Origin of the sequence: Streptomyces sp. NRRL B-1347 (assembly GCF_000720325.1) — a bacterium.
Lineage (GTDB): Bacteria > Actinomycetota > Actinomycetes > Streptomycetales > Streptomycetaceae > Streptomyces.
Map to the genome: position 1 here is coordinate 1 of NZ_JOJM01000019.1, position 114,110 is coordinate 114,110.

At 70.4% G+C, this 114,110-nt stretch carries 103 protein-coding genes, 1 tRNA gene, 1 pseudogene and 1 riboswitch (1 of these 106 running past the window's edge); of the genes and pseudogenes, 35 read left to right on the top strand and 70 right to left on the bottom strand.

The window, feature by feature from the left end:
• The first annotated feature begins 127 nt into the window (after positions 1-127).
• On the top strand, positions 128-1,876 hold the full coding sequence (locus IG74_RS0117920) for a GAF domain-containing protein (RefSeq protein WP_030677595.1): 1,749 nt from the start codon (positions 128-130) through the stop codon (positions 1,874-1,876).
• 10 nt (positions 1,877-1,886) lie between these two features.
• On the opposite strand, the gene IG74_RS0117925 is transcribed toward IG74_RS0117920, so the two are convergent.
• Positions 1,887-2,603 carry a response regulator gene (locus IG74_RS0117925; protein WP_030677601.1) on the bottom strand — a complete coding sequence of 239 codons (717 nt, stop codon included), beginning with the start codon at positions 2,601-2,603 and terminating at the stop codon, positions 1,887-1,889.
• Between the two features lie 424 nt (positions 2,604-3,027).
• Between IG74_RS0117925 and IG74_RS47995 the strand changes: the two genes are divergently transcribed.
• The gene (locus tag IG74_RS47995) at positions 3,028-3,534 is read left to right on the top strand and encodes a hypothetical protein (RefSeq protein WP_051854989.1); all 507 of its coding nucleotides are present in this window, start codon (positions 3,028-3,030) and stop codon (positions 3,532-3,534) included.
• A gap of 297 nt (positions 3,535-3,831) precedes the next feature.
• Here the strand turns inward: IG74_RS47995 and IG74_RS48000 are convergent, their stop codons facing one another.
• The 3 genes from IG74_RS48000 to IG74_RS0117945 form a co-directional block, all read right to left on the bottom strand.
• Positions 3,832-4,275 (bottom strand): DUF732 domain-containing protein, encoded by a 444-nt coding sequence (locus IG74_RS48000; protein ID WP_158857667.1) that lies wholly within the window; start codon positions 4,273-4,275, stop codon positions 3,832-3,834.
• A gap of 135 nt (positions 4,276-4,410) precedes the next feature.
• The gene (locus IG74_RS0117940) at positions 4,411-4,632 is read right to left on the bottom strand and encodes a hypothetical protein (protein WP_158857669.1); all 222 of its coding nucleotides are present in this window, start codon (positions 4,630-4,632) and stop codon (positions 4,411-4,413) included.
• A complete protein-coding gene (locus IG74_RS0117945) occupies positions 4,629-4,979 on the bottom strand; it encodes a hypothetical protein (RefSeq protein WP_030677626.1) in 351 nt (116 codons plus the stop codon). The genes IG74_RS0117940 and IG74_RS0117945 overlap by 4 nt, the downstream gene beginning before the upstream one ends.
• A gap of 171 nt (positions 4,980-5,150) precedes the next feature.
• Between IG74_RS0117945 and IG74_RS0117950 the strand changes: the two genes are divergently transcribed.
• Positions 5,151-5,399, top strand: coding sequence for a winged helix-turn-helix domain-containing protein (locus IG74_RS0117950; RefSeq protein ID WP_030677629.1), 249 nt, complete (start codon positions 5,151-5,153; stop codon positions 5,397-5,399).
• 88 nt (positions 5,400-5,487) lie between these two features.
• Here IG74_RS0117950 and IG74_RS0117955 read toward each other — a convergent pair whose 3' ends face one another.
• The 6 genes from IG74_RS0117955 to IG74_RS52125 all read right to left on the bottom strand — a co-directional run bounded on the left by IG74_RS0117955 (position 5,488) and on the right by IG74_RS52125 (position 10,498).
• The gene (locus IG74_RS0117955) at positions 5,488-6,054 is read right to left on the bottom strand and encodes a GNAT family N-acetyltransferase (protein ID WP_030677631.1); all 567 of its coding nucleotides are present in this window, start codon (positions 6,052-6,054) and stop codon (positions 5,488-5,490) included.
• A complete protein-coding gene (locus tag IG74_RS54415; RefSeq protein ID WP_078868852.1) occupies positions 6,051-6,710 on the bottom strand; it encodes a lasso peptide biosynthesis B2 protein in 660 nt (219 codons plus the stop codon). The genes IG74_RS0117955 and IG74_RS54415 overlap by 4 nt, the downstream gene beginning before the upstream one ends.
• Complete coding sequence (locus tag IG74_RS48005) at positions 6,671-8,374, bottom strand: albusnodin/ikarugamycin family macrolactam cyclase (protein ID WP_063761258.1); 1,704 nt, start codon at positions 8,372-8,374, stop codon at positions 6,671-6,673. Before IG74_RS48005 ends, IG74_RS54415 begins: the two co-directional genes overlap by 40 nt.
• A gap of 80 nt (positions 8,375-8,454) precedes the next feature.
• Positions 8,455-8,589, bottom strand: a complete 135-nt coding sequence (locus IG74_RS51040) for a putative RiPP precursor (protein WP_107058960.1) — start codon at positions 8,587-8,589, stop codon at positions 8,455-8,457.
• Between the two features lie 598 nt (positions 8,590-9,187).
• Positions 9,188-9,691, bottom strand: a complete 504-nt coding sequence (locus IG74_RS45955) for an NUDIX domain-containing protein (protein ID WP_037825661.1) — start codon at positions 9,689-9,691, stop codon at positions 9,188-9,190.
• A gap of 168 nt (positions 9,692-9,859) precedes the next feature.
• Positions 9,860-10,498, bottom strand: a complete 639-nt coding sequence (locus tag IG74_RS52125) for a hypothetical protein (RefSeq protein WP_158857671.1) — start codon at positions 10,496-10,498, stop codon at positions 9,860-9,862.
• Positions 10,499-10,603: 105 nt separating this feature from the next.
• On the opposite strand from IG74_RS52125, the gene IG74_RS0117975 reads away from it, so the two are divergent.
• Both IG74_RS0117975 and IG74_RS49435 read left to right on the top strand, forming a co-directional pair.
• Positions 10,604-11,440: a helix-turn-helix domain-containing protein gene (locus IG74_RS0117975; RefSeq protein WP_030677642.1), complete on the top strand. Its 837-nt coding sequence runs from the start codon at positions 10,604-10,606 to the stop codon at positions 11,438-11,440.
• A complete protein-coding gene (locus tag IG74_RS49435) occupies positions 11,437-11,646 on the top strand; it encodes a DUF397 domain-containing protein (protein WP_078868854.1) in 210 nt (69 codons plus the stop codon). Before IG74_RS0117975 ends, IG74_RS49435 begins: the two co-directional genes overlap by 4 nt.
• Positions 11,647-11,969: 323 nt before the next feature.
• Here the strand turns inward: IG74_RS49435 and IG74_RS52130 are convergent, their stop codons facing one another.
• From IG74_RS52130 to IG74_RS48020, 18 genes are all read right to left on the bottom strand, one after another.
• Complete coding sequence (locus tag IG74_RS52130) at positions 11,970-12,152, bottom strand: hypothetical protein (protein ID WP_158857673.1); 183 nt, start codon at positions 12,150-12,152, stop codon at positions 11,970-11,972.
• A 581-nt stretch (positions 12,153-12,733) separates the two neighbouring features.
• Positions 12,734-13,543, bottom strand: a complete 810-nt coding sequence (locus IG74_RS0117985; protein WP_158857675.1) for a sigma-70 family RNA polymerase sigma factor — start codon at positions 13,541-13,543, stop codon at positions 12,734-12,736.
• Positions 13,544-14,026: 483 nt separating this feature from the next.
• A complete protein-coding gene (locus tag IG74_RS0117990) occupies positions 14,027-15,880 on the bottom strand; it encodes a DNA polymerase (RefSeq protein WP_030677650.1) in 1,854 nt (617 codons plus the stop codon).
• 69 nt (positions 15,881-15,949) lie between these two features.
• The gene (locus tag IG74_RS0117995; RefSeq protein ID WP_030677652.1) at positions 15,950-18,385 is read right to left on the bottom strand and encodes a phage/plasmid primase, P4 family; all 2,436 of its coding nucleotides are present in this window, start codon (positions 18,383-18,385) and stop codon (positions 15,950-15,952) included.
• Positions 18,372-18,902: a hypothetical protein gene (locus IG74_RS52760; protein WP_199818849.1), complete on the bottom strand. Its 531-nt coding sequence runs from the start codon at positions 18,900-18,902 to the stop codon at positions 18,372-18,374. Before IG74_RS52760 ends, IG74_RS0117995 begins: the two co-directional genes overlap by 14 nt.
• 520 nt (positions 18,903-19,422) lie before the next feature.
• Positions 19,423-20,010 carry a DNA (cytosine-5-)-methyltransferase gene (locus tag IG74_RS49440; protein ID WP_234334363.1) on the bottom strand — a complete coding sequence of 196 codons (588 nt, stop codon included), beginning with the start codon at positions 20,008-20,010 and terminating at the stop codon, positions 19,423-19,425.
• A complete protein-coding gene (locus tag IG74_RS49445) occupies positions 19,967-20,569 on the bottom strand; it encodes a DNA cytosine methyltransferase (RefSeq protein WP_324607504.1) in 603 nt (200 codons plus the stop codon). The genes IG74_RS49440 and IG74_RS49445 overlap by 44 nt, the downstream gene beginning before the upstream one ends.
• Positions 20,533-21,231, bottom strand: coding sequence for a hypothetical protein (locus tag IG74_RS0118025; RefSeq protein WP_030677667.1), 699 nt, complete (start codon positions 21,229-21,231; stop codon positions 20,533-20,535). Before IG74_RS0118025 ends, IG74_RS49445 begins: the two co-directional genes overlap by 37 nt.
• 78 nt (positions 21,232-21,309) lie before the next feature.
• Entirely contained in the window at positions 21,310-22,146 is an 837-nt protein-coding gene (locus IG74_RS0118030) for a hypothetical protein (protein ID WP_030677670.1), read from the bottom strand.
• A 135-nt stretch (positions 22,147-22,281) separates the two neighbouring features.
• Positions 22,282-22,863 (bottom strand): hypothetical protein, encoded by a 582-nt coding sequence (locus tag IG74_RS0118035; protein WP_199818850.1) that lies wholly within the window; start codon positions 22,861-22,863, stop codon positions 22,282-22,284.
• Positions 22,860-23,096 (bottom strand): hypothetical protein, encoded by a 237-nt coding sequence (locus tag IG74_RS0118040; RefSeq protein WP_030677677.1) that lies wholly within the window; start codon positions 23,094-23,096, stop codon positions 22,860-22,862. The genes IG74_RS0118035 and IG74_RS0118040 overlap by 4 nt, the downstream gene beginning before the upstream one ends.
• 161 nt (positions 23,097-23,257) lie before the next feature.
• Positions 23,258-24,052 (bottom strand): peptidoglycan-binding protein, encoded by a 795-nt coding sequence (locus tag IG74_RS48740; RefSeq protein ID WP_063761259.1) that lies wholly within the window; start codon positions 24,050-24,052, stop codon positions 23,258-23,260.
• 89 nt (positions 24,053-24,141) lie between these two features.
• Entirely contained in the window at positions 24,142-24,417 is a 276-nt protein-coding gene (locus IG74_RS0118050; protein WP_234334364.1) for a hypothetical protein, read from the bottom strand.
• Positions 24,411-26,684: a hypothetical protein gene (locus IG74_RS0118055; protein ID WP_030677684.1), complete on the bottom strand. Its 2,274-nt coding sequence runs from the start codon at positions 26,682-26,684 to the stop codon at positions 24,411-24,413. The genes IG74_RS0118050 and IG74_RS0118055 overlap by 7 nt, the downstream gene beginning before the upstream one ends.
• Entirely contained in the window at positions 26,684-27,466 is a 783-nt protein-coding gene (locus tag IG74_RS52135; RefSeq protein WP_158857677.1) for a hypothetical protein, read from the bottom strand. The genes IG74_RS0118055 and IG74_RS52135 overlap by 1 nt, the downstream gene beginning before the upstream one ends.
• 58 nt (positions 27,467-27,524) lie before the next feature.
• Positions 27,525-29,915, bottom strand: a complete 2,391-nt coding sequence (locus tag IG74_RS48015; protein ID WP_051854994.1) for a phage tail tape measure protein — start codon at positions 29,913-29,915, stop codon at positions 27,525-27,527.
• Between the two features lie 387 nt (positions 29,916-30,302).
• Positions 30,303-30,614: a hypothetical protein gene (locus IG74_RS45975; RefSeq protein ID WP_037825663.1), complete on the bottom strand. Its 312-nt coding sequence runs from the start codon at positions 30,612-30,614 to the stop codon at positions 30,303-30,305.
• A gap of 41 nt (positions 30,615-30,655) precedes the next feature.
• On the bottom strand, positions 30,656-31,168 hold the full coding sequence (locus IG74_RS48020) for a phage tail protein (RefSeq protein WP_158857679.1): 513 nt from the start codon (positions 31,166-31,168) through the stop codon (positions 30,656-30,658).
• A gap of 116 nt (positions 31,169-31,284) precedes the next feature.
• Here IG74_RS48020 and IG74_RS52140 point away from each other — a divergent pair, with 116 nt between their 5' ends.
• Positions 31,285-31,770, top strand: coding sequence for a hypothetical protein (locus IG74_RS52140; RefSeq protein ID WP_158857681.1), 486 nt, complete (start codon positions 31,285-31,287; stop codon positions 31,768-31,770).
• 380 nt (positions 31,771-32,150) lie between these two features.
• Here the strand turns inward: IG74_RS52140 and IG74_RS0118085 are convergent, their stop codons facing one another.
• The 9 genes from IG74_RS0118085 to IG74_RS0118125 form a co-directional block, all read right to left on the bottom strand.
• On the bottom strand, positions 32,151-32,405 hold the full coding sequence (locus tag IG74_RS0118085; protein ID WP_030677694.1) for a hypothetical protein: 255 nt from the start codon (positions 32,403-32,405) through the stop codon (positions 32,151-32,153).
• Positions 32,402-32,719, bottom strand: coding sequence for a hypothetical protein (locus IG74_RS0118090; protein ID WP_158857683.1), 318 nt, complete (start codon positions 32,717-32,719; stop codon positions 32,402-32,404). Before IG74_RS0118090 ends, IG74_RS0118085 begins: the two co-directional genes overlap by 4 nt.
• Positions 32,720-32,742: 23 nt before the next feature.
• A complete protein-coding gene (locus IG74_RS0118095; RefSeq protein ID WP_030677698.1) occupies positions 32,743-33,279 on the bottom strand; it encodes a hypothetical protein in 537 nt (178 codons plus the stop codon).
• A 190-nt stretch (positions 33,280-33,469) separates the two neighbouring features.
• Positions 33,470-34,426 (bottom strand): major capsid protein, encoded by a 957-nt coding sequence (locus IG74_RS0118100; protein WP_030677700.1) that lies wholly within the window; start codon positions 34,424-34,426, stop codon positions 33,470-33,472.
• An 84-nt stretch (positions 34,427-34,510) separates the two neighbouring features.
• Complete coding sequence (locus tag IG74_RS48025; protein ID WP_051854997.1) at positions 34,511-35,098, bottom strand: hypothetical protein; 588 nt, start codon at positions 35,096-35,098, stop codon at positions 34,511-34,513.
• An 8-nt stretch (positions 35,099-35,106) separates the two neighbouring features.
• The gene (locus IG74_RS45980) at positions 35,107-36,087 is read right to left on the bottom strand and encodes a hypothetical protein (RefSeq protein ID WP_037825664.1); all 981 of its coding nucleotides are present in this window, start codon (positions 36,085-36,087) and stop codon (positions 35,107-35,109) included.
• A complete protein-coding gene (locus tag IG74_RS0118115; protein WP_030677710.1) occupies positions 36,087-37,511 on the bottom strand; it encodes a phage portal protein in 1,425 nt (474 codons plus the stop codon). Before IG74_RS0118115 ends, IG74_RS45980 begins: the two co-directional genes overlap by 1 nt.
• Before the next feature lie 56 nt (positions 37,512-37,567).
• Entirely contained in the window at positions 37,568-39,268 is a 1,701-nt protein-coding gene (locus IG74_RS0118120) for a terminase large subunit (RefSeq protein ID WP_030677713.1), read from the bottom strand.
• Complete coding sequence (locus tag IG74_RS0118125) at positions 39,246-39,725, bottom strand: P27 family phage terminase small subunit (RefSeq protein ID WP_030677716.1); 480 nt, start codon at positions 39,723-39,725, stop codon at positions 39,246-39,248. Before IG74_RS0118125 ends, IG74_RS0118120 begins: the two co-directional genes overlap by 23 nt.
• A gap of 836 nt (positions 39,726-40,561) precedes the next feature.
• Here IG74_RS0118125 and IG74_RS0118130 point away from each other — a divergent pair.
• On the top strand, positions 40,562-41,116 hold the full coding sequence (locus IG74_RS0118130) for a hypothetical protein (RefSeq protein ID WP_030677719.1): 555 nt from the start codon (positions 40,562-40,564) through the stop codon (positions 41,114-41,116).
• Positions 41,117-41,158: 42 nt separating this feature from the next.
• Here IG74_RS0118130 and IG74_RS0118135 read toward each other — a convergent pair whose 3' ends face one another.
• Entirely contained in the window at positions 41,159-41,524 is a 366-nt protein-coding gene (locus tag IG74_RS0118135; protein WP_030677724.1) for an HNH endonuclease, read from the bottom strand.
• Between the two features lie 857 nt (positions 41,525-42,381).
• Positions 42,382-43,902, bottom strand: a complete 1,521-nt coding sequence (locus tag IG74_RS0118140) for a recombinase family protein (protein ID WP_267885571.1) — start codon at positions 43,900-43,902, stop codon at positions 42,382-42,384.
• Positions 43,903-43,955: 53 nt separating this feature from the next.
• On the opposite strand from IG74_RS0118140, the gene IG74_RS0118145 reads away from it, so the two are divergent.
• Complete coding sequence (locus tag IG74_RS0118145) at positions 43,956-45,242, top strand: bifunctional cobalt-precorrin-7 (C(5))-methyltransferase/cobalt-precorrin-6B (C(15))-methyltransferase (RefSeq protein ID WP_030677730.1); 1,287 nt, start codon at positions 43,956-43,958, stop codon at positions 45,240-45,242.
• Positions 45,239-45,988, top strand: coding sequence for a precorrin-4 C(11)-methyltransferase (cobM, locus tag IG74_RS0118150; RefSeq protein WP_030677733.1), 750 nt, complete (start codon positions 45,239-45,241; stop codon positions 45,986-45,988). The genes IG74_RS0118145 and cobM overlap by 4 nt, the downstream gene beginning before the upstream one ends.
• Before the next feature lie 78 nt (positions 45,989-46,066).
• Here the strand turns inward: cobM and IG74_RS0118155 are convergent, their stop codons facing one another.
• Positions 46,067-47,194, bottom strand: coding sequence for a cobalt-precorrin-5B (C(1))-methyltransferase (locus IG74_RS0118155; protein WP_030677736.1), 1,128 nt, complete (start codon positions 47,192-47,194; stop codon positions 46,067-46,069).
• Between the two features lie 30 nt (positions 47,195-47,224).
• Between IG74_RS0118155 and IG74_RS0118160 the strand changes: the two genes are divergently transcribed.
• Positions 47,225-47,974 (top strand): cobalt-precorrin-6A reductase, encoded by a 750-nt coding sequence (locus IG74_RS0118160; protein ID WP_030677739.1) that lies wholly within the window; start codon positions 47,225-47,227, stop codon positions 47,972-47,974.
• A 15-nt stretch (positions 47,975-47,989) separates the two neighbouring features.
• Here IG74_RS0118160 and IG74_RS0118165 read toward each other — a convergent pair whose 3' ends face one another.
• Genes IG74_RS0118165 through IG74_RS52765 form a run of 3 tightly spaced genes read right to left on the bottom strand, consistent with a single transcriptional unit; the run spans position 47,990 to position 51,746 of the window.
• The gene (locus IG74_RS0118165) at positions 47,990-49,558 is read right to left on the bottom strand and encodes a precorrin-2 C(20)-methyltransferase (protein ID WP_030677741.1); all 1,569 of its coding nucleotides are present in this window, start codon (positions 49,556-49,558) and stop codon (positions 47,990-47,992) included.
• The gene (locus tag IG74_RS0118170) at positions 49,555-50,217 is read right to left on the bottom strand and encodes a precorrin-8X methylmutase (protein ID WP_107058962.1); all 663 of its coding nucleotides are present in this window, start codon (positions 50,215-50,217) and stop codon (positions 49,555-49,557) included. Before IG74_RS0118170 ends, IG74_RS0118165 begins: the two co-directional genes overlap by 4 nt.
• On the bottom strand, positions 50,214-51,746 hold the full coding sequence (locus IG74_RS52765; protein ID WP_234334365.1) for a hypothetical protein: 1,533 nt from the start codon (positions 51,744-51,746) through the stop codon (positions 50,214-50,216). The genes IG74_RS0118170 and IG74_RS52765 overlap by 4 nt, the downstream gene beginning before the upstream one ends.
• Positions 51,747-51,859: 113 nt before the next feature.
• Positions 51,860-51,938: riboswitch (cobalamin riboswitch) on the top strand.
• 86 nt (positions 51,939-52,024) lie between these two features.
• Here IG74_RS52765 and cobN point away from each other — a divergent pair.
• Positions 52,025-55,660, top strand: a complete 3,636-nt coding sequence (cobN, locus tag IG74_RS0118180) for a cobaltochelatase subunit CobN (RefSeq protein WP_030677750.1) — start codon at positions 52,025-52,027, stop codon at positions 55,658-55,660.
• Between the two features lie 21 nt (positions 55,661-55,681).
• On the opposite strand, the gene IG74_RS0118185 is transcribed toward cobN, so the two are convergent.
• Complete coding sequence (locus IG74_RS0118185; RefSeq protein ID WP_030677753.1) at positions 55,682-56,182, bottom strand: hypothetical protein; 501 nt, start codon at positions 56,180-56,182, stop codon at positions 55,682-55,684.
• 210 nt (positions 56,183-56,392) lie between these two features.
• Complete coding sequence (locus tag IG74_RS0118190; RefSeq protein ID WP_030677755.1) at positions 56,393-56,842, bottom strand: DoxX family membrane protein; 450 nt, start codon at positions 56,840-56,842, stop codon at positions 56,393-56,395.
• A gap of 179 nt (positions 56,843-57,021) precedes the next feature.
• On the opposite strand from IG74_RS0118190, the gene IG74_RS0118195 reads away from it, so the two are divergent.
• Both IG74_RS0118195 and IG74_RS0118200 read left to right on the top strand, forming a co-directional pair.
• Entirely contained in the window at positions 57,022-58,308 is a 1,287-nt protein-coding gene (locus IG74_RS0118195) for an amidohydrolase family protein (protein WP_234334366.1), read from the top strand.
• Between the two features lie 60 nt (positions 58,309-58,368).
• The gene (locus tag IG74_RS0118200; protein WP_107058963.1) at positions 58,369-59,310 is read left to right on the top strand and encodes an FkbM family methyltransferase; all 942 of its coding nucleotides are present in this window, start codon (positions 58,369-58,371) and stop codon (positions 59,308-59,310) included.
• Positions 59,311-59,374: 64 nt separating this feature from the next.
• On the opposite strand, the gene IG74_RS0118205 is transcribed toward IG74_RS0118200, so the two are convergent.
• The 11 genes from IG74_RS0118205 to IG74_RS0118260 form a co-directional block, all read right to left on the bottom strand.
• Positions 59,375-59,986 (bottom strand): CDP-alcohol phosphatidyltransferase family protein, encoded by a 612-nt coding sequence (locus IG74_RS0118205; RefSeq protein ID WP_030677763.1) that lies wholly within the window; start codon positions 59,984-59,986, stop codon positions 59,375-59,377.
• A gap of 403 nt (positions 59,987-60,389) precedes the next feature.
• A complete protein-coding gene (locus tag IG74_RS0118210) occupies positions 60,390-61,151 on the bottom strand; it encodes a glycosyltransferase family 2 protein (protein WP_030677766.1) in 762 nt (253 codons plus the stop codon).
• Positions 61,152-61,795: 644 nt separating this feature from the next.
• Positions 61,796-65,842 carry a WD40 repeat domain-containing protein gene (locus IG74_RS0118215; RefSeq protein ID WP_030677769.1) on the bottom strand — a complete coding sequence of 1,349 codons (4,047 nt, stop codon included), beginning with the start codon at positions 65,840-65,842 and terminating at the stop codon, positions 61,796-61,798.
• 566 nt (positions 65,843-66,408) lie between these two features.
• Positions 66,409-67,305 carry a phosphorothioated DNA-binding restriction endonuclease gene (locus IG74_RS0118220; RefSeq protein ID WP_030677773.1) on the bottom strand — a complete coding sequence of 299 codons (897 nt, stop codon included), beginning with the start codon at positions 67,303-67,305 and terminating at the stop codon, positions 66,409-66,411.
• A gap of 357 nt (positions 67,306-67,662) precedes the next feature.
• Positions 67,663-68,001 (bottom strand): MerR family transcriptional regulator, encoded by a 339-nt coding sequence (locus IG74_RS0118230; protein ID WP_030677779.1) that lies wholly within the window; start codon positions 67,999-68,001, stop codon positions 67,663-67,665.
• Between the two features lie 656 nt (positions 68,002-68,657).
• On the bottom strand, positions 68,658-68,963 hold the full coding sequence (locus tag IG74_RS0118235; protein WP_030677782.1) for an SCO5918 family protein: 306 nt from the start codon (positions 68,961-68,963) through the stop codon (positions 68,658-68,660).
• A 47-nt stretch (positions 68,964-69,010) separates the two neighbouring features.
• A complete protein-coding gene (locus IG74_RS0118240) occupies positions 69,011-69,412 on the bottom strand; it encodes a CBS domain-containing protein (RefSeq protein ID WP_030677785.1) in 402 nt (133 codons plus the stop codon).
• A gap of 46 nt (positions 69,413-69,458) precedes the next feature.
• Positions 69,459-70,952 carry a DEAD/DEAH box helicase gene (locus IG74_RS0118245; protein ID WP_030677788.1) on the bottom strand — a complete coding sequence of 498 codons (1,494 nt, stop codon included), beginning with the start codon at positions 70,950-70,952 and terminating at the stop codon, positions 69,459-69,461.
• A gap of 357 nt (positions 70,953-71,309) precedes the next feature.
• Positions 71,310-71,513, bottom strand: coding sequence for a cold-shock protein (locus IG74_RS0118250; RefSeq protein ID WP_030677791.1), 204 nt, complete (start codon positions 71,511-71,513; stop codon positions 71,310-71,312).
• 725 nt (positions 71,514-72,238) lie between these two features.
• Positions 72,239-72,312 (bottom strand) — tRNA-Pro (locus IG74_RS0118255).
• A gap of 109 nt (positions 72,313-72,421) precedes the next feature.
• Positions 72,422-73,357, bottom strand: coding sequence for a metallophosphoesterase (locus IG74_RS0118260; protein WP_030677793.1), 936 nt, complete (start codon positions 73,355-73,357; stop codon positions 72,422-72,424).
• A 110-nt stretch (positions 73,358-73,467) separates the two neighbouring features.
• Here IG74_RS0118260 and IG74_RS0118265 point away from each other — a divergent pair, with 110 nt between their 5' ends.
• Positions 73,468-73,935, top strand: coding sequence for a GatB/YqeY domain-containing protein (locus IG74_RS0118265; protein WP_030677797.1), 468 nt, complete (start codon positions 73,468-73,470; stop codon positions 73,933-73,935).
• A 94-nt stretch (positions 73,936-74,029) separates the two neighbouring features.
• On the opposite strand, the gene IG74_RS0118270 is transcribed toward IG74_RS0118265, so the two are convergent.
• Positions 74,030-76,261: a transglycosylase domain-containing protein gene (locus tag IG74_RS0118270; RefSeq protein ID WP_051854999.1), complete on the bottom strand. Its 2,232-nt coding sequence runs from the start codon at positions 76,259-76,261 to the stop codon at positions 74,030-74,032.
• Between the two features lie 438 nt (positions 76,262-76,699).
• Here IG74_RS0118270 and IG74_RS0118275 point away from each other — a divergent pair, with 438 nt between their 5' ends.
• A complete protein-coding gene (locus IG74_RS0118275) occupies positions 76,700-77,044 on the top strand; it encodes a WhiB family transcriptional regulator (protein ID WP_171075821.1) in 345 nt (114 codons plus the stop codon).
• Positions 77,045-77,173: 129 nt separating this feature from the next.
• Here the strand turns inward: IG74_RS0118275 and IG74_RS0118280 are convergent, their stop codons facing one another.
• Together IG74_RS0118280 and IG74_RS0118285 are read right to left on the bottom strand one after the other, a co-directional pair.
• Positions 77,174-78,583, bottom strand: coding sequence for an ArsA family ATPase (locus IG74_RS0118280; RefSeq protein ID WP_037825666.1), 1,410 nt, complete (start codon positions 78,581-78,583; stop codon positions 77,174-77,176).
• Between the two features lie 58 nt (positions 78,584-78,641).
• Positions 78,642-79,616, bottom strand: coding sequence for an ArsA-related P-loop ATPase (locus IG74_RS0118285; RefSeq protein ID WP_030677810.1), 975 nt, complete (start codon positions 79,614-79,616; stop codon positions 78,642-78,644).
• An 82-nt stretch (positions 79,617-79,698) separates the two neighbouring features.
• Between IG74_RS0118285 and IG74_RS51055 the strand changes: the two genes are divergently transcribed.
• The 4 genes from IG74_RS51055 (at position 79,699) to IG74_RS0118305 (ending at position 82,169) form a co-directional block, all read left to right on the top strand.
• Positions 79,699-79,860: a DUF4177 domain-containing protein gene (locus tag IG74_RS51055; protein ID WP_003975360.1), complete on the top strand. Its 162-nt coding sequence runs from the start codon at positions 79,699-79,701 to the stop codon at positions 79,858-79,860.
• The gene (locus IG74_RS0118295; RefSeq protein WP_030677814.1) at positions 79,857-80,321 is read left to right on the top strand and encodes a RidA family protein; all 465 of its coding nucleotides are present in this window, start codon (positions 79,857-79,859) and stop codon (positions 80,319-80,321) included. Before IG74_RS51055 ends, IG74_RS0118295 begins: the two co-directional genes overlap by 4 nt.
• A 101-nt stretch (positions 80,322-80,422) precedes the next feature.
• A complete protein-coding gene (locus IG74_RS0118300) occupies positions 80,423-81,289 on the top strand; it encodes an NUDIX hydrolase (RefSeq protein WP_030677817.1) in 867 nt (288 codons plus the stop codon).
• 49 nt (positions 81,290-81,338) lie between these two features.
• Positions 81,339-82,169, top strand: coding sequence for an MBL fold metallo-hydrolase (locus tag IG74_RS0118305; protein ID WP_030677820.1), 831 nt, complete (start codon positions 81,339-81,341; stop codon positions 82,167-82,169).
• Here the strand turns inward: IG74_RS0118305 and IG74_RS0118310 are convergent.
• The gene (locus IG74_RS0118310; RefSeq protein WP_030677823.1) at positions 82,166-82,990 is read right to left on the bottom strand and encodes a nucleotidyltransferase domain-containing protein; all 825 of its coding nucleotides are present in this window, start codon (positions 82,988-82,990) and stop codon (positions 82,166-82,168) included. The two genes, IG74_RS0118305 and IG74_RS0118310, sit on opposite strands and share 4 nt — an antisense overlap.
• 185 nt (positions 82,991-83,175) lie before the next feature.
• On the bottom strand, positions 83,176-83,850 hold the full coding sequence (locus IG74_RS0118315; RefSeq protein WP_006382668.1) for a Crp/Fnr family transcriptional regulator: 675 nt from the start codon (positions 83,848-83,850) through the stop codon (positions 83,176-83,178).
• A 711-nt stretch (positions 83,851-84,561) separates the two neighbouring features.
• On the opposite strand from IG74_RS0118315, the gene nth reads away from it, so the two are divergent.
• From nth to IG74_RS0118330, 3 genes are all read left to right on the top strand, one after another.
• Positions 84,562-85,521 carry an endonuclease III gene (nth, locus tag IG74_RS0118320; protein WP_051855000.1) on the top strand — a complete coding sequence of 320 codons (960 nt, stop codon included), beginning with the start codon at positions 84,562-84,564 and terminating at the stop codon, positions 85,519-85,521.
• A 324-nt stretch (positions 85,522-85,845) separates the two neighbouring features.
• A complete protein-coding gene (locus IG74_RS0118325) occupies positions 85,846-86,556 on the top strand; it encodes an NUDIX hydrolase (RefSeq protein ID WP_051855008.1) in 711 nt (236 codons plus the stop codon).
• 112 nt (positions 86,557-86,668) lie between these two features.
• Positions 86,669-87,871, top strand: a complete 1,203-nt coding sequence (locus tag IG74_RS0118330) for a MarP family serine protease (protein WP_030677832.1) — start codon at positions 86,669-86,671, stop codon at positions 87,869-87,871.
• Positions 87,872-87,993: 122 nt separating this feature from the next.
• Here the strand turns inward: IG74_RS0118330 and IG74_RS0118335 are convergent, their stop codons facing one another.
• From IG74_RS0118335 to IG74_RS0118360, 6 genes are all read right to left on the bottom strand, one after another.
• A complete protein-coding gene (locus IG74_RS0118335) occupies positions 87,994-88,194 on the bottom strand; it encodes a hypothetical protein (RefSeq protein WP_030677835.1) in 201 nt (66 codons plus the stop codon).
• Between the two features lie 132 nt (positions 88,195-88,326).
• Positions 88,327-89,274 (bottom strand): alpha/beta fold hydrolase, encoded by a 948-nt coding sequence (locus IG74_RS0118340; protein ID WP_030677838.1) that lies wholly within the window; start codon positions 89,272-89,274, stop codon positions 88,327-88,329.
• Positions 89,271-89,771 carry a phage holin family protein gene (locus IG74_RS0118345; protein WP_030677840.1) on the bottom strand — a complete coding sequence of 167 codons (501 nt, stop codon included), beginning with the start codon at positions 89,769-89,771 and terminating at the stop codon, positions 89,271-89,273. The genes IG74_RS0118340 and IG74_RS0118345 overlap by 4 nt, the downstream gene beginning before the upstream one ends.
• Positions 89,772-89,858: 87 nt before the next feature.
• The gene (gene nhaA / locus IG74_RS0118350; protein WP_030677845.1) at positions 89,859-91,256 is read right to left on the bottom strand and encodes a Na+/H+ antiporter NhaA; all 1,398 of its coding nucleotides are present in this window, start codon (positions 91,254-91,256) and stop codon (positions 89,859-89,861) included.
• A 314-nt stretch (positions 91,257-91,570) separates the two neighbouring features.
• Complete coding sequence (acs, locus tag IG74_RS0118355) at positions 91,571-93,568, bottom strand: acetate--CoA ligase (protein WP_078868859.1); 1,998 nt, start codon at positions 93,566-93,568, stop codon at positions 91,571-91,573.
• Positions 93,569-93,758: 190 nt separating this feature from the next.
• Complete coding sequence (locus IG74_RS0118360) at positions 93,759-96,188, bottom strand: bifunctional SulP family inorganic anion transporter/carbonic anhydrase (RefSeq protein WP_078868860.1); 2,430 nt, start codon at positions 96,186-96,188, stop codon at positions 93,759-93,761.
• Positions 96,189-96,482: 294 nt separating this feature from the next.
• Between IG74_RS0118360 and IG74_RS0118365 the strand changes: the two genes are divergently transcribed.
• Entirely contained in the window at positions 96,483-97,772 is a 1,290-nt protein-coding gene (locus tag IG74_RS0118365) for a hypothetical protein (RefSeq protein WP_030677854.1), read from the top strand.
• Between the two features lie 91 nt (positions 97,773-97,863).
• Here the strand turns inward: IG74_RS0118365 and IG74_RS0118370 are convergent, their stop codons facing one another.
• Entirely contained in the window at positions 97,864-98,844 is a 981-nt protein-coding gene (locus IG74_RS0118370; RefSeq protein ID WP_030677857.1) for an ATP-binding protein, read from the bottom strand.
• 101 nt (positions 98,845-98,945) lie between these two features.
• Here IG74_RS0118370 and IG74_RS0118375 point away from each other — a divergent pair, with 101 nt between their 5' ends.
• Complete coding sequence (locus tag IG74_RS0118375; protein ID WP_030677860.1) at positions 98,946-99,773, top strand: Fic family protein; 828 nt, start codon at positions 98,946-98,948, stop codon at positions 99,771-99,773.
• A gap of 451 nt (positions 99,774-100,224) precedes the next feature.
• Here the strand turns inward: IG74_RS0118375 and IG74_RS0118380 are convergent, their stop codons facing one another.
• On the bottom strand, positions 100,225-101,052 hold the full coding sequence (locus IG74_RS0118380; RefSeq protein WP_030677863.1) for an HAD family hydrolase: 828 nt from the start codon (positions 101,050-101,052) through the stop codon (positions 100,225-100,227).
• Positions 101,053-101,578: 526 nt separating this feature from the next.
• Here IG74_RS0118380 and ssd point away from each other — a divergent pair.
• The 7 genes and pseudogenes from ssd to IG74_RS49490 all read left to right on the top strand — a co-directional run.
• A complete protein-coding gene (gene ssd, locus IG74_RS0118385) occupies positions 101,579-102,721 on the top strand; it encodes a septum site-determining protein Ssd (RefSeq protein ID WP_030677867.1) in 1,143 nt (380 codons plus the stop codon).
• Positions 102,718-103,887, top strand: coding sequence for a TadA family conjugal transfer-associated ATPase (locus IG74_RS0118390; protein ID WP_030677868.1), 1,170 nt, complete (start codon positions 102,718-102,720; stop codon positions 103,885-103,887). Before ssd ends, IG74_RS0118390 begins: the two co-directional genes overlap by 4 nt.
• Entirely contained in the window at positions 103,884-104,777 is an 894-nt protein-coding gene (locus IG74_RS0118395; RefSeq protein ID WP_030677871.1) for a type II secretion system F family protein, read from the top strand. The genes IG74_RS0118390 and IG74_RS0118395 overlap by 4 nt, the downstream gene beginning before the upstream one ends.
• Positions 104,777-105,592 carry a type II secretion system F family protein gene (locus tag IG74_RS0118400; protein ID WP_030677874.1) on the top strand — a complete coding sequence of 272 codons (816 nt, stop codon included), beginning with the start codon at positions 104,777-104,779 and terminating at the stop codon, positions 105,590-105,592. Before IG74_RS0118395 ends, IG74_RS0118400 begins: the two co-directional genes overlap by 1 nt.
• Before the next feature lie 314 nt (positions 105,593-105,906).
• Positions 105,907-106,044 (top strand): DUF4244 domain-containing protein, encoded by a 138-nt coding sequence (locus IG74_RS49485; RefSeq protein ID WP_413251758.1) that lies wholly within the window; start codon positions 105,907-105,909, stop codon positions 106,042-106,044.
• On the top strand, positions 106,031-106,468 hold the full coding sequence (locus tag IG74_RS0118410) for a TadE family type IV pilus minor pilin (RefSeq protein WP_078868861.1): 438 nt from the start codon (positions 106,031-106,033) through the stop codon (positions 106,466-106,468). The genes IG74_RS49485 and IG74_RS0118410 overlap by 14 nt, the downstream gene beginning before the upstream one ends.
• Positions 106,465-106,830 (top strand): annotated as a pseudogene (locus IG74_RS49490) (Rv3654c family TadE-like protein); the annotation flags it as partial. The gene IG74_RS0118410 and the pseudogene IG74_RS49490, both read left to right, overlap by 4 nt.
• 186 nt (positions 106,831-107,016) lie before the next feature.
• Here IG74_RS49490 and IG74_RS0118415 read toward each other — a convergent pair.
• Positions 107,017-109,470: a DEAD/DEAH box helicase gene (locus tag IG74_RS0118415; RefSeq protein WP_030677883.1), complete on the bottom strand. Its 2,454-nt coding sequence runs from the start codon at positions 109,468-109,470 to the stop codon at positions 107,017-107,019.
• Positions 109,471-109,551: 81 nt separating this feature from the next.
• On the opposite strand from IG74_RS0118415, the gene bldG reads away from it, so the two are divergent.
• The 4 genes from bldG to IG74_RS0118435 form a co-directional block, all read left to right on the top strand.
• The gene (bldG, locus tag IG74_RS0118420; RefSeq protein ID WP_030677886.1) at positions 109,552-109,893 is read left to right on the top strand and encodes an anti-sigma factor antagonist BldG; all 342 of its coding nucleotides are present in this window, start codon (positions 109,552-109,554) and stop codon (positions 109,891-109,893) included.
• A 117-nt stretch (positions 109,894-110,010) separates the two neighbouring features.
• A complete protein-coding gene (locus tag IG74_RS0118425) occupies positions 110,011-110,430 on the top strand; it encodes an ATP-binding protein (RefSeq protein ID WP_030677887.1) in 420 nt (139 codons plus the stop codon).
• Positions 110,431-111,055: 625 nt separating this feature from the next.
• Complete coding sequence (locus IG74_RS0118430) at positions 111,056-113,458, top strand: sodium-translocating pyrophosphatase (protein ID WP_030677888.1); 2,403 nt, start codon at positions 111,056-111,058, stop codon at positions 113,456-113,458.
• A gap of 206 nt (positions 113,459-113,664) precedes the next feature.
• Positions 113,665-114,110, top strand: the 5' portion of a protein-coding gene (locus IG74_RS0118435) for a hypothetical protein (RefSeq protein ID WP_030677889.1). Its footprint extends 139 nt past the window's final position; the window shows 446 of its 585 coding nt (coding positions 1-446); the start codon lies at positions 113,665-113,667; its stop codon lies off the right edge, out of view.

The following is a 114,110-nucleotide window of genomic DNA, read 5'->3' on the forward strand; positions in this document are numbered from 1 at the left end:
GGGGTGGTGGGGTGGGGGAGGGATGGCCGGTGGTGGGGTTCTTCTCCGCGGGGCGCCGTCCAACGGCTACGGTGAGCGTCGGAACGCGGGGCGGGGCACGTGCACGTCTGCTCGGGTGGAGGAGCCGATGGGCCAGCAAAGCGCGGGCGGCGGCCAGCAGTTGACGCGGCTGCGTCTCGACGAGCTGCTCGAGGAGCTCGCGGCACGCATCGGCGCGGTCCGCGGCACCCGCGACCGCCTGCACAGCCTCCTGGAGGCGGTCCTTTCGGTCGGGCGCGAGCTGGACCTGGCCCAGGTGCTCAGGCGGATCGTGGAGACGGCCGTCGCCCTCGTGGACGCCGAGTACGGCGCGCTCGGCGTGATCGGGCAGGGCCGCATGCTCGACGAGTTCCTGCCGGTGGGCATCAGCGACGAACTGCGCGCCCAGATCGGCGACCTGCCCTCCGGGCACGGACTGCTCGGGGAGCTGATCCGCAACCCCGAGCCGCTGCGGCTCGCGGAGCTGTCCGAACACCCGGCCTCCTCCGGGTTCCCGGCGCACCACCCGCCGATGCACTCGTTCCTCGGCGTACCGATCCGCGTACGGGACAAGGTCTTCGGCAATCTGTACCTGACGGAGAAGCACGGCGGCGCCGAGTTCGACGCCGAGGACGAGTCGGTCCTCTCCACGCTCGCCGTCGCCGCGGGCGTGGCCGTGGAGAACGCCCGCCTGTACGAGGAGGCCCGGCTGCGCGAGCGCTGGCTCCAGGCCAGCGCGGAGGTCACCAGCGCCCTGCTGTCGGGCGCGCCCCAGGCCCAGGTCCTGGAGCTGATGGCCGAGCGGGCCAGGGAGCTGACGTCGGCGGAGCTGGGGGTGATCGAACTGGTCGAGGGCGACGGCGAGTTGCGCGTCGTCATCGCCATCGGCGAGCGCGCGCAGGCCCACCAGGGCGCCACCCTGCCGCGCCGGGGCACCTTCGCGGGCGCCGCCCTCGACGCCCAGGCCCTGGTGTCCGCGACCGACGTGCGCAAGGACCCGCGGGTCACGTTCAAGGCGGACCGCTGGGAGGGCCTGGGGGCGGCCGTGGCCGTGCCCATGAGCACGCGCGACGACGTGCGGGGCGTCCTGCTCCTGGCCCGCAGCGCCGGGCGCCCCGGCTTCTCCGCGGCGGAGACCACACCCCTGACGGGCTTCGCCGGGCAGGCCGCGCTCGCCCTCGAACTGGCCGACCGGCGGCGCGACGCCGAGCAGATGAGCCTCCTGGAGGACCGCGACCGGATCGCCCGCGACCTGCACGACCTGGCCATCCAGCGGCTCTTCGCGACGGGCATGACGCTGCAGAGCGTGCAGCGGTTCGTCGAGCACCCCGGCGCCGCGGAACGGCTGCGCCGCGCCGTCGACGACCTGGACGCCACCATCAAGATCATCCGGTCCACCATCTTCGGCCTGCGCGACCACGAGGCGCCCGGCGGCGCGGCGGGCCTGCGCGTGCGCGTGGTGCGGGCCGTCGAGGACGCGGCCGGGGCGCTCGGCTTCACACCCGCCCTGCGGATGGAGGGCCTGCTCGACACGGACGTACCGCGCGAGGTCGCCGACGACGTGATCGCCGTACTGAACGAGGCGCTCGCCAACGTCGCGCGGCACGCCCGGGCGCACCGCGCGGAGGTCGCCCTCACGGTGCGCGACGGCGCGCTCGAACTCGCCGTCGTCGACGACGGCGTGGGCATCGCACGCCCCGGCGAGCCCGTGCCCGAGCCGCTGGACGCGGTGCACGGCGCGGGCCTGCGCAACCTCGCGGAGCGGGCCGGGAGGCTGGGCGGGGTGCTCGGGGTGCGGGCCGGGGAGCGGCGGGGGACGCGCCTGGAGTGGCGGGTGCCGCTGCGGCGCGCGTCCTAGCGCCCGTCCGTCAGCGCTCGCCGGCCCGCGGGGCCTTGGGGGGTGTCACCTGGGCCGCGAGGACCGCCGCCTGGACCCGGCGCTCCACGCCGAGTTTCGCCAGCATGCGGGAGATGTGGTTCTTGACGGTCTTCTCCGAGAGGTAGAGCCGCTCGCCTATCTGCCGGTTGGTGAGGCCCTCGCCGACGAGGGCGAGGATGGCGCGCTCCCGGTCGTTGAGGGCGGCGATGCGCGCGTCCTCGGGCGGCGGCGCGTCCTCGGGGCCGCGCAGGGACCGCATGAGCCGGGCCGTCGTCGCCGGGTCGAGCAGCGACTGCCCGGACGCGACGGTCCGTACGGCCGTGACGAGGTCGGAGCCCTTGATCTGCTTCAGTACGTACCCGGCGGCGCCCGCCATGATCGCGTCGAGCAGGGCGTCCTCGTCGTCGAACGACGTGAGCATCAGGCAGGCCAACTCCGGCATCAGCGAGCGCAGTTCGCGGCAGACCGTGATGCCGTCGCCGTCCGGGAGCCGGACGTCGAGCACCGCCACGTCCGGGCGCAGCGCGGGCCCGCGCACCAGTGCCTGCGCGCCGGTCCCGGCGTCGCCGACCACCTCGATGTCGGGTTCGCCCCCCAGGAGGTCGCGCAGCCCTCTGCGGACGACCTCGTGGTCGTCCAGGAGGAAGACCCTGATCGGGGCCTTCGGCTCCGCGGGCGGTCCGTCCGCCGCGGCGGGTGTGCTCATCACTGCCCCCTGCGTTCGCCGCGTTCGCCGCGATCTCCATGGTGTGGCCCTTACGAGGGTGACGGTAAGGGCTTACTCCTGCCAGGGGCCGAACGGCCCACCGCGGCGGCGAGAGGGGTACCGACCGGCCCCGGGAGAGGGCCGGTCGGCCCTCGCGGTACCCCTGCCCCGCAGGGCATCTTGGTGCCTGGGCAGCCCATGACCCGGTCCCGGCGCCCGAGGCGGCGACGCCGTTCCCGGGACCGTCATCAGGTGCGGCGACGGCTGAGGACGTGGCCAGCGAGCACCGCACCCCGCCTGCGCGGCCGCAGGGGAGCGGCCGCGCAGGCGCATGGCGCGCGCGGCTGTGCGACCGCGCGGGCGCCGCCCCCGGCCGTGTCAGGGCCCTCTGATAGCTTCCCGGAAAGGCAAAGGGAGGCAAGGCGTGGCATCGGGTTCCCTCCAGGAGCACAACTTCGTCTCCCTCATGGGCATCGTCCTCATCGCCCTGATCGCCGTCACGGCGCTGGTGGCGTACGCCTGGGTGTGCGTGGCCAGGCGCCGCCCGGCCCTGTCCGCCGCGCTGCGCGCCGCCGCCGCCCTGTGCGCGGCGGGCGCCACCGGCGTGTACGCCTGGGGGGCCGTCCAGCTGCTCCGCTTCGACATAACCGAGCACGACCAGGCCTGTCGGCAGGCCGTGGGCGCCGCCCGCGCGTCGCGCATCGACGGCTATGAAGCCACGTACTTCCCGCTGCGCTTCGGCTGCCACGTCGCGGGCGACGGCACGTACACCGCGGGGGTGCCCGGCTGGCTGAACCCCGCCGCCCTCGGCCTCGGCCTCGGGGCCGTCGCCCTCGCGATCGCCGCCGCGGCCGCGTCCCCCGACGTCCGCCGCGCCTGCGTCCGCCGCGTCCGCGCCCTCACCCGCCTCCCGGACGGCGCCCACACCTGAGGTGCCCTCGCGGGTGCGCCCCAGACCCGCCCCTTCCCGACCTGGGGCTCCGCCCCAGACCCCGCTCCTCAAACGCCGGAGAGGTTGAAATCTCTGCCGCAACCGGCGACGGTTTCAGCCCGTCCGGCGTTTGAGGACGAGGCGCGAAGCGCCGATTGACGGGGGTCCAAGGGGGCGGAGCCCCCTTGTTCGGGAAGCCCCGATGCTCGCTAGTAGGAGTTCTGAGGGTAGTGCCTGGTCAGAGCATGGAGAAGCCCCGTCCGGACCTTGGCCGAACGGGGCTGATCTCTGTCCTGATCAGTTGCAGAACGACGACCTGACGGCGGTCACGACCTGTCCGGCTTGCTCGTCGGTCAGGCTCGGCACGGTGCCCCCCTCGTAGCGAAGCTTCGCGTTCGCTCGCACCGTGGCCGTGCCCTTGTCCGCCTTGATGTCCGAGCACACGTTGCGGGCCCGGTCCACGGCGCGGTCTTCCTTAGCGACCAGGCCGGGCTCGATGGTCCGCAGAGCGCGTATCAGCCTCGCTGTCTGTGCGGGGTCTGGCGAGGGGATGCCACCGCCCGCAGCGGGCTTAGATGGCTTCTCCTCGGGCTTGCTCTCCTTCTTCACGGACTCCGTGACGGACGGCTTGGGCTTGGCTTCCGCCTCGCTGCTGTCGTCGTCCTGGAACAGCGACCCCACAGCACCGATGACGAACAGCGCTGCACCGCCGATCACCCAGTTACGCGTCTTTCGCTTCATGATCCCTCCCCTGATCTCAAGCAAGATCACTCATGCCTATCACGTGGCCTACACACCGTGAGCGCACTTCAGACACAAGACGGGCCCCGCCCGACAGAGCAGCCGAGCGGGGCCGAGTCCTGCGGCTAGGGGTGTCTAGTGCCGAGTCGTCCAGCGCGTTGCGGGCAGCTCGTCCCACTGCGCGAGCGGCTTGTACTCGTGCACGTGGTCCGGGCACACGTAGTGCGTGAACCAGGCTCCGCCGCTCGCCTTGGGGACCTCGCCGACGGGGATAGGGGCTGTGGTCCAGCATCCACAGACACAGTGCACGCGCTGTGCGGGGGTGGTGGGCTCGCTAGTGATGCCGTCGCGGGTCATGCGCACACCGCTCCGTACTCGTCGTGCCGCTCGGGGTTGGGGTAGTGGTAGCCCATGTCCGCGGCGACCAGGGCGACGCAACGTTGACGCTGCCGCTCTCGTTCGCGTTCTTGCTCCGTTTCAACCCAGGCGCGCATGTAGAGGGGGACGATGGGGCGGACATCGTCGGAGAACAGCGGCACGCCCGCGGGCTCCGCGAGGGGCGGCAGGAGGTACCGGGGTGCCGAGGTAGCGGGCTCGGGCTGGTCGGAGGGGGATGCGGCGCTGTGGCATGCGGGCTCGGGCCGGCGAGCCCAAGGAAGGTGGGCGAGCACCCAGATGAGTGCTCGGGCGATAGCATCGCGCATGGTCGTTTCAGCTCCTTGGAAGCTGTCTCGGCAAGCCCCGGTGGACCGGTCCTAAGCGGTCTGTCGGGGCGCTTTCATCTCTGACGGTAGAGAGCCTGTCCACCCCTGTCCACCCCTCGGGGCCCCTGTCGGTCATGCGGGGCGGCTCTCCGTAGTGGGTACTGTCCGGGCGTGGAATTCGACCCTCGGCGCCCGAAGTGGCAGCAGATCGCCGAAGTGATCCGGCAACGCATCCGGACGGGTGTGTACGTGCCCGATTTTCAGCTCTCCGAAGTACGGTTGGCTGACGAGTTCGGCGTGAACCGGGACACCATGCGCAAGGCCACTCGGGCGCTCCGCGAAGAGGGTTGGATCACGACCACGCCGAACATGGGCAGTTTCGTTGCGGGAGTCCCCGAGGGCGAGCCCCAGACCGACTAGCCCGCGTCGTCTGCGTCTCGGGCGAGGGAGCGGAGCCCCGCGCGCAGATCGGGGCACGGGGCGTACTCGTGGACGTCTACGGGGAGCGTCAGCCGCTGAGAGTTGGAGTCACTGCGGACGGTCCAGGGAAGTCCTCGGGCAACGCGTCCATCAACAGTTCGTCCACGGGCTTGCCAAGCCAGTACCCCGCCCCTCGGAGTCGACCTGACGGGCGGAACCCCGCCTTCTCGTACGCGGAGATTCCTGCCGCGTTGGGCTCCAGCACCTTCAGCCACACCATGCGCAGGTGGGCAAGGTGGAACGCCCAATCGAGGGTCAGACGTGCCGCTTCCGTGGCGTACCCCTTACCCCGTGCGTCCGGGGCGAGAACCATCACGAACTCCGCCGTGCGGACGTACGTGTTGACTTCGAGGATTGTCATTCCCACGGGTGTGCTGTCGTTCAGCCTCACCACCTCGAACTGTTGGAAGCGATCGTTACCGCGCTGCCGTTCGTATCCGGCGGCGCGTACCTCCCACGACTGTGGCCACTGGTTGCCGTACCCCAGGATGGTCCGGGCGTCGTTCTCCCACTTGTGGTACTCGGGCAGCATGTCTTGTCGGGGCATCCCGAGGGCGAGCGTTTCGCCGCTCAGGAGGATGTGCGGTTCACTCACGGTCGTACTCCTCTGGTGGCCCGTGCCGACCCGGGGCCGTCTGGTGTGTAGGTGGGGGTGTACAGGGCGGTGTCCGCCGGTTCCTCGACCGGAGCCCCGTCCGGGCCGGCTATCCAGGCGTGCAGCCGTACGGGGTCAAGGGCTACCCCGTGTCGCCATTCAGCGCGGCGTCGAGTGACCGTCAGCAGCAGTGCGGCAGCCGTTGAGTCCTCTAGGCACGCCCACCGCATCGGCAAGAGCTGTGCGGCCCAGCGAACCGCGCGCACAGCGTAGCGAGCCTGAGACAACGTGGCCGGGGGTAAATCGCGCCCCAAGCACGCGAGCCGAATGAGTCGAGAGAACCGCTCGTGGTGCTTTCCAGCGGCCCATGTGACAGCGGTGGCGAGCACGACAGGTACAGCAGCGATGCGCCACCCCATCGGGATAGGGCCGGGCTCGGGCGGGACCGTGGACTGTTCCACGGTCCCCCACGTTGGGACAGTGTCCGGAAGGGAAACGACGGTCGCGCCCATGGCGGTTACCGCGTCGGACGTGGGGCGTAGCTCGGTCGTGCCCGTGTCGTAGTCGATCACGACGGATACGTGAGAGGAACGGGCGACCACGGTGTTGGTTCGGCTCACCGTGCACCCGCCGGGGTTGGTGTGGTCTGCATCCATTCGGTTCCGGGCGCGCGCTCGATTGCCTCTAGCCACGCCTCGGCAGCGAGGGCGGACAGCAGTGGGGGCCAGATCGTCTCCGCGCCGAGGGCAGCCGCGTGAATCGTCGCTCGCAGCGGCGCGGGATTGACGAGCCCGAGGGCCGCTAGGCGCCCGTCCGCGAGGCCGAGCACGCGGCGCCGGTTCCTGCGTAGACCTAAGTGGAAGTCGCCGACCATGCGCCCTTTGGCGGCTCGTCTGCGGTGCGCGTCAGGTAGTAGATCGGCGAACGTGTCGGCGAGCATCGGCTTGTACCGTCGAGCCGAGTAGCGCTGTTTGACAGGGGCCGAGACCACCGCGTCCAAGACTGCCCCGTCGAAGTAGGGGTTGTGCAGCGCGAGGCCGAGCGCGTCCGCGAGTTGGATTTCTGCGTATGCCGACCGTGCCACCGTGTGCAGCCCGGCGGCTAACGCCATGTCCGCATCGGGGCCCGTGGGGACACTCACCTTCGGCACGGGCGCCGTGAGCCATTCGGGGCGGCCGGACTCCGACCGGCCGATGCGGGCGGCGTCTCCCCGAAGAGCGGCAGCGATCAACGGGCGGGGACTCTGCCGACGTAGCCGAGCCCAGTCCCGGGCGTCCCCGAGCAGCCGGAGCCAGTTCCCGCTACGGGCGAGGCTCGCCAGGTGCCCGGGGGTCGACAAGAACAGGTTGTCCCCTCCATCCCCGGTCAGGTGACAGACGGAGCCCGCGGCTGCCATCGCGCCGAGCTGGTCCGAGAACATCGACCACACCGCCGAGGACGGAGCCGGCTCGTCCGTCACGGGCAACGGCACGTCGGTCGCCGTGAATGGCAGATGCCGGATGTCGAGCGGGAAGGGTGCTCGGGTCAGACCCGGGACGGTCAGGGCTTGCGCGTACTGCATGTCTCCGCCGCTGGTGACGCCCGTCGGGTGCGCGGTCACACCCGTAACCGGCCCGTACTGTGCCGCGAGCAACGTCACGGTCGTTGAGTCCATGCCCGCAAGATCGGTGGTCGCGGACACTCCCTCGACCCGCACTCGCACGCCCTCGCCGAGCGCGTGCCGAAGCACTGCCGACGCATCACGTGCTGTGCGCCGTCTCGGCGACCACCAGCGGGTGAGCGACGAACCGCCCTCGGCGTCGAGGGCCAGCAGATGCCCGGCGGGAACCGGTGCGACCCCTGCCCACGCGCTACGCCCCGTTGCGGGGCGGTGCTTGTCACGGAGGTACGCAGCGAGCCACCCGGTATCGACGCGCCCGCCGACGAGCGGGGCTAGCGCGAGGGAGCTAGACCCCCACACCGTTCCGTCCGGGGTGCTGACCGTGTAGAGGGGCGAGGCTGCCCCGGCGTCTGCGAGGACTTCCACACGGCGCCGCTCGGTCAGCCGAACAACAGTGTGCGAGCCCGCCCACGTCCGTGCGACCGTCGCAAGCCCGGGAGCCGACAGAGCACGGGCCATGTCGTGTTCGGTGGCCGAGCACGGGCCAAGCACGGCGATTCGCGCGCTGCCGAGTTCCACGGTCCGTACGTGCTCGGACAGCCAGTCTCCGCAGACCCATAACGCGGGGTCGCGCCAGAGCAGACGTGCACCCACGGGTGTTGCGGCGGGTCGGCCGCCGGGTGCGCTTCCGCCGTACCAGCGCGCTTTGCGTTCTTCCATCTCGTCACCTCTCCCGCCGCTGACACCGGGGGCGGCCCCCGTTGGGACTTTTCCCGCGGGGGGCTGCCCTTAGGGCTCGATTAGTCGTACGGCGTCTGTTTCGCCTCGACTCCCGAGTTTTCACCGCCCCGCGTCAGCGTGGCAGCGTTGCCCAGAATGATGACCGGCGGAACGTCGAACTCTTCGGGCGTGTCCGTGGTGTGCTTGTGATCCATGTGTCTCCCTCCTTTCGCATGCGATGGGGACATGGACCCCCGTACCGAGCGGGGTCATCCGTCCTTGCGGGCAGGAAGGGACCGGTCAGGTTCTTGCGCCCTCGGAGGGTGGCGTTACCTGGGGGCCGCGGACAGCCATCGCGGCAGTTCGGTCCCGGCGGGGAATGTCCCAGGCGTCGAGCTGGTCCGCGAGCCACTTTTCACCCACGTTCCCGAAGGAACGCGCCAGGGAAGCGGCGGACTCCCCTCCCAGGTACCTGGTGGTCACCTCTGAGCGGGCTGCGATCAACTTGTCTCGTGCCGCGCCGAGTTCGGCGCGAGAGCGTTTCGGCATCGGTACTCTCCACTGCTCTTGCTCGGATCGTTGTTGAGTTCGGGACAACGGGCCCGGTCCCAGGGGGGAGCCTGATGCGGGACCGGGCCCGTCGCTGGCTCGGCAGCCCGCACGGGGACGGGCCTTAGGGCCGAGCCATTCCGCGCCCTCGGGGACCTAGTCCGGAGCGCGGACCGTTCTCCCGTCACGAACCCGCGGGGTCTCGGCGGACGCGTTTGGCGGGGAACGGAGTCAGGTAGACGGGGGGCAACTCCGTGGGGTCCCTTACGCGGACGCCATCTCTCCGGCCAGCAGCAAGGGCAGCCGGATGCCGTTCTCAGACGCACGCACCGCCATGCGCACCCGCGCCGCTTCGTAGCAGCGCGCGGCATCGTCCAGGAGCGAGAGGGGTACCCACCTCAAGCCGCTTAGGTCTCCCCGCGCGACGTCTTCGATTCCGACCGCCGACGCGTCCGCAGCGGAGAGAGTTCCGCCGTGGCACACAAAGCTGTAGCTCTCCGCGGCGTTCCCCTCCTTGGGCATCTGGTCCATGCCAAGGAAGTGCGAGATAGGCAGTGTCAGCCCGGTCACTTCCTTGACCTCACGGGCCGCAGCGGCGGCAAGCGTCTCGCCCGGCTCCACCCACCGTTCCAACAGTTGCCACCCGAGCCGTTCCCCACGGTGCTTGTACGTCGGCTTGACCATCAGTACGTGCCCCTGGGGGTCCCGTACGAGGATCGTCACGCCGATGCGGCGGGGGTATGCCGCTGGATCAATGTCCGTGCCCATAGGAGATATCCCTTTCATCTTGGGGTCCCGCCACCGGTCGGGGGCGCCCTCGCCGGCCCGTCCGGAAGCGGGAAGATCAGCGGTGCGTGAGCGGCAGGACGAGCAGCCACCCGACCACGGCCCACGTAACGAGCGCGCAGACCGTCACGAGCGCCGTTCGGGCGGGTCTCACGAACGGTGTCCCGCGTTCGCACGCCCGCAGCGGGGGAGCCACCGCAGCGGCGTCCGGGCTTTGCGGTGGCGCTGCACTCGCGTGGGGGGATGCTCGGGCGCCCGTATCGGAGGTTCGTCGGGCCGCTCGTCTGCGGGTACGTCCACGGGCACGACCCACACCGTGTAGACACCCGTGTGATCGGCAGCACTGAGCATGAACGGCCACCCGGCGCGAAGTCGTTCGTACGCCTCTTGGCGTCTCGCCCGGTCTGCACACCATGCCCGCAGCTCTGCGGGCACGTCGGGGGCCCACTCCGGCAGAGGCAACGCTCGAATGGCCTTCGACTTCTTCTCGTTCTTCTTGTCCTTAAGCCACCAGACGTCAGGTGCGGGGTCCAGCCCATCGGCGATGCGGTGCGCTTGTGCGCCCACCCAACGCATCACGATGCCGAGATACGGGGTCTTGAGGGAGCCGAGCACGACGCGGACCGACTCACAGCCCTTTTGCGTCACGGGTCCCGTGCCGACCGCTTCGGCCTGGTACTCGCGGCGGGTCGGTGGCTCGTGGGGGCTCGTCTCCGTCGCCGCGTCGCCCGAAGCACCGGGGTCGTGCAGGGAGCCGGGCTGACCGTCAGTGAACTTGCCGCTAGACACGCCCACTCCTCTCCGTAGTGCTATCACTACCGGGGGGGTCAGCGTGGCCCACACCTGGGAACCATTCAACCTGTCGGATGAGAACGAAAGGTTGGCGAACGGGCCTTGAATCGCAAGGAGTTGAATCCGGACTCGTCGCCCCAAGCGGCGTATGGGGCACGCCTACGCAGCTTGCGGGAGACACACGGCTGGACACAAGATGATCTTGCAGCGCGTATGGGGTACTCCAGCGTGCATATTTCGGCGGTAGAAACTGGTCGGAAGCCTCCAACTCTCCGCTTCTCGCGGAGTGCGGATCGGGCTTTCGGCATTGAGGGCACCGCGGATACGTTCGAGCGTCAGCACCGCGAGATTGCGCACGGTGGCCTACTGGAGGGTTTCCCCGAGTACGTCAAGTACGAGGCTCGGGCCGTAGAGCTTCGGCTGTACGAAATCGGAATCGTTCCCGGCCTGTTGCAGACACCGCAATACGCGCGGGTTCTGGCCGATAGCGCCGTACGTCGTGGCGCCATCACGCCCGAACAGGCCGATGATCGCGTTGCGTTCCTGGCGGAGCGCCAGGCAGCTTTGGTCCGCGCCCGCCCTCCCATGATGTTCGTGGCCATGGACGAGAGCTGTATCCGCCGTACCGTCGGCGGGGCAGCCGTCATGGACGGCCAGCTAGCGCGCCTGGTCGAGTTCGCCGAGCTACCGAACACGCTCTTGCAGGTGGTGCCGTACGACATCGGCGAGCGTCGCACGTTTGACCTGCCCGTTAACCTCTTGACGCTGCCGGATCGATCCGTTCTCTGCTACGCGGAGTCTCAAGCGCAAGGCAACCTAGACCGAGAGAGCGCCTCCGTGGAGCCCATGTTGACGGCCTACCATCAGCTACAGGCCGAATCGCTGTCGCAGGCGGCATCTGTGGCCATGATCGAGCAGGTACGAAAGGGCAAATCGTGACGACCGAATCCCCCCGCTGGTTCAAGTCTTCGTACAGCAACAACGGTGGCAACTGTGTAGAGGTTGCCGCCAACCTTGTCGTCACGAGCGGTATCGTCCCCGTCCGTGACTCCAAGCGCCCGAACGGCCCGGCCCTGAACTTCCCGGCCGCCGCATACTCTTCCTTCGTGTCAGGCGTCAAGGAAGGTTGGTTCGACAACACCTGACCACTCGTCACGGCACCAACCGGAACTAGGCACACCATCACCAGACGCCCCGCCACTCCATCCCCTTCGGAGCGGCGGGGCACTCTGCTGTCAGACAGCGACACCAAAGGCCAGGGCCACGCCCCGAGCCCATCCGTCAGGCGGCCCCAACTCGGGTGTCCGGTCGGTCAGATAGACACCCCACGAGCTTGATCCCGGAACCCGGTGGGCGCTGACCCCGTATCTGCGCGTCATGCCCGAGCGGCGGAGTACCGAGGCAAGTCGGTGCATCTCGGCGGACGCACTCACCTGGTCCTCGCGGCCGAGGACGAACACGCGCGCGCTCATGCGGCGAGCACGGTCGTGGGGCAGTGCTGTCCGTAGGCGCACATGGTCACGGGCTCGTCCCACTGGACCCACAGCCCGGAGTCTCCGCGGACCCATTCGACGGAGCCGGCGAGGGTGTGCGACTTGTGGTCCCGCGCGAGCAGCCTGAACCCGGTGTGCTTGCCGATGGTCCGGAACAAGCGCGCGACGATGCCGCCTTGACTCTCAACGATCCTGTGCAGGTCGGCACATGACCGCACCGCCTCTTCGCTCAGCACGTCGGGCAGCTCGCAGCAAGCCCCCCATGCGCCGTCTGCGCCACCACGTACAGGCACGATGACGGTTGTTTGAACCCGAAACTCCTCGCTGTGCGTAACCATGCGGACACGCTAGTACAGGCATTCGATTTGCGGAAGCATCTTTCTTGGCCATTCAATGTAACACTTCCATAACGCGCCGAGGGTAGTGATATCCCGCTGGCCAGCCAAAGCCCGTTATGTCCATGCCGAGTTGTGCTCACCACGTGAAGGGTGGGGTTGACGATTCCACCCAACATCTTTGCCGCCCAGCAAATCGCAATGACTCTTCGTAAGCAGGTTACGTGCCCGCATGATGTCTGATTCCAGCCCGCCACCCCTCACGCTTGGGCTGCCGAGAGCACCCGAAGTGCGAGGGGGAGAGTTAGCAACTCCGCTTTTTCTAGGGGGAGTTCACAGCTCGATTACTGACGGGAGAACGCCCCGCGGGGCGTCACGACGCCAGCCGTTGCGGGTCGTCAGGGTCACCATGCCCGAGCCCCTGCCTGGTACAGCTCGCGGAAACGTTTCTGCCCCTTGGCGCGCGCCTCGTGGACCTGCTTGGGGGTGACACCCATGTCCTCGGCTAGTTCAGTGTCAGGGCGGTCGCTGAAGTCGGCGACGGGGGCTATGCCGTAGCTCGCCTTGAGGACGACGCGCTGTCGTTCCCCCAACAGCCCCAGCGTGCGGTGCACTTGCTCGTGCACGACCGTGCGCCTGGTGGTCTCGTAGTCGCGCGAGTCGAGTAGATCGACGGGAACCTCCGCAACGGCGGCAACTACGTCGCCGAGGGTCAATTCGTCGTCGTTCTCGTCCACGTCGTGCGGGCGGTCGAGCGAGTCCACACCGAGCCACGACAGCAATGCGGCGTACGCCCGATCCGGAGTCATCCTGCGAGGCCCCATTTCATCCGTGGTCGCGATCCGAGCCGCTGCGTACGGGTCACCGGAAGCGAGAGTGAGGGCGCTCGCAAAATCCTTCGTGGTCTGCGCGCTCACCCCAGGGTTAAGCGACTGTTGGCGAAGGTCACGCATGACGCTGTGCAACTCACGGTCTATGAATGCCATGAATTGCGCACCAGTCTCGCCGCTAAAGGCGGCAAGGCACTGCCAAACAGTTATCCGCCCCGCCTGGGTGAGGTCTTCTGCCAAGTGATGGTCGGTTCGGCTGGCTCCGGTTGCGTAGCTGCGGGCTCGCTGGGAAACAAACGTCTCGGTTTCTGCAATTACGGCCTGAACCGCATGAATGTTGTTTCCCTTTGCTGCCGAAATGATTTCTGCCGTAAGGTGCGTCATTGGGCATCGCTCCGTTGGTTTGGGGCTCTGCTCCCTGTGGGGAGCGGGGCTTGCCCGGAACGGAGCGCGCGGGACCAGAAAAGGCCCTGTGGCCCTAATGCAATGCGCCTTGAATAAGGGCACAAAAATGCCCCGTCCCGGAATGGCAGGACGGGGCTTGCGCATTGCCTTATCGCTGCGTGGTCGATGAATTTAGGTTCGGACCACGGGGCCAGCAATGCTGTTATTCAGGTCATGCAATATCAAATAGGTGGATGTCGCTTAGAACGGGACTTAGCCGAGACCTTGCCTACTGCGAACGCGGTAGGTGAGATCCCATCGGGGCCTGCCTCCTCCTCCGCCAGTAGGAGGGAGGTAGCCAGTTGTGCCCACCCTGTGATCAGAAGTGCGCAACTGGTGAAGGGCGAGAATGCGTCTATTTCAGAGGCTCATTTCAGGTTCACGCGGTGTGACCAGCGCTCCGAAGCGATCACCTGTGAGTGATCAGTAGTCCGCGCCATACAGCGAGCCCCACGAGCGCCCACCTATCTCCGCCTCAGCCACGATGGGCACCCCGTACAGGCTCATGGTCATGCAGCGTTCGAACTCGCGGGCTACGTCCGCCGCGTCCTCGCGCGGAGCCGATGCCAGGATTTCGTCATGGATCGGGAGCCGCATGTATTCGAGCAATCCCGCGCCTTCCATTTCGATCATGGCTTGCCCGAGGACATCCCTTGCCGCAGACTGGCACGCGTAATTCGTTACGGCGTAGGTGCGGTCCCGGTCCAGCGGCAGTCGGCGACCAGTCGCCGAGACGAACACCATGCCGTTTTGGAAAGCCTGACGCTGCCACCGCTTTCCCGCGCGCTTGATCTCCGGAAAGACTCGGTCGTACGCGGTGACCGCTTGGGAAATCTCTGCCTCGCTCGCACCGGTCTGCCTCGCGAGCGTCGTGATTCCTCCGCCGTAGACATTTCCGAACCCAGCACCCTTGAATAGCTTCCGGTCGCGCTTCGTGGCGCCCTCGCCCCGGATCAACTTGGCCGTGTACATGTGGATGTCGAATGCGTCGCCACCCCTGGCGAAGCCCTCTTTCATGCGGCGCACGTCGGCGAGGGCAGCCAAGACCCGCATTTCGATCGCTTGGAAATCGGTGCTGATCATGACGTGTCCGGGTTCGGCGAGGATGGCGCGGCGTACGACGTGATCGGAACTCGGGAGCTGGTGCAGTCCGTCCGTCACGGACATGCGCCCTGTTCTCGCGGCGAGGGGCGTGATCACGGGGTGGATGCGTCCCGCGGCGTCGAGCTTGTGCATGAACCCTGCGGCGTAGGTCTCGCCCCACTTGGCGGCGCGCTTCGCCCGCAGTACGGCGTCGGCGAGTGCGTTGGGCTCGCGGGCCCCGATGCGCTGCCAGTCCCGGTCGAGATCGGCGAGGGGCAGCAACACAGCCTTGTCTGTCTTCAGAGAGCCCGCGTCGGTGCGTTCGGTAAGCGCCTCGCCCATGCCCACGAGCGCCGCCGCCACCTGGCCCCCCGACCCCACCTTGGTCACGCCGTACCGGGCAGCGACCGCGCGGTACCGCTCGGCTTCCGCCGCGAGCCGGCTCGCGAGGGGGCCCGCGTAGTCCTGGTCGACGAGCAGCCCCCGCCGCTGCATCACTGCGCAGATGCGGGCTAGCTCGTGCTCGTACGCCACCAGCTCGTCACGCACACCGAGCCGGGACAGCTCGCGGCGTAGGGCCGGGGCAAGTCGAGCGGTCAGGATGACGTCGAGTCCCGCGTACAGGAGGTAGGTCGGGTGGTCCAGCGGGATGCCCGCCCATCCGGTCTCTTTCGTCAGCCCGAGCGAGCGGAACACCGCGGTGAGTCCGCTCTGTGTGTCCGGGGCCGCAGGGTCCACCCAACGGGCCGATAGCGGTTTGAGGGCGGTCCCTATCCCGCCCTCGGACGGTTGGCGCGGGTCGCAGAGCGCCGCGAGGGTGCGGGTATCGGTCGTCCACGGTGCGAGGTCTTCCAGCGGTATGCCCGCGCACCTGTCGAGTACGAGCCAGTCATAGGCAGCGTTGTGAATGAGAACGCGTCGTGTGCGCTGGACTGCCTCGCGTGCATAGGATTCGAAGTACCCGCCCCGCTCGTACTGGATCACCCATGCGTCGCGCTCGTCGCCGAATTGCACGGTGCGGAGCCGGAACGACGGGTTGAAGACATTCAAGCCCGTGGTCTCGGTATCGAGTGCGATAGGACCCCGTTCACGTGCCGCGTACAGCCACCGCCAGAACTCGTTAAGGTCTTCTGTGGTCTCAGGCACGTGCACCGTGATCAGTTCACCGGCTATCTCGTGCCGGAATTCCTTCACTGTCTCCCCCTATAGCAAAAGCGGGCCGCCCGCCCCGAGTTGGGGAGGACGACCCGCTTACGTGGTCTGCTAGTGGCCGAAGATTCCGGGGCCGACCGCATCGGGGCTTTCGTCGGCGAGGCGGAGCCCCGCGAGGGAAATCCCCTTGTTGGTCTTCTTGCGGACGGCTCCGCGTTCTTCCATGGCGTCATAGAAAGCGCGGCGGGTCCACCGTTCCTTTGCGGGAAGGTTCTCGGCCTCGCACCATTCCAAGTAGCTGTTAAACGCGTCGTTTCCGTTGATCACAATGGATTCGTCCGCGTAGTCGAGCACGCCCGGAAGGAAGCCGGCGAGGGGGTCCGAGGTTTCGCGGTACTCCTGACTCGCACCTGTGATGAGCTGCGGGTCTTGCAGTCCGCCCCGGTACCACTCGACCGCACCGCGCACGGCCCATGCGGCTATGCCCTCGGCTTCGGCGAGTAGCTTGCGGTCTAGGTCCGGGTCCCTCTCCTTGGGTGCAAACCACCGCTTGAAAGGCAGCAACTTGACGCGCCTCCACAAACCCTCGTCCTGCGAACGGAACTTGGGCTTATGGTTTGTGGCCAGAAGCAGCAAAAACGACGGCTTGAACTCGAAGAACTCTTGGCGCAAGAACCTTGCCGAGATCATGTCCTTGCCGGTCACTCGCTTGAGAATGGATTCCGACATGGACTTGCCCGACTCGCCCTCGGATGCCATGACTAGGCGAGCCCCGCGCAACGCAGCGATGTCATTCGGAATGCCACCGCTCTTGCGCTCCTCGAACGTGGCAAACGGGGTGGTCCGGGCGATGGCTCGGAACACCGTTGTCAGGGTGTCCACCAGCACGCTTTTCCCGTTAGCCCCCTTCCCCCACAGCACCCCGAAACTCTGCTCCGTGGTGTGCCCGGTGATGCCGTAGCCGACCAGCCGTTGAATGTAGGCGGGCATCTCTGGCATGCCAGGAAAGACCTCGGCGAGGAATGATTGCCACCGTGGGCACTGCGCATCGGGGTTGTAGTCGATATCGAGCGCGTACGTCAGTAGGTCCGCCTGGTCGTGCGGGCGGAGCCTGCCCGTGCGCAAGTCCACTGTGCCGTTGCGGAAGTTGAGGAAGTCCGGACGGTCGTCAAAGTCGGTTGCGGCAATGCTGACGTTGGGCACGGAACACAGCTCGGTCAGCAGCGCGTCGATCCGGCTCGTCATCGTGAAGCCGCGCGCTAGCTGGTTCTGTCCGGCGAGGACGAGGGCGGCGCCCATGCGGTGGATTTCCTGCCGGACCCGCATGTCTGAGCGGACCCACGTGCGACCGTTCCACGTGTAGAACCCGAGCCCTGCCGCGTAGCGGATGCGCCCCCCGGACCAGGCGACCAGTGCGTGAGCGTTCATCGCGTCGGACTCGCCGTACTGCGACACGAGCTTGGCGAGGATGTCCGCCGCTTCGGCTCCCTGGTCGCGGGACACCACATCCGCGCCGGTCCTGGTCGCCAACTCTGCCGTCCGGGCGTCCGCTTCCACCTCGGCAGAGGGGCGGACCGGACGAGCTGCCTTGACCGCACGGTGAAGCTCGGCCGCGAACCGCTCGGGGGCTGACTCGCGCCAGTCGGTCACGTCCCCCGCAGCGTTCGGGAGGTCGAGGCGGAACGCGTCTAGCCCGTGCTCGGCGAGCCCTGCGGCGAGGCGGGACGTAAAGCCGCTGCCCGCCTGGTCGTTGTCCCCGGCGAGGATGACGAGCGAGCCCCGTAGTCCCTCGGCGAGTTCGGCAACCAGCTCGGGCGAGCCGGCGAGGGACGCCCCGCGCACGGCCACGGCGTCATAGCCGCACGCCACCGCTGTGAGCGCGTCTCCGGGCCCCTCTGTGATCAGGACCGTGCCGTATCCGCCCCCGCCCCGGAACACGCCGTACGGCGCCCACCGGAGACCCTTCGGGTTGACCAGGGACAGCCACCGTGCGGGGCACTGCCCGCCGAGGTCTCGCCCCTGTAGGCCACGGGGCGTCCCGTCGAACCCGTTCAGGGGCACGGTCAGCCGAGGGTGTTCGCGGTAGAGCCGCGAGAGGTAGGGGAAGCCCTCGCCCTGGTCGCCGTGGTCCACGCCGAGCCCGAGTTCCGCGGCGGTCTCCAGGTCGAGGCCGAACCGGTCGGCGAGGTACGTCCGGGCCCGCTCGGACCACTCGGCCCCGTAGTCGCCGAGGGCGAGCGAGGTCCGGTCCACGTACGCGGCGAGCGCGGCAGTCTGCGCGACGGGCACCAGCTCGGGGCGCTCGGCGGACACGGTGGCCCCGGGGCCGCTCACGTCGAACAGGTCCGACCAGGACAGCCGCGCCGCTGCGATTACGTCCGCGGTGTCACACCCCGTGCGGCATGTGAGCCGTACTTTCAGGTCCTCGCCCCGCCATATGCGGAGCGAGGGGCGCGAGTCCGGATGTGCGGGGCACGCGGCGAGGTACCCGCCGTCCGCCTGGTCCGTCACCTGATCGAACCGGGCGAGCAGATCAGACAGCAGCATGCCCGCTCACCCCCGCCACGGTGCGGCGGTAGTCGGCGAGTAGGCGCCCGAGATCCCACACGGTGGTGGTCATGTACCAGCGCGAGGAGTCGAGCCCGCGCAGCGAGGCAGTCCAGCCGTACGCCGCGGCGAACTCCACGGCGGGCATGCCGAGGGCGAGCCGAACCCGGGTCCACGTCCGCACCGACATGTGCACGCGCCCGTTCCACACCGCCGAGCGCCGCACCTTGTGGACGACCACGCCGTACGGGAATCCCGCATGCTTGGCCTCGGCGTCGGCTTGCCGTAGCCATGTTGGGACCGCGCAGGACTTCACGTCCTTTGCTTCGATGATGAACGGGGCTGCGTGGATGTCGCCGACATCCTTCGCGCCCTCTTGTGCGGCTCGGCGGATGTTCTCGCCCGAGAGCGGGTTGCGGAATACTCCGGTCTCGTCCACCAGGCCGAGGTACCAATTCAGGTAGTCGCGTATTGCGCTTTCCCATGCCGTCCCGCGTCGCTTGTTCGGGTTAGCCATCGGCTTCCCCCTGCCGGATCATGCACCCGCGCCCCATCGCGTGTGCCGCAGCGGCGAGATAGCGAAGCCAGTCCGGGCGGGTCTTCCACCCGGGAAGTAGCCACAGTTCGTCACCCGCACTGAGTTCACGCACGTCCCCGATGGGCGGCGCGTAGTCGGCACTCAACTCGTAAATCACTGTCCCCCCAAACGAGAGGACCGGACCCCCTCATAGGGAAGTCCGGTCCTCTCTGGTCGTGCGTGTTACTGGTCTCGCTCGCCCGTCACATCAGGGATGATCAAGCGGACGTGTTCCGACGTGATCCATTCCTTCCGGAGAGACCGGCGCTTAGCGAAACCCGATTCAGTGCCGGTAGGGCGGATGCGCAGCATGGGCCTAAGGCGCCCGTCCACAAGGCGAGTTGTCACCCGGTCAACGATGGCGTCAGCCATACGCACCCGGTTTCCCTGCCGTGCCGCGTACGCGACCAAATCCCCCCGGTATAGCTCCTCGCCCCCGTAGTCGGTGACGACCCCCCGCTTACCCATCGTTGGCCTCTTCCTTGTAGTTGAGCAGATGCAGATACGCCGCGAATGCCTGTTGGCTGACGACCCCGTTTCCGGCTGCCTTGATCTGCCGCGACCGGTTGAGCCCGGGGATGTGAGTGATCCACCCCCGGGGCAGTCCCATTAGCCACTCGGCGAACACGGACGCGAGGCGGCGCCCGCCGCGGGGGCCGAACTCCACCGGGATCGGAGCCGGCGAGCCCATCAGGGTTTCCCAACGGTGCACAGCGGGCCCGTAGTCGGCCCACCATTCCGGCGGGCTGTGGAATGCTCCCGGGGTCTCCTCGGCAACGTCCGGGTCCACGGGCAACAGGAACGAAACCTCGTCATCGAGCGTCGGCCCATGCCCGCCCGCGCGCCGCTTATCCGGATGCTGCGGGGCGCCGTTGCTGCCGAGATTCGCGGTCGGCGTCTTGAACAGCTTGTGGGCACGTTCCTTGTCGAAGAGCCGCGCCACTGCGGTAACGAGATCCTGTCCGCCGCTTCCCTGCCGGTCGTCTCGTGCGAAGTCCGGGCCCTTAGTCGCGTCGGATGCCAGAGGAGTCGGCAGCAGGGGCGGCAACGAGGAACCATCTATCTCTGTGGTGGGCGGCTCCAACTGCGGACGCCCGATGGCAACACCACCGCGTGTCATACCGTGTCTCGGCCAGTCCCGCGAGTACGTGCGCGAGGCCCCTGTTTCGGATGGCGGATACGTTCTCCAGGAAAACGAACCGTGGTCGAAGAACGCGAACGGCCCCGAGAACGCTTTCCCAGATACCCGACCTCTCACCATGAATCCCTGCCCGTTTCCCCGCGTTACTGATGTCTTGACACGGGAACCCTGCCGTAACGATGTCCACCTCTCCCGCAATGGTGGACCAGTCGAATTGTGTAATGTCCCCGATGTTGCGCGCGTGCGGATATCGGGTGGCGAGGATCAGTGACGCGTACGGATCGATCTCCGCCACGATCTTGATTCTGTCCCCGGTCAGAGCCTCAACGGCCCTGCCGATGCCCCCGTATCCGGCGCACAGTTCCAGAATCGGAATGTGAGTACCCCCAGAAGGAAGGGGCCCGAGCATGCACCCGGGCCCCTCGCCGGCTAGAACGTCGGCGCGTCGCTCACAGCGTCGTTCCATGACTTCAGTACGCGAATGACCGGCTTGCGGTACGACACGTCCCGGCCCTTCTTCGTGGTGTACTCGACCAGCTCTAGCGACAGTTCGGCGAGGGCTTCCCCGCCGATGCGGTCCAGTGCGTTGCCGATCTCGTGCAGCGTCTCGGCCAACTTCCATGAGCCGGTCTGGAACCGGAAAAGGCCAAGGTCGTAGTCCTCGGCGAGGCGGAACGTTACTGCGATGCTCGGCGCGGGGCCGCGCTTGCTCTTCGCTGCCGCCTTACGGTCCTCCATCAGAGCCGGGCAGCCGCACGACTTGCCCCGGTCCTCATCCGGAGACAGGTACTCGACCCCATCGCAGTGGTGGATAAGGTTTGCGCCGTTCCACAGCTTCATATCCGAGGTCACCGCGTCAGCGCCCGAGAGCACAACCTTGACCTTGTTCTGAGCGGTCAGCACTTCGATGAAGTTCTCGGAAGTGGAGTCGGTCTCTTCGGGCTGCCCGCCCATGAGCTGGGCAATAGCCGCGGCAACCTCCGGGTCCCCGGTAGTCACCCGCCACTCACCAAGTGATTCCGGCACGCCGTTGACTTGTCGGCCCGAGTGAAAGCGCCCCACGGTGTCGTCGCTGAAAGTGTTCTTCGGCATGGCGTCCGGGTCGGTCTCGAAAATGCGGAGTCCCATACTGTGAATCCCCCTGGTTTTGGGCATGAAATAAGGGACTGCGCTCGTGCGCGGCCCCTGGTCTGCGGATGTGGTGTGTTATGCGGCTCGCCGCTGCGTTCCCGTGATGAGCCGGCGGACGCTCTCAGCGATCGGGCGGCCGAACACGGTCTTGGAAATCTCGCGGTCCCACTGGAACACGTGCCGCAGCGTCAGAAAGACGTTGAAGATCTCTTCATCAATGCGGACGGGCTTGAACACCCAGCCTTCCGGGGTGATGTGCAGAACGGCCGCGCCGTCCACCTTCGGCATGGGCTCGGACGTGCCGTCCGGGGCAATGATCCGGTCCGCGTGCGCGTACGCCGAGAGCTGTAGCGCAACGTCCGGGTACGCGCTCTTACTGGTCTTCCAGTCCACCAACAGCGTGTGCCACTCGCCGTTCTCGTGGTCGGGCTTTCCGTCCTCGCCGAGCCGCACGCGCACCAGGGCGTCAAACGACCCCGCGTAGCCGTGCTCGTCGGACCAACACACGTCCTCGGCGCGGACGAGCTGCGGACGCACAGCGGTAAGGAACTCTGCGAACCCGAGCCGGTACGGCTCCAAGTCCGGGTGTACGCGGCCGATTTCCTCAAGCCGCATCATGCGTTCAAACAGGTCGTGGGCATCGCTGCCCACCTTGGCTCGGAGTTTGGTGTACCGAGTGTGCGCGTTGCGCAGGAAGTCCACGGCGCCCGCGGGGTCGCGCTCTGCGATTGCCCGCACGGCGTCCATGTTCTCGACTGCCGTTTCCGCGGTCATGCGGGCCGCCCAGAAGGTGAGGAACGGTTTGGGCAGCATGCTCACGATGGACGTAACACCCGGGACCTTCTCGGCGGTCTCAGGGCTGATATAGAAGCGCGAGCCACCGCGCTTGATAGTCCGGATGGCTCCGGGCATGGCTTCCCCCTCGGGGTTGCTGGGGTGGGGTAGAGGGGTGGCGGAGTGACGGTTCTACCTGTCTTTTTTGAAGAACAAGAAAAACCAAGAAAGAAGAGGGTTCGGGGTCACTTCCGCCACCGCGTCACGCTGTCGTCAGCGCGGAACCGCGAGCCCGTCCGCCGCCTGGTACAGCTCGGCGAGCGTCCCGCCATTGGTCAGCACCGCATCCGCGGGGTACTCGTCTAGCGCGGTCTCGCTGACGTGCTCGCGCTCGGCTCGGCTCGCGGGCCCGTGGGCACCAGGGCGCACAACGCGGACGAGCGCGAACCCCCGCGTGCGGAGTGCGTCAGCCTCGTTGACGTGCCGCACGTCAGTGATCACGACGGGGATGTTCCAGCGGTCTGCGGTGTCCACCTTGGCGAGGGCGAGGCGTAGCCAGTGCTCGGGGTCGTGCTCGCGCACCGCTTCCCCGAGCCGCTGCAACGTGCGCCGTACCTCGGGAAAGATCTTCGCTGCGTCCCATCCATGGCGGCGCACCACGTCCGACAGACGGATGGGCAGCGCTCCGAGCCCGGTCGGTTCGGTACCCACGATGGGGTCAAGGTCCAGCGCCGTTGTCCGCAGCGGGTCCGCGAACGCGACCCTCACGAACTGGTGGCGCAGGACAAGCCGGGCCCCCGCGGTGTCCTTGCCACTGCGCGCCCGACCCATCAACGCGACGTGCCGGAACGTCACGCGAGCGTCCCGCCGTCCGCCTGGTCCTGGTGCTCGCCCTCGCCGGCTGCAGTGGTCCCGGCGGTCTTGGCGTTCTCGGCGCGCTGGACAGCCTCACCGGTACCGAGCACCGCGGCGACCAGGCCGAGGACGAGCGCGCTCGGCAGCTCGGGGACGTAGTGCGCCACCAGGGCGAGAGCGGCCACCGCCACGGCGTAGATGCGGGCCGGATGGGTGCGAATGAACGTGATCAAGGGTCCCCCTTGTCGGTGACTGTGTGTAGATCGAATGAGCAGCTGCACGACCGGGCGATACGTGGGCATGGCGGGCACCCGGTCGATACGCTGAGTAATGGGTGTGGGCTCGTCGGCCCCGAGCTGGTCCCGGCAAATCGGACCAGGACTACGGGCCGTGGTCAGCCGCGCGGAACCTTGAGGGCGTCCCACGTCGTGCGACCGGGCCACCCATCCGCGTCGGCCCCGGTAAACCCGCGCTTGCGCTGCCACGCGGCGTACGACTTGCGGTCTGCGTCGGTCCACTGCGGCCCCGGGCCCTCGGCGTACCGCCCGCATCCCTCGGCGACCAGGCGCCGCCCCATGGCAGTGATCAGGGGCGAGCGGGGCGAGGACTTGAAGAACTCGGCACCGGGGAACTCGGCGTACGGGGACGGCTTGGGCGGCTTGCCCCCGGCAGCCTTGACGATCCCGGGGAACACCAGCTCCCGGAACTGCCGCTGTCGTGCGTCACCCGGGCACGCGGTCCCGCCGTTCGACCAGGCCGCGAACATGCGGTGCGTGCCGAACCCGGGGTCGGTCGCACTGCGGCAGATGCGCAGCGGCACCCCGTGCGTGTGGTGCATCCATACGCCGAGCTTGATCAGTGCGGAGATCTGCGAACTCGTCCACGGGTCGGTGTGCTTCAGATTGGACGCGGTCTCGACGGACACCGCGCCCGTTCCGTCGCCGCGCTTGTTGGCGTGCATGTTGGCGTCCGCTCGGGTCTGCGTCCCGATGTACTGGAACACGCCCCCGCCGAACTCAACAAAGAAGTGGGACTCAAGATTGGTGGAGTCCCGCCAGTACTCGTACGTGCGGCGACCGGTCCACGGCGCGGCAATGCTGTGGAAGATCATCTGAGTTGGGCGGATGGCGGGCTGTGCGTTCCCCTCGGGCTGCACTTCCATCCGCTTGGCATTCGGGTACCAGGCCATGAATTCCCCCTGTGTCTGGGCATGAAAAAGCCCCGCCCGGTCGAGCCCGGACGGGGCTGGTGTGTGCTGTGGTGGCTACTCGGCGAACGTCAGCCGGCTACCTTCGCCACGGTGAGACCCGCAGCAACTACGGTTGCCACAGCGGTAATCAGAGCGACGGGCAAGACGAACTTGCCGCGCTCACCCTCAAGGCTCCGTATGCGCGTCTCATGGTCCTCTAGCGTCTCGTCCACGCTTTCCCCTTGCTGCCCGAGCGACCGCACGTCCTCGCGGAGCCCAACAACCTCGTCGTAGATCTCGCGGGCCCCGATTCGCACGCCTAGCGTCTCGTCCTGGTCGTGCATCCCGTCGCCCTCGCTCACCATGGCGTCAAGGTCGGATCGGTGGGCCTGTCCGGGGTAAGTCCCGCATCCTTCGGAGGACCGTTGGCGGTCGTTCCGCGGAGTGTGAGGGTCTGCCGTATCTCTCCATTCTCCGCGGAGAGTTTGATGCCGATAACCCAGGCTAGGGTGTCCAGTTGGGCGCCCGTTGAGTCGACCACGCGCACGGCGTCGCCGAGTTCAATGCGCGGGTCCGGCAGGATCTCGACATCCCCGAGGAGCGGGATGGGGTAGGCGCCCGCGGATTTCAGGATCTCGGCTATACGCTGTGCAGGCTCTTCCTGCTGAATCCACCCCTGCGCGTCGTGCTCGTATTGCTGCACGCCGTAGTAACGCTGACTCGTCGCGTCCTGCGAGACCTCCCAATGATCTGTTGGCGAGGCGCCGCTATCCATGGTTGGAGTCACCAGCGACAGGGACAAGCCGTTGAGCGCGTTGCCCCGTAGCCACACCGTTTCGCTACTGCGGTTGCGCATGGACAGGACGAGCTTCCCGTCCTCACGGTGAGTCCCTACTTCAACCGCCCCGTGCACAACGGGAGTTCTGCCGATCTGCGCCGAGCCGAACCGGATGGTGTCGGGTACCACGGTCTCCGCTGTTGCCGGGGGCGTGGTGTCGAGTTCATCGTTCCCGACCGTCCACGCAATGCTTCTCGTCTGCCCCGGGTTGATCTGAATGACGTTAATGGCCTCTTTGACGTTGGCCATGTTGGCCTTGACCCGATACCAGCTCGCCCACCGGACAGAGCAGTGATTCCGGCAAGCGTCAATCTCCTCCGTCAGCGTGAGCGACGCTAGTTCTCGCTCGGACGTCACGGTAAGGTCGGGCTTTTCCGGCGGTGTCTGCCACCTCTCCGGGCCGCGCCACCGGAACACCCCCGCACTATCAAATTCAGCAGTCGAAAGAGTGGCCCGTGCTATCTGCGTGATCGCATCCCAAGCGCTTCCCGAAACCGCGGGCAGCATACGGACGGGAATCTTGGGCACATCAAGCGTCGCCGACTTGTCCCACATGCCTTCCTGCATCCGGGCGGCAACGGAACTCGGTTTAGCGGCCAGCTGTGAGAGTTGCAGCCCCTCCACCTGAATCGAGCTGATATCGATCGTCAGATCCGCCATAGCGCCAGGCGGAATGTCCATCGTCGGTATCGTCTTACGGCTGATCTCAATGAGCGGGTCACGCGGGGACACCAGATGCCCCGTAATAGCCGCGGTTCCACCCGAGGAAACCGTGAGCCAGAAACCAAGATGCCACCGCCCGAAATCACTTTTGAGAGCGTCAACATAGGTCTCAACGGGGCCGTAGTCCTGCGGAGGGTTCAACTGCCGCCCCGAGTAGGTGACTGCCCCTTCCCGGAAGTCGACCTTAATGTCCACGGTGTGCATGACACCCTTACCCGCATCCCAAGACAACGAGAACTTGATCGACGAGTCCACCGTGGCGGGAACCCGGGAAGGGTTCTTCGCCCATATTTCCAGCCACAGCCCATCCGAGTGGTTCCGGTTGACCGGGCGCATCTGCGGGATGTACTTGGCCCACGTGCCACCTGTGCGGTTTCCGCTCGCCGAGCATTCCCACGGCGCATCCTTCTTGGACCACTTTTCCCAGTTGCCGCTCAGCGTCTTGAGGTAGCCGACGTTGGCGGCAGCCCCGCCGTGCATCGACGCGTACAGGATGCAGCCGGCCCGCGGGGGCGGAGCGGTGTGTACCCCGCTTCTCATCAACAGGTGGTCGACGCACCACACATCCGATGCAACCCAGTTGGTCGCGTCCCCGTAGGGGGTCGCGGGGTCAATGCCGCCCGCGGGGCGAGGGAGCTGTGCGGGCGTCCGCAGACGCTCGGCGCCGTCGAGGGCGGACAGCCTGACCGTGTCTTCTCCCGACTGTGCCGAGCGAGACCGCACCGTTCCCCGGAAGGTGGGGAGCGTCCCCATTTCATGCGTGCCAAGTCCCCAGGAGTGGACGACCGACTGACGCGGCCGGGCCACGTCCCCGCTCGCGCGAGGGGCCCACGGCCCGTACAGCGCGGGGGCCGACGCACCCCCCTTGCCACTCAGCGCGATGTCCGCTTGGGCGCTGGCCGAGCCGCTGAATGCGCGCATGGCCTCCGGTAGGTCGGTGCTGTACGCACGGTCCAGCGCCCACGACTGCACCTGAGTGGACATGTCGTGCCCCCCGAGCCGAATCACGTGCGCGGCTATCCGCTCGCGTGCGGCGAGAGCTGCTGTCAGCGTCGCGTTGCCGGGCTTCATCAGGTCACCTCCACCAGGTCCAGGCTGATATCCCGGAACGCTCCGTCTCCGGCCGTAGCCGCGTGGCTGTAGCCCGTGATGCTGTAGGCGGGGGTCCCCTCGCCATACGGGCGCGCACCAGCGACCAGGGCCGCGGACACGTCGCCGAGACAGAGCATGGATTGCCCCATCGGCCAATCACCCCCTCGCGTGCCATCGAACCTGACGGCAGGGCGCACGTATGCCGCCTTTTCCGGTGCCGTGCGCACAATCGGAACCGCCACATTTGGCGTTGACGACGTGAAGAACAGCTTTCCTGACACGTCGTACCATTCCATCCGCCACTGCACTACAGGGGCCCCAGATGCCAGAAGACCAGGCGCCCACCATGTGTAAACCATTCCCGGATGGGCGGGGTACCCCACCCAATTCGGATGCTGCCAATACAACTCCGGTCCGCCCTCGCCGACAGTGACGACGCCCACTCGATTTTCAACGTAGGGACTCCACACCCCGCCAAAGAGTGCAAGTTCCTTGGTGTAGGCCCATTTCGCAGGGTCGCCGAGCGCGAGTCCTTGAGACGACGACAGGACGTTTCGCGCGAGGGGGTCAATGACCGCTACCGGTCCGGCCTCATCAATGCGACGGGCGAGCCGGTCCAAATGCACCACGTCGTCTCGCTCCATGGCCGACCACTCCAGGCGGAGCCGGCGAGGGCGGATGGGGGGTATCCACGTGGTGACACCCCCGCTGAGAGCCCGGAACTCCTTCACGCCGAGATCGGGCGAACGGTCGAACTTCACGGCGCCGTCAGTGACTTCGCGGAGCGCTCCGGGGCGTCCGATCCATAGCCCCACGTGCTCACCTCCTAGCTAGCTGACGCTGTCCGTACGCCACCGCGCGGGCAATCTCGGTCTCTCCGATGCGCACCACGATGTCCCGCCCCCGTTCGCGCTCCAGCGAGCGCAGCAGAGCATTGATGGCGCCCTCCCACGAGCCCGTTGATTGCGGCTGCACTACGGCAGCAGAGGCACGCACAGGCCTCATTTCAGGCACGCGGACCATGGCTCGAAGGCGGGTGTCCAAGGTGCGCTGTTCGGCGTCGATACCTTCGACGACACCCGCAGGAATCCATCGGCCGATCTCATCGCGCATGAGCCGCGAGGGACTGTTGATCCCGAGGGCTTTAGCAATGGGACCGGGGATGATCTTCTTCGCCCACCCGGTGAGCTTGTCCTTAAGCCATCCTCCCAATTCGCGCACGCCATCCCAAATTCCGCGGACTAGGTCTCTTCCCTTGCCCACGAGTAGTTCTCGGAAGTCTCCGAGCTTCCGCCGGATACTGCGGGGAAGTCCGCCCATCCAGTCGACGAAATCGCCCACGCGCCGCTTGGAAGCACTCACGAACTCGCCGACACCACGAATCGCCGAGACAAAAGCTTGAGCAAGCTTGCCAACGATCCGGATCACGTCACCGATCCCGGAAAGAGCCACTCCGAGAGCCCAGATGAGCCCGGAGAATACAGGTCCGGCCAGCCGTACTATGACGGGTATGGCGGTGCCTAGAATCTCCGCTGCAAGTCGCCCGAGCCATTTAGCGACGGTCGACAAAGCCTGAATCAGGGGCTGCGAATCCTGAACGAGCTTCTGGAATTTCGCGCCTATGCTCCGCAGCGCAGGGGAAAAGTGCACAGAAATAAAATCTGCCACAGACGACAGGATCGGCCGCACGTTCTCGTACAGGGCGGTGTACACCGATATCGCCGCTGGCGCCACGGTGCCCGTGAGGATCTGTGCCAGGCCGGTAAAGGCTGGCCCCACCGTCCCGGATACTGCCGAGAACAGCCCGCGCACCGAAGGGGCAAGCTGCGTGGATATAACCGCCCAGACACCACGGGCAGCCGGAAGGAAAGACGTCGTGAAACGCTCGGACAGCGCGCCCACACTGGGGGACAGTTCATCTCGCGCTGAACTCGCAAGCCCCCGTACTTCCTGGCCGATGCCAGAAATCACCCCTCGGACCCCGCCCGAGGAGAAATAACCGAAGAACCCCCCGACAACTCCCTTGGCCCGGTTGAACGCGGGCGCTACTACATCCGCGGCGGCGGAGCCGAGAGACAGCATCGGGGGAAGAACCTGATTCCCGATAAAGTTCGTGAGCTTGACTTCGGCGGTGCGCTTGAATTGCTCAATGCGTGCCCCGGCACCGCTGTGCAGTGCCTTGCCCATCTTGTCGGCAGCACCCGCGGTCTTGCCCAATGCCTTTACGGCATTGGTCGGGTCCATGGCATAAAGTGCCTTGCCGAGGTCTTCGCTTTGCGTGCCGAAAAGATTGACCGCAGCCTGGTTCTGTTCAACCGGGTCTTTCATGGCCCGGAGCCGGTCAATGGTCAGATCCAGTGCCCCGGCAGCGGTCTTTCCCCCCTTTCCGAAACGGGCAGCCATGTCCTCGGCGTTGAGGCCGAGAGATTTGAATCCGTCCGCGGTGGTCTTGGAACCGTCCACCACACGGATGGAGAATTCCTTAAGCGCATCGGCCGCAACGTCGGAGTCGCGGGCGCCCGCTTGGACCATCTGTGAAATGAGCCCAAGTGATGTCTTTCCGTCCAGCCCCAGTTTCCTGAATTGAGTGGAGTACTCATTCATCGTGTCCAACAGGTCGTCAGCCTTGTTGGAACCGTTCTGGAAACCGCGGGTCAGAACGTCAAAAGCCTCGTCCGCGGACTTGGCCATGCCGGTGCGGAGCATCTGCGAGACAGCCCGCGTGACCCCGCCTACGTCCTGGTCAAATACCTTCGCCAGGTTTCCGGCTTTGGAGGCAATGCTTTCAATCTGGTGGTTCGTGGCGTCCGGCGGAGCGATTCCGGCTTCCATGACGGAGCGGATGACGTTGGCCGCGTCCTGCACGTTGTCGGTGACCCCGTGCGCGTAAAGCTGCCCGGCGACCTCGCCGTAGCGCTTGGCGTCCTTCGGCGTGCTGCCGAGCTGTGCCTGAATCCGGTTGTTGATCGACTGCTGATCTAGCGCATTCTGGAATCCCTTTACCAGCACCGCACCAGCGGCCACACCGATACCGGCCAGTCCTGCCTTAAGGACTCCGCCCATCTTGGACTTGAAACCCTCGCCGGCTGCCCCGCCCGCACCCTGCCCCGCCGCATCCGCGGGGCCGGTGACTTCCTGCTGTAGGCGCTGCCCAAACCCCTGCACTTCCGGGACCACGGACACATAGCCCACGCCGACCTCAACGGCCATCGGTCACCCCCTCGCGGGTCGACTGAAACCGCGCGAGATAGGCGGCAACGTGCTCGGGGCTCCGGTCAGTCCGCCCGATCCGATCGGCCCGGAAACCCGGGCGAGGAATCGGCGAGGGACGTCGGCTCGGCGTCTTCGAACCCGCGTTACCGCGCTGCCAATTCGCCTCGCTCAGACGGTCATGCACCGCGGCAAGCAACTGCGTTTGCAGGGTCCAAACGGCGTCCTCGCCACCCATCGACCGGTGCAGGGAAGATTCCGCGGGCAACCCCATGATCAGAGCCCGCAACCGGCGCCACGTCAGCCCCGAACCGGACCTGAAAAGGTCCCGAATATCGAGACCGTAGAAACGCTGTAGGTCTGCCTCTATGGCCTCCCCGTGCTCACTCAGGAGCCGGAAGAGGCCCCGGATTCCCCCACCGGAGCACCCTCGTGCTTCTGCCACTGACGGAACAGCTCGCCGAGAGCAGCAAGCGGAACCGGTATCTCATCAAAGAGAGTCCACTGATCACCGAGCCCGGACCTGAGCAGTGCCTCAATGTCCCGGGCACTCGGATTGTCAACGTTGACCGCGTTAAGAATCGACTTGTCCAGCTCACCCGCAGCGGGCATCGTGAAAATGTTGCCCGCGAGCGTGAACCTAAAAGGCTCTCGACGGGCTTCCTTAACCCAAACATCAAGGTCAAAAGGCGCACTCATGGTAATACCTCAATCAAAGAAGGAACGATTCAGCTAAAGAATCAAGCGGCAGGCGTAGCCACCCACGCAGGGTCATCGGAGTACTTGTAAGCGACCGTTCCGTCAGCGCCCGGATAGGCGGTAATGGTCAACTCGTAGGCAATGGCTTCGTCGCCCTTGTACGTGATATCTCCGGTCTCGGTAACCTCTCCGTCCGGCACAACGATGCGGATATGAGAGTTACCGTCGATCACGTCGAATCCGAAACTGCGGCGGTCCGGTCCCGGCGCCTTGATGGCAAGGACGCTCTTACCGCTCGCCGACGTGACCTTAGAGCCCTTGTGGTACAACTCTAGGACCGTCTTGTTGGTCTCGATGGCCGTGAACTGAAACGTCATCTCGGACGAGCTGATGACCTTGCGGACGGTCTGACCGCCCTGCCACCCCTTGATCTCGCTCGCGTCCGTCGAGTTCGCTTCGGTAATCCCGTCATCCGAGATCCACCCAATATCGACAAAGGCGGCATCCCAACCACTCGTGGAATCAGTCGGGAGCTTGGACTTGGGTGGAGCCACGTACGCAGCGCCTGTGATAGCGACACGTACGGCATTAGCGTTTAGAGTCATAGTTTCACTCCTTTGGAGCAGGCGTGTTTCGGTGCTCGAAAAGAAACCGACGGTAGGTTTGCCGCATGACAGACGGACTGGTCGGAGCGCTCATTGGTGGAGGGGTTGCGATCGTTGCGCAACTAATCGTCCTGCGATGGCAGCGTCAGATGCATAGGGAGAACATTCAGGCTCGCATTAACGAGTACAGACACGACGGGCGCCTCAATGCCTTTGCGGATCTTGTAAATGCCTGTAAGTCGGCGATTAGCGCCTACGAGGATGTTCACCACCCTGATAGACTTCCCGTTGGATATACCAATTGGCGCGACGCCGCCATGGGAATCATGCGACGAATCGATGACGCCGTTTCCCGGATCAATATTGTCGGGCCACTCGAACTAGCTGAACCCGCCAAGAAATGCCAGTCCTCTTCCCAAGGGCTGATCGAACATGTCTGGGATACGTCCCATCTGAACCTCGCTCCCAAAGACCTGGTTGAGCAAGCAGAATCGGCCCTACAGCGGTTCACTGAGCAAGCCAGAGAAGCCCTAGAGCGTTCGCCCGCGTAGGTGCACCTCGGCCGCGAACGCGTACCGGGGCTGTCCGGACTCGGAATCGGGGAGCCACTGCGGGCCCCCCACCTCGGTCACGCTGTAGACCGTGACCCCGCCGCGGACTCCGGGAATCGCGCCGAGCAGACCGCGCACCAGCGCGCACAAGTCGTGCGCCTGGTCCTCGCGCGTCGCCCACGCGTGGAAGTCGAGTCGGGCTCGGTCCGTGACCGGAGTTGGCGAGGACCCGCCGAGCCGTTCCATCCGAACGAACCGGTGCGGGCGGGGAGTTGGGATGCGGGATACGACCGGGACGGGTTCGCCGGCTGCCGCGAGGGCAGAGCGGAGATAGCTCGTCACCACGGCCACCGCGTCGGGCATGACGATGATGGGTCGGCTCACTCGCCACCCCCGCCGAGCCCGCGCAACAGGTCCCGACGCGAGCCCGCTGCACCCCCGGATTTCGACCAGTTGTAGTTACCGATCACAGCGGCACGCCATCGGCGCGCGCCCAACGCTGCGTCGGTGCGAAAGTCGCCCTCGGACCCCGCGGCAGCCGACGCGATGCGCTCGGCAATGCGCCGGACCTCGGCGCCCGTCTCGGGGGTCTTCATCAGGCTGTTGATCCCTTCCCTGTTGGGCCGGAACCTCACCCGTTCACCTCCTTCAGGCGGGCTTCTGTGTGGTGGTGTCGGCCCCCGAGCGTCCAGCGGGCAACGTCTCCGTCCACGTCGAGCAACCGCCCGAGCGCAACCACGCGGTCCCCGGGAGTCAGGTCTATGTCCGCCCCGGTCCGCGTGACCAGGCGCCACCCGGTGACGACAACCGGACGGTCCCCGGTGTCCTCGGCGGACGTGTCGGGCTGCACGGACACACGGCGGACCGTGGTCTTGGCGGCCCGATCCCAGTCACGTTCGCTCGTGGTGTTGCCGTACCGGTCCGTGACGTACGGAGCCCGCAGGATCACGACTGTCTGTGTGTAGTGGAGCGTCACCGCAGACCCACCACCGCGACGCGTCGCCGGTACCGGGCGAGTAGGTCCCGGTCCGCGGGGGCGAGGGACGCCCCGATGGTCTCGGCGGAGTAGGTGACGGACACGCTGCCCACGGACTCTTGCCGAAGATCGGACGGGTTCGTGAGCACTCGGGACGCGAGCGTCAGCACCACGGCGAGCACGTCCGCGGGGACGCTCGCGTATCCGTGGGTGTAGGTGACGGTCACGGCCTGGTCGCCGCCGAGGACGCGCACCCGGTCCCGGACGAGCTGCCACCGGTCCGCGGGGACGAGCTGCCCGCCGCGCCGAACCTCCGCAACCGAGATCACGGGACGCTGCGGCAGCACCGCCCACCCCTCGCGGGGGTAGAGCGTCGCCGAGCTGTTGCCCCGTGTGAAGTTCTGCCGAGCCTCGCGGCGAACGATCGTGGACGCCACATCGAGGACCAGGGCAGCGCCCTCGGGCAGCTCGGCCCGCTCGCGCTGCATCCACGCGGCGAGCTGGTCCGTGGTGGCCAATGCGGGCAGAGCCATAGCGTGCCCTCCCGCTACTTCACTGTCTGAGCGCCGCACGCCAGACACCGCGTCACCGTGCGCGAGGTTCCGTCCGAGTCGAGAACTGGGAAGCTCTCGATTCGGTCCGGGACCGTGCACGCATCGGTGTGCGGCACCTTCGGGGCGGACGCTGCACGCTTACGCGGCGGCAATTCCGTGCCCCTCTCGGCTACTTGGCGAGGACGCCGTTAAGGCGCGCGGCAGCCTTGCCGCCGAAGAGGGCGAGACCGGTGTAGAACTCAATCCGCGTGCGATATGCGGGCTTGGTCTCCAACTCGCCGAGGTCGTACGCCTGAACGCCGCCGTTGGTCAGCCCCGTCACGGCCCGGTCATCCTCGGACTGACCGAACTTCACGGCGTAGATGCTGGACGCGTCGGTTGCCGTGCCCTGCGTCTCGGTCTGCGGCAGGATGTCCGCGCCCGCGGCAGTCTGGCCCGGGTCGAGCAGTGGAATCCCGTTGTAGGTCGAGACGAGCTTGCCAGTAATGGCCTCGCGGACCATTTCAAAACCGCCGATCCGGCGGGCAGCGCTGCGAATCTTCGCGATCACCTGCCGGTTGGCGTAGATCGCGCCGTTGGCGCTGTTCAGCCCCGGCACCTGTGCAACGAGCTGGTCCAGCAGATCAAAGAACTTATGTGAGTCATCGGCACCAGCGCCCACGATCGGAGCGCCATCCTTGCCCGCGCTGATGACCTGCGAGCCCGTCAGACGCTTCCGCAGACCATCAAACGACTTGGGGTCGGTCGCCACGTCGCCGTTAAAGAACGTCTCCGCGAACTTGTACGAAGCGGCCTTGACCTTCATGCGCGTCTGAATCGCACGCTGATCATTGAGGTTCCCGCGGGTCTGGACAATGAACCGGTCCACGTCAGCGTCACCACCGAGAATCACAAGAGACTCGCTCTTCTGGTTCACGGCACCCGTGGACTCCGGGTACGCCTCATTCACGGAACGGAACGAGACACCCGGCAGCGCCGCTTCCTCGTTGTAGGCGTACGAATTACCCTCAATCGTCAGCAGCGGAATCCGGTCAAGAATGCTGGACTCCTGAACGAACGTCTCCACAACGCCCCGCTGAAGATCAGTCGTGGAAAGCTTCGCCGCCTCGGCCAGAGTAAGAGCCATTTAAGAAATCTCCCTGATTTTGGGCATGAAAAAGGGACGACCCTCGGCGGGTGCGCCCCTCGAAAAGGAAAAAGAAGTGGGTGGTCAGCTTGTGCCGAACGCGCGCCGTAGCCGCTCGTGCGGGGTGGCGGGCTCGGGCTCGCCCGGGTCCTCGCGCTGCCCGCTGCCCACGTCGCCCCACGGGGCCGTGGTCGAGCCCGCGCCCGACTCCGCGGCGAGGTACGGCTTTGCCTTCAACAGCTCGTCCACAGCCTTATTGATGGCCACGCTGTCTACGTCGCCCCCGTCGCCGGCTAGAGCCGCAACGTCCACCAGGGCGAGCGCGTCCGCGGGGTCACGGAGCCGACCAGCGGCAGCCGCGCGCACCTCGGCACGCACGAGCTGGTGCGTGAACTCCGAGCGAATCTCCGCCCGCAGCGCGTCAAGGTCCGTGCCCTTGACCGCAGCGTTGGCACGGCGGAGCCGAGCCGCTTCCTTCTCGGCAGCCTCACGCGCCGCGCGCTCCGCGGACAGCTCGTCCGCCTGGTCCTGGTGCTCGTCCTCGCCCTGGTCCTGGTCGCCGCTCTCGCCCTCGGGCTTGGCAGTGCCGCCCGGGTCCTGGTGCTCATGCTTGGCGTCGTCCTGGACGCCCTCGGGCTCGCTGCCCGGGGTGGTCTCCGGCTCGTCTGCCATGTGTCCCCCTACGTGATGTATCCGTGCTTTCGCAGCATCGCTATTTGGTGCTCGCGGGAGTCCCCTGCGAGGTCGAAGATGGTTTCCGGCATAAGCCGCGACTCTTTCGAGCGCTCGTATCGGTTGCCGGGGTTCTTCTGGAAACCGGCGTTCAGTGCCTTGCCGCCGATTCCGCGTTTGGTGGTGCCCTCGGTCGTGACCTTGACCGGCCCGCGTCCCGTGGCGGCCGTGGCCAGTCCACGGCGGGCATTGACGAGCTGCCCGAGGTCCGCCCCCGCCTCAAGTGCCTTGAGCGCAGCGGGCCCGAGACGCTTCCGCTGTTCTTCGGGGCTCATCTGCCGGAATAGGTCCTCGGGCGTCTTGGTCTGCCGCCACTCGGAATCCGTCATCGGCTGCATGCCACAGTCACAGCGCGGATGACGCTTGAACCCGGTCGAGTACGAATACTGACGACCGGACAGGATGATGCAGCGGGCACACGCGGGCAGCCGCACCACCCGCACGTACGAGACACAGCGGGGCTCGGCAGCCATGGCGACCGACGTAGCCGCACGCGCGGTGTCCGTAATCTGCGTGCCCACCAACATGGACAGCTGGTTCAGCCCCGCGAGCGACGCGGCTTCCGCGGACTGGCCGAGTGCGAGAGCTTGCGCGGTGCGGATCGCCGGAAGGTACAGCAGCGAGGCAAGCGGACGCGCGTCCGACGCGAGCCCCACGAATGCCGCAGGGTCCACCATGCCGAGCGGCCCAAATCCCGCGCCCGCAGCGAGGATTGAAGCGCTGACGAAAGCCTGAGCGCCCGCAGCGGCAGACATCTGACCCGCCATGACAGCAGCGAGGATCTGCCGCCCGGTCTCACCCTGCATCGCAGACAGAATCCGGTCCGGAATCACGTCCCGCCACAAGGCTTGCACCGCCTCAACGACGCTCCGAGAAACGCTCTGCACGTCCGCGTAGCGGGCTTGCGCGAGCGTCCCGGGCTCTGCCATCAGGCAGCCTCTGCAAGCTCGTCTGCGGGCTCGTCGGGCTCGCTCTCAGGCTTGGGGCCGAACAGCTCGGCCACGTTCCCGCCGAGGATCGCGCTCGCCTGGTCGTTGCGCATGGACTTCCACCGGGCTATCTCGTCCGGAGTCACACCCGGGATGCGCTCCCAGAGCGCTTCGTCCGGTACGCCAATGGCCTTGAGCTTGACGAGTGCGTCCGAGTACTGCGAGTCCGAACGGAACTGCGGGTCCCGCCACACCACGGAGCCGAGGGAGAGGGATTCCGCCCGAGCGCCCTCGCCGGCTGCCAGTGCCTCAAGGCGCATGACTTCCCGCAGCGCGGCCCCGAAGTGCCGTTGCCTCTCGGTCACCTTGGCGACGAGCCCCGCCTCACTCGCGGCGAGTGCATCGGCGCTGACGTTGACCAACTGCCCGATCAGGTAATGCGGGGGTGTACGGGTCTGTGCGGCGATGTGCTGCACTGCGGCCTCAATCACCTTGAGGTAGTTCCCGAGGTCACCCGCGGAGAACTCGGCAATGCGCGCGGTGTCCTTCTCCAGCCACAGCAGACGGTCCGAGCGGAACCGGTCTAGGGGCAAGTCCTCTTCGCCGACGACTTCCCCCGAATCGGGGTCCACGATTTCCCGAACGGGCCGGTCCATGCCGAGAACGGCACGCGCCGGAAGCGCAAGGTAGTCGCTTCCCGTCATCAAGTGAGCCCAAAGGGTATTCACGGCGTCCTGTAGCGGCAACACCGTTGCAAGCTCACTGCGCGGACTCCCATGCAGCCGCGACCGGTTGGGCAACTCGACCAGCGGCACCACGCCGAGCGGGTTCGGGATGTGGCTCGGCTCGCCGCGGGAAAGTCCCGCCGTACGCCCGGTCCACGCACCACCGTTCCGGGTCGGGCGCTGCCACCGGTACACCATGTCCGGAGTGAACAGCGTCGCAAACTCAACCCCCGAGTCCCGCCACACCATGAGCCCCGCCTTACGGAGCCGTCGGCGACCAGGCACGTACTCCACCACGGCATTGGACGCGTGCTGAAACGTGATCTCGGTATTGAGCCCGTCGGGCTTCCACACCAGCGCGTACGAGCGGCCCGTGATCAGAGCCTCTAGCAGAGCGAGGCCAATTTCTACGTCACACTCGCTCTTGCGCCACGCTCGCCCCGCCGCCTGGTCAATGCTCCCGTCCTCAAGTCGGAACCCGATCGGCATAAGCCGTTCAACGGTCGCGTCCGGAACCGTGGCACACCAGTTGTCCGAGAAATCGGCGAACAGATCCCCGGTCTGCGTGCTGAACTCAGGGCTTGCGAACATCAGGGGCCGTTCCCCCTCGTACGCATCCGACCAGCGCTTAGCCCGCGCCTTGCGTTGTTCGATCTTGGCCCGTAGACGGACCGTCATCTGTAGCGGAGATTCCGCCATGCTCCCCCCTCCGGGCATGGAAAAGCCCCGGTCGGCAGTAACGCGAACGGGGCGGTCTAAGCACTCGCAGCGCGAGCACGTTTCAGCGGGCGGCGCACGTATCCGTCAAGCGCCATCACAGCAGCGGCTATCCCGTCGATACGAGCGGACGACTTGTCCCGGTCCGGTTTCACCGGGCGCATGTTGTCGTTGCCGTCCCGGTAGACCTCCACGACAGAGGCATGCCACCGCAACACCGGATTGCCGCCGTGGCGTATCCGGCCCTCGCGTAGCAACCGTTCAAGTTCCTTGCTCCCCGGGCTCATCCCTAGATAGGTCTGCGCGACCGGAACCACATCAACGCCCCTGGTTTTGGCGTCGATTCGCTGGACTAGCTGCCCGGCAAACATCCGGTCGTACGAAATCCGCTGCACGTCCAGCCGACGACAGTCCGCCACTATCTGCCGCTCGATGGCGTCATAGTCGATGGCGTCGCCCTCGGTCAGCGTCAGCAGACCATCCCGAGCCCATTGCCTAAGCGGCACCTGTAGCTGTTGCTCTAGCTCGTCCACCCGTTCTTCCGGCAGCCAGAACCGCGAGATCAGTTCCAACTCGACACCGGGCACCCGGGATTCAACCGCAATGACCCACGCGGAAAGGTCCGAGACCGCGGAGAGGTCCACCCCGCCCCACGCGCGCCGGTACCGGAACCGCTTCTCGTCCACCGTGCCGTTGTTCTCGTCCCACAGCGGAAGCGTCAGCCACCGCGAGGACGAGCGCATTCGCCTGTTCAGAGACAAGCGGCAGAACGTAGGGAAGTAGGAAGGCGTGGACTTGGCCTTTGCCGCCTCGCGCCGCATGTACGCAAGCGAGGGCGACACTCCGAGCCCCGGATTCGCCTTACGCCACGTGGACTCGGCGAAAGGGTCGTCCGATTCCTCGGCCGCCCAAATCACGCCGTAATGCGCGGGGTCATCAACGATCCCGTCCGCACAGCGGCGCGTGTACGTGTGCTTCTCGTCGTAGATGCTGCCCTCTTGCCCCTCGTCGGCAGTCGTAATGAACACGACTAGGGGTTGGTCACGGGCTCCGGTGCCAGTCTCGATAGCGTCGATAAGGTCCCGGCGCTTGTGTACGTGGACCTCATCCACAATCGCGCCGCTGACGTTCAACCCGTGTGCGGTTTCAGCAATCTTGGACAGCGCGCGGAACACGCCACCAGTCCTCGGCACTCGGATGAGCCCCCGCAGAACCTCCACGCGGCCCCGTACGGCCCTACTGGTGAGCGCCATACGCTTAGCGTCATCAAAGACGCGTTCGGCCTGCGGAAGCGAGCCAGCAGCCGCGTACACCTCGGCGCCAATCTCGCGGTCTGCGAGCAACAACACCAGGCCGATACCGCTGGAGAGCGTGGACTTGCCCGCCTTACGGGGAACCTCAATCCACACCGTACGAGCCACCCGCACGGCACGGCCCAACTCCGGGTCATGCCACAGCCACCCGAAGATGGGTGCGATGATCCACACCTTTTGCCACGGCGCGAGCTTGAGCGCAGTCCCGCCCCAACGGCCTTTCGTGTGCCGCATGGACTCGATAGCTGCAATGGCTCGGCGAGCGGCGGGCACATCGAAATAGGCACCCTCACGCTTCGACGCCTGGTGGGCGAGGACGAGCGGACGGGACTCGGCCGCGTCGGCTATCTCGTCCTGGGTAAGCCCGAGTTCGTACAGCGCGTCCGGCGGTACGGGCAGATCGTCAGTCGAATATGTCTCCATCATCGTCCCCGCTCTCAGGCGGGGTGACCCGGGTTGCAGACGCGGGGCTAAGCCCCAACTCGCCAACCAGCGAGCGGAAGTGACTCCGGTACTGGTGGGCAATCGTCACCCATGGACTCTTGACGTTCCCGCGCTCCGTCTCGACAACCAGGCCGGTCCGAGATAGCTCCCGCTCTGCCTGCCAAAGGCGAGCAACTGTCACGCAATACTCAATAGCGGTTTCCCGCTGTGGGTCGGTCAAGCCTGCCGACACCACCAGGGCGGGAATCGTCCGTGCCCACACGTCAGCGGCCTTGTCCCGCACGTCCTCGGCGGAGTCGCCCGGCAGTAGCTCGGACCAATCCGGCTCGGTGGGGATCTCGGGGGCGAACCGCGCCCCCTCGGAATTCCGGTCGGGGCGGAACGTTCCCTCACGGACAGCCTGAATGTGCGGCTTCGGTTTCTGGCCCGGAACGGCCACGGCTCATCACCTCCATAGGAACGCTCAAATGAGCCATGCGAGTTTTTTGCCTCCCTGCCGATCTGGCAGCGGAGCGGTCGGGGAGTACCCCCCTGGTCGCCGAGTCAGGACCGGCGAGGCTGGACGCGCTCGGCAGCCCAACCGCCCGGCTGATGCTTCGCGGTCTCACGGTTGTGGCACGACGTGCACAGCGGACGCAGACGCGACCACGCGTCCGGATCGGCGACACCACGAGCCACCAGCGACCGACGCGACTCCGGGAAGTGATCCGCCACGGTCGCGATGCGCGAGCACAGCACGCACCACGGATGCGCGTACAAGTAGCGGCGCCGGACGCTCTGCCAGCGGGTGTCATAGCCCCGCTCGGCTGTCGTGCCTCGCTGTTGCTGTGCCTCACGCTCGTGCTTCGGGCAGCGTCCCCCGCTCGTCAGCTCGGGACACCCGGGGATCGTGCAGGGGGTACGGGGCTTACGGGGCACGGGGGATCACCTCCCGAGGGGTGGGGTTTGCGGGGCAGGTGGACTCGATCGCCACTGCCGCCCGGGAGCAACCGGGCGCTTACCAGGGCAGGGCGTACGCCTGCACCGCACCTCTTCAGCTCCCGTACCGTTCCGGAAATCGGTAATCCGCTATTTGTGTAGCAAGCAATGGAGTCAAGGCCCCGTAGGAGTGAAGCGGAAGCGTTCGCAGAAAGCCGTATTCCCCTTTGCCTCACTTACTGGAATGTGCGCCTCCGCACCTCTGGGGTGCGGGTGCGATCGTGAGTTCCGTCGGACCGCGTGTTTCCCCTCGTGTTCACTCGGCACGGCATGCGGCCCCGGGCAAGGAGGAAGAACTTGAAGCGTCGTCTCGCCCTCGCCATCGCCACGCTCTTGCTGGCAGGTGCCACCACAGCAGTCACGGCAAGTCCGGCAGCAGCAGCGCCCCCGGAGCTGTGCACCGCGGAACAGGAAGCACAGGGAGCAGTCAACGACGCCGTCGCAAAGGGCTGCCATGCCGACCGAGCCAACAGCGCTGCCGCGCGCGGCTCCAAGTACCTTGAGCGGGCGTACAGCATCAAGGATGGCAGCCACGAAGAGGAACACCTCATCAATGAGCTTGACCAGCTTTCAGAGGTCGCTGGCACAGCCGCCGGGGACGCCGACAACGCGGAAACTGCCGCTGATGCCGCCGAGTACGCTCGGAAGGCTGCCAGCGTGGTCAATGGGATGGCCAAGGCTGTCTCTGACATGACGAACCACACTCAGCAGGACACCGCCCGCGCACTGGCCGCCGAAACCGCATACCAGGCAGCCAGGCAAATCAGCGAAGAGGGCACGGGCCGAAACGCAGCGCTGAACGTGGCAGCGGACACGGCAGAAAAGGGAGCCCAGGCCGGAATCGACTGGTAAGGCTGACCGCCAACACGTCACCTGACCTCCGGGCCGCACCGCTCAGCGCCCGGAGGCCAGGACCCCCGCACCAGCCGCCCCGAACTCCGTCGCGGTCTTCAACCCGTGGCACCCCCGGCACAGCACCTGAACGTTGCCCGCCGTGTCCGTCCCGCCCATCGCGAGGGGCCGCACATGGTCTACGTCCACCGCTTCCGCGGGGAAGTCGTGCAGGCACCAGTCACACCAGGCGTGACCGCGCTCCTGTATCCGTGCGCGGAGCCGCGCCGCCGCATCATGGCGTCTCGCCCTGCGCCTACCGCGTGCACGTCGGGCACGAACCGAGGGAAGCGCTTGGTGCTGTGCGTCGTGAACGTCGCAGCGTCCGCGGCGAGTTGCCGTGTCGGGGCACTCAATGCATGGGGTCATGGGTCACCGCCTGGTCGTCGTTGTCGTGGAGTGCCCGCCCCCGGACTCGAACCGGGGAACTCTGCGGGTTGCTTCCGGGTCTCCCCGAGGGGGCCGGTACCGCGCACCTCTAGCCGTTGGGTCAGCGGGCATGGTCGTCCGAGCCGGCGAACCGGTCCGGACGTTGTGGGGGGCCGTACGGGCTTCCAACCCCGTTCGGCGCACTCGCGGACGAGTGGGTTACTGATGGGCGGTACGGCCCCCGCGCGCTGTCTCACGACCCCCGCGGCCACCCCGAGTAACGCGGGATGCGTGGTGCATGAACAGCGCTTGTCGCCGAGAGCGGACACTCAGACCGCCGTGTGTCCCCCTGTAGGGCGGGTGCGCGGTAATCCCGCTCCCGGCAAGTTGGTGAGGGAGGGTGGCACTCGCCCCGAGCGCCCTGCCCGTTCCCCCCTCCTACTTTCTGTGGGGAGCGGACCTTGCTCGGTGTCGCTGCGCACGAGCGAGCGGGCTGTTTCGCCCTCCTACTTTCTGTGGGGAGCAGACCTTGCCCAAGGGGTCGACTGGTGGCGGAGTGCCGTTTGAGGTACCGGGCTCTCTTTTCTTGGATTTTTTCTATGCGTTCCAAAAAAGTGGTGTAAACCGTCACTCCATCACCCCTCGCCCCGCTGTCGAGCTGCCCCGAGCGCGCGAGGGGACCGGGGGCGGGTAGCGGAAAGCCCCGGGCAGTCTCGGGGACCGACCGGGGCTCTCGCGGCTAGCTGTACTGCACCGCATACAACCGGATACCTAGCCGCTCAGGGACTGTACCGGGGCAGCCGAGGGCCCCGACGGTCGGCAGGGACCGCCGGGACCGTTCCGGGCCTATGGCACGGCTACGCGGCTACCAGTGCCCGTGCGGGCTCGGCGGGGGCAGGATCGGGCTCGGGGTGCACCCGCACGGTGCTTGTGGCGGGCTCGGCGAGGGTGTGCACGGGCTCGGGCTCGGCGAGGCGTACCGCGCTGCCCGGAGCCGGGGGCGCGTCGTTGCGGGCTTCGGCTTCCGCATCCCCGGTGACGGTCGCAAGCTCGGCAATGGCGGGGTCCAGTTCTCCGGTGATGGTGAAGTCGACGCGGCGTGGGTCGAGCCGTCGCCATCCGCCCTTGCTGCCCGGCTTGACCATCAGGCGTGCTCCCGCGGCTATGAGCATGGCGCGCTGTGCCGCCGTGTCGGCGTCGTTCCAGTCGTCGGCGTACGTGCGCCCGGTGGGGACCACCTCTCGGCGAGGCTCGCGCTTCTCTCGGGATTCCAGCTCGGCCAACCGGGCGTCAAGGGCGTCTGCGCGACGCTGCCACTCGGCCTTCGCGGTCTTGGACTTCTGGCGTCCCTTGTCCTGCTGGTGCTCGGCGAACTCTGCTGCTGTCGCGTCTATCTCGGGCTGCGGGTCATAGCCCGGTATCTCGATGACGCGGTTGATCTGCACCTGACCGGCCGCCTTCAGGAACTGTTCGGTGACGTACTCATCGACCCACTCAGCCCGCACTGTGCAGGGGGCGGGGCAGTGTGTCCCGTACTTGTACGACGAGCACCGGTAGGTACCGCTGGACCGGTTCAGGTACATCCGCTCGTCGCATCCGTTGCAGTGGATGACCCGCAGCAACAGCGCGGTGGAGTCGGTGCGCTCGGGCGCCTTCTCCGCCACGGGCTTGGGGGTGAGCAGTGCGGCAACCTGGTCGAACTCTTCGCGGCTGAAGATGGGGGATGTGGTGGCCATGACGGGGTTGCCCGCGTCGTCGCGCACGGGCTTGCCGCGGTGCATCTTCCAGCCCATGAGCGCGGGGTTGGCCAGCATCTTCTCGATGGTCTGCGCACGCCACTGCGCGGGCTTCTTCACGGGCTGGTCCGTGGCCACGGCGGTGCGCTTCTTGGTGCGCGCCTGGTAGGCAGTCCAGTGCGCGGACGGGGACAGCACGCCATCCGCGTTGAGGGCGCGCGCGATGGTGTGCAGTCCTCGGCCGTCCATCAGCTCGGCAATGATCCGCTCAATGATCTTCACCGCGTCCGGGTCGGGTACGAGGGTCCAGCCGATTCCGCCGTGCTCGGCGGGCATCTCGGCGGGCAGGTAGCCGTATGCGGGCTTGCCGCCGCCCCGCCAGCGAAGCGGCATCTTCCGCATGGCTGCCTGTGCCCCGGTGACGCGGTCCTTGATGCTCTGCGACTCGACCTGAGCGGCAAAGGCCAGCATGAGCATCATGAGTTCGCTCATGGGGTCCATGGGGTTGCGGAAGTCGAACGTCAGACGGCCCCCGCCGATGCCCTCGGCGAACACGATGAGCTTGCGGTGTTCGCGGGCCCACTTGGCAAGCTCGTGCATGTCGCCCATGTCCCGGATGGCGCGGTCGAAGCGCCAGAACACCAGGGCGTCAAAGAGTGCGCCTCCGTTGCCCCCGAGTGCCGAGGTACCGCTCAGTGACCCGCCCCCGTCCCGCCCCGCCCGCCCCCGTCACCGTCGTAGGGCTCGGTGCCGACGGCTGGGCAGGAGTGCCGGACGCGGCCAGGGACGAGCTGCGCGCGGCGGACGTGCTGATCGGCGGCCCCCGCCAACTCGCACTGCTGCCACCGGACTGCCGCGGGGAGCGGATCGCCTGGCCCGCGCCGCTGCGCCCCGCGGTGCCGGGGCTTCTCGCCGCGCACGCGGGCCGCAGGATCGCCGTCCTCGCGAGCGGCGACCCGATGTTCTACGGCATCGGCCGCGCCCTCACCGAGGAGCTGGGGCCCGGCGCGCTGCGCGTCCTGCCGCACCCCTCCTCCGTGTCGTACGCCTGCGCCCGGCTCGGCTGGCCCGTGGAGGACGTCGAGGTCGTCACGCTCGTGGGGCGCCCGGCCGGACGGCTCGCCGCGGCCCTGCACGACGGGCGCCGGCTGCTCGTCCTCAGCGCGGGCGCCGCGACCCCCGCCGAGGTCGCCGCGCTGCTGCGGGACCGCGGCTTCGGGCCCAGCCGGATGCGGGTCCTGGAGCAACTCGGCGGCCCGGCGGAGCGGATGACCGACGCGGCCGCCGCCGACGCCTGGGCGCTGCCGCCCGGCGACCCCCTCAACGTCGTCGCCGTCGAGTGCCGCCGCGCCCCGGACGCCCTGCGGCTCGGCGCGGTGCCCGGCCTGCCAGACGCGGCGTACGAGAGCGACGGGCAGCTCACCAAGCGGCACGTCCGCGCCGCCACGCTCGGCGCGCTCGCGCCCGCCCCCGGCGAACTCCTGTGGGACGTCGGCGGCGGCTCCGGCTCGATCGCCGTGGAGTGGCTGCGCACCCATCCGTCGTGCCGGGCCGTCACCGTCGAGCGCGACCCCGTACGGGCCGGGCGCATCGGCCGCAACGCCGACCGGCTCGGCGTGCCGGGCCTGAAGGTCGTCACGGGTGCCGCGCCCGCCGCGCTCGGCGGACTGCCGCGGCCCGACGCCGTGTTCATCGGCGGCGGGCTCACCGCCCCCGGACTGCTCGACGCCTGCTGGCGGGCGCTGCCCGTGGGGGGCCGCCTCGTCGCCAACACCGTGACACTGGAGTCCGAGGCGCTGCTCGCCGACGCCTACCGGCGCCACGGCGGCGACCTGGTGCGGCTCGCCGTCGCCCACGCCGTGCCCGTCGGCGGCTTCACCGGCTGGCGCCAGGCCATGCCGGTGACCCAGTGGGCCGTACAGAAGACAGCAGACGCAGCACACGCAGTGGACGCAGCAGGAACAGCGGGAGCAGAGCTATGACCGTGTACTTCATCGGCGCCGGACCCGGTGCCGCCGACCTCATCACGGTGCGCGGCGCCCGGACGCTCGCCGCCTGCCGGGTCTGTCTGTACGCGGGCAGCCTGGTGCCGCGCGAACTGCTCGCCGAATGCCCGCCGGACGCCCGCCTGGTGGACACCGCGCAGCTCAACCTGGACGAGATCGTCGCCGAGCTGACCCGCGCCCATGAGGAGGGGCACGACGTCGCCCGGCTGCACTCCGGGGACCCGTCGGTGTTCAGCGCGGTCGCCGAGCAGATGCGGCGGCTCGACGCGGCCGGTGTGCCCTACGAGGTCGTCCCGGGCGTGCCCGCCTTCGCCGCGGCGGCCGCGGCCCTGAAGCGGGAGCTGACCGTGCCGACCGTCGGCCAGACCGTGATCCTGACCCGGATCGCGCAGCGCGCCACGGCCATGCCCGAGGGCGAGGACCTGGCGACGCTCGGCCGCAGCGGCGCGCTGATCGTGCTGCACCTGGCCGCCGGTTACGTGGACCGCGTGGTCGAGGAGCTGCTGCCGCACTACGGCGCCGACTGCCCCGCCGCCGTCGTCGCGTACGCCTCGCGCCCCGAGGAGCTGGTCCTGCGCGGCACGCTCGACGAGATCGCGGGGAAGGTGAAGGCCGCGGGGGTCGTGCGGACTGCCGTGATCATGGTGGGGCGGACGCTCGGGGCCGAGCAGTTCCGTGACAGCCACCTGTACTCCGCGGAGCGCGACCGGCACATCTGCTGAGCGCCTGCCGGGGTGCCCAGTGGTGACGTCTGGCGTCTGCGGGTTCGTCGTGGCTTGTCGCGCAGTTCCCCGCGCCCCTTAGGGTGCTTCGGCTGGGCCCGACCTTCCCACCACCGTGCCCGCTCGGTCGATGCAGATGACGTCCACCGTCACCGGCGCCCCGCGCAGCACCGCCAGGGCCTGGTCGCGGGCCTCCACGGCCACCAGGTCGCCGAGGGGGACCCCGGCCGCCGCGCACAGCTGGAGCGCGGCGAGCCCGGTGTTGGCTTCCGCCACCTGTGCGGCGAGGGCCTCGTCCGCGCCGCCGCGGCGGGCCAGGGCGGCGAGGAAGCCCTTGTCGACCTGGGAGCGGGCGGAGTGCAGGTCGAGGTGTCCGGCGGCGAGCTTGGAGAGCTTCGCGAAGCCGCCGCAGACGGTCAGCCGTTCCACCGGGTGACGGCGGACGTACTTCAGGACGGCGCCCGCGAAATCGCCCATGTCGAGCAGGGCGTCCTCGGGCAGGTCGTACTCGGCGACGACCGTACGCTCCGACGTCGACCCGGTGCACCCGGCGACGTGCGTGCGCCCGGCCGCCCGCGCCACGTCCACGCCCCGCCGGATGGAGTCGATCCACGCCGAGCAGGAGTACGGCACGACGATGCCGGTGGTGCCGAGGATGGACAGGCCGCCGAGGATGCCGAGCCGCGGGTTCCAGGTGGAGCGGGCGATCTCCTCGCCGTGGTCGACGGAGACGGTGATCTCGACGTCGCCGCTGCCGCCGTGCGCCGCCGCGACCCGCGCCACGTGGTCCCGCATCATCTGCCGGGGCACCGGGTTCACGGCCGGTTCGCCGACGGGCAGGGGAAGCCCGGGGCGCGTGACCGTGCCCACGCCGGGGCCCGCCCTGAAGACGACCCCGCTCCCGGCGGGCAGCCGCCGCACGGTGGCCCGGACGAGCGCGCCGTGCGTGACGTCCGGGTCGTCGCCCGCGTCCTTCACGACCCCCGCCATCGCGCGCCCCTCCCCGAGCTCCTCGGCCGCGAGCGCGAAGGACGGCGTCTGCCCCTTGGGCAGCGTGATCGTCACCGGGTCGGGGAACGCGCCGGTCAGGAGCGCGGTGTACGCGGCCGTCGTGGCCGCCGTCGCACAGGAACCGGTGGTCCAGCCGGGCCGCAGACCGGTGTGCTTGAGTTGGGCGCCGCGGCCGCCCTTGGCCTCGCTGCTCATGCCTCGCTCTTTTGAAGGGAACCGGACTTCGTGCACATCCTCATCCTCGGCGGGACCACCGAGGCCCGGCGCCTCGCCGAGCGTCTGGCGGAGCAGGCGCCGGGGCTGCGCGTGACAAACTCCCTGGCCGGACGCGTCGCCGCGCCCCGGCTTCCGCCCGGCGAGGTGCGCGTGGGCGGCTTCGGCGGGGCCGAGGGCCTGGCCGCGTGGCTGCGCGCGCACGCGGTGGACGCGCTCATCGACGCCACCCACCCCTTCGCCGGGACCATCAGTTTCAACGCGGCGCGGGCCGCCGCCGACGCCCATGTTCCCCTGCTGGCGCTGCGCCGCCCCGGCTGGGTGCCGGTGGCGGGCGACGACTGGCGCGAGGCGGGCTCCCTGACGGAGGCCGCCGAGCTGCTGCCCGCGCTCGGCTCCCGGGTGTTCCTGACCACGGGCCGGATGGGCCTCGCGGCGTTCGCGGCCCTGGACGCGCAGTGGTTCCTGGTTCGGTCCGTGGACGCGCCCGAGGCACCGCACCCGCCCCGCATGGAGGTGCTCCTGGACCGCGGCCCCTTCACCCTCGAAGGGGAGCGGGAGCTGCTGCGCCGCCACCGCGTCGACGTGGTGGTCAGCAAGGACAGCGGCGGAGCCGCCACCGCGCCGAAGCTGACGGCCGCCCGCGAGGCCGGGCTGCCCGTGGTCGTGGTCCGCAGGCCGCCGGTGCCCGAGGGGGTGCCGGTGGTGGCGGAGCCCGCGGCGGCGGTCCGCTGGATCACGGACCGCATCGGCGGGCGCTGACCGGCTCCCGAGGGCCTACGCCTCCGGGTAGCGGCGCGGCGTCCAGACGATCTCCTCGCCGTCCCCGCGCCGCACGGCCCGCGTCTGCGAGGAGCCGACCAGCAGGATCGTGCGCATGTCGACCTCGGTCGGGTCCAGGTCCGCGAGGCGGACGATCCGCACGCGCTCGCCGGAGCCGCCGACGTCCCGGGCGACCACGACCGGGGTGTCCGGCGCCCGGTGCTCCAGGAGCAGCTCGCGGGCCTTGCCCACCTGCCAGGTGCGGCTGTGCGAGCCGGGGTTGTACAGGGCGAGCACCAGGTCGGCGGAGGCCGCGGCGCGCAGCCGCCCGGCTATGACCTCCCACGGCTTGAGCCGGTCCGACAGGGACAGCGTCGCGTAGTCGTGGCCGAGCGGGGCGCCCGCGCGGGCCGCGGCCGCGTTGGCGGCGGTCACGCCCGGCAGGACCCGTACGCGCACGTCCGCGTACGCGGCGTCCGACGCGGCCTCCAGGACGGCGGTGGCCATCGCGAAGACGCCCGGGTCGCCGCCCGAGACGACGGCGACGCGCCGCCCCCGCTGGGCGAGCTGGAGCGCGAACTCGGCGCGCTCGGCCTCGACCCGGTTGTCGGAGCCGTGCCGCAGCTGGCCGGGGCGCACGGGCACCCGGTCCAGGTAGGTGGTGTAGCCGACCAGGTCGTCGGCGGCGGCGAGCGCGCCGCGCGACTCGGGCGTCAGCCACAGCGGTCCCGCGGGCCCGGTGCCCACGACGACGACCTCGCCACGAGCCGGAGCCGGAGCCGGATCAGGACCCGTAACCTCCGCTTCCGCGCGAGCGGTTGAGCCCGTCGGGTCCGTCGGCCCCGGCTGCCCCGGCACCGGCAGCGCGGCCACCCGGCTCGGAAGCACCGCCACCGAGAAGTACGGCACCGAGTCCTCGGTCACGTCCGCGAGGTCGGCCAGGCGCTCCCCGGCCATGGTGGCCCGCTCGACGTACCGGGCCCCGTCCAGGCGCTCCGCGCTCCGCAGGGCGCGCCGCACCTTGGGGAAGGTGCGGCCCAGCTTCATCACCACGGCCGCGTCGGTCGCGGCGAGCCGGGCGGTCAGCTCCTCCTCGGGCAGGGTGCCCGGCAGGATGGTCAGGACCTCCTCGCCCTCCGCGAGCGGCGTGCCGAGCCGGGCCGCGGCGGCGGACACCGACGTGACGCCGGGGATGACCTCGGTGTCGTAGCGGTCGGCGAGCCGCTTGTGCATGTGCATGTAGGAGCCGTAGAAGAGCGGGTCGCCCTCGGCGAGGACCGCGACGGTGCGCCCCGCGTCCAGGTGCGCGGCGAGCCGGGCCGCCGACTCGGCGTAGAACTCCTCCATGGCGCCCTGGTAGCCGCCCGGGTGGTCGGTGGTCTCCGTGGTGACCGGGTAGACCAGCGGCTCCTCGACGTGGTCGGCGCGCAGGTGCTTCGCCGCGATCGAGCGCGCGATGGACCGGCCGTGCCGGGCGCTGTGGTACGCCACCACGTCGGCCTCGGCGATGACCTCGACGGCCCGCAGCGTCATCAGGGACGGGTCGCCGGGTCCGAGCCCGACGCCGTACAGCTTGCCGTTCACTCTTCCTCACTCGCGATCGCGTTGAGCGCGGCGGCGGCCATGGCGCTGCCTCCGCGACGGCCGCGCACGACCAGGTGCTCCAGGCCCGAAGGGTGCGCGGCGAGCGCGTCCTTGGACTCGGCCGCGCCGATGAAGCCGACCGGGACGCCGATGACGGCGGCGGGGCGCGGGGCGCCCTCCTCGATCATCTCCAGGAGCCGGAACAGGGCCGTGGGCGCGTTGCCGACGGCCACCACGGAGCCTTCGAGGCGGTCGCGCCACAGCTCCAGGGCGGCCGCGCTGCGCGTCGTGCCGAGCTTCGCCGCGAGCTCCGGCACGGCCGGGTCGGAGAGCGTGCACAGCACGTCGTTGGCGGCGGGCAGCCGCTTGCGCGTGACGCCGCTCGCCACCATCTGGACGTCGCAGAAGATCGGCGCCCCGGCGCGCAGCGCCTCCCGGGCGCGGGCCACCACGCCGGGCGTGTGCGCGAGGTCCCGTACGAGGTCGACCATCCCGCAGGCGTGGATCATCCGGACCGCGACCTGGCTGACGTCGGCGGGCAGGGCCGCGAGGTCGGCCTCCGCGCGGATGGTGGCGAAGGACTGGCGGTAGATGGCCGCGCCGTCCTTCTCGTAGTCGTACGTGGTCACGGTCTTGTTCTCGCTGCTCTCGGTCGTCATGCGGGGGGAAACGCCGCCAGGGCGGTGGCGAGGTGGGCGGGGTCGGCGATCCGGGCGCCGGGTGCTGGGTGTCCGCCGGTCACGGCGGAGAGGTCGTAGCCGCCGTCCGGCGCGGCGACCACGTCGATCCGGTCGCCCCGCGGGTGGCCGCAGCGCCGCTCGCAGCCGGACCAGTACAGCGGCAGTGCCGCCGTCCCGGCGGCGGCGAGGGCGCGGGCCGCGTCCGCCCGTACGTCGGCACGGGACTTGGCACAGCCGGGACGGCCCGCGCAGGCGCCGACGCGCAGCCAGGGCGAGCCCGGCTCGGTGACGAGGCCGGTGGCGGAGAGCCGGGCGAGCGCGGCGGCGGCGTCCGCCGCGCCGAGCCCCGGGGCGGGCACGACGGCGCCGCGCCAGGGGGTCAGGCGCAGCTCACCGGGTCCCGCGGCGGCGGCGACGTGCGTCAACTCCCGCCACTGGAGGCCGGAGAGGCGGCCGAGGGGGATGTGCACGGACAGGGCGGAACCGACAACTCCGGGCGGCGGCCCGGCGGGGCGTGAGCCCGCGGTCGCGGCAGCCCCGGCGGTCCGGGCAGTTCCGGCGGCCCCGGAGGGCCCGGCAGTCCGCGCAGCCCCAGCAGCCCCAGCAGCCCCGGTGGTCCCGACAGCCCCGGCGGTCCGGACAGTCCCAGCAGCCCCGGCAGTCCCGGAGGTCCCGGTGGCCCCGGCGGTCCGGACAATCCCGGCAGCCCCGGCAGCCCCAGCAGTCCGCGCAGCCCCGGCAGCCCCGGCGGGCTCCGCGGGCTCCGTCGGCTCGGCCGTGATGCCCTCGGTCGCCAGGCGCCGCCGCACCTCGGCCGTCAACGCGCCGGGAGGCAGCGGCAGTTCGCTGATCCGCCAGGCCTTCGTACCGCTCTCCCTGACCTCGTGCAGAAACGCTTCAGCCGCCACGAGCGCCGCTCGGGGCGCGTCCGCCGCGGCGACCGACAAGGCCGCGCCCGCCGCGCCGAGACCGAGCACGGCCCGGCCGTCCGCGGCCGCCCGTACGGTCACGTCCGCGTCGAGCCCCGCCACGTCCCCGCGCCCGTCGTCGAGCGCGAACAGGAACCGGCCCGAGAGGGCCCGCGCCGCCGCGCTCGCGCACAGCGCCGCGTCGAGGGCGGTGAGCCAGGGCCTGACGTCGCGGGCGCCCCGGCCGTCGAGGCCGGACAGCGGTGAGGCGACGACGTTGCGGACCCGCTCGTGCCCCGGCGACGGCAGCAGGCCCGCGGCGTCGAGCAGCGCGGCGAGATCCGCGCCACAGCCGTCCGCGAGACCCCGCAGCTGGACGTTGCCGCGCGAGGTCAGATGCAGGTCGCCGTCGCCCAGGTCCCGGGCCGCCGCGGCGAGCGCCTCGGCCTGCCGGACGGTCAGCACGCCGCCGGGAAGCCGCACGCGCGCCAGCGCCCCGTCGTCCGCCGCGTGCAGCCGCAGACTGCCGGGGCAGGCGTCGCCGCGGTCCCGTGGGGCCGCTGTGGCCTGCGGGGACGGGCGGAGGGGAGCCGTGGACATGGCGGCGAGCATACCGACCATCACACTGCGGGAACGCCCTGCCTCAAACCGCCGCCGCTTACTATGCTCCACAGTGGATCACCCGATCCGCCATCGCCATGACGGCGACAGGGGAGGAAGCCCGGTGCGATTCCGGCGCGGTCCCGCCACTGTGAGCCCGACCCCGTGAGGGGCCGGGCGAGCCAGGAACTCCCTTCTCCGCACGCCCGGCTCCGGCCGGGCAGGAGAGACCCACACACCACCCGGGGCGCGGACACCCCGAGGAAGGCCGACGCCGCATGCAGCACACGACCGGGCCCCGCATCCTGCTTCTGTCGACGTCCGACACCGACCTCCTCAGCGCCCGCGCCGCCGCGGGCCCCGTGGCCTACCGCTTCGCGAACCCCTCCCGGCTTCCGCTGGACGACCTGCCCGGCCTGCTGGACGGCGCCGACCTGGTCGTCGTACGCCTCCTCGGCGGCATCCGCGCCTGGCAGGAGGGCCTCGACCTGCTGCTCGCCGACGGCCGCCCCGTGGTGGTCCTCAGCGGGGAACAGGCGCCTGACGCCCAGCTGATGGCCGCCTCCACCGTCCCGGTCGGCATCGCCGCCGAGGCGCACGCCTACCTCGCGCACGGCGGCCCCGCCAACCTGGAGCAGCTCGCCCGCTTCCTCAGCGACACCGTCCTGCTCACCGGCCACGGCTTCGAGGCGCCCGCGCCCGCGCCGACGTGGGGCCCCCTGGAGCGGCAGGCCCCGGCGGGCGAGGGCCCGACCGTCGCCGTGCTCTACTACCGCGCCCACCACATGAGCGGCAACACCGCCTTCGTGCACGCCCTGTGCGACGCCGTCGAGGCGGCGGGCGGCCGCCCGCTGCCGCTGTACGTGGCCTCGCTGCGCGCCCCCGAGACCGGGCTGATCGACGAGCTGCGGGCCGCCGACGCCATCGTCACCACGGTCCTCGCCGCGGGCGGCACCAAGCCCGCCGAGGCCTCCGCGGGCGGCGACGACGAGTCCTGGGACGCGGGCGCGCTCACCGCCCTCGACGTGCCGATCCTCCAGGCCCTGTGCCTGACCGGCTCGCGCGCCGCCTGGGAGGAGAACGACGAGGGCGTGTCCCCGCTGGACGCCGCGAGCCAGATCGCGGTGCCGGAGTTCGACGGCCGCCTGATCACGGTGCCGTTCTCCTTCAAGGAGATCGACGAGGACGGCCTCCCGGCGTACGTCGCCGACCCCGAGCGCGCGGCCCGCGTCGCCGGGATCGCCGTGCGCCACGCCCGCCTCAAGCACATCCCGGCCGCCGACAAGCGGATCGCGCTCGTCCTGTCCGCGTACCCGACGAAGCACTCCCGGATCGGCAACGCGGTCGGCCTCGACACCCCCGCGAGCGCCGTGGAGCTGCTGCGCCGACTGCGTACGGAGGGCTACGACTTCGGCGGCGCCGAGATCCCCGGCCTGGCCTCCGGCGACGGCGACGAACTGATCCGCGCGCTCATCGAGGCGGGCGGCCACGACCAGGACTGGCTCACCGAGGAGCAGCTGGCGAAGAACCCGGTGCGCATCCCGGCCGCCGACTACCGGCGCTGGTACGCCACGCTCCCCGAGGAGCTGCGCTCGGCCGTCGAGGAGCACTGGGGCCCGGCGCCCGGCGAGATGTTCGTGGACCGCAGCAGCAACCCGGAGGGCGACATCGTCCTCGCCGCGCTGCGGTTCGAGAACCTGCTGATCCTCATCCAGCCGCCGCGCGGCTTCGGCGAGAACCCCATCGCGATCTACCACGACCCGGACCTGCCGCCCTCGCACCACTACCTGGCGGCGTACCGCTGGATCGCGGCGGCCGCGGCCGACGGCGGCTTCGGCGCCGACGCGATGATCCACCTCGGCAAGCACGGCAACCTGGAGTGGCTGCCCGGCAAGAACGCGGGCCTGTCCGCCGCCTGCGCCCCCGACGCCGCCCTCGGCGACATCCCGCTCGTCTACCCGTTCCTGGTCAACGACCCGGGCGAGGGCACCCAGGCCAAGCGCCGCGTGCACGCCACCCTCATCGACCACCTCGTCCCGCCGATGGCGCGCGCCGACTCCTACGGCGACATCGCGCGCCTGGAGCAGCTCCTCGACGAGTACGCGCAGATCAGCTCGATGGACCCGGCGAAGCTCCCGGCCATCCGCGCCCAGATCTGGACCCTCATCCAGGCCGCGAAGCTCGACCACGACCTGGGTCTGGAGGACCGCCCGGACGACGACGGCTTCGACGACTTCCTGCTGCACGTCGACGGCTGGCTGTGCGAGGTCAAGGACGCCCAGATCCGCGACGGCCTGCACGTTCTCGGCGCCCCGCCGGCGGGCGACGACCGCGTCAACCTGGTCCTCGCGATCCTGCGCGCCCGCCAGATCTGGGGCGGTACCACGGCCCTGCCCGGCCTGCGCGAGGCCCTCGGCCTCGACGAGTCGGCGGCGACGCGCACGACCGCCGACGCGGCGGAGGAGCAGGCCCGCGCCCTGGTCGTGGCGATGGAGGCGGCGGACTGGGACCCGGCCGCCGTACCCGCGGTGGCGGCGGCGGTCGCCGATGACCGCCGCGACCAGGTGACGGCCATCCTGGAGTTCGCGGCCCGCGAGGTCGTCCCGCGCCTGTCGGCGACCACGGCCGAGCTGGACCACGCCGTGCACGCCCTGAACGGCGGCTTCGTCCCCGCGGGCCCCTCGGGCTCCCCGCTGCGCGGCCTGGTCAACGTCCTGCCGACGGGCCGCAACTTCTACTCCGTCGACCCCAAGGCGGTCCCCTCGCGGCTCGCCTGGGAGACGGGCCAGGCCCTGGCCGACTCCCTCCTGGAGCGCTACCGCGCGGACAACGGCGAGTGGCCCACCTCGGTCGGCCTCTCCCTGTGGGGCACCAGCGCGATGCGCACCGCGGGCGACGACGTGGCCGAGGCCCTGGCCCTGCTCGGCGTCCGCCCGGTCTGGGACGACGCGTCCCGCCGGGTGACGGGCCTGGAAGCCATCCCGTACGACGAACTGAACCGCCCCCGCATCGACGTCACCCTCCGCATCTCCGGCTTCTTCCGCGACGCCTTCCCGCACACGATCGGCCTCCTGGACGACGCGGTGCGCCTGGCCGCCTCGCTCGACGAGCCCGCCGAGGCCAACCACGTGCGGGCGCACGTCCAGGCCGACCTCGCCGAGCACGGCGACGAACGCCGGGCCACCACCCGCATCTTCGGCTCCCGCCCCGGCACGTACGGCGCGGGCCTGCTCCAGCTGATCGACTCGCGCGACTGGCGCACCGACGCGGACCTCGCCGAGGTCTACACGGTCTGGGGCGGCTACGCCTACGGCCGCGGCCTCGAGGGCCGCTCGGCCCGCACCGAGATGGAGACGGCGTACAAGCGCATCGCGGTCGCGGCCAAGAACACCGACACCCGCGAGCACGACATCGCCGACTCCGACGACTACTTCCAGTACCACGGCGGCATGGTCGCCACCGTGAAGGCCCTGCGCGGCGGCCGGGCGCCCGAGGCGTACATCGGCGACTCCACACGGCCCGAGACGATCCGCACCCGCACCCTGGTCGAGGAGACGAGCCGCGTCTTCCGCGCCCGCGTGGTGAACCCCAAGTGGATCGAGGCGATGCGCCGCCACGGCTACAAGGGCGCCTTCGAACTCGCCGCCACCGTCGACTACCTCTTCGGCTACGACGCCACCACCGGCGTGGTCGCCGACTGGATGTACGACAAGCTCACCGAGACCTACGTCCTGGACCCCACCAACCGCGACTTCCTCAAGGAAGCCAACCCCTGGGCCCTCCACGGCATCGCCGAACGCCTCCTGGAAGCCGAATCCCGAGGCATGTGGTCCAACCCGGACCCCGCGACCCTGGAAGCCCTCCGCCAGGCCTACTTGGAGACAGAGGGCAACTTGGAGGACAACGGGGCCTGAGCCACCGGCCCGCCCGGGGCGCTAGCGGGCACGTGCCTCCCCGGTCCAGCCCGCCTCCGCCGCTGTCGCCACGGCCCTCTCCTCGGTCGCGTCGGCCCTCTCCGTCAGGGTCTCGTCGCGGCCCGGGCGGGGGCCGCCGGCCGTTTCGGCGGCTGTGTGGGAGGCCGTCAGGGCGGCCTTGAGGGCGGTGGTCGTGAGGGTGTCGGGGGTGTGGGCGTGGGCCGTCTGGGCGGCGATCGCCGCGGCCGCCGACGCGTTGCGTGCGCAGCGGGCGTCGGCCGCGGGGTCGGGGGTGCGGCCCGCGCGTTCGGCGATCGACCGGGCGGCCAGGCGCACCGCGTTCGCGGCCCGGGCGGCCGGTCCCGTCGGCACGGCCTCCGCCCGGTCCGGCTCGATGCCCGCGGCGCGGCAGGCGGCGACGGCCCGTGCGTACGCGCTCCTGGCGCGGGCCAGGTGCCGGTCCTGGAGGGCCTGCTCGCCGGTGGCGGGCTCCGGCTGGTCACTGCGGACGGGCGCGTTCATGGCCACCTCCGGGAAGCGGTGCAGCGGGACGCTGGTGCTGCGGCAGGGTGGCACGCCGTCGGCGAAGTAGCCAGGGGTGTGGTGATGGGGCGTCAGATTTGCGCCCCGGCCCCGGCCCCGGCCCCGGCCCCGGCCCCGGCCCCGGCCCCGGCCCCGGCCCCGGCCCTGGCCCTGGCCCCGGCTCCGGCCGTCGCGGCCGCCGCGAGGCGCCTATCCGAACAGCCCCAGCGCCTCGTCCAGCGACCACGTCTGCCAGCCCATGCCGAAGAAGGCCGTGGCGGAGATCAGGGCCATCATCAGGTTCTGCCCCTGCTCCGCCCAGTCGTGGATCATCAGGACGAGGTAGACCAGGTTGAGCACCAGTCCCGCGGCCAGGGCGATCGGGGTGAGGAAGCCGAGGATCAGGCCCAGGCCCAGGGCCAGTTCCGCGTGGGCGACGACATGGGCCATGAGGCGCGGGCGCGGTCCGACCAGGCCGTCGAAGCCGCGCCGGACGACGGGCCAGCGGTGTCGCTCGGCGATGCCCGCGGCCCAGGCGATGCCGCCCCCGGAGAACCAGCTCTTCTTGTCCTTGTGCCGCCAGCTTTCCAGCCACCACAGGCCCAGGCCGATCCTGAGGACCGCGAACCACTCGGCGCCGCCGAGCCAGATCGTCTGCATCGATGGTTCCCTTCCCGCTCCGCGCCAGCAGATCTGATGGGGCGTCAGTTCAGCGGAAGGGCGCACAACCCGCAAGGGCCCGCGCCCGCTTGCCGTCCGGCCGCGCGCCGACCTACCATCTATCTGATGGGTCGTCAGATATGGTGACCCGGCCGAACCGGCGGGCAGGGGGCTGCGGCATGAGCGGCAATGAGTCCGGCACGAAGGGCATTTCCGAGGGCGTACCCGAGGGCGTTCCCAAGGACGTGCCCGAGGACATTCCCAAGGTCATCAGCGTGGACGATCACGTGATCGAGCCCGCGCACCTCTTCGAGACCTGGCTTCCGGGCAAGTACCGCGACAAGGGCCCCCAGCCCTTCACCGCCGGGATCGGAGAGCTGGAGTACGTGGGCGGGAAGTACCGCTTCACCACCGATCCGGACGGCCAGATCACCGACTGGTGGCGGTACGAGGGCGAGGTCTTCCCGTACAAGCGGATCATCGCCGCCGTCGGCTTCTCCCGGGACGAGATGACGCTCGACGGCATCACGCGGGAGCAGATGCGGCGCGGCTGCTGGGACCCCAAGGCGCGCCTCGCGGACATGGACCTCAACCACGTCGAGGCCTCGCTGTGCTTCCCCACCTTCCCGCGGTTCTGCGGCCAGACGTTCGCGGAGGCGAGGGACAAGGAGGTCGCCCTGGCCTGCGTGCGCGCGTACAACGACTGGATGGTGGAGGAGTGGTGCGGGGACAGCGGCGGGCGCCTGATCCCACTGTGTCTCATCCCGCTGTGGGACGTGGAGCTGGCCGTGGCGGAGATCCGGCGGAACGCGGCGCGCGGGGTGCGGGCGGTGACGTTCTCCGAGATCCCGACCTATCTGGGATTGCCGTCGATCCACTCCGGGTACTGGGACCCGTTCTTCGCCGCGTGCGAGGAGACGGGCACGGTGGTGAACATGCACATCGGCAGCAGCTCCCAGATGCCCGCCGCGTCGCCGGACGCCCCGCCCGCCGTGCAGGCCGCGCTGTCCTTCAACAACGCGATGGCCTCGATGATGGACTTCCTGTTCTCGGGCGTCCTGGTGAAGTTCCCGCGGCTCAAACTCGCCTACAGCGAAGGCCAGATGGGCTGGATCCCGTACGCCCTGGAGCGCGCGGACGACGTGTGGGAGGAGCACCGCGCCTGGGGCGGGGTGCGGGACCTGGTCCCGGAGCCGCCGTCGTCGTACTACTACCGGCAGATCTTCTGCTGCTTCTTCCGCGACCGGCACGGCATCGAGGCCATCGAGACCGTGGGCGTCGACAACGCGACGTTCGAGACGGACTACCCGCACGTCGACTCGACATGGCCGGACACGAAGCGGGTGGCCGCCGAGCACGTCGGCGGGCTCTCCGCGGAGGTGGCCTACAAACTGCTGCGCGGGAACGCGATTCGTATGCTGGACCTGCCGTTCGATCAGGATCGGACGGTCGCGGCCACCGCCTGACCCCGGTCCCGGGAGCGGCCCGCCGCGGTTCGCGTGGCCCCCGTGGGAGAGGCGAGTGCAATGAACAGCGGCAGCGCGGTGTCGGATGCCCTGTCGGAGGTCCTGGCCACGCTCGGCCGCCGGTACGTGCGCGACGCGCCCGGGACCTTCGGCAAGGCCGCGCTCGCGACCCGGTATCTGAACCCCTGGCTGCGGGAGCACCCCCGCGAGCGGGTGGTCGACACGGTCTTCGGCGCCCGGTTCGCGGTCGACACCCGGGACCTCATCCAGCGCTACCTCTATCTGTTCGGCGTCTGGGAGCCGCACATGTCGCGCTGGCTCCGGGGCCGCCTTCGCCCCGGCGACGTCTTCGTGGACGTCGGCGCGAACATCGGCTACTTGAGCGTCCTCGGGGCCCAACTGGTCGGCGCCGGGGGCCGCGTGGTCGCCGTCGAGGCCTCGCCCGAGTTCCACCGGCGGGTGCTGCTCCACCGGGAGCTGAACGGCTGCGACAACATCCGGGCGGTCAACGCCGCCGTGTCGGACCGCAGGCAGAAGCTCACCTTCGTCCTCGCCAGCGCGCACAACATGGGCGCGAACAGCGTCGTCCCGTGGGACGGCCCGGTCGCGTCCCGCTTCGAGACGGACGCCGTGCCGCTGCCCGAGCTCCTGGAGCCGGACGAGATCGCACGGGCCAGGGTCATCAAGGTGGACGTCGAGGGGGCGGAGGGAAGCGTCGTGCGCGGCCTCGCTCCCGTCCTCGACCGGCTCCGGCCGGACGCGGAGATCGCCGTGGAGGTCACCCCGGAGCGGATGGCGCAGCTCGGCGACAGCGTGGAGGAACTCCTGGACACGATGCGCGCGCACGGCTTCCACACCTACCGCCTGCTCAACGACTATGCGCCGGGCAGCTATCCGGCGGCCGTCCGGTACGCGGGCGAAGGCCCGGCCCGATGGCGCGGGCCGGTGCGCGGCGAGACCGACCTGATCTTCTCGCGCGTCGACGCCGAAGCCCTGGAGTGAGGCCGGGGCCCGCGGGTCCGGTGGACCTCTCCGGCTCAGCGGGTGCCCGTGGCGGCGCGGGCCGCTACGCGCTCGCCGCCCCGGCCCCGGCCGGGGTGCTCCGCCGCAGCCGCCGCACCTGGGTCGTGTAGAGCCCGGCCGACCACCAGTACAGGGCCGCGCCCCACAGCGCGAGCGCCCAGCCGCAGACGCGCGCCCCGTCGGCGACCGCGCCGTCCCCGCTCGCCAGGAGCAGCAGCGGGAAGGCGTACATCAGATTGAAGGTGGCCGCCTTCCCCATGAAGTTCACCTGGAGCGGGCCGTATCCCCTCCTGCGCAGGGCGGCGACGTTGAACGTCATGAAGACGTCGCGCGCGAGGAGCAGGACCAGGAACCACCAGGGAATGATGTCCCGCAGCAGCAGGGCGAGCAGCGTGGACGCCGTGTAGAGCCGGTCCGCCGCGGGGTCGAGGACCTGGCCGAGGCGTGTGATCTGGTTCCATCTGCGGGCCAGCTTGCCGTCGAGGTAATCGGTCGCGCCGCTGAGCGCGAGCAGGGCGACGGCCCAGCCGTCGCGATTCGGATTTCCGAAGTACGGCTGGAGCACGAGCCAGAGGAATACCGGAACTCCGGCGACTCGCAGGGCGCTCAGCGCGTTGGGGATCGTGAGTACCCTGTCGAATCCGTCACGCGCCACCGACGTGCCTCCCGAAATCCTTCGCCCGGATCGTTTTGTCCTGATCCTGTTGATCGGCCGATCGGGGATCCTATCAGGGGCGACGCCGCCACCCGCCGGGGGCGAAAGACGGAAAACCCAAGCTCAGAGGCCATGTCGGCGGTGGCGCCCCGGCGGCGCTCGCCCGGCGAATCGGTGCATACTGCATCTTGTGTTGCATAAGGCGATAATTCAGCGAGGCGGCTGATGGCGGGCCAGGGCCGTTCCCTGTCGGTTTGACGCCCGCATTGCCCGACAGGCAAAACGTTGATTTCCTCGCCCGGCATGACCGAAGGGGCCCTCTGTCGGACCCTCTGCGGGATCCTCAAGTGGCGTGCGGCGAAGTGCCTTTTGCGAACCGGCGCCGGAAGCCGACTTGAAGGGCTCAGCCCGAGCCGAGCGCGTACTGCCACCGGAAATGGGACAGGGCCCTGGCCCGGGACTCCACGACCGCCATGCGCGCGGCGTGCTCGGCCGTCTCGGTGTGCGCGGCCTGGCCCGTGACCTGGCCCTCCCACTTGCGGTAGAGCAGCCCGACCTCGGCGGAGAACCAGCCGCGTGCCACCGCGTTGAGGGCGAGCAGGAGGCCGGTGTCCTCCGAGGCGGGCAGCGCCATCCAGCCGCCCAGGGCGACGAGCAGGTCGCGGCGCACGCAGAGCGTCGCGGGGTGGACCGGGGCGCGGAAGCCGTCCGCCTTCCAGCGGTCGAGGACGGCCGCGCGCTCGATCGGGCCGTGGTCGGGGTCGCCGGGGAAGCCCGCAGTCGACCCGTCGGGCAGCAGGTCGAGCACGCGCGACGTCGCCCAGCCGATGGTGTCGTCCGCCTCTAAGGCCGCCAGGTCGCGGGCGAGCGCGCCCGGCTCCAGCTGGTCGTCGGCGTCGAGGACCTTCACGTACGCGCCGTCGGCGTGGGCGAGCGCCATGGTGCGGGCGACTCCGGGCCCGCCGGCGCGCCCCTGCCGGAAGGTCACCCGCTCGTCGTCGGGCACGTGGGGGGCGACCAGGCCGCTCCTGCCGTCCTCCTGGATCAGCCAGCGCCACTCCCAGCCGTGGGGGAGCTCCTGCTCGCGGATCGACGCGTACGCGTCCGGCAGGAAGCGGGCGGACGGGGCGTGCACGGCGGTGATGACGGTGACGCGCTGACGCATGGCACTCACCTACGACTCCTCGATGGGCGGCGACGGAACGATGGGGGGGCGGCGACGGGACGGTGGCGGTGGCGGGACTGCGGCCGGGCTGCGGCGGGACTGCGATGGGGCTGCGACGGGGCTGCGGCGGCCGTTCGGAAATCCACGGCCGGTGAATTCGAAGGAAACGTCCACACCTTGGCGGCCGAACGGCGCGTCGGTTCGGAGAAAGGCGCCGCACTTGCTAGGGCCGCGGATACGGCTGCGGATACCGGTCCGTACCGGGTCGGCCGCGAACCGCCGTTGTGGATGGCGCAACGACGTCGTTGTTGAGGGCGCAACGGATCCTGGGGCCGCTGTTGCGCGAGTTCGTCGCGACAGTGTTGCATGTAACGGGAAAGTATCTTTTGCCCGAGCCCCGGGTGCCAGCTGTGGCCAGTGAAATGCGCTGGGTAATTAGGGGTCTTGTAGGGGGTGCGCGCGGCGCCCGCGGGGCCCGCCGGATATGGAAGAACCCGATCGCTGGCGACGGGGGATGCACCAGCGATCGGGTTGTTCCCAACCTTAACAAGGGAGCCTCCGTATGGGGAGTGAACTTCCCGGCAAAGATGCCGAGTTGTGATCGGGATCACGCGCGCGATCCACAAGCGAGAAGCGGCGGGGCGTTACTCCGCGCACGGCGGCTCATACGAGAGCCGGGGCAGATACTCGCGCCAATTCTCCGGCGTCAGGACGCCCCGAGTGGTCGCGCAGATACGGCGAATTGCCGTGTCGGCGTCCAGATTCCACAGCCGGACGGTATCGGGGCCGCTCGAAACTCCGAGCATGCGTCCTTGAGGGCTGAACGACAGGAAACTTCCCGTCTTGGCGTTCGGGCTCATCGACTGCCCGATGGGGGCGGCGTCGGACGGGTGGGTGAGGTCCCAGAGCCGGACCGTGTTGTCGTTGCCGCCGCTGGCCAGGGTGCGGCCGTCCCGGCTGAACGTCAGGGACACGAGCGCGTCGGTGTGCCCGGTCAGCGGGGCGCCGCGGGGGGTCGCGTCGCGGGGGTCCGTGACGTCCCAGAGCCGGACCGTGCCGTCGTCGCTGCCGCTGGCCAGGGTGCGGCCGTCCGGGCTGTGGGCGAGCGTGTTGATGGGCCCCAGATGGCCCGTCAGCGGCTTGCCCATCGGTGCGGCGCGCCGCGGATCGGCCACGTTCCAGAGCCGGATGGTGCCGTCGGAGCTGGCGCTGGCGAGCGTGCGCCCGTCCTTGCCGAAGGCCAGGTCGTTGACGTAGCCCTTGTGGCCGGTGAGCGGGGTGCCGAGCCGCCGCAGGCGCTGCGGGTCGCCGACGTTCCACAGCTGGATGGTGCGGTCCTCGTAGGCGGTCGCGAGCGTGCGCCCGTCCCTGCTGAAGGCGAGCGCGGCCGCGAACCGCGTCCGCAGCTCGACCGGATCCCCGTACGGCACGGGCCGCGAGGGGTCGGAGACGTCCCACAGCTGCACCGCGCGGCTGCCCGTGAGCACCGCGAGGGTACGGCCGTCGGGGGAGAACGCGGGCGCGCGCACGGCGCCTTCGGCGGGCTTGATCGGGGCGCCCAGGGCCATCGGGCGGGTGGGCCGCTCCACGTTCCACAGCCGGAGCTTCTCGTCGCGGGCGGCCGTGACGAGCACCTTCCCGTCGGGCCGGAACGCCCCGATGCGGCCGATCATGTCCGAGGTCGGGATCGACCACAGCCGGACCTTGTTGTCGCCGCTCCCCGTGGCCAGGGTGCGGCCGTCCGGGCTGAAGCCGAGCGCGTACATCTCCCCGCTGCTGCCCGCGAGCGGTTCGCCGACCTGCGAGGGGTGCGCCGCGTCACGGACGTTCCACAGGCTCGCCGTGCTGTCCGCGCTGGCGGCCGCGAGCATCGACCCGTCGCGGTTGAAGGCCACGGACCACACGGGTCCCGTGTGCCCGGCGAGCGGCGGGCCGAGCGGGCGCGCGCGGCGCGGCTCCGCGACGTCCCAGAGCCGGATCGTGTTGTCCGAGCTGCCGCTGGCCAGCGTCTTCCCGTCGGGGTTGAAGGCCACGGAGTGCACCGTGTCCTTGTGGCCGGTCAGCACCTTGCCGATCCGCTGCGGGCGGCGCGGGTCCGCCGTCCGCCACAGCCGGACGGCGCCGTTGTCGCTGCCCGCCGCGAGGGTCTTCCCGTCGGGGCTGAACGCCACGGAACGCACCGGCGCGGTGTGCCCGGTCAGGGTGGCGAGCGGCTTCGGGCGCCCCGGGTCCCGCACGTCCCACAGCCGTACGCTGCGGTCCTCGCTCGCGGACGCGAGCGTGCGGCCGTCCGGGCTGAAGGCCACCAGGTAGATCGTGCCGCCGTGACCGGCCAGGGGAGCGCCGAGGGAGCGCGGCCGCCGCGGGTCCGTGACGTCCCACAGCCGGACGGTGCCGTCGTCCGCCGCGCTGGCGAGGGTCTTGCCGTCCGGGCTGAAGACCGCGCTGCTCACCCAACTCGTGTGCCCGGTCAGGGGTTTGCCGAGCGGCTTCGGCCGGGACCGGTCCGACACGTCCCACAGGCGGACCGTCCGGTCGTAGCTCGCGGTGGCGAGCAGCCGCCCGCCCGGATGGAACGAGGTGAGGTAGACGGCGCCGGTGTGGCCCGCGAGCGGAGTGGCCAGGGGCGCGTTGACGATCGAGATCAGCCGGTTCATCGTGCCCTGGTCGTCGGGCCGCAAGCGGTGGGCCACCAGGTCGAGTTGGGCGGAGAGCGAGGGGTCCGTGCTCTGCGCGCGGTCGGCCGCGGCGGTCACCTGCGCGAAGATCGCGTCGTTCCGCTCGGACACCGCGTCGTCCCGCTGCTGCCAGGCGACCACCGCCGAGACGGCGGCGAGCAGGGCGAGGACGAGCAGCGTCGACACGGCGCCGCGCCGGATGCGGACCGTGCGCTTGCGGAGCCCGGTCGACGCGGCGAGGAAGTCCACGGCGCTGCGCGTCAGGAAGGTGTCCTCCGCGGACTCCGCCCAGGTGCGCGCCTGCTCCAGGCGGGAGCCGCGGTACAGCAGCGACGCGTCGCGCTCGCAGTCCTCCCAGGTCCTGCTGTCCTCTTCGAGCCGCTGCCGCAGCAGATGGTCGTTGCGGTCCTCGTCGATCCAGTCGCGAAGCCGCGGCCAGGCGTGCAGCAGCGCCTCGTGCGTGATCTCCACGGTCTCCGCGTCGAGCGTCACCAGTCGGGCGCGGGCCAGCGCCTCGAGGGACTCCTCCGTCTTGTTGGGGTTGGTCGACTCCTCCGCCAGCTGGCGCCGCGTGCCCCGTCTGCGGGTGGCCTGGGTGTCCTCGCCGAGCCTGACCAGGCGCAGCAGGAGCAGCCGCGCGGCCGTGCGCGCCGCCGTGTCGAGGTCGGACCAGGCGCGCTCGGCGGTCGCCGCCACCGCTCCCTGGATCCCGCCGGCCGCGCGGTAGCCGGCCAGGGTGAGGCGTCCCGCCTTCCGCCGCTGCCAGGTGGCGAGCAGGGCGTGGGAGAGCAGCGGGAGCACGCCCGTGTCGTGGGACCCGCGCGGGCCGTCCGTACTCACTTCCCGGACGATGAGCTCCGCGAGTCCCGGTTCGAGTTCGAGGCCCACGGCCTTGGCCGGGCCGGTCACCGCGTGGCGCAGCTCGGCGGTGGTCAGCGGCCCGAGCACCATGTGCCGGTGCTGGAGCGCGTCGGCCAGCTCCGGGTGGGCGAGGCACTCCTCGTAGAAGTCGGCGCGGACGCCGAGGACCACGAGGGCGGGCGCGGGGTCGGGTCCTTCGGCCGAGCAGGCGGCGTGCAGGAGCTGGACGAAGGTGCGCCGGGCCGACTCGTCGGCGCAGAGGGTGAACGCCTCCTCGAACTGGTCGACGATGACGACGGGCCGGGCGTCCGAAGCCGTCCCGCGCCGCGCCCACGTCGTGACGCACTCCCTGACCGCGTCCGCGAACTCGGGGGTGCCGGGCGCGCCCGGGCTCTCCTCGCCCGACTCCGCGGCCCGCTCCTCCGCGGCGGCGACGGCGGGCGCGAGCTCGGGTATGAGGCCGGTCAGCTCGGCGAGGGGGTCGGCGCCGGGGACGAGGTGCAGCACCTGGGCGGCCCGGCCGCTGCCGTCGCCGAGCGCGCCGCCGCGCAGGGTGGGCACGAGCCCGGCGTTCAGGAGCGACGACTTGCCCGCGCCCGACGCGCCCACGAGCATCACGAGGCCGCCGGTCTTCTCCGCCGCGCGGAGCTGGGCGAGCAGCGCGTCCGTGCTCCGCTCCCGGCCGAAGAACCACTGCGCGTCCTGCTGACGGTACGAAGCGAGCCCGCGGTAGGGGCACACACTGGGGACCGGGGCGTCGGCGGGGGCGCGTTCCTCCTCGCCCGCGGCCGCCGCGGCGGCGTCGCCCGCGACCGGGTCGGCCACCGCGCGCTCCCACAGGCGCTGCCACTGGGCGAGGTCGTACAGGCCCGGGGAGACCGGCGTCGTACGGACGCGGCGCGCTTCGGGGACCAGGACGTGCAGGACGGCGGCGAGGGCGGTGAACTGGGCGGGGACGTTCTTGGCCCGCCGCCAGTCGCTGATCCGTTGCGCGGACACCCGCACGGGGCGGCCTCGCTCATCGACCCGTTGCAGTCGGGCAACCGCCTCGGCAACGCGTTTCAGGGGAGGGTTTCCGGCCTCCTGGTACAGCAGCGCGAGACGTTCCGCGAAGGCTGTGCGTGCCCCTGAGTCGGAGCTCAAGGCCTCCACCCCTTTACTTCCGCCGCACCTGGACTTCCGGACCGGAAAACTCACTCTATACGGCTGACCTGCGGCTCAGCGGACCGGACGGAACCGGATCCTCCTCAGCGGCCGCCGCAGTTGGCAGGATCGCGGCAGGGGCGAAGCAATCACGCGGCGTCAGGGCAGGCCACCGGCCCTGCGCCTGGAGAGGCGACTGATGGCGCTGCAACTTCCTGGCTGGATTTTGCTGGAGTTACGGAGCGGTGGCGAGGCTCTCGCCATGCCCTGTCGGACGTCGTGCGCGGCCGGTCCCATCCGGACCGCCGCAGCGCCGGCCGCGGGCCCCGGCTCTCTCCGATCCGCGCCGTCACGGCGCGGGGCGACATCGCCCGTGTCGTTTGGTACCGGTCCCCACGAGGGGAGGGACCGGTACCGAAACGACCTTCCGCCCCCGGGGCCCTCCCACCCCCGCACCCACGCCGCGGCCCCCGCTACTCCCGCAGGCACCGAGCCCCGCACAGCCCTCAGCGACTCCGGCTGGGGCCCTTGCCGCCCCCGCCCGAACCACCGCCGCCCGCAGACGGTGAGCCGGCTCAGGCGGCGATGGGGCGTGGGCTGCCGCGGAAGACTTGACCGGTGTGCCAGGAACGGTGAGCCGCCGCTACGGGCCGGGTGCCGGGTTGGGGACCTGCGAGGTGACGTCCCGCGAGTGCCGTGACCTGCTCGCGGGCAGTCTGGCCGCGGCCGATGAAATGCTGCGACACCAGGATGCGGTGGTCGTCGCCCAGACCGAGGACGCCCTTGTCGAAGAGCTTGTGGTGGAGCGAGCACAGGCACAGCCCGTTGTCGACGTCGTCCGGACCGTCGAACGCCCACCAGCGCACGTGCGCGGCTTCCAGCCCGACGGGCACCGTGCCGATCATGCCGTCGTAGCCGCAGAAGGCGCACTGGTACTCATAAGCGGTCAGCACCATCTCCCGCATCCGCCGGTTTCGCGGACGTCTGCCGGGCGCGGCCGCCAGAGCGCCGGGCTCCGACAGCTCCATGTCCAGGCCGACCGCATCGCACAGGTCCTGGTGCAGCGACGCCGGGAAGTGCAGATCCAGCAGCACCCTTGCCATGCGGCCCAGCAGCGAAGGTTCCCGCCGGAGCGCTACCTGAAGGTCCGGTGCCAGCCGCCCAGTGGCTCGGCTGGCTCGTAGTTCCCCCACGCCAGTGCCTGGGCTGCCGACGCCGCGAGCGGTTCGCACTTCCCACACTCCGTCGCTGACCAGGTGGTGGAAGGGGTAGGCGGGCGTGGTCCCACGCGACGGACCGTACTCGATCAGGAGTTGCTTCAGGTCCGCCTCCACCGCGGTGTACGGCAACTCGTCCGCGGCATTCGCCTGAAAACGGCCCAGGGCGTACAACAGCAGCAATGGCTTGTGCGGCGCCCGCACTCCGTCCCGGCTCCACTGCCTCAGCTTCGCGGCACGCTCCAGCCAATCCATGGCGGTGATCATAATGATGCTTCGCCGAGCGGCGTCCGTCAGGTGAGGTGCTCGCGCACCCAGTTATGGCGAACGTCCAGTGCCGGGGCCAACTGGCCTGGCTCAATGGGTACATGGAGCTTGCTGAGCACTGGGCACACCGCGCACGGCCGAAGGAGCTGGGTGGTGCGCGTTGGCTGCCCGGCTCCGCGCGTCACGACCTGATCATGATCGGGCCCGGTCGCATCCGACGGGTCCGTGCCACGATCCTTGATGCGGAGGCCGCCTTCGGCGGCTGGGTCACAACGTCGGCAGCGGGTTCGGTCGGCTGCTCGTGGATGGCGGGGCCGGTTCCGCCGGGCTGGACCGGCGCTCACCTCAGGCCGTGGTCGTAGGGTCGGAGGATTCGGCGGCCCGTCGGTACTCGGCGTTGATGCGTTGCGCTTCTTCGAGCTGGTCTTCGAGGATGACGATCCGGCACGCGGCCTCGATCGGGGTGCCCTGGTCGACGAGCTCACGCGCGCGGGCTGCGATCCGCAGCTGATAGCGGGAGTAGCGGCGGTGCCCACCCTCTGAGCGCAGGGGCGTGATCAGCCGTGCCTCGCCGATGGCGCGCAGGAAGCCAGGGGTAGCGCCGATCATCTCGGCGGCTCGGCCCATGGTGTAGGCGGGGTAGTCGTCGTCATCGAGACGGCCCAGCGAGTTGTCTGCTGTCATTGCACCTCTCTGCGGAACGCGTTGAGGGGCCTTGGTGCCGTACGGCACCAAGGCCCCGAAGGAACTACTACACCATCTGCCGACCATGATGCCGCGTCGGCCTTCTGTTTCCGCATGACCGTCCTGAATGCCGACGGGAGTGCGGGGATCGCGGATGCGTGACCGGAGACCACCTGCCTAACGATGTCCTGCGGTACCCGGGCTCAGTCTCGTGCCCGGGCGATCCTGATGGCGCTGGATTCCTCCGTTCTTTCCTCTGGGTCATTCACTCTCTTGCTGTGGCGGCCCCTTGTCACCGCGGGCCACCGGCCCGGTGGTCAGCCCCGTCGCCGTCGTGGAACAACCCTGGCTTCGAAACTCCACCACCGCACCTTGATGCGTGCACTGCTGCCCGGCAGTTCGTGTCTGCCGGGCCCTGCTCGATGCTCGATCTCGGCTACACCAGAAACCTTAGCCGCACGAGCGGCTAAAGTCTACTCCAGCAAGGATAGATTTTGTGATGTCTGCGAGTGGGGTAATCCTCTCCGGCGGCATATGGATGGCTGGAGGGGCCGACCCGGGCCGGAAGCGGCATGACCACGGCCCGGCAGCAGTGAGGGCCCGACCGGTCGTGCCGGTCGGGCCCTCACTGCTGTTCCGGTGTCGTCGCGCGGCGCTCAGGCCATGCTGGTCCCCAGCATGGCGGAAGCCCTCTGGAGCGGGCTGGGAGTGAGTGCGGGCGGGGCCGTGGGGGCCGTACGGCAGGTGAAGCCGAGTCGTGTCATGGCCCGGACGACCTCGCCGGCACTGAAGTCGCGGCGGTCCTGGCGGGTGATCGCTTGGCCGACCTGCTTGACGGGGTACTGGCGCCGCCCGATGGCCACCGATTCACCGGTGACCGGCTCGGGCTTGACGCCTTTCATCGTCTCCAACACGTCGGCTTTGGTCAGGTCGAACGGGAAGCGGGCGATGACACAGCGCATGAGACCTCACGAGGAGAGGGGGAGGGGGCCGACCGTGGGGAGCTGACTCAGTGGGCGGGGCCGAGGACGGCCGGGGCACTGCCGCGTCCGTCATCCACGGGCAGGGTGCCGGGCAGGTCGCAGCGCTCCGAGCGCTTGGCTTCGGCCGCTGCCCGCGGCGGGGTGAAGGGTCCGCTGCCCCCGCTGATGTCACGCAGGCGGATCCTGTCCGTGTATCCGGAGCCGTCACGGACGGCGGTGAGCCGGGCCAGGGTGATCAAGCCGGTGCGCATGCCGTCCTCGTCGTAGACGAGCAGGTGCCCGACTCCGGCGCTGACCATGACGGACAGTGCCACCTCGACCGTCATGTCGTCCCAGACCTGCGGTCCGGGTTCTTTCGCGGTATCGACCACCGCCGTGCGCGGGGCGTCGGCGCCCGTCGGGTGGAGCTGCATCTGAACGAGCGTCAAAAGATGTCTCCTGCAGAAAGGGGTCAGGTTCCTGATTGCTGAGGTGCTAGGCCGCCTTCTCGACGGGGCGCTGCTGCACGGACGCGCGCCGGCTCGCCGAAGCGGGACGGCGACGGCCACGGGAGGCGGCGCCGCGCTCGGGGCGTTCGGCCACCGGCGCGGTGATGACGACCGGAATGCCGGAGGGAGTCCGGGCGCCGGTGATGCGGTGCAGTTCCGGCTCGCCGGAGCGGACCCGGGTGACCTGCGGCCGGACTCCGGCGTCCGACATGAGGCGGATCACGCCGCGGCGCTGATTCGGCGTGACGAGGGTGACGACGCTGCCGGATTCGCCCGCGCGGGCGGTGCGGCCGCCGCGGTGGAGGTAGTCCTTGTGGTCGGTCGGCGGGTCGACGTTGACGACGAGGTCGAGGTTGTCGACGTGGATGCCACGGGCGGCGACGTTCGTGGCGACGAGCACGGTGACGTGTCCGGTCTTGAACTGATTCAGGGTGCGGGTGCGCTGGGGCTGTGACTTCCCGCCGTGCAGCGCCGCGGCGCGCACGCCGCTGTTCAGCAGGTCCTGGGTCAGCCGGTCCACGGCGTGTTTGGTGCCCAGAAACATGATCACGCGCCCGTCACGGGCAGCGATCTCGGTGGTGGCGGTGTGCTTGTCGGCGCCTTGGACGTGCAGGACGTGGTGCTCCATCGTCGTGACGGCACCGGCCGACGGGTCGACCGAGTGGACGACGGGGTCGGTCAGATAGCGGCGCACCAGGAGATCGACGTTGCGGTCCAGCGTGGCGGAGAACAGCATGCGCTGCCCCTCGGGGCGCACCTGCTCGAGCAGCGCGGTGACCTGTGGCATGAAGCCCATGTCCGCCATCTGGTCGGCTTCGTCCAGCACGATGACGCCGACTTGGTTCAGTCGGCACTGGCCACGGTCGATGAGGTCCTTGAGGCGGCCCGGGGTCGCCACCACGACCTCGGTTCCGTCGCGCAGCGCGCCGGCTTGCCGGCCGATCGACACCCCGCCGACGACCGCGGTCAAGCGGAGCCTGACGGAGCGGGCGTAGGGGGTGAGCGCGTCGGTCACCTGCTGGGCGAGCTCGCGGGTGGGGACGAGGACCAGCCCCAGTGGTTGGCGGGGCTCGGCGCGCTGTCCTGCGATGCGCGACAGCAGGGCGAGCCCGAAGGCGAGGGTCTTGCCGGATCCGGTTCGCCCGCGGCCCAGGATGTCACGGCCTGCGAGGGAGTTCGGCAGCGTCGCGCCCTGGATCGGGAACGGCACGGTGACGCCCTGCCTGCGGAGTTCGGCCAGCAACTGCGCGGGCATGTCGAGATCAGCGAAGTCCGCCGCGGCGGGAAGCGCGGGAGTGCCCGCCGCGGGGAGCGCGAACTCACCCTGCGGCGCAGCCGCCCTACGGCCGTGACCGCCGGACCGAGAGGGCCCGCCGGAGCGGCCCGGGGCAGGCGAACCGAAGCGCCGCCCGCCCTTTCCGGCATCGGTACTGCCGCCACGGGTGCGACGGGAACGGTCGTTCGTACGTGTGCGGTTCATGCGGAAACCCTCCTCGATGCGGCGCATATCAAGGAATTCCCGCCGGAACGAACGGCGCAGAGAATTACAAGAATGTACCGACGGAAAACGACAGTGGAGCTGACCGGCGAATGGAGTGCGCGGATGCAGGCACTGAAGTGCGCGGCGTGACGGGGTGTGATATCTGGGGGGCAGATATGGAGACAGGTATGGGGGAGTCAGGGGAGGCGCCCCCGTTCCCCCCTGACCATCCGCTGGCGCTGAGGCTGCGAATCTCGCCACGTGGGGCCCCGCCGATGTGGCCACCGCGGAAAAATCATGCAGCTGGGGCCCGCACCCCGAAGGATGCGGGCCCCAGCTGCGAACTGTGCTTCAGTGTCAGGCCAGAACGATGTTCTCGGCCGTCGGGCCCTTCTGGCCCTGCGCGATGTCGAAGGTCACCTTCTGGCCTTCGAGGAGCTCGCGGAAGCCCTGGGCGGCAATGTTCGAGTAGTGGGCGAACACGTCGGCGCCGCCGCCCTCCTGCTCGATGAAGCCGAATCCCTTTTCCGCGTTGAACCACTTCACGGTGCCGTTGGCCATGTCGATCTCCTTTGGGGCAGTGCATCGGGATCCACACTCTGCGGATGCCGCGTCGCCGCGATGATCACCCCGCCGGAAATTACCGGTCAACACGAAAGCGCTCCCGCCCTGACTTTCGATCGGAGGCGCTTGAAGTTTTGGGAACCACAACTGCAACTGAGAAGACAGTAGCACGTCTCGGGTCCGTGAGTGGGAATTATTTTTACTCGGTTCGGTGGGCGAAAAACCCTCACCAGGCGGCCCGTTAAACTCTCCCTTCGCGGACGTAGAAATTCGCTCTCCGGAAGTCCAACGTTTTCTGGGCGAGCGTTGTGCGGCTGTTGGTGCCGTACGGGCGCTTGCCGGATGCAGACGGATCCCGTTCCACTCGGTGCCAGAGCGCGCAGGCGGCGCGCTTCCAGCAGTAGCGGTCCGTCGTCCGTGGGGAACACTCCGGAGGGCCCGCCGACGAGGGTTCGTGCGGTCTTGACGGGCCCGAGCTCTTCAAGCTGCGACGCCATGTTGTCGCTGTCATCCTCCGGCAGCGACAACATGGCGTCCGCGAAGTCGCCCGTCTACGCAGTGGCTCGGATTCCCTGGGACCGACTTGTACCGCCGGAGCAGCAAGCGGGACAGCTGCGGGTCACTTCCGAGGCCGCTGGCACTCGCGAGGGTGAGTGGCCCCGAACGCACATCAGGCCCGGTACTGATCTCTCAGTACCGGGCCTGACATGCTGTTTCAGCTGTCGGGGTGGCGGGATTTGAACCCACGACCTCTTCGTCCCGAACGAAGCGCGCTGCCAAGCTGCGCCACACCCCGATGTCGATGCTCCGCTGCCTGTCAGCTCTGCTGTGCAGGTCGCGGCGACATCGATTACTTTAGCGGACCGGCGCCCGGAGACGAAATCCGGTTTCCCGGAGGGCCTGGGTCAGGGTCGGGCGGGGCGCTCCGTGAGGGTCAGGAGCGTCGCCTCGGGCGGGCAGGCGAAGCGGAACGGGGTGTAGCGGTTGGCGCCGCAGCCGGCGGAGACGTGGAGGTAGGAGGTGTGGCCTCCGGCCTCGTGCGTGGAGAGGCCCTTCACGCGGTCCGTGTCCAGGTCGCAGTTGGTGACGAGGGCCCCGTAGAAGGGGACGCAGACCTGGCCGCCGTGGGTGTGGCCCGCGAGGACCAGCGGGTAGCCGTCCGCGGTGAAGGCGTCCAGGGAGCGGAGGTACGGGGCGTGGACGACGGCCATGGAGAAGTCGGCGCTCGTGTCGGGGCCGCCCGCTACCTGCGCGTACCGGTCCCGCTTGATGTGCGGGTCGTCCAGGCCGGTGAGTGCGATCTCGTAGCCGTCGATCTTGAGGGTGCCCCGGGTGTTCGTGAGGTTGACCCAGCCCGCCGCGTCGAAGCCGTCGCGCAGGTCCTCCCACTGGATGTGGACGACGCCCACGGCGGGCGGGTTGCCGTTCAGACCGTGGCGGCCCTGCACCTTCTCCAGCAAGTAGCGGGCGGGGTTGCGGGGCTTGGGTCCGTAGTAGTCGTTGGAGCCGAAGACGTACGCCCCGGGGAAGTCCATCAGCGGGCCGAGCGCGTCCAGGACCTCGGGGATGCCCTCGGGGTCCGACAGGTTGTCGCCCGTGTTGACCACGAAGTCCGGGCGCAGGCCCGCGAGCGAACGCAGCCAGCGCTGCTTCTTGCGCTGCCCGGAGACCATGTGGATGTCGGAGACCTGGAGTATGCGCAGGGGCCGCATCCCCGGCGGCAGCACGGGGACCGTCACCCGTCGGAGCCGGAAGGAGCGGGCTTCGATGCCCACGGAGTAGGCGATACCGGCCGCGGCCGTCGCCGTGATTCCCAGAGGTACTGCGTATCGCGCGCGCATGCCTCCATCGTGTCAGACCCCGTACGCCCGTTGGACGCCCCGTGGCCCCCGGGCGGCCGCCCTCGGAAATGAAGGGGCCGTGCGCGCGGTCCACCTGCCACAATTGCCCCATGACCACGCTCAAGTCGAAGCTTCAGGACGACCTCAACGCCGCGATCAAGGGGCGCGACGAGCTGCGCTCCTCGACGCTGCGGATGACCCTCGCCGCCGTCACGAAGGAGGAGGTCGCGGGCAAGGAGAAGCGCGTCCTCTCCGACGACGAGGTGCAGAAGGTGATCACCCGCGAGGCGAAGAAGCGCCGCGAGGCGGCCGACGCCTTCGCCCAGGGAAACCGCCCCGAGCAGGCCGAGCGCGAGAAGGCGGAGGGCGAGGTGCTCGCCGAGTACCTGCCCAAGCAGCTCTCCGACGACGACCTGGCGCGGATCGTCGCCGAGGCCGTCGCCGAGGCGAAGGCCGCGGGCGCGGAGGGCCCGAAGGCCATGGGCCAGGTCATGAAGATCGTGAACCCGAAGGTGGCGGGCCAGGCCGAGGGCGGCCGCGTCGCCGCCACGGTCAAGCGCCTGCTCGCGGGCGGCTGATCACCGCCGTTGCCGGACCGCACGGGGGCGGCCCCTGAGCTCGACGCTCAGGGGCCGCCCCCGTCTTTGTGCCGCGTGGCGCGGGCCGTCGGCCTCAGTCGTCCCCGCCGTCGTCGTCCCCGTCGTCGCCCCGGCCGCCGTTGCCGTTGCCGCCGCCGATGACGCCCGACCAGGGGTCCCCGCCGTTGCCGTCGCCCGGCTTGCCGTCGTCGCCGTTGCCGCCGCCGTCGTTGCCGTCACCGTCGTGGTCGTCGCGGTCCCGGTCGCCCGGCAGGCGGACCGTGTCGAAGCGCGGGTCGGGCTTGCCCGAGAGGGCGCCGCTCATGGCGTCGCGCCAGATCGGTCCCGGGACCTCGCCACCGAAGACCTTGCCGTAGCCGCGGCCGCCGATGGAGATGTCGATCATCCTGCGCTCGTGGGCCGGGTCGCCGACCCAGACCGCGCCCGACATGTTCGGGGTGTAGCCCGCGAACCAGGCCGCGTACCGGTAGTCCGTCGTACCCGTCTTGCCCGCGCTGTCGCGGGCGCCGAGGCCCGCCTGCTTGCCGGTGCCGTCCTCGACCACGCCCTTCAGGAGGGTGTTGACGGTGTCGGCGGTCCGCTCCGACATGGCCCGGGAGCACTGCGACTTCGGCACCGGCAGGGACTTCCCCGCGATCGTGCTGATCGACTCGATGGCGATCGGCGTGCAGTACCTGCCGCGCGCCGCGAACGTCGCGTACGCGCTCGCCATCGTCAGCGGCGACACCTCCTGGGTGCCGAGCGCGATCGACGGGGCCTGGTCCATCGGCTTGCCGTTGGCCCGCTCGACGCCCATCTTCCCGGCCATCTCGGTGACCGGGCAGATGCCGAGCTCGCCGATCATCTGCACGAAGTAGGTGTTGACCGACTTCGCGGTGGCCTCGCGCAGGCGGTAGGGGCCGACCTCGGACTCGTTCTCGTTGGTGAGCTTCGCGGGCAGCCTGGGGTCGTTCCGCCACGTCTTGCCGTCACAGGCGGCGACGCTCGACGGGTACGGCATCTCGTACGGGGCCGAGTAGCGCTTGCCCGGCGACATGCCGCGCTCCAGGGCGGCGGCGGCCACGATCGGCTTGAACGTCGAACCGGGCTGGTAGCCCGCGCCGCCGCCCATCGACTCGTCCACGGACAGGTTGATCTCGGTCTCGTTCTTGCCGTAGCCGAAGGGGCGCGACTGGCCCATGCCGAGGATCTTGCCGGTGCCCGGCTCGACGATGGTCGCGGCCGTCGCCACCTCGTCGGTCTGGTAGACGTGATCCTTTATCGAGTCCTGCACCGAACGCTGGGTCTGCGGGTCGAGGGTCGTCCTGATCCGCAGGCCGCCGCGGTTCCAGAGCTTGGCGCGGGCCTCCTTGGTCTTGCCGAACGTCGGGTCGTTCTTGAAGACCTTCTCGACGTACTTGCAGAAGAACCCGGCGCCCTTCACGGCGGTGATGCAGCCGTTCTTGGGACGGCTCACGTCCAGGCCGAGCCGGGTCTTCTTGGCGCGGTCGGCCTCGGCCTGCGAGATGTCGTGGGTGTCGGCCATGCGCTGGAGCACGATGTTGCGCCGCTGCTTGGCCTCCGTCGCGTCGTTCACCGGGTCGTAGCGGCTCGGGGACTGCACGATGCCCGCAAGGAGCGCGGCCTCCTGCAGCTTCAGGTCCTTGGCCGGCTTGGAGAAGTACCGCTGGGACGCGGCCTCGACGCCGTACGCCGCCTGACCGAAGTACGTGATGTTCAGGTAGTTCTTGAGGATGCGCTTCTTGCCGAGCTCCTCCTCGACCTGAATCGCGTACTTCAGCTCGCGGATCTTGCGGCCGAGCGTCTGCTGGGTGGCCTCGGCGACCTTCGCGGGGTCGTCGCCCGCCTCCTCCACGAAGACGTTCTTCACGTACTGCTGGGTGAGCGTCGAGGCGCCCTGGGCGACGCCGCCGCTCTGCGCGTTCTGGTTCAGCGCGCGCAGGATGCCCTTGAGGTCCACCGCGCCGTGCTCGTAGAACCGGGCGTCCTCGATGGCGACGATCGCCTTCTGCATGTACGGGGAGATGCGCTTGAGCGGGACCACGGTGCGGTCGCGCGAGTAGACCGTGGCGATCGGGCCTCCCGCGGAGTCCAGGATCGTGGTGCGCTGGCTCAGCGGCGGCTGCTTGAGGTTCGCCGGGATCTCGTCGAAGCCCTCGACCGACCCCTTGGCCGCGAGCCCGATCACCCCGACGGCGGGCAGCGCGATCCCGGCGAGCACCGCGCCCGCGAGCACGCTGACGCCCAGGAACTTGGCGGCCTGCTGCGCAGGGGACAGACCACCGCCCGATCGCTTGTTTCCCATGGGGGCAGCCTACGTTCTGATTCGCCGGACAGGCGTATATGCCTTGGCCTAAGCTGCTCTCAACTGTCACAGCAGTGCGGTCCCGCACCAAGTTCTACGTCGGCCTTTCCCCGTTCGTTCAGCATTTCTCGAATGTGGCCCGGTTACAGCCCGTATCCGGCCGTTCCGGCGGGACTCTGTCCGGAACCGCCTCATGCGTCGCCCCGTGTCCGCTGTGGCTCAACTGAACTGCCCGTGTTTGCCGGGTTGGTCACGCATGTCGCCAGCTCACTCCGTCGGGTGATCTGCCGCTTACGCATAGTCCGTTCGGGCCATTCAAGATTGGGCCCGAAGGGGGTGTTGCGCTGTGCCCACCTTCCGTAACGTCCTCAACTGGCGGCGGTGAATATGCCGCTGCCGCCGTGGGGGAGCCTCGATTCGGGAGAGGACGGCGCCGGTATGGGCTGGGTAACCGACTGGAGTGCGCAGGCCGCCTGCCGCACTACCGATCCGGATGAACTGTTCGTACAAGGAGCAGCGCAGAACAGGGCCAAGGCGGTGTGCACCGGCTGCCCGGTGCGGACCGAGTGCCTGGCCGACGCGCTGGACAATCGCGTCGAGTTCGGCGTGTGGGGCGGCATGACGGAGCGGGAGCGCCGCGCACTGCTGCGCAGGCGCCCCACGGTCACCTCATGGCGCAGGCTCCTTGAGACAGCGCGCTCCGAGTACGAGCGCGGCGCGGGCCTGCTGCCCGTGGACTTGGACGACGAGGAGACGTACGAGAGCTACGCGGCCGTGGGCTGACCCCGCGCACGCACATCCTGCTACCGGCTCCCAGGGGTGCCGCCTCGCTCTCGGGCGGCCCCGGAGCCGTGCCGGGTCGCCGGTGCCTTCGGGGTGCCGCGAGGGCACCGAGGGCGCACGGCCCCGGGCTCACGCCGCCCCGGCCGGTCCTTCCGTGCCGCGCGCCGCCGCGAGCTGGTCGCCGATGGTGCGCAGGCCCGCGAGGTCGTGCACATCACCCGGCAGCGCGGCCACCTCGGCCACCGCCACCTCCGGGTGGAGCGCGGTGAAGCGGTCACGCGTGTGCTGCTCCCGGGCGATCAGACGCATCCGCTCCGCGTGCAGCCGCAGCAGGCCGACGGTCAGCCGCTCGACGGACGCGTCGGCGACAGGCGTGCCGGACGTGTCGGACGCATCGGCGACAGGAGTGTCGGACGTGGCTGCTGACGGGGCAGGACCGGACGCGGACGCGGGCTCGGACCCTTCGGACGGAGTGCCGGTGGATGCTGAACTGCCGGGAGCCTCAGGAGATGTGGGAGCCGCTGAGGTGGGGGCCTCGGAGGAGGGAGCCTCGGAGGAGCTACGCCCTGCAATCTTCCCGTCCTCCTGATCCACAATGCCGCGCTCCTCAAGATTTTCCGCCGCCGCGAGCGCCCGCTCCGCCGAGAGCCCCGCCGCCCCGCTGCCGTGCACCCGGTTGAGCACGAGGCCGGCCAGCGGCATGTCGTCCGCCGCGAGCCGCTCCACGAAGTACGCCGCCTCCCGCAGCGCGTCCCGCTCCGGCGACGCCACCACCAGGAACGCCGTGCCCGGCGCCTGCAGGAGCCGGTACGTCGCGTCCGCGCGCTTGCGGAAGCCGCCGAACATCGTGTCCATCGCCGCCACGAAGGTCTGCACGTCCCGCAGCAGCTGGCCGCCGAGCAGCTTGCCGAGGGCGCCCGTCATCATCGACATCCCGACGTTCAGGAACTTCATCCCGGCCCGGCCGCCCACCTTCGCCGGGGCCATCAGGAGCCGGATCAGCTTGCCGTCGAGGAAGGACCCGAGCCGCTTGGGCGCGTCCAGGAAGTCCAGGGCCGAGCGCGAGGGCGGCGTGTCCACCACGATCAGGTCCCAGTCGTCCCGGGCCCGCAGCTGCCCCAGCTTCTCCATCGCCATGTACTCCTGCGTGCCCGCGAAGCCCGCCGAGAGCGACTGGTAGAAGGGGTTGGACAGGATCGCCCTCGCGCGCTCCTTGTCCGCGTGCGCCTCGACGATCTCGTCGAAGGTGCGCTTCATGTCGAGCATCATGGCGCACAGCTCGCCGTCGCCCTTGATGTCCTCCACGCGCCGCGGCACGTTGTCCAGCGAGTCGATGCCCATGGACTGCGCCAGCCTGCGCGCGGGGTCGATCGTCAACACGACGACGGAGCGCCCCCGTTCGGCGGCGCGCAGGCCGAGCGCCGCCGCCGTCGTGGTCTTGCCGACGCCCCCCGAGCCGCAGCACACCACGATGCGCGTCTTGCGGTCGTCGAGCAGCGCGTCTACGTCGAGCGGGTCACGTGCCGGATCGAGGCTCATGAGTTCCTTGGCTTCCGGGTGTGTGCTTCCGGGCGGGCTGGTGCCGGACGGCGGGAGGTCACGCGACCCCCTGGTGGCGCAGCTCCTTGGCGAGCTCGTACAGGCCGCCCAGGTCCATCCCGTCGGCCAGCAGCGGCAGTTCGTGCGTGGGCAGGTCGAGATCGGCGAGGACGGCCCGCTGGGAGCCCTCAAGAGCGTGTCGCGCGGCGTACTCCGCGGCCTGGTCCAGGAGCGGGTCCACGAGCCGCGCGGCGGCCCCGCGGGCGCCGCCGAGGCCGGTGGCCGCCAGGGACTTGGCGATGGCGGCGCGGGGCGCGCGCTCGAGGCCGAGGTCGAGCGCCGCCTCGTCGAGCAGCGCCGGACGCACCATGTTCACGATCACGCGGCCCACCGGCAGGCCCGCGGCGCGCAGCTCGGCGATGCCGTCGGCCGTCTCCTGGACGGGCATTTCCTCCAGGAGAGTCACCAAGTGGACTTCCGTCTCGGGGGACTTGAGGACCCGCATCACGGCCTGGGCCTGGTTGTGTATCGGGCCGATCTTCGCCAGCCCGGCGACCTCGTCGTTCACGTTCAGGAAGCGCGTGATGCGGCCCGTGGGCGGCGCGTCCATGATCACGCAGTCGTACGCGTACCGCCCGTTCTTGTCCTTGCGGCGGACGGCCTCGCAGGCCTTGCCGGTGAGGAGCACGTCCCGCAGGCCCGGCGCGATCGTCGTCGCGAAGTCCACGGCGCCGAGCTTCTTCAGGGCCCGGCCCGCGCCGCCGAGCTTGTAGAACATCTGGAGGTAGTCGAGCAGCGCCAGTTCCGCGTCGATGGCGAGGGCGTACACCTCCCCGCCGCCGGGTGCCACCGCGATCTTGCGCTCCTCGTACGGAAGCGCTTCCGCCTCGAAGAGCTGCGCGATGCCCTGTCTGCCCTCGACCTCCACGAGGAGGGTGCGTCTGCCCTCGGTCGCGAGGGCGAGCGCGAGGGCCGCGGCGACCGTGGTCTTGCCGGTACCGCCCTTGCCGCTGACGACCTGGAGCCTGCTCACGTCTTCGAGCCTAACCAGTCCCCTCGCGGGCTACGCATGAGGCTGTCCATAGCAGGCCGGTCCCAGGCATTACAGTCGCCGTATGACCAAGTGGGAATACGCAACCGTGCCGCTGCTCGTCCATGCCACGAAGCAGATCCTGGACACCTGGGGCGAGGACGGCTGGGAGCTCGTCCAGGTCGTCCCGGGCCCGAACAACCCGGAGCAGCTGGTGGCCTATCTGAAGCGCGAGAAGCAGGCATGAGCGCCGTAGAGGCGAAGCTGGCGGAGCTCGGGCACACGCTGCCCGCGGTCGTCCCGCCGCTCGCGGCCTACCAGCCGGCCGTGCAGTCCGGGGTGTACGTGTACACGGCCGGGCAGCTGCCCATGGTGGAGGGCAAGCTGCCCGTCACCGGCAAGGTCGGCGCCGAGGTCACGCCCGAGGAGGCCAAGGACCTGGCCCGCCTTTGCGCGCTCAACGCCCTGGCGGCCGTGAAGTCCGTCGCGGGCGACCTGGACCGGATCGCCCGGGTCGTGAAGGTCACCGGCTTCGTCGCGTCGGCCCCCGACTTCACCGGCCAGCCCGGCGTGCTGAACGGCGCGAGCGAGCTGCTCGGCGCGGCCCTCGGCGACGCGGGCGTGCACGCGCGCAGCGCGGTGGGCGTGGCGGTGCTCCCGCTGGACGCCCCGGTCGAGGTCGAGATCCAGGTCGAGCTCAAGCCGTAACCCCGCGGGTGGCCGGGCGGCGGTCCGCTTCCGCCCGCCCACCCCCACGGGCGCCGCAGGTGACCCTCGAACATCCGCTCCACCTCGGATAGCCTCCGCCCATGGCAAATGGGCAGTGGTACCCACCGGAGTGGCCCGACCGCATCCGCGCCCTCGCGAGCGGTGACCTGACCCCGGCGCCCCCACGCCCCGCCGCGACGGTGATGCTCCTGCGGGACACCCCCCAGGGCCCGGAGGTGCACATGCTCCGGCGCCGCACCTCGATGCCCTTCGCGGCGGGCGCGTACGCCTACCCGGGCGGCGGTGTCGACCCCCGCGACGACGAGCGCGCCGTCCGCTGGGCGGGCCCGCCGCGCGCCGCCTGGGCGGCCCGCCTGGGCGTCGACGAGGCCGCGGCCCAGGCCACGGTCTGCGCGGCCGTCCGCGAGACGTACGAGGAAGCGGGCGTCCTGCTCGCGGGCCCGAGCCCGGACTCGGTCGTCGGTGACACCACGGGCGACGACTGGGAGGCCGACCGCCGGGCCCTCGTGGCCCGCGACCTGTCCTTCGCCGAGTTCCTCGACCGCCGCGGCCTGGTGCTGCGCAGCGACCTCCTGGGCGCGTGGGCCCGCTGGATCACCCCGGAGTTCGAGCCGCGCCGCTACGACACGTTCTTCTTCGTGGCCGCGCTCCCGGCGGGCCAGCGCACCCGCAACGCCTCTACGGAGGCCGACCGCACCGAGTGGATCGATCCCGCGGCCGCCGCCGCCCGCTACGACCGCGGCGAACTCGTCATGATGCCGCCCACCATCGCCACCCTGCGCCAGCTCGCCCCGCACCGCGCCGCCGCCGACGCCGTGGCCGCGGCCGCCGGGCACGACCTCACCCCGGTCCTGGCCCGGGCCCGCCTGGAGGACGGCGAGTTGGTGCTCTCCTGGCCGGGCCACGAGGAGTTCACCAAGCACATCCCCTCCGGCGGCACGGCATGACCCCGCCGCCCGCGCCCACCGCCCCGAGTCCGACGGGAGCCATCCCCGCATGACCGAAGCAGCGGCCCTGCCGGGCCAGCCCCGTGGCGGGGTGCTCAGCGGCCCCGCCACCGACCGCGCCGTCAACGTCCTGGCGCCGAACCCGTCCGCGATGACCCTGGACGGCACCAACACCTGGATCGTCGCCGAGCCGGACTCCGACCTCGCGGTCGTCATCGACCCGGGCCCCCTGCACGAGGCGCACCTCGCCGAGGTCGTCGCGACCGCCGAGCGGGCCGGGAAGCGCGTCGCGCTCACCCTCCTCACGCACGGCCACTCCGACCACTCCGAGGGCGCCGCCCGCTTCGCCGAGCTGACCGGCAGCAGGGTCCGCGCCCTCGACCCGGCGCTGCGCCTGGGCGACGAGGGCCTCGCCGCCGGTGACGTCATCACGACCGGCGGCCTGGAGCTGCGCGTCGTACCGACGCCCGGCCACACCGCCGACTCGCTCTGCTTCCACCTCCCGGCCGACCGTGCCGTCCTGACGGGCGACACGATCCTGGGGCGCGGCACCACGATGGTCGCCCACCCCGACGGCCGGCTCGGCGACTACCTGGACTCGCTGCGCCGGCTGCGGTCGCTGACCGTCGACGACGGCGTGCACACGGTCCTGCCGGGCCACGGCCCGGTCCTGGAGGACGCCCAGGGCGCGGTCGAGTTCTATCTGGCGCACCGCGCCCACCGCCTGGCCCAGGTGGAGACCGCCGTCGAGAACGGCCACGCGACGGCGTCCGACGTCGTGGCGCACGTGTACGCGGACGTGGACCGCTCCCTGTGGCCCGCCGCGGAGCTGTCGGTGCGCGCGCAGCTGGAGTACCTCAAGGAGCACGGCCTGATCTAGCCCCAGGGCCCGGGCGTCCTGACGCCGTGCCGCGCGGTGTGCTCCCGCGCGAGCCACGGCCCGAGCACGTCCGTGAGCTCGCGCAGCACCGCGGGGTCGGCGACCGGCTCGTACGCCACGGCGGCGGCCGCGCGCATCCGGTCGGCCCACTCGGGGCAGTACCGCCCGAACACCTCCGCCATCTCGTCGAGTTCGCCGGTCCAGCCGTTCCAGAGGGGCATGACGAGCGTGAAGCCGGTGCGCACGAGGCGCCGGGAGACCGTCCGGCACAGGGCCCGCAGGGCCGCGTCGTCGCCCGCGGCCACGGCCGCGCCGAGGCGCTCGCGCCAGGGCGGGAGGAGGGCGGCCAGATCGCCGTTGGTCTGCCGGGCGAGCCGGGCGTCGGGCCGGTAGCGGGGCAGGAATTCGGCCAGGTCCTCGCCGAGCAGCGGCGTACACAGGCAGGCGAGGAACCAGCCGTGGTCGTACGTCTCGTGGTCGCTCAGGACGCGGGCGCGGCTCAGGAGCAGGACGCCGACGCCGTCGACCTCCGCGAACTCCTTGTCGACTGCGGCGGCCACGGCGCGCGCGTCGGCGCGGTCGGCGGCGCCGGGCTCCTCGCGCAGGACGAGGAGGAGGTCCAGGTCGGAGCGGTGGACGCGGGCGGTGCCGCGCGGCACGGAGCCGTACAGATAGGCGCTGTCGAGCCGCTTGCCGAAGACGTCCGCGACCCGGTCGCGCGCGGCGGCGACGACGGGCCGGAAGGTGTCCTGGATCCGTCCCAGGGAGCCGTCGCGCTCGATGTACCCCTGACTGTCGAGCCCACGTCTGACGGTAGTCATGGGGCCACTGTGCAGGGTGGGTGCCCGCCGGGCACCCACTTTTCCCGGGCGGCACGTCGGGACGTACACCGTCGGGACGTACGTCGCCGGGGCGCGGGCGGGGCTTGAGCACGCCGGGAGTACGCCGCGAGTACGCCGAACGCACCGGGCCCGGTGGGCGCGGTGCGTTCGGTGAGCGGGGTGGGTCAGCGCGACCGCTTGGCCAGGCGCTCCACGTCCAGGAGGATCACGGCGCGGGCCTCAAGGCGCAGCCAGCCGCGGCCCGCGAAGTCCGCGAGGGCCTTGTTGACCGTCTCGCGGGAGGCGCCGACCAGCTGGGCCAGCTCTTCCTGCGTGAGGTCGTGCACCACGTGGATGCCCTCTTCGGACTGCACGCCGAAGCGGCGGGACAGGTCGAGCAGGGCGCGGGCCACGCGGCCGGGGACGTCGGAGAACACGAGGTCCGACATCTGGTCGTTGGTCTTGCGCAGGCGCCGGGCGACGGCGCGCAGCAGGGCGGCGGCCACCTCCGGGCGGGCGTTGAGCCACGGCTGGAGGTCGCCGTGGCCGAGGCCGAGCAGCTTGACCTCGGTGAGGGCGGTGGCGGTGGCGGTGCGGGGGCCCGGGTCGAAGAGCGAGAGCTCACCGATGAGCTCGCCGGGGCCGAGGACGGCGAGCATGTTCTCGCGGCCGTCGGGGGAGGTGCGGTGGAGCTTCACCTTGCCTTCGGTGACCACGTACAGGCGGTCTCCGGGGTCGCCCTCATGGAAGAGCGCGTCCCCGCGTGCGAGCGTCACCTCACTCATGGAGGCGCGGAGCTCCGCGGCCTGCTCGTCATCGAGCGCCGCGAAGAGCGGGGCGCGCCGCAGAACGTCGTCCACGAGTTCTCTCCTTGTCGACCTGCATCAGGGGACGGGTGCCCCAGTTTGCCGGACGGTTCAAACAGTGTGATCAGTCACTCAAGTCTGCCGCACTTGTGACGGAGGCAATGCGGAAGGGGGCCAATTGGGGGCTGATCCGGGGGATCGGCGCCGGACGCGGCCACCCGGTCGGGGACCGGACACCCGCCTCCGGGCCCGTGAGAGCACAGGCCACGGCGGCGCGAAGCACCGCTGTGCAGGACAATTCTGCTGTGGGCGAACACGCTTCCGCCACCGGTGAGAATCGGACAAATCGGTCCGGTGTGGCGCACTCGGGGAGGGCGCGGGGGTGCACGGAGGAGGGCGCGCTCCGGCGTGCGCCCGCATCGGCGCCTGTGGCCCGGTCGCCGCGCCCGGCGTCGATGCCTGCGGTCCGTCGCTGTGTCCGGTGTCGATGTCCGCCGCCGGTCGTCGTGCCGGGCGTCGATGCCTGTGGCCGGTCGTCGTGTCCGGTGTCGATGTCCGCGGGCCGTCGTCGTGCCCGGCGTCGATGCCCGCAGGCCGTCGCCGTGCCGGGCGCCCGTGGCCAGTCGCCGTGCTGGGCGTCGATGCCTGCGGCCCGTCGCCGTGCCGGGCGTCGATGCCCGTCGCCGGTGCCCGCGGCTGATGTCCGCCGCGTGACAAGTGCGCATCTCCGCCGCCCCTGTCGGTGGGGGCCCGTACGCTGGCCGCATGGCGAATCAAGGCGCTTCACGGGCCGCTCGGCCCCCGGCGAAGAAGGTGTCGGCCGCGGAGACCCCCGCGAAGAAGGCCGCGGCCAAGAAGGCTCCGGCGAAGAAGGCCCCCGCGAAGAAGGCGGCGGCCGCGAAGGCGCCCGCCAAGAGCGCGAAGGCGCCCGCCGGGGCCGTGAAGGCCGTCGCCGCGCCCAAGTCGCACACGGCTCTCGTCCGCCAGGCCCGCCGCATCAACCGCGAGCTCGCCGACGTGTATCCGTATGCGCACCCGGAGCTCGATTTCGAAAATCCGTTCCAATTGCTCGTGGCGACCGTCCTCTCCGCGCAGACGACGGACCTGCGGGTCAATCAGACGACGCCGGCCCTCTTCGCCAAGTACCCGACCCCGGAGGACCTCGCCGCCGCGAACCCCGAAGAGGTCGAGGAGGTGATCCGGCCGACCGGGTTCTTCCGCGCCAAGACCCGGTCGATCATGGGCCTCTCCGCCGCCCTGCGGGACGACTTCGGCGGTGAGGTGCCCGGCCGCCTCGAAGACCTGGTGAAGCTGCCCGGCGTGGGCCGCAAGACCGCCTTCGTCGTCCTCGGCAACGCCTTCGGAGTCCCCGGCATCACCGTGGACACCCACTTCGGCCGCCTCGTGCGCCGCTGGAAGTGGACGGAGGAGACCGACCCGGACAAGGTCGAGGCCGTCGTCGGCGCCCTCTTCCCCAAGAGCGACTGGACGATGCTGTCGCACCGCGTGATCTTCCACGGCCGCCGCATCTGCCACTCCCGCAAGCCCGCCTGCGGCGCCTGCCCGATCGCCCCCCTCTGTCCGTCGTACGGAGAGGGCGAGACGGACCCGGAGAAGGCCGAGAAGCTCCTGAAGTACGAGAAGGGCGGTCTGCCGGGCCAGCGCCTCAAGCCCCCGCCGGACTACCCGGGCAGGGCCGCGCCGCCCCTGGGCACCGCGGGGTGATCGAGGAACCATCGGCGGGGCCGGTGGCGTTGTGGAGAGATGGAGGGACGGACGGGGGATCGCGGGGGGACCGGGGTTCCGATGACGCACGCGAGTGACACGCACACAGGCGGCAGGGACATGAGCGACGACGGCGAGAAGCACGGCACGGACTCCCACGGGGCGCGGGGCCCCCACATCCACGAGACCCCGGGCGCGGCCCGGCCGCACCCGCCCGGCGGCGCGCAGACGCACCCGGCCCCGGGCGCCCCGCGAGCGCGGCAGCCGTACGCTCCCCGCGCACAGGCCGTCGGCGCCGCCCGCGCGCAGGGCGCCACCGCCCCCCTGGACACCCACGGGCGGGGCACCTCCGCCCCTCATCACCACGGCCGGACCACCCTCACCACCGATGGCCTGCCTTCCTGGCTCGACCCGGTCGTGCGGGCGGCCGCCACCGTGCGGCCCGATCAGCTGAGCCGGTTCCTGCCGCCGGAGGGCGGCGGTGGGCGCCAGTCCGCCGTGCTCGTCCTCTTCGGAGAGGGCGAGCAGGGGCCCGAGCTGCTGCTCATGGAGCGGGCCGGCTCGCTGCGCTCGCACGCCGGGCAGCCGTCGTTCCCCGGCGGCGCCCTGGACCCGGAGGACGGGGACCCGCAGGGCGAGGGGCCGCTGCGCGCCGCCCTCAGGGAGGCCGAGGAGGAGACCGGGCTCGACCCGCGCGGGGTCCAGCTCTTCGGGGTGCTGCCGAGCCTGTTCATCCCCGTGAGCGATTTCGTCGTGACGCCCGTGCTCGGCTGGTGGCGCGCGCCGAGCCCCGTGGGCGTCGTCGACCCGGCCGAGACCGCCCGGGTCTTCACCGTGCCCGTGGCCGACCTCACGGACCCGGCGAACCGCGCGATGGCGGTGCACCCCCGCGGCCACCAGGGCCCCGCCTTCCTCGTGGAGTCCGCCCTGGTCTGGGGGTTCACCGCCGGAGTCATCGACAGGATCCTGCACTTCGCCGGGTGGGAGCGCCCGTGGGACAGGGACCGCCGCGTCCCGCTCGACTGGGGCTCATGACAAGGTTGCGGGGACCGAGGCCACCGGGGCCGAGGACGGCGCGGACCACGCGGGGCGTGGCGGGCGCCGGCGACCGCGAGGCGGCGATTCATGCGAGGCGAGGACTGAATCGGTGAACGTGCTGGACATCCTGCTGCTGCTCGCCGCGGTGTGGTTCGCGATCGTCGGCTACCGCCAGGGCTTCGTCGTCGGCATCCTGTCCGTGATCGGCTTCCTCGGCGGCGGCCTCGTCGCCGTGTATCTGCTGCCCGTCGTCTGGGACGCCATGACCGACGAGGGCGCGAAGGTCACGACGACCGCGGCGGTGATCGCCGTCGTGGTGGTGATCGTCTGCGCCTCCGTGGGCCAGGCCTTCACCACCCACCTGGGCAACAAGCTGCGGCGGTACATCACCTGGCAGCCCGCCAGAGCCCTGGACGCCACCGGCGGCGCCCTGGTCAACGTGGTCGCGATGCTCCTGGTCGCCTGGCTGATCGGCTCCCTCCTCGCGGGCACGACGCTGCCGACGCTCGGCAAGGAGGTCCGCAACTCCAAGGTGCTGCTCGGCATCGACCGGGCCCTGCCCGGCCAGGCCGACACCTGGTTCACGGACTTCTCCTCGGTCCTCGCGAGGAACGGCTTCCCGCAGGTCTTCAGCCCGTTCTCGAACGAGCCGATCAAGGAGGTCCCGCCCCCGGACCCCAAGCTCGCCCGCAGCCAGGTCGCCGTCAACGCCAAGCGCTCCATCGTGAAGGTCAGCGGCGACGCGCACAGCTGCGGCAAGGCCCTCGAAGGCACCGGCTTCGTCTTCGCTCCGCGCCGCGTCATGACGAACGCGCACGTGGTCGGCGGCGTGGACGAGCCCAGGGTGCAGATAGGCGGTGAGGCCGAGAAGTACGACGCCAAGGTCGTGCTCTACGACTGGGAGCGCGACATCGCCGTGCTCGACGTGCCGTCGCTGCCCGCCCCCGCCCTGAAGTTCGCCTCCGGCGACGCCGTGAGCGGCAACAGCGCCATCGTGGCGGGCTTCCCCGAGGACGGCCCGTACGACGTGCGCGCCGCGCGCGTCCGCGGCCGCATCACGGCCAAGGGCCCGGACATCTACCACCGGGGCACGGTCCGCCGCGATGTGTACTCGCTGTACGCCACGGTCCGCCAGGGCAACTCCGGCGGCCCGCTGCTCACCCCCAAGGGCGAGGTCTACGGCGTCGTGTTCGCCAAGTCGCTCGACGACCCCGACACCGGCTACGCCCTGACGGCGGACGAGGTCCGCGAGGACATCGAGCGCGGCCGCACGGCCAACCAGGAGGTCGACAGCCAGGGGTGCGCCCTGTGAGGTAGCGGTGCGGAAGCGCCCCGAGGGGGCGCGCGGCGGCGTCGATGTGCGGCTCCGCCGCGTGGGCGCGACCAGCCGCGACGGATTCGCGGACGAACGACGGGGAACGTCCGGCGGAACGCCTAGTCGCGCGTGTGCCGCAACCGCGCTGAGACCCAGCGCGCGCGGCGCCGCAGGATGCGCGGGATGCCGATGGCCTGTGCGGATGCCGAGTGCTCCGGGTAGCCCTGTTCGCGCGGGTCGCCGCCCCTCTCGTGGCCGTTCACCACGGTGGCCGTGCGGCGCTTGCGTGCTACGTCACTGTAGTCGTGCGTCCAGCCCATACCCGGACGTGTGCCCGTGCCTCAAGGTCGGTAACCGCGCACAGGGGCCCCAATTGGCCTATGCGCCAGGCAATTGGCGTTCGTAGGACTGGCGTTCCCGCGTTCGGGTGACGCCGCGGCCGCCAGGGGGTGTCAGCGGTCCGGCTCGGGGTCCTTCAGCCAGCTCACCAGCTCGTTGGAGAAGGCCACCGGGTCCTCCTCGTGGGGGAAGTGCCCCAGGCCGTCGAACAGCCGCCAGCGGTACGGCGCTTCGACGTACTCGCCGGAACCGGCCGCGCTGCGGGTGCGCATCACCGGGTCGAGGGATCCGTGCACGTGGAGCGTGGGCACGCGCACCGGCCGCTTCATGCGCCGGTTGAACTGGATCCCGTCGGGGCGCGCCATGGACCGCACCATCCAGCGGTACGGCTCGATCGAGCAGTGCGCCGTCGAGGGGATGCACATCGCGCGCCGGTACGTCTCCACGGCGTCGTCGTCCGGAAGGCGCGGCCCGGACCAGTCCCGCATCAGCCGGCCGACGAGGGCGCCGTCGTCCGCGACGAGCTGACGCTCCGGAACCCACGGCCGCTGGAAGCCCCACACGTACGACCCGGCGGCGGTCTGCTTCATGTCCCGCAGCATCGCGGAGCGCCAGCGCCGGGGGTGCGGCATGGAGGTGACGGCGAGGCGGCGCACCAGCTTGGGCCGCATCACGGCGGCCGTCCAGGCGAGATAGCCGCCCAGGTCGTGGCCGACGAGCGCGGCGTCGGGCTCGCCGAGGGAGCGCACCACGCCGGTGATGTCGAGGGCCAGGTTGGCCGGGTCGTAGCCGCGCGGGGTGCGGTCGCTGCCGCCGACGCCCCGCAGGTCCATCGCCACCGCGCGGAAGCCCGCGTCGGCGAGCGCGACGAGCTGGTGCCGCCAGGCCCACCAGAACTGCGGGAAGCCGTGGAGCAGCAGCACCAGCGGCCCGTCACCGAGCTCCGCGATGTGGAAGCGGGCGCCGTTGGCGGCGACGTCCCGGTGCGTCCAGGGGCCGTCGATGCGTACGGCCGACGCGGTCGCGGAGGCGTGCTGAGGGGGATTGGCGGGGTCCGTCATGAAGTCGAGCGTGCCACAGCGTCGGCCCGCTCACCCTTCTCGAGCTCAAGAGCGCTCTTCACGGGGGTCACGGGGCGCGGATGCGGCTTGACGTTCTGCAGCACGGCGGCCGTCTCCTTGGCCGCGGCGGCGGCCTTCTGCGGGCCCTTGCCCTTGGCGGCCTTCTTGGCGAAGATCACGCCGATCCAGGCGAGCACGCCCGCCACCAGGACGTTCGCCGCGAAGGAGAGCACGAAGCAGATCGCGAGGTTCCAGCCGCTCCAGGTGCGGATGCCGTAGGCCAGGGCGAAGCTCAGCATCGGCAGCGAGAAGATGAGGACGGCAATGGCCGCGATGAACGCGGCACTGCCGATCGCACCGCGCTTGACGTCCTGCGTCAGCTGGGCTTTGACCAGCGCGATCTCGTCGTGCACGAGCTCCGACATCTCTTTGCTCGCCGCGGAGACGAGCTGGCCGAGGCTGCGTTCGGTGCCGACGGGACCGTCGGGTGCGCTCATCGCGTACTCCTCATTTCTCTGTCTGCCGGTCAGCGTGCGCAATCCTTCCGCGCGGGGACCGGCACCGCGCGGAAGGTTCTGGACAGATCATGCCGGACCGTGGTCCGGATCGCCCGATCCGGCCGACATTTCCGCCCGCCTGCGGTGCTCGGCGGCCTTCTTCTCGTAGATCTCCGCCATCCGCAAGTGGTAATCGGGATTGTCCTGTTCGTAGATGTCCGGGATGCCGTCGAGGTCTTCGTCACGCTCCTCGTCCTCGCACATCGCCCGGTACTTGCGGTTGCGGAGCTTCAGCAGGACGGTGGCGATCACGGCCGCGATCAGGGAGCCGACGAGGACCGCCGCCTTGACCTCGTCGGTGAGGGCCGCGTCGCCGCTGAAGGCGAGTTCGCCGATGAGCAGCGAGACGGTGAAGCCGATGCCGGCGAGCGAGGCGACCGCGAAGACGTCGGGCCAGGCCAGGTCGTCGTTCAGCTCGGCGCGGGTGAAGCGGGCGGCGAGCCAGGTGCCGCCGAAGATGCCGACCGCCTTGCCGACGACCAGGCCGAGGACCACGCCGAGCGTCTCGGGCCGTGTGAAGACGTCGCCGAGGGCGCCGCCGGAGACCGCGACCCCGGCGCTGAACAGGGCGAACAGCGGCACCGCGAGGCCCGCGGAGACGGGGCGTACGAGGTGCTCGATGTGCTCGCCGGGGGAGTGCTTCTCGCCGTCCTCGCGGTGGCAGCGCAGCATCAGGCCCATGGCGACACCGGCGATGGTGGCGTGGACGCCGCTGTTGTACATCAGGCCCCAGATGACCAGGGCGAGCGGCACGTAGACGTACCAGCCGCGCACGCCCTTGCGCAGGAGCAGCCAGAAGACGGCGAGGCCGATGACGGCGCCGCCGAGCGCGGCGAAGTTCAGGTCACTGGTGAAGAAGATCGCGATGATCATGATCGCGAAGAGGTCGTCGACCACGGCGAGCGTGAGCAGGAAGGCGCGCAGCGCCGACGGCAGCGAGGTGCCGATGACCGCGAGGACCGCGAGCGCGAAGGCGATGTCGGTCGCGGTGGGCACGGCCCAGCCGTCCGTGGAGCCGCCGCCGACGGTGTTGACGAGGGTGTAGACGAGCGCCGGTACGGCCATGCCGCAGATCGCGGCGATGACGGGCAGCGCGGCCGCCTTGGGGTCGCGCAGATCGCCCGCGACCAGCTCGCGCTTGAGCTCGATCCCGGCGACGAAGAAGAAGACCGCGAGCAGCCCGTCGGCGGCCCAGTGCTGGAGGGACAGGTCGAGACCGAGCGAGCCGGGGCCCAGATGGAAGTCCCGTACGCTCTCGTAGCTCTCCTTGAGCGGGGTGTTCGCCCAGATCAGGGCCGCGACGGCGGCGACGAGCAGCAGGACGCCGCCGACGGTCTCGGTGCGCAGCGCGTCCGCGACGAAGGTGCGCTCGGGCAGGGAGAGGCGTCCGAGGAACTTGCGGTTGCTGGGAGTGGGCGCGGCCACGGGAGTCGACCTCCGGTCGGGTAGGCAGGGCTGAGCACATGCCGACCAGACTTCCCGGCGCACCTGGTGATTCTTGTCGTGTTGTTGACGTTGATCCTTAGCTTACCTAATCGCTTGGACGCGTGTGCGGCGGGGGTGTCCGGCGAAAGCCACTTTAAGGACAAATGGCTTGTCTGGCAGACGCGAAAAGGCACCCGGCGCGCGGGGCGCCGGGTGCCTTTTCGCGCCCCAACGGGGCGCGGGACGTGTCATTTGCGGCTTCGCCGCGTGGGCGCGGCCAGCCACGGAGAACCCGCGGCCGACCGGCGAGGGGATCAGTCCTCGCTGGCAGCAGCCGGAAGCTTGGACTGAATGAGGTCCATCACGGACGAGTCGGTCAGCGTGGTGACATCACCCAGCTGACGGTTCTCGGCCACGTCCCGAAGGAGCCGCCGCATGATCTTCCCGGAACGGGTCTTGGGCAGCTCGGCCACCGGCAGGATCCGCTTGGGCTTGGCGATCGGGCCGAGCGTCGTGCCCACGTGGTTGCGCAGCTCGCCGACCAGGTCGGCGGACTCCGACGCCGTGCCGCGCAGGATCACGAACGCCACGATCGCCTGACCGGTGGTCTCGTCGGCCGCGCCCACGACCGCCGCCTCGGCGACCGACGGGTGCGAGACGAGCGCCGACTCCACCTCGGTGGTGGAGATGTTGTGCCCGGACACGAGCATGACGTCGTCGACCCGGCCGAGCAGCCAGATGTCGCCGTCCTCGTCCTTCTTGGCGCCGTCCCCGGCGAAGTACTTGCCCTCGAAGCGCGACCAGTACGTGTCGATGAACCGCTGGTCGTCACCCCAGATGGTGCGCAGCATCGACGGCCACGGCTCGGTGAGGACCAGATAGCCACCGCCCCCGTCGGGCACCTCGTTCGCCTCGTCGTCGACGACGGTCGCGGCGATGCCCGGCAGCGCGCGCTGGGCGGAGCCCGGCTTGGTCTCGGTCACGCCCGGCAGCGGCGAGATCATCATCGCGCCGGTCTCGGTCTGCCACCAGGTGTCCACGATCGGGCAGTTGTCGCCGCCGATGTGCTTGCGGTACCAGACCCACGCCTCGGGGTTGATCGGCTCGCCGACCGAACCGAGCACCCGGAGGCTGCTGAGGTCGAACTTCGCGGGGATGTCGTCCCCCCACTTCATGAACGTACGGATCGCCGTGGGCGCCGTGTACAGGATCGTCACCCCGTACTTCTGCACGATCTCCCAGAAGCGGCCCTGGTGCGGGGTGTCCGGGGTGCCCTCGTAGATCACCTGCGTCGCGCCGTTCGACAGCGGTCCGTACGTGATGTACGAGTGGCCGGTCACCCAGCCGATGTCGGCCGTGCACCAGTAGACGTCGGTCTCCGGCTTGAGGTCGAAGACGGCGTGGTGGGTGTACGACGCCTGCGTGAGGTAGCCGCCCGACGTGTGCAGGATGCCCTTCGGCTTCCCCGTCGTGCCCGAGGTGTAGAGGATGAACAGCGGCTGCTCGGCCTCGAACGCCTCCGGGGTGTGCTCGGCCGACTGCCGCGCGACCACGTCGTGCCACCACACGTCGCGGCCCTCGGTCCAGGCCACCTCCTGCTCCGTGCGCCGCACGACGAGGACCTTCTCGACGCCCTCCGCGCGGCCCAGGGCCTCGTCCACCGCGGGCTTCAGCGCGGACGGCTTGCCCCGGCGGTAGCCGCCGTCGGCGGTGATGACGAGCTTGGCGTCGGCGTCCTTGATGCGGGCGGCGATCGCGTCGGCGGAGAAGCCGCCGAAGACCACGGAGTGCGCGGCGCCGATGCGGGCGCACGCCAGCATGGCCACGACCGCCTCGGGGATCATCGGCAGATAGACGGCGACCCGGTCGCCCTTGCCGACGCCCAGCTCCGTCAGGGCGTTGGCGGCGCGGCTGACCTCGTCCTTCAGCTGGGCATAGGTGATGGCCCGGCTGTCGCCGGGCTCGCCCTCGAAGTGGATGGCCACCCGGTCGCCGTGGCCCGCCTCGACGTGGCGGTCCACGCAGTTGTACGCGACGTTGAGCTTGCCGTCCTCGAACCACTTCGCGAACGGCGGGTTCGACCAGTCGAGTGTCTTGGTCGGTTCGGTGGCCCAGGTCAGCCGACGGGCCTGCTCGGCCCAGAAGCCGAGCCTGTCAGCCTTGGCCTGCTCGTACGCTTCCGCGCTGACGTTGGCCCGCGCGGCCAGATCGGCCGGCGGCGCGAAGCGACGCTCCTCCTTCAAGAGGTTGGCCAGGCTTTCGTTGCTCACGACATCTCCCTTTCTCAGGGTGTCCGTTGTGTCCCAAGCCACAGCTCATCAGACACCCGGCCCTGGTGACAAGGGCTTGCCGAAAATTGGTTTAGACCTGTAAAGGGTGGCAGGTGGGTAGCGGTCGACATAGGCGGCGCGCCGGGGCGGGCGCGATCTGGTGCGCCCCCGCAGCGCAGAGCGGCGGGCCTCCCGCAGGGGAGACCCACCGCTGTCGGCCGGTCGGCGTGTTTCAGCCCGTCGGCGTGGCCTCCGCGCGGGGCGAGGGCCGCACCTGGCTGAACACCTCGTGCGGCAGGGGTTGTCCGCCGCCGACCGCGCTCCCCCCGTTGCCATGGGCGCCGCCGCGGGTGCCGTGTGCGCCGCGGGGGCCCTCGGCCAGCAGATAGGCCTGGGCCTCGCCGACGTGGAAGTACATCCCGTGCAGCTCCAAGGTCCCCTCGGCCAGGCGCCGCGCGACCGCGTCGTGAGCCCGCAGGTGCTCCAGCTGCTGGACCACATTGGTCAGACACAGCTGCTCCACCGCGTCCGCGGGCGCCCGCCCGGCGAGGCGCGGGGCGATCCTGCCGGGCGGCTCGGCGGTGCTGGACGCCGCCATCCGCTCCAGGCTCGGCAGGCCGTGCCGCAGCCACCGCTTCAGCGGCGTCTGCGCCCCGGACGGCGGGGAGCTGAGCAGCGCCTGCATCGCCCCGCACCCCGAATGCCCGCACACGGTGATGGACTTGACCTGCAAGACGTCCACCGCGTACTCGATCGCGGCGGCGACCGAGTCGTCGCCGCTCTCAGCACCGGGCAGGGGCACCAGATTGCCCACGTTCCGTACGACGAAGAGGTCGCCCGGGCCGCTGGACGTGATCATGGAAGTGACGACCCGGGAGTCGGCGCACGTCAGGAACAGCTGCACGGGCTGCTGGCCCTCGCGCGCGAGCCGGGCCAGCTCGCCGCGCACGCGCGGGGCCGTGTGCTGCTGGAAGGCGCTGATGCCCTGGGCCAGTTCGTGCTGGTGGTGGGGGTGGTCGTGGTGGTCCGTCGAAGCGGGCTGCGGGGGCGCCTCGCAGTTGTGGTTGCGCCACGGCGTCCAGGGGCGGCAGCTGCAGTGGGCGATCCTCGCGGGCTCGGCGATCCGCTGCCCGCCCCGGCCGGTGATCTCGGCCGTGCCGCCGTGCGCGGCGTGCGCGTCCTGCCAGCTCTGCAGCGTCTCGTACGCCGCGTGGTCCATGAAGGAGCCGTCCAGCTCCACCACGGCGTGGGCCCGGTGGGGGATGTGGTGCAGACAGCGGCTGAGTCGGGGCACGGCGAGGAACGTCAACTGGCCCCTGACGTGGATGTGGTGGACTCCCTCCGTGTCCTCGTCGCAGGTGATGCGGGTGCGGGCGAGCCGGTGCAGGGCGACGGCCACGGCCGCTGCGACGCCGAGCGCGACCCCTTCGAGGACGCCGAGCACGACCACGCCGAGGGTGGTGACCGCGTAGACCAGGATCTCGCGGTGACGGGTGACGGTACGGATGTGGTTCAGGCTGACCATCTGGATGCCGACGGCCATGACGAGGGCGGCGAGGGCGGCGAGCGGGATCAGCTCCAGGACGGGCACCAGCAGCAGGGCGGCTACTACTACCCAAACGCCGTGCAGCATCGTGGAGTTCCGGCTGACGGCGCCCGCGCGGACGTTCGCCACGCTGCGCACCGCGACTCCGGCGACGGGGAGGCCGCCGAGCGCGCCGGAGACGATGTTCGACACGCCCTGGCTGCGCAGCTCGCGGTCGAGGTCGGAACGGCCCACGCCAGGGGGCGAGTCCGGACGGCCGGACGTGAGCTTGTCGATGGCGACCGCGCCGAGCAGCGACTGCACGCTGCACACCAGCGTGATGGTGAGCACGGCCGCCACCAGGCCGAGCGCGGGCCCTTCGGGCAGCCCGGCGAGCGCGTGGCTGCGCCAGGACGGCAGGTCGACCTTGTCCAGCTGCAGCGCGGCGAAGCCCGCGAGCCCCGTGGCGGCGGCCACGGCCACCAGCGGCGCGGGCAGGACACGCGCGGCGCGCCCCGCGCGTCCGGGAATGCGCGGCCAGAGCAGCAGCAGGAGGAGCGTCAGGAGGCTGATCGACAGGGCCGCCGGGCGCAGCTCGGTCAACTGGGCGGGCAGTGCGCGGAGGTTGTCGATCACGGCGCTCTGCGGGGTGCCGCCGAGGACGATGTGCAGCTGGGCGATGGCGATGGTGACGCCGATCCCGGCGAGCATGCCGTGCACGACGGCGGGGCTGACGGCGAGGGCCGTGCGGGCCACGTGCAGACAGCCGAGGCCCACCTGGGTGATGCCGGCGAGGACGGTGATCGCGCAGGTGGTGCGCCAGCCGTAGCGCTGGATGAGGTCGGCGGTGACGACGGTGAGTCCGGCGGCGGGGCCGCTGACCTGGAGCGGGGAGCCGGCGAGGCGGCCTCCGACGATGCCGCCGACGGCCGCGGCGACGAGGCCGGCCTGGAGGGGCGCCCCGGTGGCGAGGGCGATGCCCAGTGACAGGGGCAGCGCGATGAGGAACACGGCGATCGACGCGGAGAGGTCGGCGCCCGCGATGCGGAAGGCTCGGCGCGGCGGTGGCGCGTGCGGTTGCCGGGCGCTTGCGGCTTGGGCCGAGTCGGTGGCGCGTGGGGGGACGCTGGCAGACATTTTCCCGTCTCCTCCGGGGCGGCGCGGTCGCGGAACAGGTGGGCCTCCGACGGGCTGCCGGAGGGCGGATCGCGGCCGTGGGTCACGGCGTTGCAGCGGCGGGATGACTCAACTCTCGGTAAACGAATCGTAATGCAGAGTAAAGGTCACGGCAGGATTTTCGACGCAAATGGGGCAACTGATCACTCTGATGAGTGAATAACCCTATTCGTCGGCTTGTCGTAACACGGCTTCCGTACCTCTGTGCGAAGTTGCTCGGGTTCTGTCCCGATTCGTACGGAAGTAGGTGGGCGGATGGCCGCCAACCAGAGGACTGCCGCCGCGGCTGGGCTCGCCGCCCTCATGGTCTGCGTCGCGGCTCTGGCCGGGTGCGGGAGTGGCGCGTCCGACACGAAGAAGAGCGCGCGCGAGGGCGCGCACGGCGCGAAGAAGCCGCCCGGTGCCGCCGCGCCCAAGTCGCCGGTCCGGCTGATCGGCGACGGGTCCACCGCGTTCACCGGCAAGCAGCCGCTGCTGCCCCGGCCGGAACGCCTTGCACCGGGGCAGAAGCCACCGCAGTTCGTGGTCTTCTCCTGGGACGGCGCGGGCGAGGACGGCCAGAAGCTCTTCTCGCACTTCCGCAAGGTCGCCAAGCGCAACAACGCGACGATGACCTACTTCCTCAGCGGCGTGTACATGCTCCCGCAGGAGAAGCGCGCTCTCTACAAGCCGCCGCAGCACCTGGCCGGCAGCTCGGACATCGGCTTCAACGACCGCCAGGGAATCAAGGACACCGTGGACCAGCTCCGCGGCGCCTGGCTCGAGGGCAACGAGATCGGCACCCACTTCAACGGCCACTTCTGCGGCGAGGGCCGGGGCGTCGGCGAATGGTCCGTCACCGACTGGAAGAGCGAGATCCAGCAGGCCAAGTCCTTCGTGAAGGCCTGGAAGACGAACACGGGCCTGAAGAGCGCGCTGCCGCTGCCCTTCGACTACGACAAGGAGCTCATCGGCGCCCGCACCCCCTGCCTCGAAGGCCGGACGAACTTCATGCGGGCGGCGCGCGAACTGGGCTTCCGCTACGACACCAGTGGCGTGAACAACCAGCTCTGGCCCGAGAAGAAGGAGGGCCTGTGGGACCTGTCGATGCAGCTCGTCCCCGTCCCCGGGCGCGGCTTCGAGACGCTCACCATGGACTACAACTTCATGGTGAACCAGTCCGGTTCGACCTCCCAGGGCGATCCGTCCCGGCATGAGCACTGGGGCGACCAGATGCGCGACGGCCTGCTGAAGGGCTTCGACCGCGCCTACTACGGCAACCGCGCGCCCCTGATCATCGGCAACCACTTCGAGTCCTGGAACGGCGGCACGTACATGCGCGCCATCGAGGAGACCATCGAGCGGGTCTGCACCAAGAGGGACGTGCGGTGTGTGTCCTTCCGGCAGCTCGCCGACTGGCTGGACGCCCAGGACCCGCAGGTCCTCGCCAAGCTCACCGAGCTCGGCGTCGGCAAGGCCCCCAAGGAGGGCTGGCCCGCCTTCCTCTCGGCCCGCCCGGCCCCGGCACCCAAGGGGGTCCCGGGGGCTGAACCGGCCAAGAGGTAGCGGCCTGCGGGTCGCGCGGCCCGCACGCCGCGCGGGTGGTGGCCGTGCGGACGGTGGTGGCCGCGCGGGCGGTGGCGGCCGCGTGGGCCCCTCAAGCCGTGGCGACCGCTTCCTCGCGCAGGACGAAGTCGGGGTCGACCTGGGACGCCAGGTCGGCTCCGGTCCTGGCGTTGCCCCAGCTCTGCGCGTTCTTCAGATGGAAGTGGACCATCTGGCGCGTGTACCGCTCCCAGTCGCGGTGCTCGTACCGGGCGTCGACGGCGTCCTGAAGCGTCCGCAGGGCGCTGCGGTTGACGTCCTCCAGGAGGGCGAACCGGGGCGGGCGGCCCTTCTCCATGGCGCGCACCCAGTCCGAGTGCCCGACGGTCACCAGGAGGTCGTCGCCGACCTGCTCGCGCAGGAAGTCGATGTCGTCCTGGCCCTGGACCTTGTTGCCCACGACCTTCAGGGCCACGCCGAAGTCGTGTGCGTAGTCCCGGTACTGGCGGTAGACGGAGACTCCCTTCCGGGTCGGCTCGGCGACGAGGAACGTCATGTCGAAGCGGGTGAACATCCCGGAGGCGAAGGAGTCCGAGCCCGCGGTCATGTCGACGACGGCGTACTCGTCACGGCCGTCGACCAGGTGGTTCAGACACAGCTCCACCGCTCCGGTCTTGGAGTGGTAGCAGGCGACACCGAGGTCGGCTTCGGTGAACGGCCCGGTGACCATCAAACGCACGGCGCCGCCGTCGAGTTCCACCGGCCGCGCGCAGGCGTCGTACACCGGGTTCTGCTCGCGGAGCCGCAGCAGCCGGGAGCCGTCGCCGGGCGGTGTCGTCTTGATCATCGTCTCGGCGGAGGCGATGCGCGGGTTGGCGCCGCGCAGATAGTCCTTGATCAGCGGCAGGCGCGCGCCCATCGCGGGCAGCTCGGCGGCCTGCTCGTCGTCGAGGCCGAGCGCGGGGCCGAGGTGCTGGTTGATGTCGGCGTCCACCGCGACGACGGGTGCGCCGATCGCGGCGAGGTGTCGGATGAAGAGCGAGGACAGCGTGGTCTTGCCGCTGCCGCCCTTCCCCACGAAAGCGATTTTCATGGTCGGTTAGCGTAGTGGCGAACCTCGCGGCGGACCGGCCCTTGAGTGAAGAAGACCACTCCTTCGTGGGGCGGCGGCCGCGAGTGCGTAGGGTCGTACTCATGAGTACGACACCTGATCCGCTGGCTCCCCTGGGCGCCCTGCCCGGCGTCCCGGAGGCCGTGGACTCCGTGCGCAAGGCCGTGGACCGCGTCTACGGGCACCGGATCATGCGCCGCCGCAGCAACGAGATCACCTCGGAGGCCGCGCTGCGCGGAGCCCGTGGCTCCGCCGTGCTGTCCGGTGCCGAGTGGGCGCTCGAAGAGGTGCGCAGGCGCAGCGACTTCAGCGGTGACGCCGAGGCGCGCGTCATGGGCGCCGCGCTGCGGCTCACGGCCGAGGCGGGGCAGCTGCTGTCCATCTGGCGGCAGTCGCCGCTGCGGGTCCTCGCGCGGCTGCACCTGGTCGCCGCGGCCGACTCGGACGAGGCGGCGGGCCGCCCGCGGCTCGCGGGTGAACCGGTCGACGAGCCCCTGGACGGGCCCCTGTCCGCGCTGGCGCTGCCGGACGCCGACGAGGTGGCGGGGCGCCTGGAGGGGCTCTCGCGCATCGTCGTCGCGGGCAGTTCGGCGCCCGCCCTGGTGATGGCGTCCGTCGTGCACGGCGAACTCGCGGTGCTTCGGCCCTTCGGCTCGCACAACGGCCTGGTCGCGCGCGCGGCCGAGCGCGTCGTCCTGGTGGGCAGCGGGCTCGACCCGAAGTCCGTCTGCCCGGCCGAGGCGGGCCACGCGGAGCTGGGGCGCGACGCCTACGCGGCGGCGCTCGCGGGTTACGCGTCCGGGACGGCGGAGGGAGTCGCTGCCTGGATCGCCCACTGCGGCAAGGCCGTTGAGCTGGGCGTCAGGGAGTCGACGGCGGTGTGCGAGGCGCTCCAGCGGGGCGCCGCTTAGGGCGTGGCCCGGGGGAGTGTGTGATCGAGCCTGAACAGGGTTGCGGCGGTACGAGAATTCGTACCGCCGCTGGCATGTTCACCGGGTTACCAAGCGTCCTCGAATCATGTGCCCATCAGGTCGGGAACTTTGCCCGTCACCTGGTGTGGCTGGCCCGTAATCGACGGGTCGACGTCGCGTGGGTGCTCGATGTCCATGCTTCGGTCCGTGGGGCCAATTCTGCGGTTGAAGGTAATCCTCTCGGATGTCCTTGGTCTCGCGGGCCGTTGACTCCTTTGTACTACTGTCCTCCGGGAAGTGGAAGCCCTGACCGCACTTCTTTACTTTTAGGTTCAAACAAGGGTGAATCGGGCGCGGCTTTCCGGCCGCCCCTCGGAGCCCGGCCGTACCCCTACGCGCGCGTGCCCGTCGCGCCCCTTGGAGAGCGCGTGTCGCCTGCGGCGCGGTCGGGTCAGCCCGCTGCCGCGGTGCGGCGGCGGGTGGCGAACCAGACCAGGCCCGCGGTGGCCGCCGCGGCTCCCACGGCCGCCGCGGCGACGAGCGCGGGGCGCGGCGGCGCGGGCAGCCGCTGCTTGAGCCGCACCGGGCGGTGGAAATCGAGGATCGGCCACTCGCGCGCGAGTGCCTCACGGCGCAGCGCCCGGTCGGGGTTGACGGCGTAGGGGTGGCCCACGGACTCCAGCATCGGCATGTCGGTGAACGAGTCGCTGTAGGCGTAGCAGCGCTCCAGGTCGTACCCCTCCGACTCGGCGAGCTCCTTGATCGCCTCCGCCTTCGTCGGCCCGTACGCGTAGTACTCCACCTCGCCCGTGAAGCAGCCGTCGGGCCCGACGACCATCCGGGTGGCCACCACCCGGTCCGCGCCGAGCAGTTCGCCGATCGGCTCGACCACCTCGGCGCCCGAGGTGGAGACGATGACGACGTCCCGCCCGGCGGTGTGGTGCTGCTCGATGAGCGAGGCGGCCTCGTCGTAGATGATCGGGTCGATCAGGTCGTGCAGGGTCTCGGCGACGATCTCCTTGACCTGCTGCACGTTCCACCCGCGGCAGAGCGCGGACAGGTACTCGCGCATGCGCTCCATCTGGTCGTGGTCCGCGCCACCGGCGAGGAACACGAACTGGGCATATGCGGTACGCAGTACCGCTCTGCGGTTGATCAGGCCGCCTTGGTAGAACGACTTGCTGAAGGTGAGGGTGCTCGACTTCGCAATGACCGTCTTGTCCAGGTCAAAGAAGGCGGCTGTGCGAGGCAAGGAGTGGTTTTCCACGAGCCCGAGCATAGGCGCCCACCATTCGGCGTAAGCTGAGGCGCGTGGGTTTGCCTGAGAAGGCTCTCGGGTACACCATGGAAGTCACGGATCGTTCGCGACCGTGCTAACCCGGTCTGGCTCCTCCCCCCCCCCCGAGTCGGACCGAGGGGACGACCCCCGCTCTCCCCCCCGGCGGGGGTCGTCGCATGTCCGGATGGGTTTTCTCCCCCGTTTTCCGATCTTGAATGATCGCCTCGCGCCGTCATGGGCCGTTGTGGCGGCGTCGAGCCGTGCCCAAGATTCATCACTGTGCGTAGTCGTAGCGCTGCGCTGCGGAAGTCGTTCGGGGCCTCACCGGTATGGGTGACGGAGATATTCACAGCCAGCGTCTTCTCCACAGTTATTGACCAAGATCCACACGATTTCCGGGATCGCAGCACGCTGATTCCGCTCGTGAAGTTCATGGCCGGATTCCACTGGCCGGTCTTCGCGGGCTGGGATCCGGATGCGCACAGGAGCGCATTCGAGGACTTGCAGCGAGAGGGGGCTGGAGATCGTGGCCGGAGTCATTACGGGCGACGCGTCGCCGCCGTCCGACGGGCGGCCCGGCGCACCACTGATCGTCACCGAGGACGCGGACCTGCTGGATGACCTGCTGCGGCTGTGCGCCGCCGCGGGTGCGCGACCAGAGGTGCACCACGGCGTGCCGGAGCGCGGGGGCGGCAGGGACACCTGGAAATCGGCCCCGCTCGTCCTGGTCGGGGACGACGCGGCGGACCGGGTGCGCGGGGCCGCGCGGCGGCGCGGGGTGGTGCTGGTTGGGCGGGATCAGGACGATTCCGACGTATGGCGGCGGGCGGTGGAGATCGGCGCGGAGCAGGTCCTCGTCCTGCCGGACGGCGAGCAGTGGCTGGTGGACCGCATCGCGGACGTGGCCGAGGGCGTGGGGCGGCCCGCGCTCACCATCGGCGTGATCGGGGGCCGGGGCGGTGCCGGAGCCTCCACCCTGGCCTGTGCCCTCGCCGTCACGGCGGCGCGCGCCCGGCGCCGCACCATGCTCATCGACGCCGACCCGCTGGGCGGCGGGCTCGACGTCCTGCTCGGCGGCGAGGCCGCGGACGGGCTGCGCTGGCCCGCCTTCGCCCAGTCGCGCGGCCGGGTCGGCGGCGGCGCCCTGGAGGAGTCGCTGCCCCAGCTGCACGACCTGCGGGTGCTCAGCTGGGATCGCGGCGACACCGTGGCCGTGGCCCCGCAGGCGATGCGGGCCGTCCTCGCCGCGGCCCGAAGGCGCGGCGGCGTGGTGGTCGTGGACCTGCCGCGCCGCGTGGACGAGACGGTGGGGGAGGCGCTGGCCCAGCTCGACCTGGGCCTCCTGGTGGTGCCGCGCGAGCTGCGCGCGGTGGCCGGGGCCCGCCGAGTCGCGTCGGCCGTGGGCATGGTGCTGCGGGACCTGCGGGCGGTGGCCGCCACAGGCCGGTCCGGGCGCGGCGCGCTCGACGGCGGTGACGGCCTCGACGCGGGCGAGATCGCACGCCTCCTCCAGCTGCCGCTCGTCGGTGAGCTGCCCTGGGAGCACGGCCTCGCGGCGGCCCTGGACGGCGGACGGCCACCCGGCGGCCTGGCACGCGGACCGCTTGCCCGGTTCTGCGCCGCCTTCTGGCAGCAGCTTCCGGTCGACGCCACCGGAGGGCGCGTATGAACGCGGTCGTGGGCGCGCGCATGCTGGACGGCGTACGCCAGTGGCTCGCGGCGAACGGCACGGAGCCGACCCCGGCCCGGGTCGCCGAAGCACTGCGGGCGCAGGCAGGCGTCCTGGGGGACGCCGAAGTCCTGGGGGCGGCAGAGCAGCTGCGCTCCGAGCTCGTGGGCGCGGGCCCGCTGGAGCCCCTGCTCGCGGACCCTTCGGTGACCGATGTGCTGGTGTCCGCGCCCGACCGGGTGTGGGTGGACCGGGGCGGCGGCCTGGAGCTCACAGACGTGGCCTTCCGGGACGCGGCGGCCGTGCGGCGGCTCGCCCAGCGCCTCGCGGCGGTCGCGGGACGGCGCCTGGACGACGCGCGGCCCTGGGCGGACGCCCGCCTTCCGGACGGCACCCGGCTGCACGCCGTCCTGCCCCCGGTTGCCGTCGGCTCGGCGTGCCTGTCGCTGCGGGTCGTGCGGCCGCGGGCTTTCACCCTCGCGGAGCTGACCGCGGCGGGCACGGTGCCGCCCGGCGGCGAGCGCTTCCTGCGCGCCCTGCTCGACGCCCGCCTGTCGTACGTGATCAGCGGCGGCACGGGCAGCGGCAAGACCACGCTCCTGAGCACCCTCCTCGGCCTGGTCGGCCCGGGGGAGCGGATCGTGCTCGCCGAGGACTCCGCCGAGCTGCGCCCCGAGCACCCCCATGTGGTGCGCTTGGAGACCCGGCAGGCGAACCAGGAGGGCGCGGGCTCCGTCGGCCTCGACGACTTGGTCCGCCAAGCCCTGCGGATGCGACCCGACCGGCTCGTCGTGGGCGAGGTGCGAGGCCCGGAGGTGGTGCATCTGCTGGCCGCGCTCAATACGGGCCACGAGGGCGGCTGCGGCACGCTGCACGCGAACGCCGCGGCGGACGTCCCGGCCCGTCTGGAGGCCCTGGGCACGGCTGCCGGGCTCGACCGCGCGGCCCTGCACAGCCAGGTGGCGGCCGCGCTCTCGGTGGTCATCCATCTCGCGCGGGACCGGGCCGGGCGCCGCCGCGTTGCCGAGGTGCACGTCCTGGAGCGGGACGCCACGGGGCTTGTGGCGACGGTGCCCGCGCTGCGGTGGGGCGAGCGCGGCTTCGTCCAGGAGCGCGGCTGGCGGCGGTTGAGCGCCCTGCTCGGGAGCCGGGGTGAGACCGCATGAGCGCGGCGATGGCCTGGGGCGCGGCACTGTGCGCGGGCGGGTCGGTATGGCTCCTGGGCGGACGATCCCGGGCCCGGGAGCTGAGGCGGGCCAGGGCGGCGCTCGCGGCGCCCGGGTCGGTGGTCCCCGGGTCGGCTTGGCGCCGGGCTGCCGCCGGGGCGCGCGAGCGGCTCGCCGGCCGCGTGGGACCTGAAGCGTGGGTCCTGGTGGGCGGATTGGCCGTCGCGATCCTGGGCGAATCGGTGGTGCCGCTCGTCGCGGGGGCGGTCGGCGTGCCACTGGCCGGGCGGCTGCGCAGAGCCCGGGAGGCCCGCCGGGAGCGGGAGCGGCGGGCGGACGCGGTGATCGCCTTGTGCGGGGCGCTCGCGGGCGAGGTGCGCGCGGGACGGCAGCCGGGGGAGGCGCTGCGGACGGCCACGGAAGCCACGGAGCCCATGGCCATCGGTCGGGCCACAGGCCGGGAGCTCGGCGGGGAGCGGGCCGGGGTGCTCGCGGCGGCGCGGTTCGGCGGGGATGTGCCCGGGGCGCTGCGGGAGGCCGCGCGGGAACCCGGCGGGGAGGGGCTCCTGGGGCTCGCGGCCTGCTGGCGGGTCGCCGTCGACCGGGGCGCGGGCCTCGCGACGGGCCTGGAGCGCCTGGAAGGCGCCCTGCGCGCCGAGCGAGATCAACGGTCCGATCTTCGAGCCCAGTTGGCGGGCGCCCGCTCGACGGCCGTACTGCTAGCCGGACTTCCCGCACTCGGCCTGCTGATGGGCGCCGCGCTCGGCGCCCGGCCGCTGCGGGTGCTGCTGCACACGGGAGCGGGGTTCGGGTGCCTCCTCGTGGGCGGACTCCTGGAGGGCGCGGGCGCCTGGTGGGCGCTGCGGATCATGCGGAAGGCGGAGGGGTGATGGGCGAGGCCGAGGTTTTCCACAGGCTGGGGGTGGCCCTGTGGTCGGCGGTGGCGGTGTGGTGGCTGGTCCTCGTGACAGCGATGGCCCGACGCGAACGGGCCCTGGGCGGAAGGGTGGTGGCGGTTCTGGGGGAGCGCGGACGGCCGGGCCGGTCCTGGCTGTGGAAGCCCGAGTGGCGCGGGCGGTGGCGTGGCGGGCTGTCCGGGCGGCGGGACGAGCTCCGCGTGCGGCTCGCCGTGGTCGGAGCGGTCGGAGTCGGCTGGGCGCTGATCGGCGGGGTGACGGGGCTCCTGGTCGGCGCGGGCCTCGGCTGTGCCGTGGCCCGGATAGGGCGGGGCGGCGGCTTGGAGGCGGAGTTCGACACGGCTGAGGCGGCACGTCAACTGCCCTTGGCGGCCGACCTGGTGGCGGCGTGCGTGGCCGCCGGGGCCGGGCCGGTCGTGGCGGCCCAGGCCGTCGGGGAGTCACTGCGCGGGCCGGTCGGCGAGCGGCTCGCGTGGGGCGCGGCGCAGGTGCGGCTCGGCGGGGCGCCCGCGGACGCCTGGCGCCAGTTGAGTGCCGTACCGGGCGCCGGGGCGCTGGCCCGACTCCTGGAGCGGGCGGGTGAGTCCGGGGCGCCCGCGGCCGACCCCGTGGCCCGCCTCGCGGCGGACTGCCGGGCCGAGAGAGCACGCGAGGCGACCGCCCGGGCGCGCCGGGCCGCGGTCTCGATGACGGCACCGGTGGGGCTGTGCTTCCTTCCAGCGTTCATCGCCCTCGGAGTGGTGCCGGTGGTCGTGGGCCTCGGGGGAGCACTGCTGAGCGCCCGGTGAAGGGGCGCCGTCGACCGCACCGACAGGAAGGGCGGAGGTGAGCAAGGACAGGAATCTCGAATCTCAACGACACGAATCTCAACGACACGAATCTGAACGGCTCGGAACTCAACGACTCGGGCTCAACGAGTCGACATCTCATGGGGGTTGTCATGTGGGGACGGGGACAAGGCCAGGGAATCGTCCGTGGCTGCGAGCAGGAGCAGGAGCAGGAGCAGGAGCAGGAGCAGGAGCAGGGGCGCGGGCAGGGTTTGGCGCGGGCCTGGGTGTCACGGCGATGGACAGGGATGCGTACCGGCACGAGGGACGCCGGGATGGCGACTTCCGAGTACGCGATGGGGCTGATCGCGGCTGTGGGCTTCGCCGGGCTGCTCTACAAGGTGGTGACGAGCGGGCCCGTCCGCGCGGGGCTGCAGGCGGTGGTGGAGAGGGCGCTCCATGTGCAGTTCTGAGGCCGGGACGGACGGAGACGGCGTCACGGGCCTGGCTGACGGAGGGCCCGGGAAGCGGGGCGACGCCGGGTTCGTGACGGCGGAGGCGGCCGTGGTCCTGCCGACCCTGGTGCTGTTCACGATGGGGCTCTTGTGGGTCCTCATGACCGCGTCCGCGCAGATCCAGTGCGTGGACGCGGCCCGGGCCGGGGCCCGTGCGATGGCGCGCCAGGACCCGCAGGGCACGGCCGTGGCGGCGGCCCGGCAGGCGGCGCCACGCGGGGCACAGGTCGCAGTGCGCAGGGACGGGGACTTGGTGCGGGTCGAGGTGGTGGCGCCGTCACCGGGGCCGCGGCCCTTGGGGCTCGGAGTGCGGCTGCGCGCGGAGGCCGTGGCGCTGGCGGAGGACGCGGTGGGGGCGGGCACTGTGGGGGTGGGCACGTGAGACGGGCCGGATCGTGGGCGGACCGCAGCGGTGCCCCGGCGGTCCGAGGGGGCGCGTGGGCGGACCGGGGTGCGGCCACGGTGTGGGTGGTGGTCGTCCTGGCCGTGCTGTGCGTGGTCACCGGTGCCGTCCTGGCGATGGGCCAGGTGGTGGTCGCCCGGCACCGGGCGGGCGGCGCCGCCGACTTGGCCGCGCTCGCGGCGGCGGACCACTGGATGTCTGGTCCCGACGACGCCTGCGCACGGGCCGGCCGGGTGGCGCGGGCGCAGGGCACGCGGATCGTGCGGTGCGAGGTCCGGGGCCAGGTGTCGGACGTGACGGCGGCGGCGGAGCTCGGGCCGTTCACGACGGAGGTCAGGTCGCGGGCAGGGCCTGCGATGCCGACGGGACTCACGAGGCCCACAGGGGCTGGGGGCCTCACAGGCCCTGTGAGGCCCCCGGGGCCCATGAGGCCTCCCGGGGCGCCTGGGCACGGCTCGGCCGACGCACCTCGGAAGGACCCAGCTGATGGACCCGGGCAGGGCCCATACGACGCATCCGGGCCCCGCTCAGTCGGCGGGCGCGTCCTTCAGGAGGGTGGTGAGCAGGCGGATCGCACCGCGCTTGTGCAGGGGGTCGTTGCCGTTGCCGCACTTGGGGGACTGGATGCACGACGGGCACCCGGCCTCGCACTCGCAGGAGGCGATGGCCTCGCGGGTGGCGGTGAGCCAGGCGCGGGCGGTGTGGAAGGCGCGCTCGGCGAACCCGGCACCCCCGGGATGGCCGTCGTAGACGAAGACCGTGGGGAGCAGGGTGTCCGGGTGCAGCGGCACGGAGACGCCGCCGATGTCCCAGCGGTCACAGGTGGCGAACAGCGGCAGCATGCCGATGGAGGCGTGCTCGGCGGCGTGCAGGGCGCCGCCGAGGATCTCCGGGTTGATCCGGGCCGCGTCGAGCTGGTCCTCGGTGACCGTCCACCACACCGCGCGGGTACGCAGGGTGCGCGGCGGCAGGTCCAGCTTGGTCTCGCCGAGCACCTCGCCCGTGATGAGCTTGCGGCGCAGGAAGGAGACGACCTGGTTGGTGACTTCGACGGAGCCGTAGCAGAGGCGGCCGGGGCCCCAGGGGATCTCGGTGTCGGTGTCGAGGACGGAGATGGCGGTGGTGTCGCGGGCGGTCGTCGAGTAGGGCGGGACGGCCTCCTCGACGAGCGCGACGGAGTCCTCCAGGTCCAGGTGGCGCACGAGATACGTACGGCCCTGATGGAGGTGGACCGCGCCCTCGTGGACGGTCGTGTGCGCGGCGGAGGCGTCGACGGTGCCGAGCAGCCGTCCCGTGCCCTCCTCGACGATCTGGACGGGGCGGCCGCCCCCGCCGCGGATGTCCGCGAGGTCGGCGGCGCGCTCGCGCCGGGTCCAGTGCCAGGCCTTCGTGCGGCGGCGCAGCAGCTTCGCGGCCTCCAGCTGCGGAAGCAGCTCCTCGGCGGCCGGACCGAAGAGCGGGAAGTCCTCCTCGGTAAGGGGAAGTTCCGCCGCGGCGGCGCACAGGTGGGGCGCGAGGACGTACGGATTGTCGGGGTCGAGGACGGTCGACTCGACGGGCTGGCGGAACAACGCGTCGGGGTGGTGGACGAGATACGTGTCCAGAGGATCGTCGCGGGCCACCAGCACCGCCAGGGAGCCCTGCCCGGAGCGTCCGGCGCGGCCCGCCTGCTGCCACAGCGAGGCCCGGGTCCCCGGGTAGCCCGCGATGAGGACGGCGTCCAGACCCGACACGTCCACGCCGAGTTCGAGGGCGGTGGTGGCGGCGAGGCCGAGGAGTTCGCCGGAGTGCAGGGCCTGCTCCAGGGCGCGGCGTTCCTCGGGGAGATAGCCGCCCCGGTAGGCGGCGACGCGGCGGGCCAGGGAGCGGTCGACCTCGCTGAGGCGCTCCTGGGCGATCACGGAGATCAGCTCGGCGCCGCGCCGGGAGCGCACGAAGGCGACGGAGCGGACGCCTTGGACCGTCAGGTCGGTGAGCAGGTCGGCCGTCTCGGCGGTGGCGGTGCGGCGCACCGGGGCGCCCTTCTCGCCGTGGAGCTCGGTGAGCGGCGGCTCCCAGAGGGCGAAGACGACCTCGCCGCGGGGCGAGCCGTCGTCGGCGACCTCGGTGACGGGCAGGCCGGTCAGGCGCCGCGCGGCCACGGCGGGCTCCGCGGCGGTGGCGGAGGCGAGGAGGAAGACGGGCTCGGAGCCGTAGCGGGCGCACAAGCGACGCAGGCGACGCAGGACTTGGGCGACGTGCGAGCCGAAGACGCCGCGGTAGGTGTGGCACTCGTCGATGACGACGTAGCGCAGGGCCCGCAGGAAGGAGGACCAGCGGGGGTGGGACGGGAGGATGCCGCGGTGCAGCATGTCGGGGTTGGTCAGGACGTAGTTGGCGTACTGGCGCACCCACTCGCGTTCCTCGACGGGGGTGTCGCCGTCGTACACGGCGGCCCTGACGGCGGTGCCGAGCGGTTCAGCCAGGGCGCGCACGGCGCGGCGCTGGTCGGCGGCGAGGGCCTTGGTGGGGGCCAGGTACAGGGCGGTCGTGCCGCGCCCGTTCGCGGCCTCGGAGCCGTCCAGGAGGGCGGAGAGCACCGGTGTGAGATATGCCAATGACTTGCCGGACGCGGTGCCGGTGGCGACGACGACGGATTCGCCGTCCAGCGCGTGTTCGGCGGCCCGTGCCTGGTGGGCCCAGGGGTGCTCGATTCCGGCCTTCCGGACGGCGGCGACGACCTCGGAGCGGATGCGATCGGGCCAGACGGCATACCGGGCCGCCCTCGGGGGCAGGTGCTCCGTATGAGTGACGCGCGCAGCTCGGCTCGGCCCCGTGGTCAGTCGGTCCAGGACCGACCGCGGGGAGACGCGGGCCGGGGTGTCCGCCGAGGGTCTTCCGGAAGGGGAAATGTTGGCCATCGGCATCGAGTGTGTCACTGGCGGGATGGACAATGGTCCGAAGGCGTCGTGCACGCCTGCCCGTAAGTGATTGAATGCCATCGCGGCTGGCGATCCGTCCCGGGGGCGTGGGCCGAGGTGTCCCGAGGGGCGACCGCTCGATAGCAAGGTGCTGGAGGATCCGTGGACCTGTCTCTGTCGACCCGTACCGTCGGCGATCGTACGGTCGTCGAGGTCGGTGGCGAAATCGATGTTTATACCGCGCCCAAGCTGCGCGAGCAGTTGGTCGAGTTGGTGAACGACGGCAGTTTCCATCTCGTCGTCGACATGGAGCGCGTGGACTTCCTCGACTCCACCGGACTCGGCGTGCTGGTCGGTGGCCTGAAGCGGGTGCGTGCCCATGAGGGCTCGCTGCGCCTGGTGTGCAACCAGGAGCGCATTCTCAAGATCTTCCGCATCACCGGCCTGACCAAGGTGTTCCCGATCCACACCTCGGTCGACGAAGCGGTCGCGGCCACCGACTGAGCTGGCAGCCCCGGCAGGTCCGGGGTTCCGGGCTCCGTCCCGGAGTGGCAGTACGGCGGGGGGCCGGGCCGACGGCCCGGCCCTTCGACAGCACGCGTGTATGTCCGAGGGGGATGCATGGCCACCGTTGAACTCCGCTTCAGCGCGCTGCCCGAGCACGTCAGGACCGCCCGACTGGTGGCGGCCGCGGTGGCGCGACGGGCCGGAGTGGACGAGGCCGTTCTCGACGAGGTCAGGCTCGCGGTCGGCGAGGCCTGCACCCGTGCCGTGGGTCTGCATCAGGCTGCCGGGATCACCGCGCCCGTGCGCGTCGCGCTGGTCGAGGAGGAGAAGCAGTTCTCCATCGAGGTCGGTGACGAGGCGCCCCGCGTCGTGCCCGCGGCCGTGGCGGGCGGTCGGCCCGGCGCCGAGGACCCGGAGGCCGAGGGCGAGGACGAGATGGGGCTCGCGGTGATCAGCGGCCTCGTCGACGACGTGGAAGTCACGGCCGACGAGGCCGGCGGCCTGATCCGCATGAGCTGGCCCACGACGCCCTAGCGTCCCCGCGACTCCCTAGCGCCCCCACGCCGCCCTAGCGTCCCGCGCCGCAACCGCACCGTCGGCGACGACGGGGCGCCGCCGAGGGCGCACGGCGCCCCCGCACCCCACCACCCCACAGACGCCTCCTGGATACCCCAGCGGGGCCTCTTGGCATGGGCTGGCAGCCACCAAGCCAGGGTTCTTTGCCGTAGACCGCCCCAGCGGGGCCTCGCGGCCGTGGACTGGCCCAGTCGGTCCCCCTCAGCCCAAGCGGCCCCCATCCAGCCACCCGAGCGGCCCCCGGCCAGCCTCCGCTCCGCTCCCCCGACCGGCCCTCAACCGTCTCCCGAGTTACATAAATCTGTTCGCCGTATGCGTGCGCGCAGTTTCTGTTTGTGTGACAAGTGAGGAAATTGGTGAGCGAGGGGAGCGTGATCAATGGAGGTGGGGGCGGCGAAGTCGGGGCCACCTTCGGCGTCAATGGTTTTGGGGCATTACCGCTTTCGGGGTCAATCGTCGGGCGCGATCTTTTGAAGATACGCACCTGCGCGCCAATTCCGTTGGCGGCGCACTGTTTTGATCAGGTCCGGCTCCCTACAATCCGTCCACATCTTGAGCTCAGCCCAAGCGTCAAGGAGGACGAATGGCGGGGCTTTCTACCCCTCATCAGCTCGACCACCCCTCAATCCTCGCGGGTCCGGTACTGACCGACGACAACCGTCTCATCGTGATGGTCATCGCGGCCGTCGCGATCGCGGCCCTGGCGGTCGCCTGGGTGCTCGTGCGCCAAGTGCTCGCGGCCGGCGAGGGCACCGACAGCATGAAGAAGATCGCAGCGGCGGTGCAGGAAGGCGCGAATGCCTATCTGTGGCGGCAGTTGCGGACCCTCGGCGTTTTCGCCGTCGTGGTGTTCTTCCTGCTCATGCTGCTGCCCGCGGACGACTGGAATCAGCGCATCGGCCGGTCGGTGTTCTTCCTGATCGGAGCGGCCTTCTCGGCGACCACCGGCTATATCGGTATGTGGCTCGCCGTGCGCAGCAATGTGCGCGTGGCCGCCGCGGCCCGGGAAGCGACACCGGCGGAAGGCGAGCCGGAAAAGGATCTCACCGCCGTCTCGCACAAAGCGATGAAGATCGCTTTCCGTACGGGCGGCGTCGTCGGCATGTTCACGGTGGGGCTCGGTCTGCTCGGCGCCTCCTGTGTCGTGCTCGTATACGCGGCCGACGCACCGAAGGTGCTCGAAGGCTTCGGCCTCGGCGCCGCGCTGATCGCGATGTTCATGCGTGTCGGAGGCGGCATCTTCACCAAGGCCGCCGACGTCGGCGCCGACCTGGTCGGCAAGGTCGAACAGGGCATTCCGGAGGACGATCCGCGCAATGCCGCGACCATCGCCGACAACGTGGGCGACAACGTCGGCGACTGCGCAGGGATGGCCGCCGACCTCTTCGAGTCGTACGCCGTCACGCTCGTCGCCGCGCTGATCCTCGGCAAGGCCGCGTTCGGTGACTCCGGGCTCGCCTTCCCGCTGATCGTGCCCGCGATTGGCGTGGTCACCGCGATGATCGGCATCTTCGCGGTGGCGCCCCGGCGCTCCGACCGCAGCGGTATGACCGCCATCAACCGCGGCTTCTTCATCTCGGCGTTCATCTCGCTCGCGCTCGTCGCGGTGGCCGTCTTCGTCTACCTCCCGTCGTCGTACGCGGATTTGGACGGGGTCGAGGACGCCGTGATCCTGGCGAAGAGCGGCGACCCGCGGGTCCTCGCGGTCGTGGCGGTCGCCATCGGCATCGTCCTCGCCGCGCTGATCCAGCAGCTCACCGGCTACTTCACCGAGACCAACCGGCGGCCGGTCAAGGACATCGGCAAGACCTCGCTCACGGGCCCGGCCACCGTCGTCCTCGCGGGCATCTCCGTGGGTCTGGAATCGGCCGTCTACACGGCGCTGTTGATCGGCCTCGGCGTGTACGGGGCGTTCCTGCTCGGCGGTACGTCGATCATGCTCGCCCTGTTCGCGGTGGCGCTCGCCGGGACCGGCCTGCTCACCACGGTCGGCGTCATCGTCGCCATGGACACCTTCGGACCGGTCTCCGACAACGCGCAGGGCATCGCCGAGATGTCCGGCGACGTCCAGGGCGCGGGTGCGCAGGTGCTCACCGACCTGGACGCCGTGGGCAACACCACCAAGGCCATCACCAAGGGCATCGCCATCGCCACGGCCGTCCTGGCGGCCTCGGCGCTGTTCGGCTCGTACCGGGACGCGATCGCCGAGGCGGCCGACGATGTCGGCCAGAAACTCGGCGACGGCGCACCGATGAACCTGGTGATGGACATCTCCCAGCCCAACAACCTGGTGGGCCTGATCCTCGGCGCCGCGGTCGTCTTCCTCTTCTCGGGGCTCGCGATCAACGCGGTGTCGCGGTCGGCCGGGGCCGTGGTCTACGAGGTGCGGCGGCAGTTCCGCGAGCGCCCCGGGATCATGGACTACACGGAGCAGCCCGAGTACGGGCGCGTCGTCGACATCTGCACCAAGGACGCGCTGCGCGAGCTGGCCACACCCGGTCTGATCGCCGTGCTCACGCCGATCGCGGTCGGCTTCACGTTCGGCGTCGGCGCGCTCGGCGCGTTCCTCGCGGGCGCGATCGGCACCGGCACGCTGATGGCGGTGTTCCTCGCCAACTCCGGTGGCGCGTGGGACAACGCGAAGAAGCTCGTCGAGGACGGCCACCACGGCGGCAAGGGCAGCGAGGCCCACGCCGCGACGGTGATCGGCGACACGGTCGGCGACCCGTTCAAGGACACCGCGGGCCCGGCGATCAACCCGCTGCTGAAGGTGATGAACCTGGTGGCGCTGCTCATCGCGCCCGCCGTCGTCAAGTTCAGCTACGGAGAGGACAAGAGCGTCACGATGCGCGTCCTGATCGCGGTCCTGTCCATCGCGGTCATCGTCGTAGCGGTGTACGTCTCCAAGCGGCGCGGCATCGCCGTCGGTGACGAGGAGAACCAGGGGAAGGTCGCCAGCTCGGCCGACCCCGCGATCGTCTCGTAGCCGGTCCTTACGTCCCAACACGGGGGCGGATGGCGCTTTTTGAGGCGCCGTCCGCCCCTCGTGCGTGCCGGTGGGCGCCCCGGAGGGTCTCGTGAGCCTTCTCTCGCCTCATGCCCCTTGGTGCAAATGGCTGCAATAGCGGTGGTATCGGACGCCCGGCGTGTGGTCATCGCCCGGTCGGCGTGTAAGTTCCGGGGCCGAGAGCCATGGAAGGGACCAATCCGGTGAACAAGAAGCTCGCGGCCGCGCTGTCCGGCGGTGCGGTACTGGTACTGGCGCTGTCGGGGTGCTCGGACGACGACGGCAACAAGAAGCTGGACGACTGGGCCAAGAAGGTCTGCGACACGGCCGTACAGGCACAGTCGAAGAAGATCGCGGACGCCAACGCGGCGATCAAGAAGCAGACCGCGGACAACAGCTCGCCGGAGGAAGTGAAGAAGACCGACTCGCAGGCGTTCCAGGACATCTCCGACGCCTACAGCGAGCGCAGCGCCGCCCTGAAGAAGGCGGGCGCGCCACCGGTCGACGACGGCGAGAAGAAGCTGAACGCCGCCGTGAAGGAGCTGGACGGCCTCTCCAAGTCGTACGCGGGCCTCAAGACGCAGACCGACAAGCTCGACACGAAGAACCAGTCGGCCTTCGCGGACGACCT

Coding starts and splice junctions, on each gene's coding strand:
- IG74_RS0117945 (WP_030677626.1), bottom strand. CDS start 4,979: ATGCGCGATGCTATCGCCCGAGCACTCATCTGGGTGCTCGCCCACCTT.
- IG74_RS0118430 (WP_030677888.1), top strand. CDS start 111,056: ATGGCGGGGCTTTCTACCCCTCATCAGCTCGACCACCCCTCAATCCTC.
- IG74_RS0118210 (WP_030677766.1), bottom strand. CDS start 61,151: ATGCGTCAGCGCGTCACCGTCATCACCGCCGTGCACGCCCCGTCCGCC.
- IG74_RS0118025 (WP_030677667.1), bottom strand. CDS start 21,231: ATGGGACTCCGCATTTTCGAGACCGACCCGGACGCCATGCCGAAGAAC.
- IG74_RS0118340 (WP_030677838.1), bottom strand. CDS start 89,274: ATGACGGACCCCGCCAATCCCCCTCAGCACGCCTCCGCGACCGCGTCG.
- IG74_RS0117925 (WP_030677601.1), bottom strand. CDS start 2,603: ATGAGCACACCCGCCGCGGCGGACGGACCGCCCGCGGAGCCGAAGGCC.
- IG74_RS0118360 (WP_078868860.1), bottom strand. CDS start 96,188: ATGTCTGCCAGCGTCCCCCCACGCGCCACCGACTCGGCCCAAGCCGCA.
- IG74_RS48015 (WP_051854994.1), bottom strand. CDS start 29,915: ATGGCCGTTGAGGTCGGCGTGGGCTATGTGTCCGTGGTCCCGGAAGTG.
- IG74_RS0118425 (WP_030677887.1), top strand. CDS start 110,011: ATGGCCACCGTTGAACTCCGCTTCAGCGCGCTGCCCGAGCACGTCAGG.
- IG74_RS0118415 (WP_030677883.1), bottom strand. CDS start 109,470: ATGGCATTCAATCACTTACGGGCAGGCGTGCACGACGCCTTCGGACCA.
- IG74_RS48740 (WP_063761259.1), bottom strand. CDS start 24,052: ATGGCCTGGTACCCGAATGCCAAGCGGATGGAAGTGCAGCCCGAGGGG.
- IG74_RS0118260 (WP_030677793.1), bottom strand. CDS start 73,357: ATGCGCGCGCGATACGCAGTACCTCTGGGAATCACGGCGACGGCCGCG.
- IG74_RS48025 (WP_051854997.1), bottom strand. CDS start 35,098: ATGGCAGACGAGCCGGAGACCACCCCGGGCAGCGAGCCCGAGGGCGTC.
- cobM (WP_030677733.1), top strand. CDS start 45,239: ATGACCGTGTACTTCATCGGCGCCGGACCCGGTGCCGCCGACCTCATC.
- IG74_RS0118400 (WP_030677874.1), top strand. CDS start 104,777: ATGGGCGAGGCCGAGGTTTTCCACAGGCTGGGGGTGGCCCTGTGGTCG.
- IG74_RS0118300 (WP_030677817.1), top strand. CDS start 80,423: ATGGCAAATGGGCAGTGGTACCCACCGGAGTGGCCCGACCGCATCCGC.
- IG74_RS45955 (WP_037825661.1), bottom strand. CDS start 9,691: ATGGGCACGGACATTGATCCAGCGGCATACCCCCGCCGCATCGGCGTG.
- IG74_RS0117940 (WP_158857669.1), bottom strand. CDS start 4,632: ATGACCCGCGACGGCATCACTAGCGAGCCCACCACCCCCGCACAGCGC.
- IG74_RS0118245 (WP_030677788.1), bottom strand. CDS start 70,952: ATGAACCGCACACGTACGAACGACCGTTCCCGTCGCACCCGTGGCGGC.
- IG74_RS0118380 (WP_030677863.1), bottom strand. CDS start 101,052: ATGCTCGGGCTCGTGGAAAACCACTCCTTGCCTCGCACAGCCGCCTTC.
- IG74_RS45980 (WP_037825664.1), bottom strand. CDS start 36,087: ATGGCAGAGCCCGGGACGCTCGCGCAAGCCCGCTACGCGGACGTGCAG.
- cobN (WP_030677750.1), top strand. CDS start 52,025: ATGCAGCACACGACCGGGCCCCGCATCCTGCTTCTGTCGACGTCCGAC.
- nth (WP_051855000.1), top strand. CDS start 84,562: ATGGCGAATCAAGGCGCTTCACGGGCCGCTCGGCCCCCGGCGAAGAAG.
- IG74_RS0118310 (WP_030677823.1), bottom strand. CDS start 82,990: ATGACTACCGTCAGACGTGGGCTCGACAGTCAGGGGTACATCGAGCGC.
- IG74_RS0118280 (WP_037825666.1), bottom strand. CDS start 78,583: ATGAGCCTCGATCCGGCACGTGACCCGCTCGACGTAGACGCGCTGCTC.
- IG74_RS0118195 (WP_234334366.1), top strand. CDS start 57,022: ATGAGCGGCAATGAGTCCGGCACGAAGGGCATTTCCGAGGGCGTACCC.
- IG74_RS52760 (WP_199818849.1), bottom strand. CDS start 18,902: ATGGCTAACCCGAACAAGCGACGCGGGACGGCATGGGAAAGCGCAATA.
- IG74_RS0118190 (WP_030677755.1), bottom strand. CDS start 56,842: ATGCAGACGATCTGGCTCGGCGGCGCCGAGTGGTTCGCGGTCCTCAGG.
- IG74_RS0118115 (WP_030677710.1), bottom strand. CDS start 37,511: ATGGCGGAATCTCCGCTACAGATGACGGTCCGTCTACGGGCCAAGATC.
- IG74_RS0118335 (WP_030677835.1), bottom strand. CDS start 88,194: ATGGGCTGGACGCACGACTACAGTGACGTAGCACGCAAGCGCCGCACG.
- IG74_RS0118185 (WP_030677753.1), bottom strand. CDS start 56,182: ATGAACGCGCCCGTCCGCAGTGACCAGCCGGAGCCCGCCACCGGCGAG.
- IG74_RS0118170 (WP_107058962.1), bottom strand. CDS start 50,217: ATGACGACCGAGAGCAGCGAGAACAAGACCGTGACCACGTACGACTAC.
- IG74_RS0118270 (WP_051854999.1), bottom strand. CDS start 76,261: ATGGGAAACAAGCGATCGGGCGGTGGTCTGTCCCCTGCGCAGCAGGCC.
- IG74_RS0118235 (WP_030677782.1), bottom strand. CDS start 68,963: ATGCGCTGTGTCATCGCCCGCTTCCCGTTCGACCTGACCAAAGCCGAC.
- IG74_RS0118030 (WP_030677670.1), bottom strand. CDS start 22,146: ATGCCCGGAGCCATCCGGACTATCAAGCGCGGTGGCTCGCGCTTCTAT.
- IG74_RS0118120 (WP_030677713.1), bottom strand. CDS start 39,268: ATGATGGAGACATATTCGACTGACGATCTGCCCGTACCGCCGGACGCG.
- IG74_RS0117920 (WP_030677595.1), top strand. CDS start 128: ATGGGCCAGCAAAGCGCGGGCGGCGGCCAGCAGTTGACGCGGCTGCGT.
- IG74_RS0118250 (WP_030677791.1), bottom strand. CDS start 71,513: ATGGCCAACGGCACCGTGAAGTGGTTCAACGCGGAAAAGGGATTCGGC.
- IG74_RS0117985 (WP_158857675.1), bottom strand. CDS start 13,543: ATGACGCACCTTACGGCAGAAATCATTTCGGCAGCAAAGGGAAACAAC.
- IG74_RS0118375 (WP_030677860.1), top strand. CDS start 98,946: ATGAGTACGACACCTGATCCGCTGGCTCCCCTGGGCGCCCTGCCCGGC.
- IG74_RS0118365 (WP_030677854.1), top strand. CDS start 96,483: ATGGCCGCCAACCAGAGGACTGCCGCCGCGGCTGGGCTCGCCGCCCTC.
- IG74_RS0118345 (WP_030677840.1), bottom strand. CDS start 89,771: ATGAGCGCACCCGACGGTCCCGTCGGCACCGAACGCAGCCTCGGCCAG.
- IG74_RS0118410 (WP_078868861.1), top strand. CDS start 106,031: ATGTGCAGTTCTGAGGCCGGGACGGACGGAGACGGCGTCACGGGCCTG.
- IG74_RS0118135 (WP_030677724.1), bottom strand. CDS start 41,524: ATGACCCCATGCATTGAGTGCCCCGACACGGCAACTCGCCGCGGACGC.
- IG74_RS0118095 (WP_030677698.1), bottom strand. CDS start 33,279: ATGGCTCTGCCCGCATTGGCCACCACGGACCAGCTCGCCGCGTGGATG.
- IG74_RS51055 (WP_003975360.1), top strand. CDS start 79,699: ATGACCAAGTGGGAATACGCAACCGTGCCGCTGCTCGTCCATGCCACG.
- IG74_RS0118265 (WP_030677797.1), top strand. CDS start 73,468: ATGACCACGCTCAAGTCGAAGCTTCAGGACGACCTCAACGCCGCGATC.
- IG74_RS0118050 (WP_234334364.1), bottom strand. CDS start 24,417: ATGGTGAGCGAGGGCGACGGGATGCACGACCAGGACGAGACGCTAGGC.
- IG74_RS0118275 (WP_171075821.1), top strand. CDS start 76,700: ATGGGCTGGGTAACCGACTGGAGTGCGCAGGCCGCCTGCCGCACTACC.
- IG74_RS0118055 (WP_030677684.1), bottom strand. CDS start 26,684: ATGAAGCCCGGCAACGCGACGCTGACAGCAGCTCTCGCCGCACGCGAG.
- IG74_RS49445 (WP_324607504.1), bottom strand. CDS start 20,569: ATGGAACGACGCTGTGAGCGACGCGCCGACGTTCTAGCCGGCGAGGGG.
- IG74_RS45975 (WP_037825663.1), bottom strand. CDS start 30,614: ATGAGTGCGCCTTTTGACCTTGATGTTTGGGTTAAGGAAGCCCGTCGA.
- IG74_RS51040 (WP_107058960.1), bottom strand. CDS start 8,589: ATGGATCACAAGCACACCACGGACACGCCCGAAGAGTTCGACGTTCCG.
- IG74_RS0118295 (WP_030677814.1), top strand. CDS start 79,857: ATGAGCGCCGTAGAGGCGAAGCTGGCGGAGCTCGGGCACACGCTGCCC.
- IG74_RS0118370 (WP_030677857.1), bottom strand. CDS start 98,844: ATGAAAATCGCTTTCGTGGGGAAGGGCGGCAGCGGCAAGACCACGCTG.
- IG74_RS48000 (WP_158857667.1), bottom strand. CDS start 4,275: ATGAAGCGAAAGACGCGTAACTGGGTGATCGGCGGTGCAGCGCTGTTC.
- IG74_RS0118390 (WP_030677868.1), top strand. CDS start 102,718: ATGAACGCGGTCGTGGGCGCGCGCATGCTGGACGGCGTACGCCAGTGG.
- IG74_RS52140 (WP_158857681.1), top strand. CDS start 31,285: ATGACAGACGGACTGGTCGGAGCGCTCATTGGTGGAGGGGTTGCGATC.
- IG74_RS52765 (WP_234334365.1), bottom strand. CDS start 51,746: ATGTCCACGGCTCCCCTCCGCCCGTCCCCGCAGGCCACAGCGGCCCCA.
- IG74_RS54415 (WP_078868852.1), bottom strand. CDS start 6,710: ATGGATGCAGACCACACCAACCCCGGCGGGTGCACGGTGAGCCGAACC.
- IG74_RS49485 (WP_413251758.1), top strand. CDS start 105,907: ATGGCGACTTCCGAGTACGCGATGGGGCTGATCGCGGCTGTGGGCTTC.
- IG74_RS48005 (WP_063761258.1), bottom strand. CDS start 8,374: ATGGAAGAACGCAAAGCGCGCTGGTACGGCGGAAGCGCACCCGGCGGC.
- IG74_RS0118305 (WP_030677820.1), top strand. CDS start 81,339: ATGACCGAAGCAGCGGCCCTGCCGGGCCAGCCCCGTGGCGGGGTGCTC.
- IG74_RS0118200 (WP_107058963.1), top strand. CDS start 58,369: ATGAACAGCGGCAGCGCGGTGTCGGATGCCCTGTCGGAGGTCCTGGCC.
- IG74_RS0118100 (WP_030677700.1), bottom strand. CDS start 34,426: ATGGCTCTTACTCTGGCCGAGGCGGCGAAGCTTTCCACGACTGATCTT.
- IG74_RS0118395 (WP_030677871.1), top strand. CDS start 103,884: ATGAGCGCGGCGATGGCCTGGGGCGCGGCACTGTGCGCGGGCGGGTCG.
- IG74_RS0118230 (WP_030677779.1), bottom strand. CDS start 68,001: ATGACAGCAGACAACTCGCTGGGCCGTCTCGATGACGACGACTACCCC.
- IG74_RS0117995 (WP_030677652.1), bottom strand. CDS start 18,385: ATGCTGCTGTCTGATCTGCTCGCCCGGTTCGATCAGGTGACGGACCAG.
- IG74_RS0118220 (WP_030677773.1), bottom strand. CDS start 67,305: ATGGATTGGCTGGAGCGTGCCGCGAAGCTGAGGCAGTGGAGCCGGGAC.
- IG74_RS0118155 (WP_030677736.1), bottom strand. CDS start 47,194: ATGAGCAGCGAGGCCAAGGGCGGCCGCGGCGCCCAACTCAAGCACACC.